Source organism: Ottowia beijingensis, assembly GCF_013423955.1.
Lineage (GTDB): Bacteria > Pseudomonadota > Gammaproteobacteria > Burkholderiales > Burkholderiaceae_C > Ottowia > Ottowia beijingensis.
The window spans coordinates 564,793-680,135 of record NZ_JACCKX010000001.1; the positions used below are offsets into that span (position 1 = coordinate 564,793).

The 115,343-nt window shown below is 68.8% G+C and carries 82 protein-coding genes, 3 tRNA genes and 39 pseudogenes (1 of these 124 running past the window's edge); 63 read left to right on the forward strand and 61 right to left on the reverse strand.

Annotation, left to right across the window (positions count from 1 at the left end; genetic code table 11):
• Positions 1-146: 146 nt before the first annotated feature.
• The 7 genes and pseudogenes from rplI to tolB all read right to left on the reverse strand — a co-directional run bounded on the left by rplI (position 147) and on the right by tolB (position 4,627).
• Positions 147-599, reverse strand: coding sequence for a 50S ribosomal protein L9 (gene rplI / locus H0I39_RS02870; RefSeq protein ID WP_180549505.1), 453 nt, complete (start codon positions 597-599; stop codon positions 147-149).
• A gap of 13 nt (positions 600-612) precedes the next feature.
• A complete protein-coding gene (rpsR, locus tag H0I39_RS02875; protein ID WP_180549506.1) occupies positions 613-894 on the reverse strand; it encodes a 30S ribosomal protein S18 in 282 nt (93 codons plus the stop codon).
• Positions 895-1,199, reverse strand: a pseudogene (priB, locus tag H0I39_RS02880) (primosomal replication protein N).
• 38 nt (positions 1,200-1,237) lie between these two features.
• On the reverse strand, positions 1,238-1,603 hold the full coding sequence (rpsF, locus tag H0I39_RS02885; RefSeq protein WP_180549507.1) for a 30S ribosomal protein S6: 366 nt from the start codon (positions 1,601-1,603) through the stop codon (positions 1,238-1,240).
• Positions 1,604-1,925: 322 nt separating this feature from the next.
• A pseudogene (ybgF, locus tag H0I39_RS23870) lies at positions 1,926-2,713 on the reverse strand (tol-pal system protein YbgF).
• Positions 2,714-2,723: 10 nt separating this feature from the next.
• A complete protein-coding gene (pal, locus tag H0I39_RS02895) occupies positions 2,724-3,095 on the reverse strand; it encodes a peptidoglycan-associated lipoprotein Pal (RefSeq protein ID WP_373368248.1) in 372 nt (123 codons plus the stop codon).
• A gap of 231 nt (positions 3,096-3,326) precedes the next feature.
• Positions 3,327-4,627, reverse strand: a pseudogene (tolB, locus tag H0I39_RS02900) (Tol-Pal system beta propeller repeat protein TolB).
• Positions 4,628-4,916: 289 nt separating this feature from the next.
• Here tolB and msbA point away from each other — a divergent pair.
• Entirely contained in the window at positions 4,917-6,692 is a 1,776-nt protein-coding gene (gene msbA / locus H0I39_RS02905; protein ID WP_180551664.1) for a lipid A export permease/ATP-binding protein MsbA, read from the forward strand.
• A gap of 147 nt (positions 6,693-6,839) precedes the next feature.
• Here msbA and rng read toward each other — a convergent pair.
• The 10 genes and pseudogenes from rng to H0I39_RS02950 form a co-directional block, all read right to left on the reverse strand.
• Positions 6,840-8,329: pseudogene (gene rng / locus H0I39_RS02910) on the reverse strand (ribonuclease G).
• A gap of 19 nt (positions 8,330-8,348) precedes the next feature.
• Entirely contained in the window at positions 8,349-8,939 is a 591-nt protein-coding gene (locus H0I39_RS02915) for a Maf family protein (RefSeq protein ID WP_180549508.1), read from the reverse strand.
• Between the two features lie 154 nt (positions 8,940-9,093).
• Positions 9,094-9,563, reverse strand: a pseudogene (gene rlmH, locus H0I39_RS02920) (23S rRNA (pseudouridine(1915)-N(3))-methyltransferase RlmH).
• A 9-nt stretch (positions 9,564-9,572) separates the two neighbouring features.
• A pseudogene (gene rsfS, locus H0I39_RS02925) lies at positions 9,573-10,339 on the reverse strand (ribosome silencing factor).
• Positions 10,339-10,524 carry a hypothetical protein gene (locus tag H0I39_RS23060; protein WP_307776757.1) on the reverse strand — a complete coding sequence of 62 codons (186 nt, stop codon included), beginning with the start codon at positions 10,522-10,524 and terminating at the stop codon, positions 10,339-10,341. The pseudogene rsfS and the gene H0I39_RS23060 overlap by 1 nt, the downstream one beginning before the upstream one ends.
• 8 nt (positions 10,525-10,532) lie before the next feature.
• On the reverse strand, positions 10,533-10,976 hold the full coding sequence (gene nadD, locus H0I39_RS02930) for a nicotinate (nicotinamide) nucleotide adenylyltransferase (RefSeq protein WP_307776758.1): 444 nt from the start codon (positions 10,974-10,976) through the stop codon (positions 10,533-10,535).
• On the reverse strand, positions 10,973-11,893 hold the full coding sequence (hemF, locus tag H0I39_RS02935) for an oxygen-dependent coproporphyrinogen oxidase (RefSeq protein ID WP_180549509.1): 921 nt from the start codon (positions 11,891-11,893) through the stop codon (positions 10,973-10,975). Before hemF ends, nadD begins: the two co-directional genes overlap by 4 nt.
• A 1-nt stretch (position 11,894) precedes the next feature.
• A pseudogene (gene purD, locus H0I39_RS02940) lies at positions 11,895-13,176 on the reverse strand (phosphoribosylamine--glycine ligase).
• 34 nt (positions 13,177-13,210) lie between these two features.
• Positions 13,211-13,393 (reverse strand): hypothetical protein, encoded by a 183-nt coding sequence (locus tag H0I39_RS02945; protein WP_180549510.1) that lies wholly within the window; start codon positions 13,391-13,393, stop codon positions 13,211-13,213.
• Positions 13,390-14,118 carry a YebC/PmpR family DNA-binding transcriptional regulator gene (locus H0I39_RS02950; protein WP_180549511.1) on the reverse strand — a complete coding sequence of 243 codons (729 nt, stop codon included), beginning with the start codon at positions 14,116-14,118 and terminating at the stop codon, positions 13,390-13,392. Before H0I39_RS02950 ends, H0I39_RS02945 begins: the two co-directional genes overlap by 4 nt.
• Before the next feature lie 73 nt (positions 14,119-14,191).
• Between H0I39_RS02950 and H0I39_RS02955 the strand changes: the two are divergent.
• Both H0I39_RS02955 and upp read left to right on the forward strand, forming a co-directional pair.
• Positions 14,192-15,702, forward strand: a pseudogene (locus tag H0I39_RS02955) (helicase HerA-like domain-containing protein).
• A gap of 171 nt (positions 15,703-15,873) precedes the next feature.
• Complete coding sequence (upp, locus tag H0I39_RS02960; protein ID WP_180549512.1) at positions 15,874-16,518, forward strand: uracil phosphoribosyltransferase; 645 nt, start codon at positions 15,874-15,876, stop codon at positions 16,516-16,518.
• 81 nt (positions 16,519-16,599) lie between these two features.
• Here the strand turns inward: upp and H0I39_RS02965 are convergent, their stop codons facing one another.
• The 4 genes and pseudogenes from H0I39_RS02965 to H0I39_RS23065 form a co-directional block, all read right to left on the reverse strand.
• Complete coding sequence (locus tag H0I39_RS02965; protein ID WP_180549513.1) at positions 16,600-18,471, reverse strand: hypothetical protein; 1,872 nt, start codon at positions 18,469-18,471, stop codon at positions 16,600-16,602.
• 223 nt (positions 18,472-18,694) lie between these two features.
• Positions 18,695-19,233 (reverse strand): annotated as a pseudogene (gene msrA, locus H0I39_RS02970) (peptide-methionine (S)-S-oxide reductase MsrA).
• Positions 19,234-19,359: 126 nt separating this feature from the next.
• Entirely contained in the window at positions 19,360-20,130 is a 771-nt protein-coding gene (locus H0I39_RS02975) for a LysR substrate-binding domain-containing protein (protein WP_308645752.1), read from the reverse strand.
• Positions 20,085-20,255 carry a LysR family transcriptional regulator gene (locus H0I39_RS23065; RefSeq protein WP_307776759.1) on the reverse strand — a complete coding sequence of 57 codons (171 nt, stop codon included), beginning with the start codon at positions 20,253-20,255 and terminating at the stop codon, positions 20,085-20,087. Before H0I39_RS23065 ends, H0I39_RS02975 begins: the two co-directional genes overlap by 46 nt.
• A 103-nt stretch (positions 20,256-20,358) precedes the next feature.
• Between H0I39_RS23065 and H0I39_RS02980 the strand changes: the two are divergent.
• A pseudogene (locus H0I39_RS02980) lies at positions 20,359-21,545 on the forward strand (acyl-CoA dehydrogenase).
• Between the two features lie 180 nt (positions 21,546-21,725).
• Here the strand turns inward: H0I39_RS02980 and H0I39_RS02985 are convergent.
• Complete coding sequence (locus H0I39_RS02985; protein ID WP_180549515.1) at positions 21,726-22,196, reverse strand: EVE domain-containing protein; 471 nt, start codon at positions 22,194-22,196, stop codon at positions 21,726-21,728.
• Positions 22,197-22,232: 36 nt separating this feature from the next.
• Between H0I39_RS02985 and H0I39_RS02990 the strand changes: the two are divergent.
• The 10 genes and pseudogenes from H0I39_RS02990 to H0I39_RS03030 all read left to right on the forward strand — a co-directional run bounded on the left by H0I39_RS02990 (position 22,233) and on the right by H0I39_RS03030 (position 34,709).
• Positions 22,233-23,296: pseudogene (locus H0I39_RS02990) on the forward strand (serine/threonine protein kinase).
• 200 nt (positions 23,297-23,496) lie between these two features.
• On the forward strand, positions 23,497-25,023 hold the full coding sequence (locus tag H0I39_RS02995; RefSeq protein ID WP_257645586.1) for a potassium/proton antiporter: 1,527 nt from the start codon (positions 23,497-23,499) through the stop codon (positions 25,021-25,023).
• Between the two features lie 232 nt (positions 25,024-25,255).
• Positions 25,256-25,843, forward strand: coding sequence for a DNA-directed RNA polymerase subunit beta family protein (locus H0I39_RS03000; protein ID WP_180549516.1), 588 nt, complete (start codon positions 25,256-25,258; stop codon positions 25,841-25,843).
• Positions 25,844-26,283: 440 nt separating this feature from the next.
• Positions 26,284-26,934, forward strand: coding sequence for a TetR/AcrR family transcriptional regulator (locus H0I39_RS03005; RefSeq protein WP_180549517.1), 651 nt, complete (start codon positions 26,284-26,286; stop codon positions 26,932-26,934).
• A 10-nt stretch (positions 26,935-26,944) separates the two neighbouring features.
• A complete protein-coding gene (locus tag H0I39_RS23070) occupies positions 26,945-27,679 on the forward strand; it encodes an efflux RND transporter periplasmic adaptor subunit (RefSeq protein ID WP_307776760.1) in 735 nt (244 codons plus the stop codon).
• Positions 27,646-28,110 (forward strand): efflux RND transporter periplasmic adaptor subunit, encoded by a 465-nt coding sequence (locus H0I39_RS23075; protein ID WP_307776761.1) that lies wholly within the window; start codon positions 27,646-27,648, stop codon positions 28,108-28,110. Before H0I39_RS23070 ends, H0I39_RS23075 begins: the two co-directional genes overlap by 34 nt.
• Before the next feature lie 709 nt (positions 28,111-28,819).
• Positions 28,820-32,012: pseudogene (locus H0I39_RS03015) on the forward strand (efflux RND transporter permease subunit).
• A gap of 40 nt (positions 32,013-32,052) precedes the next feature.
• The gene (locus H0I39_RS03020) at positions 32,053-32,733 is read left to right on the forward strand and encodes a protein-L-isoaspartate O-methyltransferase family protein (RefSeq protein ID WP_180549518.1); all 681 of its coding nucleotides are present in this window, start codon (positions 32,053-32,055) and stop codon (positions 32,731-32,733) included.
• Positions 32,734-32,768: 35 nt separating this feature from the next.
• Positions 32,769-33,113 (forward strand): rhodanese-like domain-containing protein, encoded by a 345-nt coding sequence (locus H0I39_RS03025; protein ID WP_180549519.1) that lies wholly within the window; start codon positions 32,769-32,771, stop codon positions 33,111-33,113.
• Positions 33,114-33,215: 102 nt separating this feature from the next.
• Positions 33,216-34,709 (forward strand): TolC family outer membrane protein, encoded by a 1,494-nt coding sequence (locus H0I39_RS03030; RefSeq protein WP_373368249.1) that lies wholly within the window; start codon positions 33,216-33,218, stop codon positions 34,707-34,709.
• Positions 34,710-34,837: 128 nt separating this feature from the next.
• Here H0I39_RS03030 and H0I39_RS03040 read toward each other — a convergent pair.
• From H0I39_RS03040 to H0I39_RS03055, 4 genes and pseudogenes are all read right to left on the reverse strand, one after another.
• Positions 34,838-35,478, reverse strand: a pseudogene (locus H0I39_RS03040) (exosortase H-associated membrane protein).
• Positions 35,479-35,494: 16 nt separating this feature from the next.
• A complete protein-coding gene (gene xrtH / locus H0I39_RS03045; RefSeq protein ID WP_180549522.1) occupies positions 35,495-36,013 on the reverse strand; it encodes an exosortase H in 519 nt (172 codons plus the stop codon).
• A gap of 52 nt (positions 36,014-36,065) precedes the next feature.
• Positions 36,066-37,431, reverse strand: a pseudogene (locus tag H0I39_RS03050) (3-deoxy-D-manno-octulosonic acid transferase).
• A 113-nt stretch (positions 37,432-37,544) separates the two neighbouring features.
• A pseudogene (locus H0I39_RS03055) lies at positions 37,545-38,932 on the reverse strand (phosphomannomutase/phosphoglucomutase).
• 98 nt (positions 38,933-39,030) lie between these two features.
• On the opposite strand from H0I39_RS03055, the gene H0I39_RS03060 reads away from it, so the two are divergent.
• The 3 genes and pseudogenes from H0I39_RS03060 to H0I39_RS03070 all read left to right on the forward strand — a co-directional run bounded on the left by H0I39_RS03060 (position 39,031) and on the right by H0I39_RS03070 (position 42,093).
• Positions 39,031-40,524 (forward strand): DNA-3-methyladenine glycosylase 2, encoded by a 1,494-nt coding sequence (locus H0I39_RS03060; RefSeq protein ID WP_180549523.1) that lies wholly within the window; start codon positions 39,031-39,033, stop codon positions 40,522-40,524.
• A gap of 42 nt (positions 40,525-40,566) precedes the next feature.
• A pseudogene (locus tag H0I39_RS03065) lies at positions 40,567-41,131 on the forward strand (methylated-DNA--[protein]-cysteine S-methyltransferase).
• 80 nt (positions 41,132-41,211) lie between these two features.
• Positions 41,212-42,093 carry a DMT family transporter gene (locus H0I39_RS03070; protein ID WP_180549524.1) on the forward strand — a complete coding sequence of 294 codons (882 nt, stop codon included), beginning with the start codon at positions 41,212-41,214 and terminating at the stop codon, positions 42,091-42,093.
• Here H0I39_RS03070 and H0I39_RS03075 read toward each other — a convergent pair.
• From H0I39_RS03075 to hrcA, 4 genes and pseudogenes are all read right to left on the reverse strand, one after another.
• Positions 42,090-42,729, reverse strand: a pseudogene (locus H0I39_RS03075) (riboflavin synthase). The gene H0I39_RS03070 and the pseudogene H0I39_RS03075 sit on opposite strands and share 4 nt — an antisense overlap.
• 45 nt (positions 42,730-42,774) lie before the next feature.
• Positions 42,775-42,851, reverse strand: a tRNA-Arg gene (locus H0I39_RS03080).
• 30 nt (positions 42,852-42,881) lie between these two features.
• Positions 42,882-42,958: transfer RNA gene (locus tag H0I39_RS03085), tRNA-Ile, on the reverse strand.
• 33 nt (positions 42,959-42,991) lie between these two features.
• A pseudogene (gene hrcA, locus H0I39_RS03090) lies at positions 42,992-43,992 on the reverse strand (heat-inducible transcriptional repressor HrcA); the annotation flags it as partial.
• 26 nt (positions 43,993-44,018) lie between these two features.
• Between hrcA and H0I39_RS03095 the strand changes: the two are divergent.
• The 3 genes from H0I39_RS03095 (at position 44,019) to rapZ (ending at position 47,646) form a co-directional block, all read left to right on the forward strand.
• Entirely contained in the window at positions 44,019-44,915 is an 897-nt protein-coding gene (locus H0I39_RS03095) for an NAD kinase (RefSeq protein WP_180549525.1), read from the forward strand.
• A gap of 158 nt (positions 44,916-45,073) precedes the next feature.
• Positions 45,074-46,780, forward strand: a complete 1,707-nt coding sequence (gene recN / locus H0I39_RS03100) for a DNA repair protein RecN (protein ID WP_180549526.1) — start codon at positions 45,074-45,076, stop codon at positions 46,778-46,780.
• On the forward strand, positions 46,777-47,646 hold the full coding sequence (gene rapZ / locus H0I39_RS03105; protein WP_180549527.1) for an RNase adapter RapZ: 870 nt from the start codon (positions 46,777-46,779) through the stop codon (positions 47,644-47,646). The genes recN and rapZ overlap by 4 nt, the downstream gene beginning before the upstream one ends.
• Positions 47,647-47,902: 256 nt before the next feature.
• Here the strand turns inward: rapZ and mutY are convergent, their stop codons facing one another.
• The 3 genes and pseudogenes from mutY to mutM form a co-directional block, all read right to left on the reverse strand.
• Positions 47,903-48,946: an A/G-specific adenine glycosylase gene (gene mutY, locus H0I39_RS03110; RefSeq protein ID WP_308645754.1), complete on the reverse strand. Its 1,044-nt coding sequence runs from the start codon at positions 48,944-48,946 to the stop codon at positions 47,903-47,905.
• Positions 48,943-50,936: pseudogene (locus tag H0I39_RS03115) on the reverse strand (dynamin family protein). The gene mutY and the pseudogene H0I39_RS03115 overlap by 4 nt, the downstream one beginning before the upstream one ends.
• Positions 50,937-51,008: 72 nt before the next feature.
• Positions 51,009-51,823, reverse strand: a pseudogene (gene mutM, locus H0I39_RS03120) (bifunctional DNA-formamidopyrimidine glycosylase/DNA-(apurinic or apyrimidinic site) lyase).
• Between the two features lie 38 nt (positions 51,824-51,861).
• Between mutM and H0I39_RS23080 the strand changes: the two are divergent.
• From H0I39_RS23080 to pth, 9 genes and pseudogenes are all read left to right on the forward strand, one after another.
• Positions 51,862-52,605 carry a hypothetical protein gene (locus tag H0I39_RS23080; protein ID WP_307776762.1) on the forward strand — a complete coding sequence of 248 codons (744 nt, stop codon included), beginning with the start codon at positions 51,862-51,864 and terminating at the stop codon, positions 52,603-52,605.
• Positions 52,569-53,309, forward strand: a pseudogene (locus H0I39_RS23085) (tetratricopeptide repeat protein); the annotation flags it as partial. The gene H0I39_RS23080 and the pseudogene H0I39_RS23085, both read left to right, overlap by 37 nt.
• Positions 53,310-53,410: 101 nt before the next feature.
• Complete coding sequence (locus H0I39_RS23090; RefSeq protein ID WP_307776763.1) at positions 53,411-53,617, forward strand: tetratricopeptide repeat protein; 207 nt, start codon at positions 53,411-53,413, stop codon at positions 53,615-53,617.
• Between the two features lie 73 nt (positions 53,618-53,690).
• A complete protein-coding gene (locus H0I39_RS03130; protein WP_257645587.1) occupies positions 53,691-54,140 on the forward strand; it encodes a lipoprotein insertase outer membrane protein LolB in 450 nt (149 codons plus the stop codon).
• A 13-nt stretch (positions 54,141-54,153) separates the two neighbouring features.
• Positions 54,154-55,013, forward strand: a pseudogene (gene ispE / locus H0I39_RS03135) (4-(cytidine 5'-diphospho)-2-C-methyl-D-erythritol kinase).
• A gap of 37 nt (positions 55,014-55,050) precedes the next feature.
• Positions 55,051-55,127, forward strand: a tRNA-Gln gene (locus H0I39_RS03140).
• Positions 55,128-55,226: 99 nt separating this feature from the next.
• Positions 55,227-56,204 carry a ribose-phosphate pyrophosphokinase gene (locus tag H0I39_RS03145; RefSeq protein ID WP_180549528.1) on the forward strand — a complete coding sequence of 326 codons (978 nt, stop codon included), beginning with the start codon at positions 55,227-55,229 and terminating at the stop codon, positions 56,202-56,204.
• A 90-nt stretch (positions 56,205-56,294) separates the two neighbouring features.
• A pseudogene (locus tag H0I39_RS03150) lies at positions 56,295-56,926 on the forward strand (50S ribosomal protein L25/general stress protein Ctc).
• A gap of 236 nt (positions 56,927-57,162) precedes the next feature.
• On the forward strand, positions 57,163-57,810 hold the full coding sequence (gene pth, locus H0I39_RS03155; RefSeq protein ID WP_180549529.1) for an aminoacyl-tRNA hydrolase: 648 nt from the start codon (positions 57,163-57,165) through the stop codon (positions 57,808-57,810).
• A 231-nt stretch (positions 57,811-58,041) separates the two neighbouring features.
• On the opposite strand, the gene H0I39_RS03160 is transcribed toward pth, so the two are convergent.
• Positions 58,042-58,296, reverse strand: coding sequence for a YfhL family 4Fe-4S dicluster ferredoxin (locus H0I39_RS03160; RefSeq protein WP_180549530.1), 255 nt, complete (start codon positions 58,294-58,296; stop codon positions 58,042-58,044).
• Between the two features lie 89 nt (positions 58,297-58,385).
• Here H0I39_RS03160 and H0I39_RS03165 point away from each other — a divergent pair, with 89 nt between their 5' ends.
• From H0I39_RS03165 to H0I39_RS03225, 13 genes and pseudogenes are all read left to right on the forward strand, one after another.
• A complete protein-coding gene (locus tag H0I39_RS03165) occupies positions 58,386-59,372 on the forward strand; it encodes an ABC transporter permease (protein WP_257645588.1) in 987 nt (328 codons plus the stop codon).
• 229 nt (positions 59,373-59,601) lie between these two features.
• Positions 59,602-60,475: pseudogene (locus tag H0I39_RS03170) on the forward strand (ABC transporter permease).
• A gap of 59 nt (positions 60,476-60,534) precedes the next feature.
• Positions 60,535-60,798 (forward strand): ribbon-helix-helix protein, CopG family, encoded by a 264-nt coding sequence (locus tag H0I39_RS03175; protein WP_180549531.1) that lies wholly within the window; start codon positions 60,535-60,537, stop codon positions 60,796-60,798.
• 16 nt (positions 60,799-60,814) lie between these two features.
• A complete protein-coding gene (locus tag H0I39_RS03180) occupies positions 60,815-61,300 on the forward strand; it encodes a type II toxin-antitoxin system VapC family toxin (protein ID WP_180549532.1) in 486 nt (161 codons plus the stop codon).
• A gap of 4 nt (positions 61,301-61,304) precedes the next feature.
• Positions 61,305-62,399 (forward strand): ABC transporter ATP-binding protein, encoded by a 1,095-nt coding sequence (locus H0I39_RS03185; RefSeq protein ID WP_180549533.1) that lies wholly within the window; start codon positions 61,305-61,307, stop codon positions 62,397-62,399.
• Positions 62,389-63,216, forward strand: coding sequence for an ATP-binding cassette domain-containing protein (locus H0I39_RS03190; protein ID WP_180549534.1), 828 nt, complete (start codon positions 62,389-62,391; stop codon positions 63,214-63,216). The genes H0I39_RS03185 and H0I39_RS03190 overlap by 11 nt, the downstream gene beginning before the upstream one ends.
• 66 nt (positions 63,217-63,282) lie before the next feature.
• Positions 63,283-64,770, forward strand: coding sequence for an ABC transporter substrate-binding protein (locus H0I39_RS03195; RefSeq protein WP_180549535.1), 1,488 nt, complete (start codon positions 63,283-63,285; stop codon positions 64,768-64,770).
• Positions 64,771-64,843: 73 nt separating this feature from the next.
• Positions 64,844-66,273, forward strand: a pseudogene (locus H0I39_RS03200) (amidase).
• Positions 66,274-66,450: 177 nt separating this feature from the next.
• A pseudogene (locus H0I39_RS03205) lies at positions 66,451-67,304 on the forward strand (3',5'-nucleoside bisphosphate phosphatase).
• Positions 67,305-67,515: 211 nt separating this feature from the next.
• Positions 67,516-68,139: an L-threonylcarbamoyladenylate synthase gene (locus H0I39_RS03210; RefSeq protein WP_180549536.1), complete on the forward strand. Its 624-nt coding sequence runs from the start codon at positions 67,516-67,518 to the stop codon at positions 68,137-68,139.
• 208 nt (positions 68,140-68,347) lie between these two features.
• A complete protein-coding gene (locus H0I39_RS03215; protein WP_180549537.1) occupies positions 68,348-69,016 on the forward strand; it encodes a site-2 protease family protein in 669 nt (222 codons plus the stop codon).
• Between the two features lie 43 nt (positions 69,017-69,059).
• The gene (locus tag H0I39_RS03220) at positions 69,060-70,364 is read left to right on the forward strand and encodes a tryptophan--tRNA ligase (RefSeq protein ID WP_180549538.1); all 1,305 of its coding nucleotides are present in this window, start codon (positions 69,060-69,062) and stop codon (positions 70,362-70,364) included.
• Positions 70,365-70,469: 105 nt separating this feature from the next.
• A complete protein-coding gene (locus tag H0I39_RS03225) occupies positions 70,470-71,075 on the forward strand; it encodes a response regulator transcription factor (protein ID WP_180549539.1) in 606 nt (201 codons plus the stop codon).
• Here H0I39_RS03225 and H0I39_RS03230 read toward each other — a convergent pair.
• The 4 genes from H0I39_RS03230 to H0I39_RS03245 form a co-directional block, all read right to left on the reverse strand.
• A complete protein-coding gene (locus tag H0I39_RS03230) occupies positions 71,017-72,465 on the reverse strand; it encodes a sensor histidine kinase (RefSeq protein ID WP_180549540.1) in 1,449 nt (482 codons plus the stop codon). The genes H0I39_RS03225 and H0I39_RS03230 overlap by 59 nt on opposite strands.
• A gap of 31 nt (positions 72,466-72,496) precedes the next feature.
• Positions 72,497-73,594 carry a chorismate synthase gene (gene aroC, locus H0I39_RS03235; protein WP_180549541.1) on the reverse strand — a complete coding sequence of 366 codons (1,098 nt, stop codon included), beginning with the start codon at positions 73,592-73,594 and terminating at the stop codon, positions 72,497-72,499.
• A gap of 42 nt (positions 73,595-73,636) precedes the next feature.
• On the reverse strand, positions 73,637-74,056 hold the full coding sequence (locus H0I39_RS03240) for a guanylate cyclase (protein ID WP_180549542.1): 420 nt from the start codon (positions 74,054-74,056) through the stop codon (positions 73,637-73,639).
• Positions 74,057-74,253: 197 nt separating this feature from the next.
• Positions 74,254-74,721: a CBS domain-containing protein gene (locus H0I39_RS03245; RefSeq protein ID WP_180549543.1), complete on the reverse strand. Its 468-nt coding sequence runs from the start codon at positions 74,719-74,721 to the stop codon at positions 74,254-74,256.
• A gap of 82 nt (positions 74,722-74,803) precedes the next feature.
• Between H0I39_RS03245 and H0I39_RS03250 the strand changes: the two genes are divergently transcribed.
• Both H0I39_RS03250 and H0I39_RS03255 read left to right on the forward strand, forming a co-directional pair.
• Positions 74,804-76,138 carry an O-acetylhomoserine aminocarboxypropyltransferase gene (locus H0I39_RS03250; RefSeq protein ID WP_180549544.1) on the forward strand — a complete coding sequence of 445 codons (1,335 nt, stop codon included), beginning with the start codon at positions 74,804-74,806 and terminating at the stop codon, positions 76,136-76,138.
• Positions 76,139-76,140: 2 nt separating this feature from the next.
• Complete coding sequence (locus tag H0I39_RS03255) at positions 76,141-76,947, forward strand: alpha/beta fold hydrolase (protein WP_180549545.1); 807 nt, start codon at positions 76,141-76,143, stop codon at positions 76,945-76,947.
• A 368-nt stretch (positions 76,948-77,315) separates the two neighbouring features.
• Here H0I39_RS03255 and H0I39_RS03260 read toward each other — a convergent pair whose 3' ends face one another.
• Positions 77,316-78,590: a YihY family inner membrane protein gene (locus H0I39_RS03260; protein ID WP_180549546.1), complete on the reverse strand. Its 1,275-nt coding sequence runs from the start codon at positions 78,588-78,590 to the stop codon at positions 77,316-77,318.
• Here H0I39_RS03260 and H0I39_RS03265 point away from each other — a divergent pair.
• Positions 78,570-79,139 (forward strand): DUF2069 domain-containing protein, encoded by a 570-nt coding sequence (locus H0I39_RS03265; RefSeq protein WP_180551670.1) that lies wholly within the window; start codon positions 78,570-78,572, stop codon positions 79,137-79,139. The two genes, H0I39_RS03260 and H0I39_RS03265, sit on opposite strands and share 21 nt — an antisense overlap.
• Before the next feature lie 154 nt (positions 79,140-79,293).
• Positions 79,294-80,732 (forward strand): annotated as a pseudogene (locus H0I39_RS03270) (FAD-binding oxidoreductase).
• 91 nt (positions 80,733-80,823) lie between these two features.
• Here the strand turns inward: H0I39_RS03270 and H0I39_RS03275 are convergent.
• Positions 80,824-82,989, reverse strand: coding sequence for a GNAT family N-acetyltransferase (locus tag H0I39_RS03275; protein ID WP_180549547.1), 2,166 nt, complete (start codon positions 82,987-82,989; stop codon positions 80,824-80,826).
• A gap of 777 nt (positions 82,990-83,766) precedes the next feature.
• Positions 83,767-84,282, reverse strand: a complete 516-nt coding sequence (locus H0I39_RS03280; RefSeq protein ID WP_307776764.1) for a MarR family winged helix-turn-helix transcriptional regulator — start codon at positions 84,280-84,282, stop codon at positions 83,767-83,769.
• Between the two features lie 105 nt (positions 84,283-84,387).
• Between H0I39_RS03280 and H0I39_RS03285 the strand changes: the two genes are divergently transcribed.
• From H0I39_RS03285 to H0I39_RS03320, 8 genes and pseudogenes are all read left to right on the forward strand, one after another.
• A complete protein-coding gene (locus H0I39_RS03285) occupies positions 84,388-86,079 on the forward strand; it encodes an FAD-dependent monooxygenase (RefSeq protein ID WP_180549549.1) in 1,692 nt (563 codons plus the stop codon).
• A gap of 14 nt (positions 86,080-86,093) precedes the next feature.
• Positions 86,094-86,288 (forward strand): DUF2783 domain-containing protein, encoded by a 195-nt coding sequence (locus tag H0I39_RS03290; protein ID WP_180549550.1) that lies wholly within the window; start codon positions 86,094-86,096, stop codon positions 86,286-86,288.
• Positions 86,289-86,307: 19 nt separating this feature from the next.
• A pseudogene (locus H0I39_RS03295) lies at positions 86,308-86,879 on the forward strand (VOC family protein).
• A 145-nt stretch (positions 86,880-87,024) separates the two neighbouring features.
• A pseudogene (gene fahA, locus H0I39_RS03300) lies at positions 87,025-88,340 on the forward strand (fumarylacetoacetase).
• 322 nt (positions 88,341-88,662) lie between these two features.
• Positions 88,663-88,920, forward strand: coding sequence for a type II toxin-antitoxin system Phd/YefM family antitoxin (locus H0I39_RS03305; protein WP_180551671.1), 258 nt, complete (start codon positions 88,663-88,665; stop codon positions 88,918-88,920).
• Entirely contained in the window at positions 88,920-89,348 is a 429-nt protein-coding gene (locus H0I39_RS03310) for a type II toxin-antitoxin system VapC family toxin (protein ID WP_180549551.1), read from the forward strand. The genes H0I39_RS03305 and H0I39_RS03310 overlap by 1 nt, the downstream gene beginning before the upstream one ends.
• Positions 89,349-89,386: 38 nt before the next feature.
• Positions 89,387-90,577 (forward strand): DNA polymerase IV, encoded by a 1,191-nt coding sequence (gene dinB / locus H0I39_RS03315; protein WP_180551672.1) that lies wholly within the window; start codon positions 89,387-89,389, stop codon positions 90,575-90,577.
• A 121-nt stretch (positions 90,578-90,698) separates the two neighbouring features.
• Entirely contained in the window at positions 90,699-91,541 is an 843-nt protein-coding gene (locus H0I39_RS03320) for an enoyl-CoA hydratase-related protein (RefSeq protein ID WP_180549552.1), read from the forward strand.
• A gap of 300 nt (positions 91,542-91,841) precedes the next feature.
• On the opposite strand, the gene H0I39_RS03325 is transcribed toward H0I39_RS03320, so the two are convergent.
• Positions 91,842-92,117 carry a SemiSWEET family sugar transporter gene (locus H0I39_RS03325; protein WP_180549553.1) on the reverse strand — a complete coding sequence of 92 codons (276 nt, stop codon included), beginning with the start codon at positions 92,115-92,117 and terminating at the stop codon, positions 91,842-91,844.
• A gap of 95 nt (positions 92,118-92,212) precedes the next feature.
• Here H0I39_RS03325 and H0I39_RS03330 point away from each other — a divergent pair, with 95 nt between their 5' ends.
• On the forward strand, positions 92,213-92,773 hold the full coding sequence (locus H0I39_RS03330) for a PfkB family carbohydrate kinase (RefSeq protein ID WP_180549554.1): 561 nt from the start codon (positions 92,213-92,215) through the stop codon (positions 92,771-92,773).
• 2 nt (positions 92,774-92,775) lie between these two features.
• Positions 92,776-93,267, forward strand: coding sequence for a carbohydrate kinase family protein (locus tag H0I39_RS03335; protein WP_180549555.1), 492 nt, complete (start codon positions 92,776-92,778; stop codon positions 93,265-93,267).
• Here the strand turns inward: H0I39_RS03335 and H0I39_RS03340 are convergent.
• The 6 genes and pseudogenes from H0I39_RS03340 to yaaA all read right to left on the reverse strand — a co-directional run bounded on the left by H0I39_RS03340 (position 93,237) and on the right by yaaA (position 97,710).
• The gene (locus H0I39_RS03340; protein WP_180549556.1) at positions 93,237-93,983 is read right to left on the reverse strand and encodes a GntR family transcriptional regulator; all 747 of its coding nucleotides are present in this window, start codon (positions 93,981-93,983) and stop codon (positions 93,237-93,239) included. The two genes, H0I39_RS03335 and H0I39_RS03340, sit on opposite strands and share 31 nt — an antisense overlap.
• 171 nt (positions 93,984-94,154) lie before the next feature.
• Positions 94,155-95,003: pseudogene (gene queF / locus H0I39_RS03345) on the reverse strand (NADPH-dependent 7-cyano-7-deazaguanine reductase QueF).
• Positions 95,000-95,383 carry an alpha/beta fold hydrolase gene (locus H0I39_RS23095; protein ID WP_307776765.1) on the reverse strand — a complete coding sequence of 128 codons (384 nt, stop codon included), beginning with the start codon at positions 95,381-95,383 and terminating at the stop codon, positions 95,000-95,002. Before H0I39_RS23095 ends, queF begins: the two are co-directional and overlap by 4 nt.
• Before the next feature lie 161 nt (positions 95,384-95,544).
• Positions 95,545-95,907 (reverse strand): annotated as a pseudogene (locus H0I39_RS23100) (alpha/beta fold hydrolase); the annotation flags it as partial.
• A gap of 46 nt (positions 95,908-95,953) precedes the next feature.
• A pseudogene (locus H0I39_RS23105) lies at positions 95,954-96,777 on the reverse strand (2OG-Fe(II) oxygenase).
• Between the two features lie 161 nt (positions 96,778-96,938).
• Positions 96,939-97,710, reverse strand: a pseudogene (gene yaaA, locus H0I39_RS03360) (peroxide stress protein YaaA).
• Here yaaA and H0I39_RS03365 point away from each other — a divergent pair.
• Both H0I39_RS03365 and H0I39_RS23110 read left to right on the forward strand, forming a co-directional pair.
• Positions 97,709-98,263: a pseudouridine synthase gene (locus H0I39_RS03365; RefSeq protein WP_307776766.1), complete on the forward strand. Its 555-nt coding sequence runs from the start codon at positions 97,709-97,711 to the stop codon at positions 98,261-98,263. The pseudogene yaaA and the gene H0I39_RS03365 overlap by 2 nt on opposite strands.
• Positions 98,164-98,430 (forward strand): pseudouridine synthase family protein, encoded by a 267-nt coding sequence (locus H0I39_RS23110; protein ID WP_307776865.1) that lies wholly within the window; start codon positions 98,164-98,166, stop codon positions 98,428-98,430. Before H0I39_RS03365 ends, H0I39_RS23110 begins: the two co-directional genes overlap by 100 nt.
• 3 nt (positions 98,431-98,433) lie before the next feature.
• On the opposite strand, the gene H0I39_RS03370 is transcribed toward H0I39_RS23110, so the two are convergent.
• The 10 genes and pseudogenes from H0I39_RS03370 to H0I39_RS03410 form a co-directional block, all read right to left on the reverse strand.
• Positions 98,434-98,790 carry a hypothetical protein gene (locus H0I39_RS03370; RefSeq protein WP_180549557.1) on the reverse strand — a complete coding sequence of 119 codons (357 nt, stop codon included), beginning with the start codon at positions 98,788-98,790 and terminating at the stop codon, positions 98,434-98,436.
• Positions 98,760-99,281 carry a hypothetical protein gene (locus H0I39_RS03375; protein ID WP_180549558.1) on the reverse strand — a complete coding sequence of 174 codons (522 nt, stop codon included), beginning with the start codon at positions 99,279-99,281 and terminating at the stop codon, positions 98,760-98,762. The genes H0I39_RS03370 and H0I39_RS03375 overlap by 31 nt, the downstream gene beginning before the upstream one ends.
• 44 nt (positions 99,282-99,325) lie before the next feature.
• Complete coding sequence (locus tag H0I39_RS23875) at positions 99,326-100,636, reverse strand: TRAP transporter permease (RefSeq protein ID WP_373368250.1); 1,311 nt, start codon at positions 100,634-100,636, stop codon at positions 99,326-99,328.
• Positions 100,552-101,921 (reverse strand): annotated as a pseudogene (locus tag H0I39_RS23880) (TRAP transporter permease). Before H0I39_RS23880 ends, H0I39_RS23875 begins: the two are co-directional and overlap by 85 nt.
• Positions 101,922-102,045: 124 nt before the next feature.
• Positions 102,046-103,034, reverse strand: a pseudogene (locus H0I39_RS03385) (TAXI family TRAP transporter solute-binding subunit).
• A gap of 25 nt (positions 103,035-103,059) precedes the next feature.
• Positions 103,060-104,390, reverse strand: a pseudogene (locus tag H0I39_RS03390) (aspartate aminotransferase family protein).
• 215 nt (positions 104,391-104,605) lie between these two features.
• Positions 104,606-105,205, reverse strand: a complete 600-nt coding sequence (locus H0I39_RS03395; RefSeq protein ID WP_180549559.1) for a hypothetical protein — start codon at positions 105,203-105,205, stop codon at positions 104,606-104,608.
• A gap of 202 nt (positions 105,206-105,407) precedes the next feature.
• On the reverse strand, positions 105,408-106,184 hold the full coding sequence (locus H0I39_RS03400) for a 3-hydroxybutyrate dehydrogenase (protein WP_180549560.1): 777 nt from the start codon (positions 106,182-106,184) through the stop codon (positions 105,408-105,410).
• A gap of 117 nt (positions 106,185-106,301) precedes the next feature.
• Positions 106,302-106,943, reverse strand: a complete 642-nt coding sequence (locus H0I39_RS03405; RefSeq protein WP_180549561.1) for a CoA transferase subunit B — start codon at positions 106,941-106,943, stop codon at positions 106,302-106,304.
• A 15-nt stretch (positions 106,944-106,958) separates the two neighbouring features.
• A complete protein-coding gene (locus H0I39_RS03410) occupies positions 106,959-107,660 on the reverse strand; it encodes a CoA transferase subunit A (protein WP_180549562.1) in 702 nt (233 codons plus the stop codon).
• 91 nt (positions 107,661-107,751) lie between these two features.
• On the opposite strand from H0I39_RS03410, the pseudogene H0I39_RS03415 reads away from it, so the two are divergent.
• Positions 107,752-108,332 (forward strand): annotated as a pseudogene (locus H0I39_RS03415) (LuxR C-terminal-related transcriptional regulator).
• 43 nt (positions 108,333-108,375) lie between these two features.
• Here the strand turns inward: H0I39_RS03415 and H0I39_RS03420 are convergent.
• Together H0I39_RS03420 and H0I39_RS03425 are read right to left on the reverse strand one after the other, a co-directional pair.
• Positions 108,376-108,945 (reverse strand): DUF2231 domain-containing protein, encoded by a 570-nt coding sequence (locus H0I39_RS03420; protein ID WP_180549563.1) that lies wholly within the window; start codon positions 108,943-108,945, stop codon positions 108,376-108,378.
• 2 nt (positions 108,946-108,947) lie between these two features.
• Positions 108,948-110,384, reverse strand: coding sequence for an ethylbenzene dehydrogenase-related protein (locus tag H0I39_RS03425; RefSeq protein ID WP_180549564.1), 1,437 nt, complete (start codon positions 110,382-110,384; stop codon positions 108,948-108,950).
• A gap of 318 nt (positions 110,385-110,702) precedes the next feature.
• On the opposite strand from H0I39_RS03425, the gene egtD reads away from it, so the two are divergent.
• Complete coding sequence (gene egtD / locus H0I39_RS03430; protein ID WP_180549565.1) at positions 110,703-111,707, forward strand: L-histidine N(alpha)-methyltransferase; 1,005 nt, start codon at positions 110,703-110,705, stop codon at positions 111,705-111,707.
• A pseudogene (egtB, locus tag H0I39_RS23885) lies at positions 111,688-113,008 on the forward strand (ergothioneine biosynthesis protein EgtB). Before egtD ends, egtB begins: the two are co-directional and overlap by 20 nt.
• 217 nt (positions 113,009-113,225) lie before the next feature.
• Here the strand turns inward: egtB and pcaC are convergent.
• Complete coding sequence (pcaC, locus tag H0I39_RS03440) at positions 113,226-113,615, reverse strand: 4-carboxymuconolactone decarboxylase (RefSeq protein WP_180549566.1); 390 nt, start codon at positions 113,613-113,615, stop codon at positions 113,226-113,228.
• A gap of 81 nt (positions 113,616-113,696) precedes the next feature.
• Between pcaC and H0I39_RS03445 the strand changes: the two are divergent.
• Both H0I39_RS03445 and H0I39_RS03450 read left to right on the forward strand, forming a co-directional pair.
• Positions 113,697-114,292, forward strand: a pseudogene (locus H0I39_RS03445) (peroxidase-related enzyme).
• Between the two features lie 505 nt (positions 114,293-114,797).
• A protein-coding gene (locus tag H0I39_RS03450) for a type II toxin-antitoxin system HipA family toxin (RefSeq protein ID WP_180549567.1) crosses the window boundary here: on the forward strand, positions 114,798-115,343 show its beginning. Its footprint extends 705 nt past the window's final position; 546 of the gene's 1,251 nt are visible here — the first part of the coding sequence; the start codon lies at positions 114,798-114,800; the stop codon falls past the right edge of the window.

Sequence of the window (115,343 nt, forward strand, 5' to 3'; positions counted from 1 at the left end):
AAGAAAAGCATCTGAAATCCTTAATGGATCAACGCAAACAGCTATTTTTTTGAATCATCCGGCGCCTGCGAGTCAACACCAAAACAAAGCCGCCCACCTGGCGGCGGGCGGCTTGTGCGGGGTCGACAGCCGGTACGGCGGCTCGATCAGGCCGTTTCGCCGTACACCGAGACGGTGATCTCGGCATCCACGTCGGTGTGCAGCGAGACCTCGACCGTGTTGTCGCCCACCGTCTTGATCGGGCCGTTGGGCAGGCGCACCTGCGACTTGTGCACGTCGAAGCCCTGCTTCTTGAGCTCGTCGGCGATGTCGTGGTTGGTGACCGAACCGAACAGGCGGCCGTCGACGCCGGCTTTCTGCGTCAGCTTGATGGTCTGGCCGTTCAGCTTTTCGCCCAGCGCCTGGGCGGCGGCCAGCTTCTCGGCGGCCTGCTTTTCCAGCTCGGCGCGGCGGGCCTCGAACTCGGCCTTGGCGGCCTCGGTGGCGCGGCGGGCGCGGCCCGAGGGAATCAGGAAGTTGCGGGCGTAGCCGTCCTTGACCTTGACGATCTCGCCCAGGTTGCCCAGGTTGACAACCTTGTCCAGAAGAATGACTTGCATGAGGGTTCTCCTATCAGACGCGGTGCTGGTCGGTGTAGGGCAGCAGCGCCAGGAAGCGCGCGCGCTTGATGGCGGTGTTGAGCTGGCGCTGGTAGATGGCGCGCGTGCCGGTCAGGCGCGCGGGCACGATCTTGCCGTTCTCGCTGATGAAGTCGCGCAGGGTGTCGACGTCCTTGTAGTCGATCTCTTCGACGCCGGCGACGGTGAAGCGGCAGAAACGCTTGCGCTTGAACAGCAGCGACTGGGTGTTGCGCTTGGGACGCTTGTCCTTGTTGAATTTCTTGAACGTGGCCATTTAAGAGCCTCCTTGAAACTGATCTTGCTGAAAATCCTGGATGTGAAGCACCACATGCTTGGCGTTGCGCGGACTGGCCAGAAAGCCGGTGAAGCACCAGGTGGAACCCACCGCCTGCCTGCCGAGCCTTTCGGCCACGGCGCCGAGGGCCACCGCCCTCAATGCCGCCTTGACCTGCCGGGGGCTGCCGCCCTCCTCCTGCTGCGACTCGTGTTCGAGTCTCGCATCGAGCGCCGGCACGCCGGCGGGGTCAGGCGCAGGGCGCCGATCTCGACGATGCAGGCCGTGAGGCGGGTCTGGTTCACCTCGGCTCAGGCCGCCCGGCGCGCACGCCAGGGCATGCTCAGTTGGTGGTTTCCGCCTGCTGGGCCTTGCGCGCTTCCTCGCGCTCGACGGTCTTCATCATCGACGAAGGGTTGGTCTCGGCCTTTTTCTTCTGCACCGTCAGGTGACGCAGCACGGCGTCGTTGAAGCGGAAGGCGTGCTCCAGCTCGCCCATCACAGCCTGGTCGGCCTCGATGTTCAGGCACAGGTAGTGGGCCTTGGCCAGCTTGTTGATCTGGTAGGCCAGCTGACGGCGGCCCCAGTCTTCCTGGCGGTGGATCTTGCCGCCGCCGGCGGTGATCATGCCCTTGTAGCGCTCCAGCATGGCCGGAACCTGCTCGCTCTGATCCGGGTGGATCAGCAAAATAATTTCATAGTGACGCATTGACTCTCCTTGTGGATGAGAAAAGCCGCCCCCGGCGTCTGTTCGGGGTGCGGCAAGGGAACTTGGCATTATACATCGGGGCTGGCGATGAGCGAGGCGCCGTGAGCCTCAACTCGCATCCGACGCTTTGGATGCGCTGCTGGCCCCCACCCCAACCCTCCCCCAGCGGGGAGGGAGCCAACACCGGGCTGCGCAGCAAGCCCAGAAAGGGCCGCGGAGCAGGCCATGCCAGCGAACGCCGTGGAAGGGCTTGGCCCGCCCGCTGGCGTTGTTCCCCTTCGCGAAGCAAGAAGGGGAAGCGGCGTGAGCCGCTCAGGGGATGTCACTTCAACCTCGCCAGCCGTTCCTTGCCCGCCTGCGCGGCCTCGGACTGCGGGTAGGTCTTGACCAGCGACTCCAGCGTGGAACGGGCGGCGCGCGTGTCCTTCAGCTCGATCTGGCAATTGGCGATGGACAGCATGGCCTCGGGCGCGCGCTGGTGGTTGGGCGAGGCCGTCAGCAGCGAGCGGAAGTTGGTGATGGCTTCCTTGTAGTCGCGCGTGGCGTATTGCGCATTGCCCAGCCAGAACAGCGCCGACGGCGCCAGGCTGCTGCGCGGGTAGCGCTTGATGAAATTGGCGAAGCCGGTCTGCGCGCCCTTGAAGTCGCCGGCACGGAACACCGCCAGCGCGGCGTCGTAGTCCTGCTTCTCGCCGCCGGCGGCGGATTCGTTGGGCAGCGGCGGGGCGTGGCGACAGCGGCCGGATCGGCAGCCCGCGCGGTTTCAGCGGCCTCCAGCTTGCGCAGGCGCTCGTCCAGCGCCTGCTGCGCGGTTTGCAGCTTGCGCAGCTCGGACAGGTCGCGCGCCAGCTGCTCTTCCTGACCGCGGGCGCGCGCCAGTTCGCCGCGCAGCGATTCGATCTGCTGCTGCAGGTCGAGCATGCTGCGGCGCATCTGGGTATTCTCGTCCACTAGGCGGTTCTGCGCCGCCACCGACTGGTCGAAGCGCTGGCGCAGGTCCAGGATGGCCTGGCGCGCCTGGTCGTCGCCGAACAGCTGCGCCTGCGCGGCGCCCTGCGCCACCAGGCAGGTGGCCGTCAGCACGGCGGCCCGAAGAAGATTCATCCGCATCACGGCGCGATCAGCGGTAGCGGATTTCGACGCGGCGGTTCTGCGAGTAGGCGTCCTCGGACGAGCCGCTCACCGCCGGCTTTTCCTCGCCGAAGCTCACCGCCTCGATCTGCGCGTCGGTGGCGCCCACCAGCGTCAGCGCGCGGCGCACGGCCTCGGCACGCTTCTGGCCCAGGGCCAGGTTGTATTCGCGGCTGCCGCGCTCGTCGGTGTGGCCTTCGACGGCCACGCTGCGGCCGCGGTTACCCTGCAGGAAGCGCGCGTGCTGGTCCACCAGGCCCTGGTACTCGGGCTTGACGGTGAAGCTGTCGAAGTCGAAGTAGATGACGCGGCCCACGCCGGCCGGGCCGGCGGCATCGGCACCGGCGGGGCCCGCCTGCACCTGCGTGACGGTGCTCTGGCCCGCACCTGCGCCGGCCGCGCCGGCACCCGCACCCTGGGTAGCGGTGGCGTCCGCCCCGCTGCCCTGGATCGGGGATCGAGCTTGACGTTGGAACCACAGCCCGCCAGCACCGCCGCCAATGCGGCCACCATCAGATAACGCTTCATCATTGTTCTCACTCCTGAATTGACGATTGAAGAAACCAGGGCTGCCCCGCAGCCCCTTGAAACACTAGCGCTGGAACGGACCCCACGAGGGCTCGCGGATGTCGCCACTGCGGCCCGCCAGACGCGCCTTGATCTTGCCGTCCACCGTGGTGGTCATCAGCGCCTCGCGGCCGCCCTGGCGTGTGGCGTACACGATCAGGCGGCTGTTGGGCGCGAAGCTCGGATTTTCGTCTTCCGCCGTGTCGGTGACCGCGGTGACGTTGCCAGAGGCCAGCTCCATCACCTGCAGTTTGTAGCCGCGCTGCGCGACACGTATGCCAGATAACGTCCATCCGGGCTGACGGACGGCGACACGTTGTAGCCGCCACTGAAGGTGACGCGCTGCGCTGCGCCGCCGCTGGCCGACATGCGGTAGATCTGCGGCGCGCCGCCGCGGTCGCTGACGAAGTAGATGGTGCCGCCGTCGGGCGAGAAGGTGGGCTCGGTGTCGATGCTCTGCGACTGCGTCAGGCGGCGCGGCTCGCCGCCGCCGGCGCTGATCAGGTAGATCTGCGAACCACCATCGCGCGACAGCGTGACGGCCAGCTGGCGGCCGTCGGGCGACCAGGCCGGCGCGCTGTTGGAGCCGCGGAAGTTGGCCAGCAAGCGCCGGCGGCCGCTGGCCACGTCGTGCACGTAGATGACGGGCTTGCGCGACTCGAACGACACATAGGCCAATTGCGAGCCGTTGGGCGACCAGGTGGGCGAGATGATGGGCTCGGGGCTGCCCAGGGCGGCCTGCGCGTTCTCACCGTCGGAATCGGCCACCCACAGGGTGTAGCGGCTGCCCGCCTTGGTGACGTAGGCCAGGCGGGTGGAGAACACGCCCTTCTCGCCGGTCAGCTTTTCATAGATGTAGTCGGCGATCTTGTGGGCCGCCAGGCGCAGGTCGGCCTGCGGCACCACGTAGCCCTGGCCGCCCAGGTCCTGGCCTTTCACCACGTCCCACAGGCGGAAGCGTACGTCGTAGCGGCCATCGCCCAGGCGGGTGACGCTGCCGCCGGCCAGCGCATCGGCCGTGCGCTGGCGCCACACCGACATGTCGGGCCGCGTGGTTTCGTCCATGGCCTGGCCGCTCGGGTCGACCGAGCGGAACTGGCCGGTGCGCTCCAGATCGGCGCGGATGATGGCGCTGATCTTCTGTGGCGCCGCGTCCTCGCCGCGGAACGGTACCAGAGCGATGGGCAGCTGGGTCAGGCCGACGCCGGAGACTTCGACGCGGAACTGCGCCAGGGCCGGCAGCGCCGGCGTGGCGGCCAGTGCGACCACGAGGCCACGGCGTTGCCAGTTGGGAGTGATGCGATGGTCTTGGGGGTGGAATTTCATATCGAGAGACTGCGGCGAACAAAGTACCGCCGGCGGGCCGATGGGCCGCGGCAATGGTAGCAAGCCTGACCGAAGCGACGTTTCAAACTGTGAATTTGTCCAAGCCGCCGGCGGAAGTTCCCCGCATTTTCCTGCCGCGCCGCCCGGCCCGGCTTGGCGGCCGCTGCGCGAGCGATGGCGTGGCAAAGGCGCTCCGTAGAATCCACGGCTTCACCCCGCCGCCCGCCGATGCCCGACCCGAAGCCCGCCCAGCCCCCGCCTCGCCCTCCGCGCAGCGGCCCCTGCGCGGCTGCTGCGGCTGTGGACGTATTTCAGCGAATACCGCCTGGGCTGGGTCATCGCCATCGCCGGCACGCTGGTCAGCGCGCTGACCGAGGCCTCGGTGCCCGCCCTGCTCAAGCCGCTGCTGGATGAAGGCTTCACGCAGGGCAGCCTGCCGATCTGGCTGGTGCCGGCGGCCATCGTCGGGCTGTTCGCGCTGCGCGGCTTCGCGCACTTTGCCAGCCAGTACGCGCTGGCGCGCATCGCCAACGAGGGCATGGTCAAGCTGCGGCGCCAGCTGTTCGACCGGCTGCTGGCGGCCGAGCTGTCGCTGTTCTCGCGCCAGAGCGCCAGCCAGCTGGCCAACACCATCGTCTACGAGGTGCAGACCGGCACCACGCTGCTGGTCACCGCCCTGCTCAATCTGGGGCGCGACAGCTTCTCGGTGGTGGCGCTGATGGCCTACCTGCTGTACCTGAACTGGTCGCTCACGCTGATCGTGCTGGTGCTGGTGCCCATCGTCGGGCTGATCATGAAGACCATGTCGCGGCGGCTGTACCGCTACACCCGCCTGTCGCAGGCCACCACCGACGAGCTGGCCTACGTGGTGGAAGAGAACGTGCTGACCCACCGCATGGTGCGCCTGCACGGCGCGCAGCCGCAGCAGGCGGCGCGCTTCGACCTGCTCAGCGGCAAGCTGCGCGGCCTGTCGATCAAGACCGCCAGCGCCTCGGCCGCGGCCATGCCGCTGGCGCAGATGGCGGCCGCCGTGGCGCTGTCGGTGGTCATCGGCATCGCGCTGTACCAGGGCCAGAGCAGCGGCGGGCGCAGCATCACCGTGGGCGGCTTCGTGTCCTTCATCGGCGCCATGCTGATGCTGATCCAGCCGCTGCGCCGGCTGACCGACGTGGTCGGCCCCATCACGCGCGGCCTGGCGGCGCTGGAGCGCGGGCTGGACCTGATGGCCGAGGTGCTGCCCGAGGCCAGCCCGGCCAACGGCGCCGCCGCGCCCGCGCCGCGTGCCCGGGGCGAGCTGGCCCTGCGCGACGTCACCGTCGCCTACGCCGCCGATGCCGAGCCGGCCCTGGCCGGCATCGGCCTGCATGTGCGCGCCGGCGAAACGGTGGCGCTGGTGGGCCCGTCCGGCTCGGGCAAGACCACGCTGGTGAACCTGCTGCCGCGCTTCGTGCTGCCCACGCGCGGCCAGGTGCTGCTGGACGGCACCGACCTCACGCAGTGGCCGCTGGCCGCACTGCGCGCGCAGTTCGCGCTGGTCAGCCAGGACGTGACCATGCTCAACGACAGCGTGGCCGCCAACGTGGCCCTGGGCGCCAGCGAGATCGACCGCGAGCGCGTGCAGCGCTGCCTGCAGGACGCCAACCTGGCCGCGCACATCGCCACGCTGCCGCAGGGCATCGACACGGTGCTGGGCCACAACGCCACGCAGTTGTCGGGCGGGCAGCGCCAGCGCCTGGCGATTGCCCGCGCGCTGTACAAGGACGCACCGGTGCTGCTGCTGGACGAGGCCACCAGCGCGCTCGACACCGAAAGCGAGCGCCTGGTGCAGCAGGCCATCGCCCGCGCCATGGCGGGCCGCACCACGCTGGTGATCGCGCACCGGCTGTCCACCATCGAGCACGCCGACCGCATCGTGGTGATGGAGCGCGGGCGCATCGTGGAGCAGGGCACGCACGCCGAGCTGAAGGCCGCTGGCGGCATGTACGCACGGCTGCACAGCCTGCCGACGCCCGCCGCGACCCCTGGCGTCCAGGCGGGGAGCCGGAAGCTTCCTGACAGTGAATAGGGGAGTATCTGCCTAAAGCGCTTGATGGACGGGCGCTGGCGGATAGGTATATGGGTAGTATATGCCCCGCTGCCCGCCCAACCGGCCACACACTTGCCGTGGAAGCCAGCTGGCCCGCGACGAGGCGCGTCGCGCCCGGCGCGCCGCCTACAGCAGCACGATGTCGTACCGGTCCGGCCCGATGCCGCTCTCGGCGTGCAGCGAAATCGGCTTGCCGATGAAGTCCGACAGCCCCGCCAGGTGCTGGCTTTCCTCGTCCAGCAGCATCTCGATCACCGCCGGCGCGGCGACGATACGGAACTCCTTCGGGTCGAACTGCCGCGCCTCGCGCAGGATCTCGCGCAGGATGTCGTAGGCTACGGTGCGCACGGTGCGCACGCGGCCGGTGCCCTGACACTGGTCGCAGGTTTCCGACAGCAGCTGCGCCAGCGATTCGCGCGTGCGCTTGCGCGTCATCTCCACCAGCCCCAGCGCCGAAAAGCCCCCACCTGCGTCTTCACGCGGTCGCGCGCCAGCTGCTTGCGCAGCTCGGCCAGCACCGCCTGCTGGTGCTCGGCCTGCGCCATGTCGATGAAGTCGATGATGACGATGCCGCCCAGGTTGCGCAGCCGCAGCTGCCGCGCAATGGCCTGCGCCGCCTCCAGGTTGGTCTTGAACACCGTGTCGTCGAAGTTGCGCGCGCCCACGTAGCCGCCGGTGTTCACGTCGATGGTGGTCAGCGCCTCGGTCTGGTCGATTACCAGGTAGCCGCCCGACTTCAGGTCGACGCGTCGGCCCAGCGCCTTGCCGATTTCCTCGTCGACCGAGTACAGGTCGAAGATCGGCCGCTCGCCCTTGTAATGCTGCAGGTGCCCGGCGGCGGCAGGCATGAACTCGCGCCCGAACGCCATCAGCGCGTGGAACTGCTCCATCGAATCGATGCGAATGGCCTGCGTGTGATCGCCCGCCAGGTCGCGCAGCACGCGCTGCAGCAGGTTCAGGTCTTCGTGCAGCAGGCTGGCCGGCGGCTGGCGCGTGGCAGCGTCCTTGATGCGCGCCCAGGCCTTGCGCAGGTAGGCGATGTCGTCGGCCAGCTCGGCGTCGGTCGCGTCTTCGGCATTGGTGCGCAGGATGAAGCCGCCGGTCTTGCCGCCGGCCACACCCGCGCTGGCCAGCGCCTGCACGCGCGTGCGCAGCTCGTCGCGCAGGCCGGCTGGAATTTTCTGCGACACGCCGATGTGGTCGTCCTGCGGCAGGAACACCAGCATGCGCCCGGCGATGCTGACCTGCGTGGACAGGCGCGCGCCCTTGGTGCCGATGGGGTCCTTGATGACCTGCACCATCAGCGTCTGCCCTTCGAACACCTGCTTCTCGATCGGCCGCGGCGGCCCGCCGTTGCGGTGCGCCGGCAGGCCCTCGCCCTCCAGCGGCTTCTGCCACAGGTCACCCACGTGCAGGAAGGCGGCGCGCTCCAGCCCGATGTCGATGAAGGCCGACTGCATGCCCGGCAGCACGCGCGCCACCTTGCCCAGGTAGATGTTGCCCACCAGGCCGCGCTCCAGCGCGCGCTCCACGTGCAGCTCCTGCACCGCGCCGTGCTCGATGACGGCCACGCGCGTTTCCTGCGGCGACCAGTTGATGAGGATGTCTTGCTGCATATTCAATAGCTGCCTGCGCTTATTGTGCGCCGGCCGCACGCAGTATTCGAGCCGTCTCGAACAGCGGCAGGCCCATGATGCCGCTGTAGCTGCCGCTGATGTGCGCGATGAACGCCGCCGCCCGGCCCTGGATGGCGTAGGCGCCGGCCTTGCCCTGCCATTCGCCGCTGTCGACGTAGGCGGCGATGTCGTCCTCGCCCAGGGGCGCGAAGCGCACGCGCGATTCGCTGGCGGCTTCGTGCACCGCGTCAGCCGCGTGCAGCGCCACCGCGGTAATGACGCGGTGCGTCTGCCCCGAGAGCTGGCGCAGCATGGCGGCGGCGTCCTGCGCGTCGCGCGGCTTGCCGAGGATGGCGCGGCCCAGCGCCACCGTGGTGTCGGCGCACAGCACCGGGGCCGGCGGGCGCTGGCGCTGGGCCAGGGCACGCATCGCATGTTCGAGTTTCAGGCGCGTGACGCGCCGCACATAGGTGCCCGGCGCCTCGCCCGGGCGCACCGCCTCCAGCGCCTCGGCCGCGTCGGCGTCATCGGGCAGCAGCAGCGCGTGCGGCACGCCCAGTTGCTCGAGCAGCTGGCGCCGGCGCGGGCTTTGGGAGGCGAGGTAGATCATGCGGTGCGTGGCCTATCAAAAACCATAGCTGCTTGCGCTTGTCAATGAATGGTTTCAGGCTATTTTCTCTTGAAATCATTGCTGGACAAACGCTGGAAACTATCAATTCATGAGCATCCGGTATCCACGATGAACGCCGAATGCTCGGCTCGGCTCATTCTCGGTGATACGGGTGACCGGCGTTGATCGACCAGGCGCGGTACAGCTGCTCGACCAGCAGCACGCGCACCATGGCGTGCGGCAGGGTCAGGTCGGAGACGCGGATGCGCTCGTGCGCGGCCTGGATCAGCAGCGGGTCGAGCCCGTCGGGCCCGCCGATCATCAGCGCCACGTCGCCGCCGCCCAGCTGCCACTGGCGCACGCGGGCGGCCAGCGCCACGGTGGTCAGCGAGGTGCCGTGCTCGTCCAGCGCCACCAGGCGCGCGCCCGCGGCACGGCCGCTTCGATGCGCTGGCGCTCGGCGGCCTTCACCTGCTCGGTGGTGCGGCCGCCGGCGCGCGGCTCGGTCTTGACGGTCTTGAGCTCGACCCTCAGCTCGGGCGGAAAGCGCTTGACGTAGTCGTCCCACGCCGCCTGGGCCCAGTCGGGCACGCGCTGGCCGACGGCGACGACGATCAGCTTCATTGCCGCCGATCAGCGGCCCGTGCGCGGCACGGGTTTCTTCGCGGTGCTCCTGGCGGGCGCCTTGGCGGGTGCCCTGGCAGGCGTCTTCGCTGCGGTCTTGGCGGCTGTTTTGGCCGGCGCCTTGCCGCGCTGCGGGCCGATGGCTTGTTGACCACCACGGTCTTCAGCGGCGCAGTGGCGCTGCCGGCCCGCCTGCGCGGCGCGGCCGCGGTGCCCGCCGCCGACTTGCGCGCGGGTGACTTGGCGGCCACCTGCTTGGCGGGCACTTTCCTGGCCGGTGCCTTCACGGCCGCCTGCTTGGCTGGCGCCGTCGCGGGCGCTGCTTTCTTGGTAGCTGCCGGCGCTTTCTTGGCGGGCGCTGCGGCCGCTTTTTCCTTCTCTTTGGCGGCACGCTTGGCGGCGGCCTTGGCGGCCGGGCCTTTCAGGCGCACCGGCTTCTCGCCCCAGATTTCTTCGAGGTTGTAGTACTGGCGGATGGCCGGTTGCATGATGTGCGCCACGGCGGCGCCGCAGTCGACGATGATCCATTCGCCGTTGTCCTCGCCCTCGGTGCGCGGCTTGGCAAAGCCGCCTTCGCGCACCTTGTCGCGCACGCTGGCGGCCAGCGCCTTGGTCTGGCGGTTGCTGCTGCCGCTGGCCACGATCACGCGCTCGAACAGCGGCGACAGGTGCTCGGTGTTGAACACGCGGATGTCGTGGGCTTTGACGTCCTCCAGGCCATCGACGATGGCGCGCTGGAGTTTCTGGATGTCTTTCTTGGCGGCGGATTCGCTCATCAGGTGGGGGCTTGGTTGGCTTGGTAGAGGTGGTGGTCGGCAATATACCCGGCGACGGGCGCGGGAACCAGATGGCCAATGGGCTGGCCCGCCGCCACGCGGCGGCGCACGTCGGTGGCGCTGTGCGGCATGGCCGGCAGCGACAGCACACGCACACGGCCCGCATCGGGCCTGAGGCCGGGCAAGGGATTTTTCAAGTCAAAGTGGCTTCAGCGACCGCCAAATCGGCGCGGACAGCTATTGATAGTGTAGCAATCTGCAGAATATCGGCGGCCCGCCGCCAGGTGTGAAAAGCCGCCGCCTGGTCGGCCCCGATCTGCAGGAACAGCCCGGCACCGGGGTATTCGGCGCGCAGTTCGGTCAGCGTGTCGATGGTGTAGGTGGGGCCGTCGCGCAACAGCTCGCGGTCATCCACCAGCACTTTCGGCACATCGGCAAAGGCCAGCCGGCACATGGCCAGGCGGTGCACGCCGGGGCTCAAGGGGCGCGTCTTGTGCCAGGCGTCGCCGGTGGGGGCGATGTGCAGGCGATCGAGTTGCAGCTCGTCGATGGCGGCACGCGCCAGCGCCACATGGGCGTCGTGCGGCGGATCGAAGGCACCGCCGAACAGGCCGATGCGCTGGGGCGTACGGCTCAAACCCAGTCCCGCGGTTTCAGGTAGCGCTCGGTCAGTTCCGCCTCCGGCGTGCCGGGCGCAGGCTGGTGCTGGTAAGCCCAGCGCACCAGCGGTGGCATCGACAGCAAAATCGATTCGGTGCGCCCGCCCGACTGCAGGCCGAAGTGCGTGCCGCGGTCCCACACCAGGTTGAATTCGACATAGCGCCCGCGCCGGTAGAGCTGGTGTTCGCGCTCGCGCTCGCCCCACGCCATGCCGACGCGGCGCTGCACGATGGGCACGTAGGCATCGAGGAAGGCATCGCCCACCGAGCGCATCAGGGCGAAGCCGTTGTCGGCGCCGCCCTCGGCAAAGTCATCGAAGAAGATGCCGCCGATGCCGCGCGGCTCGCTGCGGTGCTTGTTGTAGAAGTACTCGTCGCACCATTGCTTGAAGCGCGGGTATTTGTCGTCTCCGAAGGCCTGCAGTGCATCGCGGCAGACGCGGTGGAAGTGCTGGCAGTCCTCATCAAAGCCGTAGTACGGCGTCAGGTCCATGCCGCCGCCGAACCAGGCGACCGGCGCCTGCCCGGGATGGCCGGCGGAAATCATGCGCACGTTCATGTGCACCGTGGGCACATAGGGATTGAGCGGATGGAACACCAGCGACACCCCCATGGCCTCGAAGGGCGCGCCGGCCAGCTCGGGCCGGTGCTGCGTGGCCGAAGGCGGCAGCCGGGGGCCGCGCACGTGCGAGAAGCCGCAGCCGGCGCGCTCGAACACCGCGCCCCCTTCCATGATCTTGGTGATGCCGTCGCCCTGCAGCGGCTCGCCCGGCGCCTTGCGCCACTCGTCACGCAGGAATTTCGCCTGGCCGTCGAGCGATTCGACGGTGTCGGTGACGCGGCCTTGCAGGCCAACCAGATAGTCGCGTACCACGAGAGGATCGATCCGCGCCATGTCAGCCGGCCTTGACTGCTCTGAAACCAATGTCGCGCCGGTACTGCATGCCGTCGAAGTGGATGCCGCGCGCCGCGTCGTAGGCCTTGACCTGCGCCTGCTTGACCGAATCGGCCAGCGCGGTGACGCACAGCACGCGCCCGCCCGAGGTCTTGACCTGCTCGCCGTCGGCCACGGTGCCGGCGTGGAACACCACCACGTCGTCGGTGGGCTTGGGGCATCCGGTGATCAGGTCGCCCTTCTTCGGATTCAGCGGATAGCCGCCGGCCGCCAGCACCACGCCCAGCGCCACGCGGCGGTCCCATTGCAGTTCCACTTCGTCCAGCTTGCCCGAGGTGGCAGCCATCATCACATCCACCAGGTCGGACTTCAGGCGCATCAGGATCGGCTGCGTCTCGGGGTCGCCCATGCGGCAGTTGAACTCCAGCGTCTTCGGCTTGCCGTCGGCGTCGATCATCAGGCCCGCATACAGGAAGCCGGTGAACGGGATGCCGTCCTTGTCCATGCCGCGGATGGTGGGCAGGATCACATCGCGCATCACGCGCGCATGCACGTCGGGCGTGACGATGGGCGCGGGCGAATACGCGCCCATGCCGCCGGTGTTAGGGCCTTCGTCGCCGTCCTTCAGGCGCTTGTGGTCCTGGCTGCTGGCCAGCGCGGTCACGTTCTTGCCGTCGCACAGCACGATGAAGCTGGCTTCCTCGCCCTGCAGGAACTCCTCGATGACGACGCGCGCGCCACCCTCGTTGTGCGCCACGCCCAGCGTGTTGCCGCCCAGCATGTCGTCGATGGCGGCGTGCGCCTCTTCGGTGGTGGTGGCCACCACCACGCCCTTGCCCGCCGCCAGCCCGTCGGCCTTGACGACGATGGGCGCCCCAGTTTGTCGACATAGGCGTGCGCGGCGGCGAGATGGGTGAAGGTGTCGTAAGCCGCCGTGGGGATGCCATGGCGCTTCATGAAGTCCTTGCTGAAGGCCTTGCTGCTTTCGAGCTGCGCGGCGGCCTTGGTCGGCCCGAAGATGCGCAGGCCATGGGCACGGAAGTCGTCCACCACGCCGGCGGCCAGCGGCTGCTCGGGCCCGACCACGGTGAGCGCGATCTTCTCGGCCAGCGCCCAATCGCGCAGGGCCACCAGGTCGGTAATGGGCACGTTCTTCAGGTTGGGGCCAGCGCCGTGCCGCCGTTGCCGGGCGCCACGTACACCTGCTGCACCTTGGGCGAAGCGCTGAGTTTCCAGGCCAGCGCGTGTTCACGGCCACCGCCGCCGATGACGAGGATTTTCATGGGATTACTTCAAAAACAAGAGCTGCCAGCGCCATCAGGGCGTGGCTTCGGCCGGTTTATCGTGTGGATCAGGCGGGCATTGGCTGGTGTTGTAGCCGGCCGAAAAGCCATCGCCACCCAGGCACCAGGAGACTTCGGTACCGCCGCCGCAGCCCGCCAGCACGCTCGCGGCCACGATCACCGCCGCCAGCAGGCGCGACCGCGGCCCGGGCGTCACGCCACCTCCACGTTGGCGTTGTGGAACACGTCCTGCACGTCGTCCAGGTCTTCCAGCATGTCGAGCAGCTTCTGCATCTTCGCCGCGTCGTCGCCGGCCAGGTCGATGGTGTTCTCGGGGCGCATCGTCACCTCGGCCACCTCGGGCGTCAGGCCGGCGGCCTCCAGGGCGTTCTTGACGGCCTCGAACTCGGCCGGCGGCGTCAGCACCTCGATGGCGCCTTCGTCGTCGGTGATCACGTCTTCGGCACCGGCCTCCAGCGCCACGTTCATCACCTTCTCTTCGTCGGTGCCGGGGGCGAAGAACAACTGGCCGCAATGCTTGAACTGGAACGCCACCGAGCCCTCGGTGCCCATGTTGCCGCCATATTTGCTGAAGATGTGACGCACCTCGGCCACGGTGCGCACGCGGTTGTCGGTCATGGTGTCGACGATGATGGCCGCACCGCCCAGCCCATAGCCCTCGTAGCGGATTTCCTCGTAGCTCACGCCTTCGAGGTTGCCGGTGGCCTTGTCGATGTTGCGCTTGACGGTGTCGGCCGGCATGTTGGCCGCCTTGGCCTTCTCGATCGCCAGGCGCAGGCGCGGGTTGGCCGCCGGATCACCGCCGCCGGTGCGCGCCGCCACCATGATCTCGCGCACCACGCGGGTCCAGATGCGCTGCCGTTTTTCGTCCTGCCGCCCCTTGCGGTGCTGGATGTTGGCCCATTTGCTGTGACCAGCCATATCGCTCTGCCTCTGATTTCAAGTATCGGGATAATCGGTCCATTCTACTTTTCGTGCCCTCCATACCCCTCCGATGGCCGATCCCATCCTCATCGCCAAGCATGGCGATATCGAAACCTTCATCCTGCCAGGCTTGGCCAACCGCCACGGGCTGATCACCGGCGCCACCGGCACCGGCAAGACGGTGACGCTGCAAAAGCTGGCCGAATCCTTCAGCGCCATCGGCGTGCCGGTGTTCATGAGCGACGTGAAGGGCGACCTGACCGGCATCAGCCAGCAAGGCACCATCGGCGGCAAGATGGCCGACATCCTGAAGGAGCGCGGCCTGCCCCTGCCCGAGCCGACGAGCTGCCCCGTCACCCTGTGGGACGTGTTCGGCGAACAGGGCCACCCGGTGCGCGCCACCATCAGCGACATGGGGCCGCTGCTGCTGTCGCGCATGCTCGATTTGAACGAGACACAGACCGGCGTGCTCAACCTGGTGTTCAAGATCGCCGACGACAGCGGGCTGCTGCTGCTGGACCTGAAAGACCTGCGCAGCATGCTGAGCTTTGTCGGCGAAAACGCCAAGCAGTTCACCACTCAGTACGGCAACGTCAGCGCCGCCAGCGTGGGCGCCATCCAGCGCGGTCTGCTGACGCTGGAAAGCCAGGGCGGCGACAAGTTCTTCGGCGAGCCGATGCTGAACCTCGACGACATGATGCAGACCGTGGGCGGCAAGGGCGTGATCAACATCCTGAGCGCTGACAAGCTGATGCAATCGCCTCGCCTGTACGCCACCTTCCTGCTGTGGATGTTGAGCGATCTGTACGAGCGCCTGCCCGAAATCGGCGACCCGGAAAAGCCCAAGTTCGCCTTCTTCTTCGACGAGGCGCACCTGCTGTTCAACGACGCGCCCAAGGTGCTGCTGGAGCGCATCGAACTGGTGGTGCGGCTGATCCGATCCAAGGGCGTGGGCGTGTACTTCGTCACCCAGAACCCCATCGACGTGCCCGACACCGTGCTGGCGCAGCTGGGCAACCGCGTGCAGCACGCGCTGCGCGCCTTCACCGCGCGCGACCAGAAGGCCGTGAAGGCCACCGCCGAGACGATGCGCGGCAACCCCAGCTCGACGTCGAAGCCGCCATCACGGAGCTGGGCACTGGCGAGGCGCTGGTGAGCTTTCTCGACGCCAAGGGCCGCCCTGGCATCACCGAGCGCGTCTACGTCATCCCGCCTGGCAGCCAGATCGGCCCGATCACCGACGCACAGCGCGCCGAGCTGAACAAGAACTCGCTGATCGCCGGCACCTACGAGCAGACGGTCGACCGCGAATCCGCCTACGAGATGCTGGCCCAGCGTGGCGCACGGGCAGCGCCGGGCGCAGGCGGCGCTGGCGCTGCCGGTGGTGCGGCGGCCGAGGGCGGCGGCCTGATGGACGAGGCGCTGAAATGGGGCAAGGAAGCCCTGTTCGGCCGCACCGGCCCGCGCGGCGGCCAGTACGACGGCCTGGTGCAGAACGTGGTCAAGGGCGAAATGCGCCGCATGGGCCGCGAGCTGGTGCGCGGCGCACTGGGCAGCCTGCTGGGCGGGCGGCGGCGCTGAACCGGTACCGCGCCAAGTGCGGCAACGCCGCACTCGAACGCCTCCATGCCCCACTGATCGTTACGTTTTTCATAGTGGCTAGCGCTTGTTCAACAACGGATTCAAGAGAAATCGATCTGAAATCCTTTTGAATCGGGCGCAAGCAGCTATCTTTTTGAACCAACCACCCCCATGACGAAGAACACCGCTGCCCAGGTCCACCACGTCACCCACCCGCTGGTGCAGCACAAGCTCACGCTGATGCGCAACAAGGACGCCAGCAGCACCACCTTCCGCACCTTGCTGGGCGAGCTGGCGGCCCTCATGGCCTACGAGATCACGCGCGACATGCCCACCCAACTGGTCGAGATCGAAACGCCGCTGGAGAAGATGAAGAGCCCGATGATCGACGGCAAGAAGCTGGTCTTCGCCTCGATCCTGCGCGCCGGCAACGGCATGCTCGACGGCCTGCTGCGCGTGGTGCCCAATGCGCGCGTGGGCCACGTCGGCCTGTACCGCGACCCGCAAACGCTGCAGGCCGTGGAGTACTACTACAAGATGCCCGCCGACATGGCCGAGCGCGACGTGATCGCGGTCGACCCGATGCTGGCCACCGGCCACTCGGCCGTCGCCGCCATCGACAAGCTCAAGGCCGCCGGCCCGCGCTCGATCAAGTTCTTGTGCCTGCTGGCCGCGCCCGAGGGCATCTGCACCCTGCACGCCGCCCACCCCGACGTGCCGATCTACACCGCCGCCATCGACCGCGAACTGAACGACCACGGCTACATCCTGCCGGGGCTGGGGGATGCGGGGGATCGGATCTTCGGCACGAAGTAGGCGATCGCGGCAAGCGGTCAATCGCTACAGATATCGAAGCGGTTGGCGCCGATGACAAAAGGGCTGCAGCCCGAAAACTTCTCAATCACGTGCAGCCGCACGGCCCTGCATGATTTGCTGCACGGCGCGGTACAGCGCGTCCGATCCATGCAGCGGGTTGGCGGGATCGAGCGCGAAAGGGTTGGCCAACGGCTCGGTGCGCGTGCCGCCAGCCGGCGGCAGGTGCAGGAAGAACGACAGGCTCTGCGCCCCATGCGCGCGGTGGCGCAGCAGCACGCGGCGCAGTTCGTCAGCACCCATGGCGCGCAGCGGGTGAAACTCGGTCACGCTGTACACCGGCTGGCGTGAGCGCGCCAGCCAGTCGAAGAACGAATCGTCGTAGGTGGCCTCGCCGTACAGATTGATGCCCAGGCGCACGTCCCGGAACGGCAGCAGCGACTGCTCCGACGCAAAGCGCGTGCCGTCCCAGCCGGCCTTCTCGGCCGGGTAGATCTGCTGCGTGCGGTGCGGCACGCCGGCCAGGCAGCTGTCGTCCAGCAGGCGGTCGAAGTGCGCCAGATAGTCCACCACCTGCTGGTTGCGGAAAGCGTGCCACAGCGGCACCAGCGGGTTGTAGAACACGGCGCGCCCATCCAGTGGCGCGTCGATCCAGAACTGCAGTTGCGGGCCGGGCGGCGCCATCGGCGGCAGGGGCTGGCGCAGCGGCATCGGTGCGGGCGTGGCCTGGTCACGCCCCATCACGGCGATGTGGCGCGTACCCAGGTGCCGCAGGCGTCCGCCCTCGCCTTCCAGCACGACGTCGATGCGGTGCACGCCCGGTGGTTGGTCGGCAAAGCGCAGGTCGTAGCGCCAGCCGACCTTGTCGGTACCGAACTCGGGGCGCGCCTGTCCCACGTCCTGCCGCACGAAATGCGCCGGCACGCGGCCGACCGGCTGGCCATCGAGGTACACGCGCACCCAGGGCGTGGCGCCCTTGGGCAGCGCAGCGTCGTGCGCCCAGCCGCTGATGGCCAGCGTGCCAGCGGCCGCGTCGTCGATGTGCTGCCAGAAGTGGTCCAGTCGCTCGTGGCGGATGTCGCGCGCGGGTGGCTCGATCTGGTCGAACGACGCGAACCCGGAGCCCAGTTGCGCATTCAGCGCCGCGATGTCGCCACGAAAGTGCTGGCGCAGCCAGGCGCGGAAACCTGCGCGCGAAGTCGGCGAATAGTCCGTCAGCACATACGGCAGGCCATGCCCCATGCCGGCTTCGAAATCGGGGTACAGGTGGTGCACCTCGCCCAGCAGGTTGACGCCGGCGATGCGCTGGCGCACCTCACTCGGCAAGGCGCACAAGGCCTGCGTCAGCGCGCCAATGGCCTGCTCGCGCCGCTGGGTAATCGCGTTGTCGGTGCGGGCAATGCTCCAGGGGTAGAGCGGCCAGCTCATGTACCGGTCCACCGGCAGCGGGCCCTGCGGCGTGTGGGCCATGTTGGCCGGGTCTTGTGCCAGCGCCGGCTCGATGGGCGCATGCTCGGAAAAGTGCGTCGAGAACAGGTACAGCACCACCGGGCGATCCACGCCCTGCACCGTGTTCGTGATGCGCCGCACGGCCTGCGCGTCCACCACCCAGCCACCGGCGCGCGGCTCGAACAGATTGAGCAGGGGCACCAGCAGCGTGTAGCCCAGCTCGAAGCGCCCATCGGCGCTGCGGCGCGGGCCGACGGCCTGCAGCGTCGACTCGATGCGGGCGGCGGCCGAGCCGTGCTCGCCGGTACATGCGGCCTCCAGCGGCTGGGCGGGCGCGGCCATTTCCAGGCAGTCGCTCAACTCGCCAATGGCCGGCGCCAGCAGCAGCGGTTGCTGCCGACCCTGCCACAGCCAGGCCGACAGCGCGATCAACGCCGCCAGCAGGGCCAGCGCCAGCGCAAGGCAGAACAGGTCGAAGCCACGGCCCTGGTGCTGTTCTCGGTTCATTGCATCGCCCCAGGCATCCGCCACAGGCGGCGGTTGCGGCCGATGTGCGTGGCGCTGGCGCGCAGGTGAAGATGACCGATCAGGTGGGACATGGCGTGAGCGATTTTGACCGATGCCGTGCGCCGGTCGCGGCAGGCGCTGGATAGCTATGCAACTTATAGCTGCTTGCGCTTGCTACGCAAGGCCCCGCGAGCCATTTGACCCGCAATTTCCTGTTCAGCCCTCATCCCTTCGCCAGCGCGCGAAAGGTCTGGCGGAACTTGGCCACCTTGGGCGCGGCCACGGCCAGGCAATAGCCCTGGTGCGGGTTGCGCTCGAAGAAGTCCTGGTGGTAGTCCTCGGCGGCGAAGTAGTGCGCCAGCGGCTCGACCTCGGTCACGATGGGCGCGCCGAACAGCTTGTCCTGGCCATCTCGCGGACGATGTCGTCGGCCACGTCCTTCTGCGCCGGCGTGGTGAAGTAGATGCCGCTGCGGTACTGCGTGCCGACGTCGTTGCCCTGCCGATTGAGCTGCGTGGGGTCGTGCGTGGCGAAGAAGATCTCCAGCAGCTGTCGCAGGCTGACCTGCGCCGGGTCGTAGCTCAGCTTGACGACTTCCGCACAGCCGGTGCGGCCGGTGCAGACCTGCTCGTAGCTGGGCGCCGTTGCCTGCCCGTTGCTGTAGCCGCTTTCCACGTCCAGCACGCCGCGCACTTCCTTGAACACCGCCTCGGTGCACCAGAAGCAGCCGCCGCCCAGCACGATGGTTTCGGTTGCGCTCATGGGTTGAATCCTTCCTTCCAGACTGTGGGAGCGGGCTTGCCCGCGATGGCGTCTCGTCGTCGAGTCACACGCCGCATCGCGGGCAAGCCCGCTCCCACAGAAAAACGATGAAGCCGACCGGCCATGCTACGCCGTCTGCCCCACGGCGCGCACCGCGGTCAGAAACAACCCCAGCGCCGGCAGGTCGCGCGCGGGGTTCCACAGGCAGCGCGTTTCGTAGCGCGGCAGCGTGCCGTGCGGGTCCTTCACCGGCACGAAGGCCGCACCCGCCAGCTGCGCCTGCTGCAGCGCCGCCGGCACCAGTGCCACCGCCAGGCCCTGCGACACCAGCGATACCACGCTCAGCCAGTGCTGCATCTCGTGCAGCGGCTGCGGCGTGAAACCCGCCGCCTGGCAGGCGGCCACGATGCGCGCGTGGTAGTCGGGCGAGACGCTGCGCGACACCAGCGCCAGCGGCTCGGGCGCCAGCGCATCCAGCGGCAGCGTGCGCTTGCGCGCCAGCGCGTGCGCAGCAGGCACGCAGGCCACGAAGGGCTGGCTGGACACCAACTGCGCCGCCAGCCCCGTCGGCGCGTGCGCGACGTGGGCGAAGCCGGCGTCCAGCCGCGCGTGCTGCAGCTCCACCAGCTGCTCGCTCGAACTCAGCTCGCGCAACGTCAGCTGCAAGCGCGCGTGCTCGGCCTGAAAGCGCCGCAGCATCTGCGGCAGGCCGCGGTACAGCATGGTGCCGGCAAAGCCGATCGACAGGCGCCCCACCTGGCCGCTGGCCGCGTCGCGCGCGGCGTGCAGTGCCTGCGCCGCGCCGTCGATGGCCGCCTGCGCGGCTGGCACCAGCGCCTGCCCGGCCGCTGTCAGCTGCACGCCGCGGCTGTTGCGCAGGAACAGCGGCGCGCCCACCTCGGCCCGAGCTGCTGGATGGCCACCGTCAACGGCGGCTGGCTGATGGCCAGCCGCTGCGCGGCGCGGCCGAAGTGCAGTTCGTCGGCCAGGGCCAAAAAGTAGCGCAGGTGGCGCAGCTCCATGAATAGTTGCCTCGAATAGATGAATCGCTATTCGATATTAGACAGCTATTCATGACCACGGCACAATCACCGGATTCATTCGACACCGCACGGAGACACGACCATGGCCACCACCAAGAACAGCTTCAACTGGCAAGACCCTTCCTGCTCGACGCACAGCTCACCGACGATGAGCGCCAGGTGCAGGAAGCCGCCCGCGCCTACTGCCAGGAGAAGCTGCTGCCGCGCGTGCAGATGGCCTTCCGCAACGAAACCACCGACCCGACGATCTTCCGCGAGATGGGCGAGCTGGGCCTGCTCGGCCCCACCATCCCTGAAGCCTACGGCGGCGCCGGCCTCAACTACGTCTGCTACGGTCTGGTGGCGCGCGAGGTGGAGCGCGTGGACAGCGGCTACCGCAGCATGATGAGCGTGCAGAGTTCGCTGGTGATGGTGCCGATCAACGAGTTCGGCACCGAGGCGCAGAAGCAGAAATACCTGCCCAAGCTGGCCAGCGGCGAATGGATCGGCTGCTTCGGCCTGACCGAGCCGAACCACGGCTCCGACCCCGGCAGCATGATCACGCGCGCCAAGAAGGTGGATGGCGGCTACTCGCTTTCGGGCGCCAAGATGTGGATCACCAACAGCCCCATCGCCGATGTGTTCGTGGTCTGGGCCAAGGACGATGGTGGGCAGATCCGCGGCTTCATCCTGGAGAAAGGCTGGAAGGGCCTGAGCGCCCCCGCCGTGCACGGCAAGGTCGGCCTGCGCGCCTCCATCACCGGCGAAATCGTGATGGACGAAGTCTTCGTGCCCGAAGAGAACGCCTTCCCCGACGTGCGCGGCCTCAAAGGCCCGTTCACCTGCCTGAACAGCGCCCGCTACGGCATCGCCTGGGGCGCCCTGGGCGCGGCCGAAGACTGCTATCTGCGCGCGCGCCAGTACGTGATGGACCGCCAGCAGTTCGGCCGCCCGCTGGCCGCCAACCAGCTCATCCAGAAGAAGCTGGCCGACATGCTGACCGACATCAGCCTGGGCCTGCAGGGCTGCCTGCGCCTGGGCCGCATGAAGGACGAGGGCATCGCGCCGGTCGAGCTGACCTCGATCCTCAAGCGCAACAGCTGCGGCAAGGCGCTCGACATCGCCCGCATGGCGCGCGACATGATGGGCGGCAACGGCATCAGCGACGAATACGGCGTGGCGCGCCACCTGGTGAACCTGGAAGTGGTCAACACCTACGAGGGCACGCACGACGTGCACGCGCTGATCCTGGGCCGGGCCATCACGGGGATTGCGGCGTTTTCGAACTGAGAATGTTCAAGCCAACAGCAAAGGGCGCTACGGCGCCCTTTATTGTTTTCGGAAGGCCTCTGCATTCAGCAGTTCGAGCGGGATGGCCAGTGCGTAGGTCGGAACCGCCCAAGGCGATTCCGACGAGGGGTTCATGCTCGCCGAGTCGGCGGAATCCCTGCGGGGTTCCGCCCTACGTGGCTATAACGCCAGCAAGCAGTCGATCACCTGCCATTCCTGCGGCGTCACAGGCGTGATCGACAAGCGATTGCCCCGCTTGAGCACCTGCATCTCAGCGAGTTCAGGCACGCTCCGCATCTCCGCCAGCCCCAGCACGCGCGTCTTGCGCAGCGCCTGCACATCGACCAGTTGCCAGCGTGGCGCCTCCGGTTGCGACTTCGCGTCGAAGTAAGGCGAATGGGGATCGAACTGCGTCAGATCGGGCTTTGCACCCGAGGCCACGCGCGCGATGCCGACGATGCCCGGCTCGGCGCAGCTGGAGTGGTAGAACAGCACGCCATCTCCGACACGCATGTCGTCCCGCATGAAGTTGCGCGCCTGGTAGTTGCGCACGCCGGTCCAGGGCACGGTGGCGTCGGGCGCGGCCAGCGCGTCGTCGATCGAGCATTCGTCGGGCTCGGACTTCATCAGCCAGTAGCGTGGGGCGGTCATGGTGGGCATTGTGACGCCGGCAGCGACAATGCCCGCATGCCTGACGCAGCACCCCACCCCTTCGCCACCCTCACCCCCGATTTCGTGCTGGACGCGCTGGCCAGTGTGGGCCTGGTCGGCGACGGGCGGCTGATGGCGCTGAATTCGTACGAGAACCGCGTCTATCTGGCGCACCTGGAGCCCGGCACGCCGCTGGCGGACACCGCGCAAGGGGCGCACCCGGCCGTGGTGCTCAAGTTCTACCGGCCCGGCCGCTGGGCGCCGGAGCAGATCGAGGAGGAACACGCCTTCGCACACGAGCTGATGGCGGCCGAGGTGCCGGTGGTCGGCCCGCTGTTGATCGACGGGCGCACGCTGCACGAATACGAAGGCTTTCGCTTCAGCGTCAGCCCGCGGCGCGGCGGGCGCACGCCCGAGCTGGGCGACGACGAGACGCTGGAATGGATCGGCCGCTTTCTGGCGCGCCTGCACGCCGTGGCGCGCGGCGGCCGTTCGTGCACCGGCCGGCGGTGGACGTGACCAGCTACGGCCGTGAGCCGCGCGACTGGCTGCTGGCGCATGGCGCGCTGCCGCTGGAGGTGGAACGTGCCTGGGCCGATGTCTGCCAGGAAGCTATTGAATTGATAGCTTCCAGCGCTTGGTACACGGGCGCTGAACACCAAAACGACCCTCAAACCCCAGGCATCGCCACGCTGCGCCTGCACGCCGACTGCCACCCCGGCAACATCCTGTGGACGCCCGCCGACCTGCCCGGCGGCGGTCCGCATTTCGTCGACCTGGACGACTGCCGCAGCGGCCCGGCGGTGCAGGATTTATGGATGCTGCTGCCGGGCGAACGCGTCGAGCGCCAGCGCGCGCTGGGCGCCCTGCTCGACGGCTACGAGCAGATGCGCGAGTTCGACCGGCGCGAACTGGCGCTGATCGAGCCGCTGCGCACGCTGCGGCTGATCCACTACAGCGCCTGGATCGCGCGCCGCTGGGACGACCCGGCGTTCCCTGCCGCCTTTCCCGACTTCGGCACGCCCGACTACTGGCGCGGGCAGATCGACACGCTGGTCGATCAGATCGAGGCCATGCAGGCGCCGCCGCTGGTGGCTTGAATTCGGGGACTGCCCAGGCGATCGACGGGACCGCCGGCCTTTGGTGTAGGGCACGCACCAATACAAGACAAATCGGCCTGCAGTGCCTGCCCTGCAGGCGCAAGCAGCTATACAGAGCATAGCAACCAAGGCTGACATCCTTGCCCGTCCCAAGGGCTTTCCCACTCTTCGGCTGGCACGCCTTCTGCTAATTTCCGTCCATGCCCGCCGCCATGGACCTGCTCGTGCTGCCGCTGCTTGTCGCCGCGCTGCTGGTGTTCTTCAGCGTGCTGGCGGGGCTGTTCTCGGCGCGGGCGGGGTTCTCGTTCCTGCTGGTGTTCCTGCTGGCGGGCATTCTGGCGGGCGAGGACGGGCCGGGCGGCGTGGTGTTCGACGATGTCAACCTGAGCTTCTGGGTCGGCAACGTGGCACTGGCCGTGATCCTGCTGGACGGCGGGTTGCGCACCGACTTCGCCACCTTCCGCACCGGCCTGCGGCCCGCCATGCTGCTGGCCACCGTGGGCGTGGTGATGAGCGCCGGGCTGACGGGGCTGGGCGCCTGGTGGCTGCTGGGTCTGGACTGGCGGCTGGCGCTGCTTCTGGGCTCCATCGTCGGCTCGACCGACGCGGCGGCCGTGTTCGCGCTGCTCAAGTCGTCGGGCGTGCGGCTGAACGAGCGCATCGCCGCCACGCTGGAGATCGAATCGGGCATGAACGACCCGATGGCGGTGTACCTGACGATTGCCTTCATCGGCGTGGTGCTGGCGCACGCGGGCGGCGGCGCGGAGGGCGCCAGCGCCTGGGGCGAGGCGATCAAGACGCTGCTGCAGCAGTTCGGCCTGGGCGGCGTGGCCGGGCTGGCCGCGGGCGCGGCGCTGGCGGCGCTGCTCAAGACCACGTTTCCGCGCTTTGCCGAGCAGCAGGCCGGCGGCGCCGTGGGCGGTGGCGGCATTCTGGCGCTGTTGTGCATGTCGCTGGGGCTGGCGGTGTTCGCGGGCACCAGCTGGGTGGGCGGCTCGGGCTTTCTGGCGGTGTACGTGATGGGCGTGACGGCGCGCGCCCGTGCACGCGACGCGGTGGCGCCCGCGCTGTCGGCGCTGGACGGCTACGCCTGGCTCAGCCAGGCCGGCATGTTTCTGCTGCTGGGCCTGCTGCTGACGCCGCGCGAGCTGCTGCCCGGCCTGCCGGCGGCGCTGGGCGTGGCAGCGTTCCTGATGCTCATCGCGCGGCCGCTGACGGTGTGGCTGTGCCTGCTGCCGTTCCGCTTCGCGCCGCGCGAGGTGGTCTACATCGCCTGGGTGGGGCTGCGCGGCGCCGTGCCCATCGTGCTGGCGGTGTTTCCGCTGATGGCCGGCGTGCCGGGCGCGCGCACGCTGTTCAACGCCGCCTTCGTGGTGGTGCTGACCTCGCTGGTGCTGCAGGGCTCGACCATCGCCTGGGCGGCGCGCCGCCTGCGCGTGAACCTGCCGGACGAAGACGACACGCCCGCGCAGCGCCTGGTGTTCGGCGACTTCGCGCTCGACGGCGCCACCGCCGTGGCCGACGTGTGCGCCTTCTACGACCTGGCCGAGCCGCCGCACGCCGACTGGCCGTTGCAGCGCTGGATCGGCCACGCGTTGCAGCGCCCGCCGGTGGTGGGCGACCACGTGGCGCTGGGCGCGGCGCAGCTGAGCGTGCGCGCCATGGACGGCGCGCGCGTGCTCGTCGTCGGCCTGCGCCTGCCCGTGGGGGACGACAGCGGGCCGTAGCGCGCGGGCATCACCCAACTCCTCCGGCGCTGTGGGTCCCTCTTTGTGGGAGCGGGCTTGCCCGCGATGAAGCGCATCGCTGCGTGCAGCGCCGAATCGCGGGCAAGCCCGCTCCCACAGGTCGGGAATGCCGCGCCCCTGTCCTCACTGCATTTCTCGTTCGGCGCCACGCCGGCGGCGGTCATCGAGCGCGGCAACGCCCTGCCACCCTGTTGCGGTAAGGTCCCTGCCCATGCCCTTTGCTGCCCGCTCCCTTGCCCCCGCCCTGTCATGCGCCCTGGCGCTGTCCGCCGGCCCGGCGCTGGCCCAGGCCGCGCCACCCGAGCGCCCGCCCGGCCACCTGCGGCTGATCGACAAGCTCGACCGCCCCGATGACGGCTACTGCCTCGACATCATGGGCTCGGGCGACCACATCCGGCCCGACCTGCCGATGACGGCGCACAACTGCAAGCCGGGCCTGTACGCCGACGAGGCGGTGCGGCTGGCGCCGGACGGGCGCCTGTTCTTCCCCGCCTACCAGCTGTGCGCCACCGTGGCGGGCCTCAACGGCCGCGCGCTGGCCGGCACGCCGCTGGTGCCGCGCCGCTGCGGCGAGAAGTCACCGTTTCTCGATGCCGACGCGCTGCAGCGCTTCGTGCACCACCCCGACGGCCGCGTGGAGCTGCGCGGCTCGGGCCTGTGCCTGACGGCCGGCGCCGAGTCCGACCGCACCTTCGAGCCCACGCACCGCTGGCGCACCCTGGCCGTGCAGCGCTGCCACCACGCCGACCCCAAGCTGTCACGCTGGGAGTTCGTGGTGCCGAAGGCGTCGATGCGCTGAAGGGCGGCGGCCGGCACGCCGCAGCTTCAATTGAGGGAGTATGCGTCTCCAGCGCTTATTTGACGGGTGATAACGACGATGCATACGAGGGGTATATGAACCCCTACGCCGCACAGATGTGCTGCAACATCAATGTGATGCGGGAGTATGTTCACCCGGCGCTTATCTGACAGGCGCTGGCGACGATGCATATAGGGAGTATGTGATCCCCGCACTGTTCGGGCGCGGCGCCACAGCGATCTCGCCGCGCCGCCTGCCCGAACGCTGATCGCGGCGGCCGCCGCACTGGCCCCGGCGTTGGCACCCGACCCGCCCAATCCGCCCCCAGCGCCCGCCCCGGGGCGCCAGCAGCTCCCTTGTCCATAGCACGATGAACACTTAATTCCACGCTTGACGCCCCTGACTTCGCCGGACAACAATTACTAACCAGTCAGTCAGTAATGGACACCCTCTCCCCCACCCCCAGGCCGCACCGGCCAAGCGCGCGCCGCAAGGAGGCGCGGCCGGGCGAACTGCTCGAAGCCGCGCTCGCGCTGTTCGTCGAGAAAGGCTTTGCCGCCACGCGGGTGGAGGAAGTCGCCGCGCGCGCCGGCGTCTCCAAAGGCACGCTGTTTCTCTACTTCCCCAGCAAGGAAGAGCTGTTCAAGGCCGTGGTGCGCGAGAACGCCAGCCGCCACCTGCACGACGCCTTCCTCGAAGTGGCCGAATACGCCGGCACCAGCGCCGAGCTGCTGCACGAATTCATCCGCCGCTGGTGGACGCAGTACGGCGGCACGCCCGCCGCGGGGCTGACCAAGCTGATCATGAGCGAGGCGGCCAACTTTCCCGACCTGGCGCAGTACTACCAGGACGAGGTGGTGCAGCCCAGCCACGAGTTGGTGCGCCGCATCGTGCAGCGCGGCATCGACCGCGGGGAGCTGCGCGAGGTCGACCTGACCCTGGCCGCGCACCTGATCGTGGCGCCGCTGGTGCAACTGGTCACCTGGCGCTTCTCGCTGGCGCCCTGCTGCCCCGCCACGCTGATGCCCGATCCGCTGGCGCTGCTGGACATGCATGCCGACATGGTGGTGCGCGGCCTCCGGCAGGAATAATCGCCCTCCTATGAACCCCACCACCCGCCGCTGGTTGACCATCGCCCTGGTGCTGCTGGCCGTGGCCGCCGCCGTGGGCCTGGGCTGGCGCGGCTACGCTAACCGCCAGGCCACGCAGCAGGCGCAGCTTGCGCCGGTGAAAGACCCGGTGATCGAACTCGGCGCCATCGACGTGACCACCGCGCAGGTGCGCGAGTTGACCAGCGGCTTGCCGATCACGGGCGCGCTGAAGGCCGTCCACTCCGCCATCGTCAAGGCGCGCGTGCCGGGCGAGTTGCAGGGCCTGACCGTGCGCGAGGGCGACACGGTGCAGGCCGGCCAGGTCATCGCCCGCGTCGAATCCACCGAATACGCCGACCGCGTGCGCCAGGCGCAGCAGCAGGCCGATGCGGCCAAGGCGCAGGTCGACATCGCGCAGCGCCAGTACGACAACAATGCGGCGTTGGTGAACCAAGGCTTCATCTCGAAGACCGCGCTCGACAACTCCGCCGCCAGCCTGGCCACCGCCCGTGCCAACTACCGCGCGGCCCAGGCCGGCACCGAGGTGTTGCGCAAGTCGCTGGCCGACACGGTGCTGAAGGCGCCCATCAGCGGCCAGATCTCGCAGCGCCTGGCCCAACCGGGCGAGCGCGTGAGCCCCGAGGCGCGCATCGTCGAGATCGTCGACCTGAGCCGGCTGGAGCTGGAAGCGGCCCTCTCCCCGCCGATTCGGTGGCCGTGCGCGTGGGCCAGCAGGCGCTGCTGAACATCGAAGGCGTGGCGCAACCCGTGCCCGCCACCGTGGCCCGCATCAACCCCAGCGCGCAGGCCGGCAGCCGCAGCGTGCTGGTCTACCTGAGCGTGACCGCGCAACCCGGCCTGCGCCAGGGCCTGTTCGCGCAGGGCCAGCTGGCCACCGAAACCCAGCGCGCCCTGGCCGTGCCCCTGAACGCTGTGCGCACCGACAAGCCGCTGCCCTACGTGCAGGTGGTCGACAACGGCCGCATCGCGCACCGTACGGTGCAGATGGGCGCGCGCGGCCAGGTCGACGGCGAGCAATGGGTGGCCGTGCAGGGCGTGACCGAAGGCGCGCAGGTGCTGCGCGGCGCGGCCGGTGTGCTGCGCGAAGGCACGCAGGTGAAGCTGATCGTGCCGGCCGCGCCGGCCAGCGCGGCGCGGAATGGCGTGCGGCCATGACTTCTGATTTGATAGTGGCTGGCGCTGGCGGGGCAAGGGTTTCAGATGGAAATGGCCTGAAATCATGGTGCGGCGGGCGCGAGCAGCTATGGTTTTTGGGTGACTTGCCCTCACCCCAACCCTCTCCCGCCGGCGGGAGAGGGAGCAAGACAGCAGGCGAGCACCGAGATCAACGACTGAACTCCTTCCCCGCTGGGGAAGGCTGGGATGGGGGCAGCACACCGCCCTGCGTCAAACGCAGTCGCCCCCACCCCAACCCTCCCCAGCGGAGGAGGGAGCCAATACACGCCGCGCGAAGCAGCGGCGCTGAACAAGCCCAGGCCGAGCGCAGCGATGGCCCGAAGGACTCCCCACCGCTCTGGCCGTGCCGAGAAGCGCAGGGCGTGGGGCGGGCGCGGCAGCGCAGCATGCCGCGCTTCGTGCTCTGACTCGCTGCGGTTGTTTGAGCGAAGCGCGCAAGCGCGCAGCGAGTTCTCAGCGACGCCCCGCGCCCGAGCATCGCAGGTTGCCCGCAGCGCAGCGGAGGGACACGGCCAGCGGGGTCGCCTTTTTCTTTGGTTACTTTCTTTTGGCGAGACAAAAGAAAGTGACTGCGCCGCCGGGCGCACATCCCGCCAGCGGCGCATCCTCAACACACTCCCGATTCGATAGCTGCCCGCGCCCACCCCATAAGCGCCCACGCCCGATTTCCCTTCAAAGCCTGACCCCCATGTGGTTCACCAAGGTCAGCCTTCAAAACCCCGTCTTCGCCACCATGGTGATGCTGGCGTTCGTCGTGCTCGGCCTGTTCTCGCTGCAGCGCCTGCAGGTCGACCAATTCCCCAACATCGACTTCCCAGTCGTCGTCATCACCACCGAATACCCCGGCGCCTCGCCCCCATCGTCGAAAGCGAAGTCACCAAGAAGGTCGAGGAAGCCGTCAACTCGATTGCCGGCATCAACGCCCTGTACTCGCGCAGCTACGAGGGCATGTCGGTCGTCATCATCGAATTCCAGCTCCACATCGAAGGCCGCAAGGCCGCCGACGACGTGCGCGAGAAGATCGGCCAGGTTCGCCCCCTGTTGCGCGACGAGGTGAAAGAGCCGCGCGTGCTGCGCTTCGACCCCGCCAGCCGCGCCATCTGGTCGCTGGCCGTGCTGCCCGATCCGCAGCAAGGCCAGCAACCCCTGTCTGCCATCGAACTCACCAACTGGTCCGACCAGGTGCTGAAGAAGCGCCTGGAGAACGTGCGCGGCGTCGGCGCCGTCAACCTGGTCGGCGGCTCCAAGCGCGAGATCAACCTGTATCTGCAGCCGCAGGCCATGGAAGCGCTGGGCGTTACCCCGAGCAGGTGATGCAGGCGGTGCGCGGCGAAAACCAGGACCAGCCGCTCGGCCCGGTGCGCACCAAAGCACAGGAGCTGACAGTGCAGCTCGAAGGCCGCATGGAGCGCCCCGAGGACTTCGGCCGCATCATCGTGGCGCGCCGCGGCGGCACGCCCATCTACCTCGATCAGGTCGCCACCGTGCACGATGGCGCGCAGGAGCAGGAGTCGCTCGCCCTCTACAACGGCCAGCGCACCCTGCTGGTGAGCGTGCAAAAGGCGCAGGACGAGAACACCATCCAGGTGGTCGACGGCCTCAACCAGGCCATCGCCGCGCTGCGTGCCGAGCTGCCGCCCGGCGTGCGGCTGGAGCCGGTGACCGACCTGTCGCGCCCCATCCGCGTGGCCGTCACCAACGTGCGGCAGACGCTGATCGAGGGCGCGGTGCTCACGGTGCTGATCGTGTTCCTGTTCCTCAACTCGTGGCGCAGCACGGTCATCACCGGCCTTACGCTGCCTATCTCGATCATCGGCACCTTCTTCTTCATGCAGGTGTTCGGCTTCACGGTGAACATGATCACGCTGATGGCGCTGAGCCTGTGCGTGGGCCTGCTGATCGACGACGCCATCGTGGTGCGCGAGAACATCGTGCGCCACGCGCAGATGGGCAAGAACAGCTGGCGCGCGGCCATGGAGGGCACGCAGGAGATCGGCCTGGCCGTGCTGGCCACCACGCTGTCGATCGTGGCGGTGTTTCTGCCGATCGGCTTCATGCAGGGCATCATCGGCAAGTTCTTCCATGAGTTCGGCCTGACCATCGTGGCGGCGGTGCTGATCTCGATGTTCGTCGCCTTCACGCTCGACCCGATGCTGTCCTCGGTCTGGCACGACCCGGCCATCCGCGCGCACGGTCAGCGTGCTGGCCCGCCCGTCACCTTCTACGACAAGACACTGGGCCGCGTCACCAACTGGTTCGACCACGCCACCGACCGCCTGGCCGCCGGCTACGAGCGCCTGCTGCGCTGGGCGCTGGTGCACAAGCTGCTCACGCTGCTGATCGCCGGCAGCATCTTTGCGCTGAGCGTGGCCATGGTGCGGCTGCTGGGCACCGAGTTCGTGCCGCAGGCCGATTTCAGCGAGACCAACGTCGCCTTCTACACGCCGCAGGGCTCCTCGCTGGAGGCCACCGAGGCCAAGGCGCGGCAGGTGGACGCCATCATCCGCAGCTACCCCGAGGTGCGCTACACGGTGACCACCATCAACAGCGGCGTGGCGGCAGGCAAGACCAACGCCAGCCTCTACATCCGCCTGGTCGACCGGCACCAGCGCACGCGCGACGCGCAGCAACTGGCCGCCGACATGCGCGAGCGCCTGCGCGTGGTGCCCGGCATCACCGTCACCCAGGCCGGCCTGCTGGAGCCGGTGGGCGGGCAGAAGCAGATCGAGTTCTCGCTGCAGGGCCCCGATCAGGCCGAACTGGACCGCCTGGCCGGCCCCTTGATGGAGAAGCTGCGCGCCATCCCCGGCCTGGTCGATCTGGATTCGAGCAGCAAGCCCGACAAGCCGACGCTGGAGGTGCACGTGAAGCGCGAGGCGGCGTCCGAGCTGGGCCTGAGCACCGCGCAGATCGCCACACCGCTGCGCACACTGGTGGCCGGCACCATCGTCGGCAACTGGCGCGCGCCCGACGACCAGACCTACGACGTCATCGTGCGGCTGCAACCCGCATCGCGCACCACGCTGCAGGACCTGGAGCGGCTGCCGCTGACGGCCGGCATGAACCCCGACGGCACGGCGCGCATCGTGCGGCTGAACCAGGTGGCAAGTTTGAGCGAGGCCACCAGCACCAACCAGATCAACCGCCGCGCCATGCTGCGCGAGATCCAGATCACCGCCAACGTGCACGGCCGCACCACCGGCGAGGTGTCGGGCGACATCCGCGCCATCCTGGATCAGACCGCATTCGCGCCCGGCTACCGCCACGTGTTCGGCGGCGCCACGCAGAACATGGAGGAGAGCTTTGCCTACGCGCTGCAGGCGCTGGCCATGGCCATCATCTTCATCTACATGATCCTGGCCAGCCAGTTCAAGAGCTTTCTGCAACCGATGGCGCTGATGACCTCGCTGCCGCTGACGCTGATCGGCGTGGTGCTGGCGCTGATGCTGTTCGGCTCCAGCATGTCGATGTTCTCCATCATCGGCATCGTGATGCTGATGGGCCTGGTGACCAAGAACGCCATCCTGCTGGTGGACTTCGCCATCCGCGCGCGCGAGGGCCGCGCCGGCGAAACCGGCCACAGCGAGCCGCTGGCGCGCGAGCCCGCCCTGCTGGCCGCTGCGCGCGTGCGGCTGCGCCCGATCCTGATGACCACGCTGGCCATGGTGTTCGGCATGGTGCCGCTGGCCTTCGCCGTCACCGAGGGATCGGAGCAGCGCGCGCCCATGGGCCAGGCCGTCATCGGCGGGGTCATCACCTCGTCGCTGCTGACGCTGGTGGTGGTGCCGGTGGTGTACTGCTACCTGGACGACCTGGCCGGCTGGCTGAAGCGGCGCTTCATCAAGGCCCCCGCGCCCACCGGCACCGACCCCGCCGCCTAAAATCAACGGTTTGCCCGCATCCCGCCCTGGAGAACCCCGCATGAACGTCGAACAAGCCCGCTTCAACATGATCGAGCAGCAGATCCGTCCCTGGGACGTGCTGGATGCGCACGTGCTGGATCTGCTGGCCGTGGTGCGCCGCGAGGACTTCGTGCCCGCCGCGCACCGCGCGCTGGCCTTTGCCGACCTGGAGATTCCGCTGAAGGACAGCGACGCCGCCGTCGCCGCCGGCCAGGTGATGCTGGCCCCGCGCGTGGAGGCCCGCATGCTGCAGGACCTGCAGGTCGCCAAGCACGAGAAGGTGCTGGAGATCGGCACCGGCAGCGGCTTCATGGCCGCCCTGCTGGGCCACCGCGCGCAGCGCGTGCTGACGCTGGAAATCGACAACGACCTGGCGAAGACGGCCCACGCCAACCTGCAGCGCGCCGGCGTGCTGAACGTGGAAGTGCGCGTGGCCGATGGCGCCAGCACCGACCTGTCGGCCGACGGCCCGTTCGACGTCATCGTGCTGTCGGGCTCGGTGGCGCAATTGCCCGACGCCGTGCTCGGCCTGCTGAAAGCCGGCGGCCGGCTGATGGCCATCGTGGGCGACGAGCCGGTGATGCGCGCCACGCTGGTGCAGCAATCCGGCAACGGCCTGGTCAGCACCCAGCCGTGGGACTGCAACTTGCCACGCCTGCTGAACTTCCCCGAGCCGTCGCGCTTTCATTTTTGCTGCTAACGCAGGTGGCACAAGGGCTGAAGCCGTTTTTGACCATGATCGAACAAGTCCCCCACGCGATCTGCCCGCCTGGCTGGCCGACGCACGCACCGAGGGTGAGGCCCCCGTTGCTGCTGGACTGCCGCGAACCGGCCGAGTGGCGCGTGGCCACCGTGCAGCCCGACGGCGCCGAGCTGGTGCAGATGCCCATGCACAGCATTCCGCCGCGCCTGCACGAGCTGGACCGCGACCGCCCCGTGGCCCTGCTGTGCCACCATGGCGGGCGCAGCATGCAGGTGGCGATGTTCCTGAAGCAGCACGGCTTTGCCCGCGTGGCCAACATCGCCGGCGGCATAGACGCGTGGTCGGTGCAGGTCGATCCCACCGTTCCCCGGTATTGAAGATGAAACACCCCCTGAGTCGCTGACGCGCCTTCCCCCTCTGCTGCGCGAGGGGAGACAACGCCAGTCGCCGGCGCAGGTCCGGCGACGGCGTTCGCTGGCATGGCCTGCTCCGCGGCCGTCGGACTCCCTGGTTTCATGCGACTGGCCTGCACGGCTGCCATCTTGGCCGGGGGCGCGGCGTCCGCGCAGGCGCAATCGCTGCTGCAGCTGTACCAGACGGCGCATGGCTACGACGCGCCCTACCAGTCGGCGCTGGCCAACGCGCAGGCCAGCCAGGCGCGCGCCGACCAGGCCCGCGCCGGCCTGTTGCCGCAGGTGGGCCTGCAGGCGGGCGCGCAGCGCAACTGGGCCGAGACCAACGTGGCGGGCCAATCGTCCAGCCGCTCGTTCAACGTGCTGAACGGTTCCATCGTCGGTTCGCAGCCGCTGTACCGCCCGGCCAACCGCATCACCTGGGACCAGGGCCAGCGCGCCGCCGAAGCCGCGCGGGTGCAGCTCCACAGCGTTGAACAGGACCTGATCGTGCGCCTGTCGCAGGCCTACTTCGACGTGCTGGCGGCCGAGGAATCGCTGGCCTTCGTGCGCGCGCTGAAGGCCGCGGTGGCCGAGCAGCTCGAATCCGCCAAGCGCAACTTCGAGGTCGGCAACGCCACCATCACCGACAGCCGCGAGGCGCAGGCCCGGTTCGATCTGGCCACGGCGCAGGAGATCGCGGCCGAGAACGACCTGCGGGTGAAGAAGCTGGCGCTGGACCAGCTGGTGGGCCTGACCGGGGTCGACCCGCGCCCGCTGGCGCAGCCCATCGCGCTGCCGCAGCCCCAGCCGCCCGACGTGAACACCTGGGTCGATCGCGCGGTGAACGAGCACCCCGCCGTGGTGCAGTCGCGCATGGCGCTCGACATCGCCCGGCTGGAGACTGCCAAGGCCAAGACCGGCCACCTGCCCACGGTGGACCTGCAGGCCAGCGTGGGGCAGAACCGCTACCCGGACGGCAACCCTTCCGTCAGCGCCGCGCCCAGCGCGCGCTACCGCAGCACCAACGCCGGCGTGGGCGTGGTGCTGAACTGGCCGCTGTTCGCCGGCTTCGCGGTGGAAAACCGCGTGCGCGAAACCCTGTCGCTGGAGGACAAGGCCCGCGCCGACCTGGAGAACATCCAGCGCACCGTGGCGCAAGCCACGCGCGCGGCCTACTTCGGCGTGCAGTCGGGCCACGGCCAGGTGGCGGCGCTGGAGGCGGCTGAAGCCTCCAGCCTGACCGCGCTGCAGGCCAACCAGCTCGGCTACCAGGTGGGCGTGCGCATCAACATCGACGTGCTGAACGCGCAAAGCCAGCTGTACCAGACTCGGCGCGATCTGGCCCGTGCGCGCTACGACGTGCTGGTGGGCCTGCTGCGCCTGAAGCAGGCCAGCGGCACGCTGAGCGCTGACGATCTGCTGCCCATCAACCAGATGCTGGCGGCCGAGGGCGCCCGCCCGCCGGTGGTGGTGGCGCCGCTGGCGCCCATGGCCCCCGCGGGCGCAGCCAGTGCGCCCGGTGCCACTGCCCCATCGCCTGCAGACGCCACGCGCCCCGCGCGAGCCGACCGGCGCTGAAGGCACAGCGCGCTGGCATGCCGGCAGGTGCCGCCGCCATGCCGGATGAAGCACGGGCCAGGCGCGCTCCAGGATAAGAGGAAAAACGGGCTACAGAGCCCGCCCATCAAGCGCTGGCAGCTATCAAATCAGGACTTTCCGGTTTCCACCGTCGGCGCCTGTGCGCGCTTGTCCGGCGCCTCCTCCAGCGCCGCCTCCAGCCACAGCGCGGCCACGAAGGACTTGTTGAACAGCAGCCACAGCATGATCGGCGCCACGGGCGTCAGCATCAGAAAGCCGAACTGGTAGCCGTAGGCCACCACGTCGTTCACCCAGCGCGGGTACTGCAGATAGGCCGCGCCCGAGGCGCCGGACAGGATGACCACGTCGCGCAGCCACTGAAAGCAGATGCCCCAGGCCTGCACCGGCACCAGCAGCAGGCTGCCGACCAGCCCTTGAGCCACCAGCGCTCGGTGCGCGCGGCCAGCAGCATGGCCCACAGCAGCACCAGGCCGTAGCCGTAGGTGGGGTAGCTCACCTCCGGCGCCAGCTCGCCCAGCACGTCGCCCGTGGGGCCTTGCATGCGCACCTGCACCAGCGTGTGCAGCACGGCATTCACGCCCTGTTGCTCGAAGCCGTCGGCCCAGCGGAACAGCGCGTTCATCACCGTGCCCGCCAGCCAGATGGGCGGGGTGGCCAGCCACTTGGCGGCCCAGTACCACAGCGGCAGCAGCAGCGCCAGCCAGACGATGGCCAGCAGCAGGAAGCGGCCGATCAGGGTGGCGCGCATCGTCGTGGGCTCCCGCTCAGGCCGCGGCCGCCGCGTTGGTGACGGCCGGTTTCGGGTCGTGCTTGGCCACGTAGCGCATCCACAGCAGCCACACCACCAGCACGTCCAGCATGATGAGCGCCTGCCACATGTAGAGGTGGGCGAACTCGAACACCTTGTAGTTCCACTGGCCGAGGAAGAACAGGCTGACGATGCGCAGCAGGTTGACCGACTGCACGGCCAGGAAGCCCAACCCCAAGCCCCACAGCTTGGCCTTGAAGCTCGACGGAAAGGCCATGATGGCCGCCAGCAGCACGATCATGGCCTCGACGCCGTTGCAGCCCGCCTCGATCGACACGCCGAAGCCCGTCTTGGCGCTTTGCAGCACGCGGCCGTAGGAGATGACCGAGGGGTCGATCACGTGCACGATGCCCGCGCTGGCCTTGGCCAGCAGGCCGGTCCACGGTTGCACCACGGCGGCCTGAACCGGGTTCAGCATCTCGATGCCGAACAGCACGGCCTGGATGACAAGGAAGATGGCGAAGAAGCGGAACACGGCGGGTCTTGGGACAGGTGGGCGGCCGGATGGCGATCGGTAATGGACTTTATCAGGGCTGCTTGTTGTGGCGACTTGGTGCAAGCCCTTGCCCGGCCAGCAGGGCGGCGACCGCATCGGCCGTGCGCGCCGCGGCGCCGCGGTGGGCGCCGGCAAAGCCGAGCGCGGCGCGGCGCATGGCCGCCAGCCCGGCGGCATCGGCCAGCAGCGCCTGCGCGGCGGCCACGGCGCCCGCCATGTCGGCCACGCGGCGTGCGGCGCCGGCGGCCTCGGCCAGTTCGGCCGCCTGCGCGAAGTTGAAGGTGTGCGGGCCCATCACCACCGGGCAGCCGCAGGCCGCGGCCTCGATCAGGTTCTGCCCCCAGCGGCGCAAAGCTGCCGCCCAGCAGCGCCACATCGGCCAGGCTGTAATAGAGCGCCATCTCGCCCAGGCTGTCGCCGATCCAGACATCGGCCGCCAGCGCGCCCGTCGGCGGTGCATCGGTCCAGGTGCTGCGCTGCGCCACCGCCAGGCCCGCATCACGTGCCATCTGCGCCACCTCGGCAAAGCGCTGCGGGTGGCGGGACACGATCAGCCAGAGCGGGCTGGGGCGGGCGTTCGCTTCATTTTCAGGAGCTGCTCGCGCTTTCCCAGAAAGCGCCAGGGCCTTGATTTGGCCTAGAAACTCACCCTCCTCCCCTTCGCGCGAGCTGGCCAGCATGACCACCGGCCGGCCCGCCAGCACTGCGCGCCAGCGGCTGGCCTGCGCCTGCTGCGCGGCGTCGGGCTGGGCGTCGAACTTCAGGTTGCCCAGCACGCCGACCTGCGGCGCGCCGATGCTGCGAAAGCGCGCCGCGTCGGCCTCGGTCTGCGCGAACACCGCCGTCAACGCACGGTAGGCTGGGCGCAGCAGCCAGCCGGCGCGCTGGGCGCCGCGCAGCGATTTCTCGGACAGGCGCGCGTTGGCCAGCGCCAGTGGCACACCGCAGGCACGGGCCTCGGCAATGAGGTTCGGCCAGACCTCGGTCTCCATCAGCACACCCACGTCGGGGCGGAAATGCGCGAAGAAGCGCCGCACCGCGCCCCGCGTGTCCCACGGCTGCCAGACCTGCACGTCGCCATCGCGCAGCAGCTTGCGCCCCTCGGCCCGCCCGGTGGCGGTGCCGTGCGTGAGCAGCAGGCGCATGCCCGGCAGGCGCTGGCGCAGCGCGGCCATCAGGATGGCCGCGGCACGCGTTTCGCCCAGCGACACGGCGTGGACCCACACCAGCGGGCCGTCGCCCACAGGCCGTGCCACGCCGTAGCGGCCAAAACGCTCCTCGACATGCTCGCCATACCCCGGCTCGGCCACGGCGCGGCGGCGCAGCTTGCGGCGCAGCAGGGGTTGGGCGGCCCAGGCGGCCAGGCTGTAAAGGGCCCGCACCTCAGGCCATCGCATTCAAAAAGATAGCTGCCTGCGCTTTTCACAGGCCGATTTCAGATCATTTTGTCTTGAAATCATTGCCTGACAAGCGCAAGCCACTATCAATTCGAGAGTATGCCGCGTGCTGCTCAATGCGCCGCCGCCCCCACCCGCGCATCCGGTTTCACGCGTTTCAGCAGGGCCAGCATCTCGCCTTCGATGCGCTGCAGCGCCGCATCGGTGTGCCCTCGAAACGCAGCACCAGCACCGGCGTGGTGTTGCTGGCGCGGATCAGGCCGAAGCCGTCGGGCCAGTCGATGCGCAGGCCGTCGATTGTCGACACCTGCGCCGGCGCAGCGAACGCCTCGGCCGCCAGCGCCTGCAACTCGGCCGCCAGCCGGTGCGGCTCGCCTTCGGCGCAGGCCACGTTCAACTCGGGCGTGCTGTGGCTGGTGGGCAGCGCGTTCAGCACGGCGCTCGGGTCGGCGTGGCGGCTCAGGATTTCGAGCAGGCGGCAACCGGCGTAGGTGCCGTCGTCAAAGCCGTACCAGCGCTCCTTGAAGAAGATGTGGCCGCTCATCTCGCCGCCCAGGGGCGAATCGACCTCTTTCATGCGCGCCTTGACCAGCGAATGCCCCGTCTTGTGCATCAGCGGCACGCCGCCCGCTTGCTGGATGGCGGGCGCCAGGCGCTGCGAGCACTTCACGTCGAACACGATGGTGCCGCCCGGCACGCGGCTGAGCACGTCCTGCGCGAACAGCATCATCTGCCGGTCGGGGAAGATGTTCTGCCCATCCTTGGTGACGATGCCAAGGCGGTCGCCATCGCCGTCGAAGGCCAGGCCCAGTTCGGCATCGGTGGTCTGCAATGCGGCGATCACGTCGCGCAGGTTGTCGGGCTTGCTCGGGTCGGGGTGGTGGTTGGGGAAGTTGCCGTCAACCTCGCTGAACAGCTCGATCACCTCGCAACCGATGGCGCGGAAGATGCCCGGCGCGCTGGCGCCGGCCACGCCGTTGCCGCAATCGACCACGATCTTCATCGGCCGCGCCAGTTTCACGTCGCCCGCGATGCGCTCGCGGTAGGCCGGCAGCACGTCCACGCTGCGCACGCGGCCGCCTGCGCGGCGCTGCCAGCTTTCGGCTTCCATCATGCGGCGCAGCGCCTGAATGTCCTCGCCATGGATCGCGCGGCCGGCCAGCACCATCTTGAAGCCGTTGTCGTCGCGCGGGTTGTGGCTGCCCGTCACCTGGATGCCGCTGCTGCACAGCGTGGCGGCGGCGAAGTACAGCATCGGCGTGGTGGCCAGGCCGATGTCGATCACCTCGACCCCCGCCGCCACCAGCCCGCGCACCAGCGCGGCGGACAGGGCCGGGCCGGACAGGCGCCCGTCGCGCCCCACCGCCACGGTTTTCTCGCCCAGCGCCAGCGCGGTGGTGCCAAAGGCCAGGCCGAGCGCCTCGGCCACCGGTTCGTTGATGGTGGTCGGCGTGGTGCCGCGGATGTCGTAGGCCTTGAAGATGCTGGGGGTGACTTGCATGGGCGCCGATTGTAGGCAGCGGCCCTTCGACGGGGTGCCGTCAGCACCATGTCCGAAAACGGCGAGTCGCCAGCGCGGCGCTGCCTATCATGCGTTGCATGACGCCCCCTTCACCCTTCGATGCCGACGCCTGCTACCGCGCCGTGGTAGCGCACGACGCACGCTTCGACGGCGCGTTCTTCATCGGTGTCACCTCCACCGGCATCTACTGCCGCCCCGTGTGCCGCGTGAAGACGCCGCGGCGCGAGAACTGCCGCTTCTTCACCCACGCGGCGCAGGCCGAAGGCGCCGGCTTTCGCCCCTGCCTGCGCTGCCGTCCCGAGCTGGCGCCGCAGGCGCTGGCCTGGTCGGCGCAGGACGCCTCGGCCCTGCTGGCGCGGCACGCCGCGCGCCTGCTGGATTCGCCCGATGCCTGGGGTGATGCCGCGCCCAGCGTGGCGGGGCTGGCGGCGCGCCTGGGCGTGAGCGACCGGCACCTGCGCCGCGTGTTCGAGGCGGAACTGGGCGTGTCGCCCCTGGCCTGGCTGCAGACGCGCCGCCTGCTGGCCGCCAAGCAGTTGCTGGCCGACACGCGCCTGCCGATCGCGCAGGTGGCGCTGGCCGCCGGCTTTGCCAGTCTGCGCCGCTTCAACGCCGCCTTGGCCGCGCACTACCGCATGAGCCCGACGGCGCTGCGGCGCCAGGGCCAGGGCGCGCCGCACGGTGACGGCATCGAAGTCGTTCTGGGCTTTCGGCCGCCGTATGACGTGCAGGCCATGCTGATTTTTCTGCAGCAGCGCAGCGTGCCCGGCGCGGAGCAGGTCGATGTCGAGGCCGCCACCGTGGCACGCACGCTGCGCCTGCAGGTGGGCCAGCGCGGCATCGGCGGCTGGGTCGCCTGCCGCTTCGATCCCGGCGCGCACCGGGTGCACGTGCGCGTGGCCGACACGCTGGCACCCGCGCTGCCGCGCGTGATCGCCCGCGTGCGCGCCTGGCTCGACCTGGACGCCGACCCGGCCGCCATCCACGCCGTGCTGGGCGCCGACTTCCCCAGCGCGGCGGGCGTGCGGGTGCCGGGCACGCTGGACGGCTTCGAGCTGGCGGTGCGCGCCATCGTCGGCCAGCAGGTCAGCGTGGCCGCGGCGCGCACGCTGACCACGCGGCTGGTGGCGCGCTTCGGTGAGCCGCTGGCCACGCCGATCGACGGGCTGGCGCGGTTGTTTCCTGCTCCGGCCGCGCTGGCGGGCGCCAGCGGTGACGAACTGGGCCGGCTCGGCCTGGTGCGGCAACGCCAGGCTGCGCTGCACGCGCTGGCGCGGGCGGTGGATGCCGGGCAGCTGGCGCTGCACGCCGGCGCCGACGTGCCCGCCACCCTGGCCGCCCTCACCGCCCTGCCCGGCATCGGCGACTGGACGGCGCAGTACATCGCCCTGCGCGCGCTGCGCTGGCCCGATGCCTTCCCGGCCGGCGACGTGGCGCTGCACAAGGCGCTGGGGGTGTCAAGCCAGCGCCACCGCGCCCGCGCCGCGCAAGCGCTGGCCGAGCGCTGGCGGCCGTGGCGCGGCTACGCCGCCGTGCGGGCGTGGCAAACCAAAGAAGTATCAATTTCATAGCTGTCCGCGCTTGATGGACGGCGGCTCAACGAGGTTTTGACCATGAAACACCATCTGCACACCGCACACGCCCTGTGCGGCACCCCGCTGGGCGATCTGCTGCTGGCCGCCACGCCGCAGGCCTGTGCGGCGCCTGGTTCACCGAGGGCCATAAGGACAGCCCGGCCTGGGCCGAATGGGGAGCGCCCGAGCCCGGTCACCCCGCGCTGGCCGGGGCGATGCGCCAGCTGGACGCGTACTTCGCCGGCCGGCGCGTGCACTTCGACGTGCCACTGGATCTGTCGAGCGGAACACCGTTCCAGCAAACCGTGTGGCGCGCCTTGCTGGCCATCGAAGCCGGCCAGTCGCAAAGCTACCGCCAGGTCGCCGAACGCATCGGCCGCCCGGCTGCCGTGCGCGCGGTCGGCACCGCCGTCGGCGCCAATCCGCTCAGCATCTTCGTGCCCTGCCACCGCGTGCTGGGCAGCCGCGGGCGCTGACAGGCTACGCCGGCGGCCTGGCGCGCAAGGCGGCGCTGCTGCGGCTGGAGGGCTGGACCATCGACACGCCCGCAAGCGGCGGCGCGCCAGCCGCCACCCTGCGCCCGCAGCCGCCCGGCCGCGCCTGAGACATGGTTGCGCCCGCCGCATCCATCCCGCACGCATCCAGCAACCTGCCGCGCCGCCCGCGGCCCCATACTTCGCGCCCATGTCTGCCGCCGTCGCCGTCGAATTCATCCTGCTGGCCGCCATCTGGGGCGCGTCGTTCCTGTTCATGCGGCTGGGCACGCTGGAGTTCGGCCCGCTGCCGACGGCCGGCGTGCGCGTGGCCATCGCGGCACTGGCGCTGCTGCCGGTGATGTTGGCGCGTGGCCTGTGGCCGCAGCTGCGCCAGCACTGGAAGCCGGTGCTGTTCTGCGGCGTCATCAATTCGGCCATTCCATTCGCGCTGTTCAGCTTCGCGCTGCTGTCGATCAGCACCGGCCTGTCGTCCATCCTGAACGCCACGGTGCCGCTGTTCGGCGCGCTGGTGGCCTGGGCCTGGCTGGGCGACCGGCCAGGCGCCTCGCGCACGCTGGGGCTGGTCATCGGCTTCATCGGCGTGGCGCTGCTCACCTGGGGCAAGGCCAGCTTCACGCCCAATGCATCGGGCTTCAGCCCGGCCTGGGGCGTGGCCGCGTGCCTGCTGGCCACCATCAGCTATGCCGTGTCGGCCAGCTACACGCGCCGCTACCTGACGGGCCTGAACCCACTGATGTCGGCCACCGGCAGCCAGATCGGCGCGGCGCTGGGGCTGGCGATTCCATCGCTGCTGCTGTGGCCGTCGCAGCCACCCAGCGCCACAGCCTGGGGCGCGCTGCTCGCGTTGGGCGTGCTGTGCACCGCGGTGGCCTACGTGCTGTACTTCCGCCTGATCGACCGGCTGGGCCCGGCGCGGGCCATCACGGTCACCTTCACCATTCCGGTGTTCGCGGTGTTCTATGGCGTGGCGCTGCTGGGCGAAACCGTGACGCCGTGGATGCTGTTCTGCGGCGCCATCGTGCTGTGCGGCACGGCACTGGCCACGGGCGTCGTCAAGCTGCGAATTTAGGAGCTGCCGGCGCCCGCCACGCCTGCGCTGGAGAGCATTCTCTCCACATAACGGGCGATCAGGTCGATCTCCAGATTGACCGCAGCGCCCACCGCCAGCGCATGCAGCGCGGTGTTCTGCACCGTGTGCGGAATCAGGTTGATGCTGAACTCGCAGCCCTCGGCCGTGTCGCTCACCCGGTTCACCGTCAGGCTCACGCCGTTGACCGTGATCGAGCCCTTGTACGCCAGGTATTTCGCCAGCTCGCGCGGCGCCAGCACGCGCAGCTCCCAGCTCGCCCACGGGGGCAAAGTGCGTGACCTGGCCGATGCCGTCCACATGGCCCGAGACTATGTGCCCACCCAGGCGGTCGTGCGCGCGCAGGGCTTTTTCGAGGTTGATGGGCCCGGGCTGGTCGAGCCCCGCCGTGCGCGCCAGCGATTCGGCCGAGATGTCGATGGCGAAGCGCCCGGTCGCGGCGTCGATCTGCGTGGCCGTCATGCAGGCGCCGTTGAGCGCGATACTGTCGCCCAGGCCCACGTCATCCAGATAGCCGGCGGGCGTCTCGATCAGCAACTGCTTGCCATGCGCGCCGCTGTCGCCCAATGCCCGCACTTCAACGATGCGGCCAACCGCGGTGATGATGCCCGTGAACATGAAAAACCCCGCAAATCAAGGACTTGCGGGGTTTCTCAAAGAAAGTGGCGCGGCTGGCAGGATTCGAACCCACGACCCCTTGGTTCGTAGCCAAGTACTCTATCCAACTGAGCTACAGCCGCGCGAAGCCCGCAATTCTAACACAAGAAATTTGGTAGGCCGTGCAGGACTTGAACCTGCGACCAAGGGATTATGAGTCCCCTGCTCTGACCAACTGAGCTAACGGCCCGCCAAGCGCGTGATTCCAGGCGTTGCCACCCGGCTTGCCCTGGCTGAGCGCGTTGCTGACCAGCCGCGACGTGATGTCGACGATCTGGATCATGCGGTCGTAAGGCATGCGCGTGGGGCCGATCACGCCGAGCGTGCCGACCACCTGGCCATCCACCTCGTACGGCGCGCTGACGACCGACAGGTCTTCCACCGGCACGGTCTGGCTTTCGCCGCCGATGAAAATGCGCACGCCCTCGGCCTCGCTCGATACGTCGAGCAGCCGCATCAGTTGCGCCTTCTGCTCGAACAGGTCGAACGCGCGGCGCAGCTGGTTCATGTCGCTGGAGAAATCGGTCACCGCCAACAGATTGCGCTCGCCCGAGATCACCACCTCGTCCTGCGCCTGGCTCATGACCTCGGAGCCGACCTGCACCGCCGCCTGCATCAGCTTGGCGATCTCGCCGCGCAGGCGGTCCACCTCGTGGTGCAGGCGCGCGCGCACCTGCTCGATGGCCATGCCGGAGAAGTTGGCGTTGAGGTAGTTCGACGCCTCCTGCAGTTCCGACGCCGTGTAGTCGGTGTCGGTGAACAGCACGCGGTTCTGCACGTCGCCGTCGGGCGCCACGATGATCAGCAGCAGGCGCCGCTCGGACAGGCGCAGGAACTCGATGTGCTTGAACACCGACGAGCGGCGCGGCGCCATCACCACGCCGACGAAGTGCGACAGGTTGGACAGCAGCTGCGCCGCGTTGGCGATCACCTTTGCGGCTGGTCGGGCGTCAGTGCCGGCGCGTCCATCTCGCCCTGCTGCGCCGTCAGCATGGTGTCGACGAACAGGCGGTAACCGCGCGCCGTGGGCACGCGCCCGGCCGAGGTGTGCGGGCTGGCGATCAGGCCGATCTCCTCCAGGTCCGACATCACGTTGCGGATGGTGGCGGGCGACAGATCGAGCCCCGAGGCGCGCGACAGCGTGCGCGAACCGACGGGCTGGCCGTCGGCGATGTAGCGCTCGATCAGGGTCTTGAGCAGCAGGCGTGCACGGTCGTCGAGCATTCAAATCATTATGATGTAATTTGTTCATGAGCCTTCAGTTTCACCGTGTCGCACTGGTCGGGAAGTACCAGGATTCGGCCTCTTCCGCCGTGCCGGACTCGACCCGAGAAATCATTGCCGAGATCGCCGGCTTTCTGACGGCCCAGGGTTGCCAGGTGGTGCTGGCCGAGCGCACCGCGCACAGCACCGGGCTCGACCAGTACCCCGCCCTCGACGTGGCCACCATCGGCAACGAATGCGACCTGGCGGTGGTGGTGGGTGGCGACGGCACCATGCTCGGCATCGGCCGGCAGCTGGCGCGTTACGGCACGCCCCTGATCGGCATCAACCAGGGGCGGCTGGGCTTCATCACCGACATTCCGCTGGAGGGCTACCACGAAACGCTGTCGGCCATGCTGGGCGGCGCGTTCGAGGAAGACCACCGCAGCCTGATGCATGGCAAGGTGATGCGCGAGGGCGAGTGCGTGTTCGAGGCCTTCGCCATGAACGACGTGGTAGTGAACCGCGGCGCCGTGGCCAGCATGGTGGAACTGCGCGTCGAGGTCAACGGCCACTTCGTGGCCAACCACCGGGCCGACGGCATCATCGTGGCCACGCCCACCGGCTCCACGGCCTATGCGCTGTCGGCCGGCGGGCCGCTGCTGCACCCGCTGGTGCCGGCCTGGGCGCTGGTGCCGATCGCGCCGCACACCTTGTCGAACCGGCCGATCGTGGTGGCGGATCCGGTGGAGATCGCCATCGAGATCGTCTCCGGCAAGGACGCCAGCGCCAGCTTCGACATGCAGTCGCTGGCCTCGCTGCACCATGGCGACCGCATCGTGGTGCGGCGCTCCGAGTTCCGCGTGCGCTTTCTGCACCCCACGGGCTGGAGCTACTTCGACACGCTGCGCAAGAAATTGCACTGGAACGAGGGCGGGGTATGACGTCCCCTGAGTCGCCTGCGGCGCCTTCCCTCAGGGGACGACGCCAGTGGCCGGGCCAAGCCCGCTCCACGGCGCCCCCGCGTGGCCTGCTCCGCGGCCGCTGGATTCGGGGTGCCTGATGCACACCGGGCGACGCGACGACGCGGGAGATCATTGACATGGGTTTGCGCCACCTGACCCTGCGCGACTTCGTCATCGTCCCGGCGCTCGATCTGGCGCTGGGTCGCGGCTTCACGGCCCTGACCGGCGAGACGGGCGCCGGCAAGTCGATCCTGATCGACGCGCTGCAGCTGGTGCTGGGCGGGCGCGGCGATGCGCTGTGGGTGCGCGAAGGCCAGCCGCGCTGCGAGATCGGCGCCGAGTTCGACCTGCCCGAGACGGCACGCCCCTGGCTGGCTGAGCATGGCTTCGACACCGAATCCGGCGCCCTGCTGCTGCGCCGCACCATCGACAGTGCCGGCCGCAGCCGCGCCTGGATCAACGGCTCCAGCGCCACGCTGGCGCAGTTGCGCGAGTTGGGCGAGTGGCTGGTCGACATTCACGGCCAGCACGCCTGGCAAAGCCTGACGCGCCCCGCCGCCGTGCGCGAGCTGCTGGATGCCTATGCCGGCACCGATGCGCGCCCGATGACCGCCGCCTGGCAAGCCTGGCGCCAGGCCGACGCCACGCTGCAAGCCGCCCGCGCAGCCCAGAACAGCCTGGCGCAGGAGCGCGAGCGCCTGCTGTGGCAGATCGGCGAACTCGACAAGCTGGCCCCGGCCAATGGCGAGTGGGACGAGCTGAACCAGCGCCACGCCCGCCTGTCGCATGCGCAGGCGCTGATCGACGCCGCGCAGACGGCCAGCGCCGCGCTGGAAGGCGACGATGGCGAAGGCGGCGCCCTGCCCGCGCTGGCGCAGGCACAGAACGCGCTGGACGAGCAGCGCGGCATCGAACCCGAATTCGCCGCCCTGGTCGAGGTGCTGGAAGCCTGCGTGGCCCAGGCGCGCGATGCCGCCCACAGCCTGCACGGCTATCTGCGGCGCGCCGACCCCGACCCCGAGCAACTGGCCAAGCTGGACGAGCGCATGGGCCAATGGGTAGGCCTGGCGCGGCGCTTTCGCCGCCCGCCGGAAGAGCTGCACGCGGTGCTGGCGCAATGGCGCGCCGAGCTGGCGCAGCTGGAAGCGGCGGGCGACCTGGCACAGCTGGAGGCCGACGCTCAGGCCGCGCGTCAGGCGTATCTGCAGGCCGCGCAAGCCGTGTCGAAGCAGCGCCAGCAGGCCGCGCCGCGCCTGTCGCAGGCGGTGACCGCCGCGATGCAGGAGTTGGGCATGCAGGGCGGCCACTTCGAAGCGGCGATTGAGCGCCTGTCCGAGCCGGCGCAGCACGGCCTGGAGAACGTGCAGTTTTTGGTGGCAGCGCACACCGGATCAGCGCCACGCGCTATTGAACGTGTAGCATCCGGCGGTGAACTGTCACGCTTGGCGCTGGCCATCGCGGTGACCACCAGCGAACTGGGCAGCGTCGGAACGCTGGTGTTCGACGAGGTCGATTCGGGCGTGGGCGGCGCCGTGGCCGCCACCGTAGGCCAGCTGCTGCAGCGCTTGGGGCGCGACCGGCAGGTGCTGTGCGTCACCCATCTGCCGCAGGTGGCGGCGTGTGCCGACGAGCACCTGCTGGTCAGCAAGCAGGCTGGCGAAGGGGCCGCGCCCACCAGCACGGTGGCGCCCATCCAGGGCGAGCCGCGCACGCGCGAGATCGCCCGCATGCTGGGCGGCGAGCGCATTTCCGACACCACGCTGGCGCATGCGCAGGAGATGCTGAACGCGCCCGCGGCGGCGCCCGCAACGCCGCCGCGCGGCACGCGGAAGGCGCGCGCATGAGCATCGAACTGGTGGTCATCAGCGGCATGTCCGGATCGGGCAAGTCGGTGGCGCTGCGCGCGCTGGAGGACGTGGGCTACTACTGCGTCGACAACCTGCCGCCCGAACTGCTGGAGCCCTTCATCGCGCTGCAGCAGCGCCTGGGCACGCGCCGGGTGGGCATTGCCATGGACGTGCGCAGCGGCGATTCGCTGCCGCAGCTGCCGCTGTTGCTGCATGGCCTGAGCGACAGGGGCATCGCGCTGCGCCAGATCTTTCTGGACGCCGACGACGAAACCCTGGTGCGGCGCTTTTCCGAAACGCGGCGGCGCCACCCACTGTCGATGCCCGACGACCTGCAGGGCCGGCAGGCGCTGCCGCAGGCGATCGAGAAAGAGCGCCGCCTGCTGGCCGACCTGCGCGAGCGCTCGCACGTCATCGACACCAGCCACCGGCGGCCGTCGCAGCTGCTGGCGGTGGTCAAGCAGCTCATCGCCGCGCCCACGGCGCACCTGACGCTGGTGTTCGAATCCTTCGCCTTCAAGCGCGGCATTGCGCTGGATGCGGATTACGTGTTCGACGTGCGCATGCTGCCCAACCCGCACTACGACACCGAGCTGCGCCCCATGACCGGGCGCGACCAGCCGGTCGCCGACTTCCTGGCGCAGCAGCCCGAGGTGCAGCTGATGCGCCAGCAGATCGCCGACTTCCTGCGCACCTGGCTGCCGGCGCTGGCGCGCGACCACCGCAGCTACGTCACGGTGGCCATCGGCTGCACGGGCGGGCAGCACCGCTCGGTGTACCTGGTGGAGCAGCTGGTGCAACAGTTCAGCGCCGAGTGGCTGACGCTGGCACGCCACCGCGAGCTGGACGGCATTCAAAAATAATAGCTGCTTGCGATTGATTTGAAACGATTTCAGGCTTTTTATATCTGAAATCGTTTACTGACAGGCGCAAGCAGCTATCTTTATTGATCAACCACAACGCTCGGACAGCGTTGCATGCGCGGGTTGCCCGCGATCAAGCCTTGGTGGCGACGAGTCGCCTCATCGCGGGCAAGCCCGCTCCCACACAGCGGATGCAGGCCGCGCGTCATTCGAGACTTCTTGATCATCACGCTTTATCGACAGCCTACCTGGCCGCTCAAGCCTGCGCCTGCAGAAACCTGCGGATCGGCGCCGGCAGGCCCAGCGCTGGCCATTCATGGGGCGTGAACCAGCGGCCGTCGTCGCCCAGCGCGGTGCCCGGCAACCGGGCGCTGACGATGTGGATGTCCAGGTCGCGGTGCGTCAGCACATGCCGGAACGGCGCGTGCTCGATCGCCTCCGCGCGCGCGGCCGGCGGCAGGCTGTCCGTCAAGGCCTCGCGCCCTTCGTGCAGCGGCAGGCAGAACAGGCGCGCCCAGATGCCCTTGTCGGGCCGCTGCTGCAGCCACACCCGGCCTTGCTCGTCCTGCGCGTGCAGCAGCCACAGCGTGATCTGCCCGCGCGCCACGCGCCGCGTCTTGACCGGGTAGCGCGCGGGTGCGCCCTGGCCCGCCGCCACGCAGTCACCGACCAGCGGGCACACCGTGCAGGCCGGTCGCCGCAGCGTGCAGATGCCGGCGCCCAGGTCCATCAGTCCCTGCGTGTAGGCGGGCATGCTGCGGGCCAGGTCGTGCTCGGGCAGCAGGCTTTCGGCCCGCGCCCACAGCGCGCGCTCGTGGCGGGCTTCGCTCAGGTCGTCGTCGATGCCGAAGGCGCGCGTCAGCACGCGCTTGACGTTGCCGTCCAGGATGGCGGCGCGCTCGCCGAAGCAGAACGCCGCGATGGCCGCCGCCGTCGAGCGGCCGATGCCCGGCAGCGTGGCCAGCTCGGCCGCCGTGCGCGGAAACGCGCCGCCGAAGCGCGCCATCACCTCGCACGCGCAGCGGTGCAGGTTGCGCGCACGCGAGTAGTAGCCCAGCCCGCTCCACAGCCCCAGCACTTCATCCTCGGGCGCGGCGGCCAGGCGGGCGACGTCGGGAAAGCGCTCGAGAAAGCGCGCGTAGTAGCCCAGCACCGTCGTCACCTGCGTCTGCTGCAGCATGATTTCCGACAGCCACACGCGGTACGGATCGCGCGTGCCCTGCCACGGCAGGCCGTGGCGGCCGTGCTGGCGCTGCCAGTCGATGATGCGGGCGGAAAACGCCGCGCCGCGGCGCGTCACGCCGGCACGGCCTCGGCGTGCTCGGACGGTGTGGCCTGGTCGGCGCTGGCGGTCTGCAGCTCGCGGCTGAGGGTGGCGAGCCGCCGCTCAATGGCGTCGAGGGCGGACTCCTGCTCCTCGATCTCGCCGATGCGCAGATCGAGCCCACCCGCGGCGTCCTGGATGCGCTGGATCGCCTCGATGCGGCGGCCGTAGGCGCGGCGGCGCTCACGCAGTTGTGCATCGAGCTGGCTCGAGGTGGACTTGTTCCACAGCTCGATCTCGCCCAGCGCCGTCTCGAAGATCGAGCGCACGCGCGCCAGCAGCGCGCGCACCAGCTTCTCGGCGAACTCGGGCCGCGCCAGCTGCACCATGTTGCCCACGCCCAGGTACTGCAGGTGGCTGCGCTCGACGGCATCCAGGTCCTTCTCGAAGCGGTCCATGGTGGGCGGCACCACCGCCTGCAGCGAAAAGCCGTACTCGGTGTTGAGCTGACGGAACGAGGTCGTCAGCATGGCGTGGATCTCGGTCTCCAGCGTCTGCACCTGCTGCATCACGCCGCGCAGGTTGTCGAAGCCCTTGGCGTACGACTTCTTGATGCCCAGCTTCAGGCCCGGCTCGCGCAGCGCCGTGCTCAGCACCGCCAGCTCGCGCTTGATGGACGAGCTGCCCAGCAGCTTGAACACGTCGCGCAGCAGCTTCAGGTGCACCGAGCGCACGGCCAGCACGCTGGCGGCGCTGCGGTCGAAGTCGGCCTTCTCCTGCTCGACGCGCAGGCGCATCTGGCGGATCACGGTGTGGTTCTTGCCGCGCAGGCCCTTCAGCTCCAGCATCTGCTCGGACAGCTCGCGCCGGCGGATGCCCAGCGTGCGCGTGGCATCCGTCTGCACGCGGCCGACGCTGGAGCGGATCGCGCCTTCCAGCACCGCCTGCCGCGCGCCCAGCACCTGCTGGCCCAGCATCTGCTCGAAATTCGGCAGGCGGCTTTCGGCCAGCAGCGCGGCATCGCCGCGCACCTTGGCCAGCAGCCCCTTCTGCGCCGACAGCGCCAGCACCTGCTGCGCGTCCAGCGCCAGCGTCTGTGCCGTGTCGGCGCGCTGGCGGCCGATCTGCGCCTCGATCTGCGCCGCGCTGCTCAGCTCGTCCCACAGCGTGTCGATCTTGTTCAGCACCACGAAGCGCGTGCCGGCGCTGTCTTCCATGGTCGCCAGGTGTTCGCGCCAGATCGTCAGGTCGGACTTGGTCACCCCGGTGTCGGCCGCCAGGATGAACACCACGGCCTGCGCCTGAGGGATCAGGTTGACGGTCAGCTCCGGCTCGGCGCCGATGGCGTTCAGGCCGGGCGTGTCGAGCACCACCAGGCCCTGCTTGAGCAGCGGGTGCGCCATGTTGATGAGTGCGTGGCGCCAGCGCGGGACCTCGACGGCGCCGGAGGCGTTGACGGGCGGGTTGTCCTCGGGCCGGTCGTCGTGCCAGAAGCCGAGCGCGCGCGCCTCGTCCTTGGTCACGTGCAGCACTTCGGACACCTTTTCCATGGCGCCGGCCAGCTGCTCGGGGTCGTTCACGTCGAGGTCGACCCGCGTCCACTTCTCGGGCACCATGCGCCATTCGAGCAGGGCCTGCGGCTGCAGGCGGGTCTCGATGGGCAGCAGGCGCAGGCAGGGCGGCAGGTCGGCCTCGTAGCCCAGTTCGGTCGGGCACATGGTGGTGCGCCCGGCGCTGGCCGGCATGATGCGGCGGCCGTAGCCGGCAAAGAACACGGCGTTGATCAGCTCGGACTTGCCGCGCGAGAACTCGGCCACGAAGGCCACCATGACCTTGTCGGAGCGCAATTGCTCGATCAGGCGCTGCAGCTCTCGTCGGCGCCGTCGTCCAGCAGTTGCTGTTCGCGCAGCCAGTCGCCCAGCACCTTCAGGCGCAGGCCCATCTCGCGGCGCCACGCGCCGTGCTTGTCGAACTGCTCGTTGAAACCTGCCACCGCCACTGAAGCCACTCCCGGAGTTCGGGCCATATTACACCGCGCCCCGCGCCGGAACCCGCGCCTTCGGGCCTGCACAAGCGCAAGGCGTGACCTAAGTCGCCGTCAGGCGCGCTGGCACACCGGGCAGAAGAATGTCGAGCGCTGGCCCTGCCGGATTTGCCGCAGCGGTGTGGCGCACTTCAGACAGGGCTGGCCGGCCCGGCCGTAGACCGCCGCTTCCAGCTGGAAGTGCCCGTCCTCGCCCGTGGCGCTGGAAAAGTCGCGCAGCGTGCTGCCGCCGCGCTCCACGGCGCGCGCCAGCACCTCGCGCACCGCCGCGTGCAGGCGGTCGGCCCGCGCGCGCGACAGCCGGTCGGCCCGCGTGGTGGGCCGGATGCCGGCCATGAACAGCGCCTCGGACGCGTAGATGTTGCCCACGCCCACCACCACGTCGCCCGCCAGCAGCACCTGCTTGATGGGCGCCCGGCGCGCGCGCAGGCCGGCGTGGAAGGCGGCCGCATCGAACTGCTCGCCCAGCGGCTCCATGCCCAGCCTGGCCAGCAGCTTGCGCGCCGGGTCGGCGCTCACCCCGGCCGACCACACCACGGCGCCGAAGCGGCGCGGGTCGTGCAGCCGCAGCGTGCCTTGCGTGGTGACGAGGTCGAAATGGTCGTGCCGCCCGGCCTCGGGGGCTCGCTGCGAAAGCTCAGGCTGCCGGACATGCCCAGGTGCACCAGCAGCACGCCATCGTCCAGTTGCAGCACCAGGTACTTGCCGCGCCGGCCCACGTCCTGCACGTACTGCCCCACCAGGGCCTCGGGCGCCAGCCCCAGCGGCCAGCGCAGCGGCAGGCCGGCGCGCGCGGCCAGGATGCGCGCGCCGCGAATCCGGTCGGCAAAGCTGCGCCGCGTGACTTCGACTTCAGGCAGTTCCGGCATGTCCAGAAGGATCAACAGGCATGGATTATTATGGGTTGATGCAGCATTTTCACCGCGTCGCCTGCGGGCTGGCGCTGGCTCTGGCGGCCACGGCCACGCTGGCGCAAACCCCGGCCGCGCCGCAGGCTGCAGCCTCCAGCGCACCCGCCGACGCCGACGCCCCGCCCGCCCAGTCGCGCCTCACCGCGCGCCTGATGTACGAGTTGCTGATCAGCGAAATGCTGTTCCGCCAGGGCGACGCGCAGAACAGCACCGGCACCATGCTGAGCGCAGCGCGCCGCACGGGCGACGAATCGCTGTTCAAGCGGGCCACCGAGATGGCGATCCAGTCGCGCTCCGGCCCCGGTGCGCTGGACACCGCGCGTGCCTGGCGCCAGGCACACCCCAGCTCCATCGAAGCCAGCCGCTACGAACTGCAGGTACTGATCGTGCTGGGCCGCATCGCCGAAACCGAGGCACCCCTGCGCGCCGTGCTGGCGTCGCTGCCGGCGGAAGAAAAATCGCCTTCATCACCGCGCTGCCGGCGCTGTACCAGCGCGCGCCCGACAAGGCGGAAGCCGCGCAGACGGTGCAGCGCGCACTGTCCGAGGCGGTCAAGATTTCGGCCCTGGCGCCCGCGGCGTGGACCACCATCGGCCGCATGCGCCTGCAGAACAACGACCACGCCGGCGCCCTGGCCGCGGCCACCCTGGGGCAGGATGCCAACGCGCAGTCGGAATGGCCGGCGCTGCTGGCGCTGCAGCTCATGTCGGGCGCGGGCGAGGCCAAGGCCGAGGCGCTGATCCAGCGCCACCTGTCGCACCCCGACGCGCGGCCCGAAGTGCACATCGGCTACGCCCGCGCGCTGGTCGAACAGGGCCGCCACGCCGACGCCCATGCGCAGCTCAACACCCTGCTGCACCGCTCGCCCGACAACGCCGAAGCCTGGCTGGTGCGCGGCGCGCTGTACGCCGACGAGCGCAAGGACACCGAGGCCGAGGCCGACCTGCAGCACTACCTGAACCTGGCCAGGCAGCCCGACCAGACCGCCGGCGCCGACCACGCCCGCCTGATGCTGGCGCGCATCGCCGAGCGCCGTGGCGACTACGCCGCGGCCGAGCGCTGGCTGGCCAGCGTGGATTCGCCCGACCAGCTGCTGGCGGTGCAGACCCGCCGCGCGCAGATCCTGGCGCGCCAGGGCCGTCTGGACGAGGCGCGCCAGGCCATCCGCAACGTGCCCGAGCGCAAGCCCGAGGACGCCCGCCAGAAGCTGCTGACCGAAGCCCAGTTGCTGCGCGACCACCAGCAACCCGAGCAGGCCTACCAACTGCTGACTGAAGAGCTGAAGAAGGACCCCGACGACGAAGGCCTGCTGTACGACGCGGCCATGGCGGCCGAGCGGCTCGACCGCATGAACGAGATGGAGCGGCTGATGCGCCGCCTGATCGAACTGAACCCCGACGCCGCGCACGCCTACAACGCACTGGGTTACTCGCTGGCCGATCGCAACCTGCGCCTGCCCGAAGCCAGGCAGTTGATCGAGAAGGCCGTGCAGTTGTCCCCGACGACAGCTTCATCCAGGACAGCCTGGGCTGGGTGCATTTCCGCATGGGCAACGTGCGCGAAGCGCGCAAGATTCTGGAAGCTGCCTACAAGAAGCGCCCCGACCCCGAAATCGCCGCCCACCTGGGTGAAGTGCTGTGGGTGCAGGGCCACCACGACGAGGCGCGCCGCATCTGGCGCGACGGCTTGCGCCAGGACATGGACAACGAGACGCTGCAGAAGACGCTGAAGCGATTCGGGGTGACGCCTTGACGATGACCGGCGGCTGGCGCGGTGGCGCCATCGCGCGGCGCGCAGCCTTCGGCTGGCTGTTGATCGCTTCTTTTTGATAGCTGGCTGCGCAACTGACAAGCCGCCTCATGCCGCATTTGATACTGAAAGCAACCAGTGGAGCGGCCGCCTGGGCCTGACCGTGGCCGCGGAGCCGCCGCAGTCCTTCTCTGCCGGCTTCAGCCTGAGCGGCAGCCCCGACGCCGGCGAACTGACCCTGACTTCACCCCTGGGCAGCACCCTGGCCGTCATGCAGTGGCACCCTGGAGAGGCTTGGCTGCGCCAGGGCGAGCAGGCGCGGCGCTATGAATCGCTGGAGACTCTGGCGGCCGAGGTGATCGGCACCCCGCTGCCCGTGCGCGCCCTGTTCGGGTGGCTGCGCGGCCAGCCGCAGTCGGTGCCGGGCTGGCAGGCCGACCTGAGCCGCCTGCCCGAAGGCCGCCTGTCGGCCAAGCGTCTGATGCCCTTGCCGACCGCCGATCTGCGGGTCGTGCTCGATCGCTGAGACTGGCCACACGATGCGCTCGTTGTACGACGTGCCCGCGCCGGCCAAGCTGAACCTGTTCCTGCACATCACCGGGCGACGGGCCGACGGCTACCACCTGCTGCAATCGGCCTTCATGCTGATCGACTGGTGCGACACACTGCATTTCGAGCGGCGCGCCGGTGGCGCCATCACGCGCCAGGACCTGGGCCTGCCGCTGCCGCCCGAGGATCTGGTGCTTCGCGCCGCACGCGCGCTGCAACAGGCCACCGGATGTGCCGAAGGCGCGCACATCGGCATCCTCAAGCGCGTGCCGTCACAGGCCGGGATGGGCGGCGGCTCGTCGGATGCCGCCAGCACGCTGCTGGCGCTCAACCGGCTCTGGGGCCTGCAGCTAACCCGTGCGCAACTGGCGCAGATCGGCCTGTCGCTGGGGGCCGACGTGCCCTTCTTCATCCATGGCGGCCATGGCTGGGTCGAAGGCATCGGCGAGCAGATTCGGCCGCTGGCGCTGCCGCCGGCGCGGTTTCTTGTCGCAAAACCGCCGCAGGGACTGGAAACCGGCGCCATTTTTGGCGCACCCGATCTGAAACGTGATTCAGAGCCTGCTATAATTTCAGGCTTTGCTGCAGACCCGTACGGCTTTGGCCGCAACGACCTGCAGCCGGTTGCCCAGCGGCTTTGCCCGCAGGTGTCCGAGGGGATCGAGTGGCTTTCGCGGCTCGGCCTTCAGGGCAGGATGACCGGCTCGGGCAGCGCGGTTTTTGCAAGGTGCCGCAGGCGCAGGAGGCTGATCTGGCCGCCACGCCCCAGGCCCCGGCAGACTGGCAAGTGCGTCTGTGCAGCAATCTGGAGGTTCATCCGCTCAGCGGCTGGGCCCCAGGCGACAGTTGAAGGTGGCTGGCCCGCAGTTGGGGCCGGCAACCGGTGTAGGGGAGTCGCCAAGTTGGTCAAGGCACCGGATTTTGATTCCGGCATGCGAGGGTTCGAGTCCTTCCTCCCCTGCCAGACCCTGACGCCGTGCGCAACGCGCCCGGCTTGAACTTTCGCCGGGCACCGCGTGCCCGGTTCGAAGCCGCACCGTTTCAGTGACACGCCGGAAAGCGCATGCAGCCGTCCCACACTCCTGACTTTCTGGTGTTCACCGGCAATGCCAATCCGGCACTGGCGGCTGAAATCGCCAGCCATCTGGGCATCAGCCTCGGCGCCGCCGACGTGGGGCGTTTCTCCGACGGCGAGGTCACGGTCGAGATCAAGCAGAACGTGCGCGCCCGCGACGTGTTCGTGGTGCAGTCCACCTGCGCGCCGACCAACGAGAACCTGATGGAACTGCTGATCATGGTCGACGCGCTCAAGCGCTCGTCGGCCGAACGCATCAGCGCCGTCATCCCCTACTTCGGCTACGCCCGGCAGGATCGCCGCCCGCGCTCCACCCGGGTGCCGATCAGCGCCAAGGTGGTGGCCAACATGCTGCAGGCGGTGGGCGTGTCCAGCGTCATCATGATGGACCTGCACGCCGACCAGATCCAGGGCTTCTTCGACATCCCGGTCGACAACATCTACGCCTCGCCGGTGCTGCTGGGCGATCTGCGGCAGAAGAACTACGACGATCTGCTCGTCGTCAGCCCCGATGTGGGTGGCGTGGTGCGCGCGCGCGCGCTGGCCAAGCAGCTGGGTTGCGACCTGGCCATCATCGACAAGCGCCGGCCCAAGGCCAACGTGAGCGAGGTGATGCACGTCATCGGCGACATCGAGGGCCGCAACTGCGTGATCATGGACGACATGATCGACACCGCCGGCACGCTGGTGAAGGCGGCCGAGGTGCTGAAGGAGCGCGGCGCCAAGAAGGTGTACGCCTACTGCACGCACCCCATCTTCAGCGGCCCGGCCATCGAGCGCATCGCCAAGGGCACGGCGCTCGACGAGGTGGTGGTGACCAACACCATTCCGCTGTCCGACGCGGCAGCGCAATGCCCCAAGATTCGCCAGGTGTCGGTGGCGCCGCTGATCGCGCAGACGATCGGCCGCATCGCCCGCGGCGAGTCGGTGATGAGTCTGTTCCAGGAGCAGGAAAACCTGTTCTGACGGAACGCACGGGTCGCATGGCAATCCAGCCGCGCGGCTTTTTCAACCTGAGCCGCACTGGTCGCGGTCGGCTCAATACAGGAGTCAGTCATGAAATTCGTCGCTTTCGAGCGCAGCAAGCAGGGTACGGGTGCGAGCCGCCGTCTGCGCAATGCCGGCAAGGTGCCCGGCATTGTTTACGGCGGTGAGGGTGAGCCCCAGCTGATCGAGCTGGACCACAACGCACTGTGGCATGCCATCAAGAAGGAAGCCTTCCACTCGTCCGTGCTGGACATGGAACTGGCCGGCAAGACCGCCCAGGTGCTGCTGCGTGACCTGCAGATCCACCCCTACAAGCAGCAGGTGCTGCACATCGACTTCCAGCGCGTGTCGGCGAAGCAGAAGATCACCATGAAGATCCCCTGCACTACAGCGGCGAGGAAGAGTCCACCGCGGTCAAGACCGACAAGTGTCTGGTCAACCACATCCTGACCGAACTGGAAGTGTCGTGCCTGCCGGCCGACCTGCCCGAGGCGATCAAGGTCGACCTGTCGAAGCTGGAAAAGGGCAGCACCCTGACGCTGAAGGACATCGAACTGCCCAAGGGCGTCGAGCCCATGCTGCACGGCCACAGCGCCGAAGACACGGTGCTGGTGTCGGTGGTGATGCCTGCCGCCGAGGAGCCGGAAGCCGACGCTGCTGCCGGCGACGCCGCACCCGCGGCCGAAGGCGACAAGAAGTGATGCAGGCCTGACAGCCCGTTCGCTGCAAGAAGCCCGCTTTCGAGCGGGTTTTTTGTTGCCCGAACATCTTTGATTGCTTCAATAACAATAGCTTCTTGCGCCCATCACTAAACGATTTCAGGCCTTTTTCTCTTGAATTCATTACCTGGCGGGTGCAACCCACTATCAAAATTGAACTGGCTGCGGCGTGCTGCCAACCCGCCCCGCACCGAACCACGCCACCGATAATCCCACCCATGATCAAACTCTTCGTCGGCCTGGGCAACCCCGGCGCCGAATACGAGGCCACCCGCCACAACGCCGGCTTCTGGTGGATCGACGCCGTGGCACGCCAGCTGAACGCCCGCCTGGCGCCCGAGCGCGGCTACCACGGCTTGGTGGCGCGTGCCAACGTGCGCGGGCACAGCGTGTGGCTGCTGCAGCCGCAGACCTTCATGAACCTGTCCGGCCGCTCGGTGTCGGCGCTGGCGCGCTTTTACAAGATCGCGCCCGAGCAGATTCTGGTGGTGCACGACGAGCTCGACCTGGCGCCCGGCCAGGCCAAGCTCAAGAAAGGCGGCGGCCACGCCGGCCACAACGGGCTGCGCGACATCCACGCGCAGCTGGGCACGGGCGACTACTGGCGCCTGCGCATCGGCATCGGCCACCCGGGCGACAAGTCGGAAGTGGTGGGCTGGGTGCTGCGCAAGCCGCCGGCGGAAGAACTGGCGCAGATCGAAGCCGCCATCACGCGCTCGGCGCAGGCGTTCGAGAACCTGGTGATGGGCGAGATGGAGCGCGCCACGGTGCAGATCCACACCGACAAGCCGCCGCGTGCCAAGCCACCCAAACCGGCCGCGCCACGGACAGCGCCGACGCCCGGCGATGATTCAGCCGGCTCGTGACGCCTGTGAAAAATCAAGATTGCGTGACTATCGAGAAGTCTCACACAGCGTTGTGGGAGCGGGCTTGCCCGCGATGAGGCAACGGGTCGCCACGAACGCTTGATCGCGGGCAAGCCCGCTCCCACACAGCGGATGCGGTCCGCGCGTCATCGGAGACTTCTTGAGCATCAAGCAAGATTGATAGCTGCTGGCGCTTGATGGACGGGCGCCAGAGGCCGAAAAGGCCTTGAATCAGGCCTTGGCCGCCTGCAGCCGGTGGTACTTCTGCAGCAGCATTTCCTTGTCCTCGACCCGGTTCGGATCCACCGGAATGCATTCCACCGGGCACACCGTCACGCACTGCGGCTCGTCGAAGTGGCCGACGCATTCGGTGCACTTGTTCGGGTCGATGACGTAGATCTCCGGGCCCATCGAGATGGCCTCATTCGGGCACTCCGGCTCGCACACATCGCAGTTGATGCACTCGTCGGTGATCATCAGTGCCATGGGTTCAATACTCCTTTGGTCGGTGCGTCCGATTATCCGCCGGGGCACGCAGCGCGGCCTGCGCGCGGTCAAAGGCAGCAACGAATGTGTTGATAATCGCGCCGACCCATGAGCACTTCCTCTTCAAGCGCGTTCTCACGCTCATCGCCACGTTGCTGGCCACTAGCGTGATCGTGTTCGCGGTGCTGGAGGTGCTGCCCGGCAACGCCGCGCAGGTGCTGATGGGGCCTGATGCCGACCCCGCCGCTGTGGCCGCCAAGGCGACCGAACTGGGGCTGGATCAACCTGCCCTGCAACGCTACTTCGGCTGGATGGGCGGGCTGCTGCGCGGCGACATGGGCCTGAGCTACACCTACGGCTCGCCGGTGTCGGAGCTGATCGTCGAGCGCCTGGCGCTGACCATTCCGCTGGCCGTGCTGGCGATGCTGCTGACCACCGTGATCGCGCTGGCCGTGGGCGTGTACGCTGCCTCGCGCCACAACAGCGCGGGCGACGTGGGGCTGATGACGCTGGCGCAGATCGGCATCGCCATCCCCAACTTCTGGTTCGCCATCCTGCTGATCCTGCTGTTCTCGGTGAAGCTGCAGTGGTTCTCGGCCGGTGGCTTTGACGGCTGGTATTTCGACGACGGCGTGTGGCGCGGCCTGTGGGATGGGCTGCGGGCGCTGATCCTGCCGGCCATCGCGCTGGCGGTGGTGCAGGCGGCCATCCTGGCGCGCTTCACCCGCTCGGCCGTGCTGGAGGTGCTGCGCGAGGACTTCGTGCGCACGGCGCGCGCCAAGGGCCTGAGCCACCGCGCCACGCTGTGGGGCCACGTGCTGCGCAACGCCATGATCCCCGTCATCACCGTGATGGGCCTGCAGTTCGCCGAGTTGCTGGCCGGCACCATCGTGGTCGAGAACGTGTTCTACCTGCCCGGCCTGGGCCGCCTGATCTTCCAGAGCATCGCCAACCGCGACGTGATCGTGGTGCGCAACTGCGTGATGCTGCTGGCGACCATGGTGGTCATCGTCAACTTCATCGTCGATGTGCTGTATGCCGTGATCGATCCGCGGGTGAAAGCGAGTGAAATATGAGGCACCCCCTGAGTCGCTGCGCGCCTTCCCCCTCTCCTGCGGGAGGGGGACAACGCCAGTGGCCGGCGCAGGTCCGGCCACGGCGTCCGCTGGTGTGGCCTGCTCCGCGGCCATCGGATGCTCCCGCTCGTGGGAGCGGGCTTGCCCGCGATGCGGCGCTTCCTCCCACCAAACACAGCTATCGCGGGCAAGCCCGCTCCTACAGCCCCGTCGATCCGCAGCGGCCTGCATGAACACCACTATCCTGCCCGCCTCGCCCGCCCGCACCGCGCCCGGCTTCTGGCAGCGCGCGCTGCGCCATCCGGGTTTTCTCATCGGTGGCGTGCTCTCGCTGCTGCTGCTTTTGACCGCCGCGCTGTCGTACCTGTGGACGCCCTACTCGGTCTACGACGTCGACATGGACGCCAAGCTGCTGCCGCCCGGCGCCCGCCACTGGCTGGGCACCGATGCGTTCGGGCGCGACATCGTCTCGCTGCTGCTGGTGGGCGCGCGCGCATCGATCCTGGTGGGCGTCATCGCCGTCTGCATCGGCCTCGTCATCGGCACGGCGCTGGGCCTGCTGGCTTCGGCGCGGCGCGGCTGGGTGGAGGAAGCCATCATGCGCGTGTCCGACTTCGGCTTCGCCTTTCCGGCCATTCTGTCCGCCATCATGCTCACCGCCGTGTACGGGCCGGGCATCGTCAACGCCATCGTCGCCATCGGCATCTACAACATCCCCACCTTCGCGCGCATCACCCGAGCCGCCGCCAACGCGGTGTGGAGCCGCGACTACGTGCTGGCCGCGCGCGTCGGGCAAGGGGCCGTGGGCCATCACCTGGCAGCACATCCTGCCCAACATCCTGGCCGTGCTGATCGTGCAGGCCACCATCCGCTTCGCCGTCGCCATCCTGGCCGAGGCGGCGCTGTCGTACCTGGGCCTGGGCACACAGCCGCCCCAGCCCAGCTGGGGCCGCATGCTGGCCGAGGCGCAGACGCTGATGTTTCAGTCGCCCCTGCTGGCCGTGTGGCCGGGCGTGGCCATCGCGCTGTCGGTGCTGGGCCTGAACCTGCTGGGCGACGGGCTGCGCGACCTGCTCGATCCGCGGCTGCAGCGGCGCAGTTGAGGCTTGAACTTTGTCCAGCAGATTGGTAATATTTTTCTTATTACACCAAAGTCAACTCCATGACCACCACCGTCAAACTCCCGCCCGAGCTGGAGCAATCGCTGCGCCAGCACTGCGCGGCCGAGGGCCGCAGCATCAGCGACGTCATGCGCGATGCGCTGGTGGCCTACCTGGCCAGCGTGCCGACCACGCCCGCATCGCCCTGGGCGCTGGGCGCCGACCTGTTCGGCCGCCACGCCGGCCCGGCCGATCTGGCCACGGCGCGCCGCCAGCATCTGGCCGACGCGTGGGGCGACAAGCACGCCCGCCGCAGCGCGCACTGACCGCACCGCGCCCCGCATGAGCAAAGCCGCCGCGCCCCTGCACGCCGCCGAAGCACCGGCGCAATACGGCGTGATGCCGCCAGGCCAGGTGCTGGTCGACAGCGGCCCGCTGCTGGCGCTGTTCAACGCCGCCGACCACTGGCACGCGCGCGTCGTTGCCTGGCTGCAGGCGCACCCGGCGCTGGGTTTGGTCAGCACCTGGCCGGTGCTGACCGAGGTGTGCGCCCTGCTGGCGCGGCGCGTGCACAACCAGGCAGCGCTGGACTTTCTGCTGTGGGTCGAACGCGGCGGCGTGCGGGTGGATGCGCCGGCCGACACCAGCCTGGCGCAGATGCGCCGCATCAGCCAGCGCTTTGCCAGCCTGCCGCTGGACCTGGCCGACGCGTCCATCGCCGAAGCCGCCGAGCGGCTGGGCATCCGCCGCATCGTCAGCATCGACGCGGACTTCGACGTCTACCGCGACGCGCGCGGCAAGCCGCTGGCCAACCTGCTGCGGAGCTGAGCCCGTGCCCCTGCTCGAAGTCTCCCACCTGCGCGTCGACCTGCACACCCACCGCGGCACGGCGGCGGCGGTGCGCGACATGACGTTCACGCTGGATCGCGGCGAAACCCTGGGCCTGATCGGCGAATCGGGCTGCGGCAAGTCGATGACGGCGCTGGCCCTGATGGGCCTGGCGCCCGAGAACGCCACCGTCAGCGGCAGCCTGAAGCTGGAGGGGCGCGAGCTGATCGGCCTGCACGACCGCGACTGGCGCGCCATCCGCGGCTACCAGGTGGCGATGATCTTCCAGGAGCCGATGACGGCGCTGAACCCGGTGCACCGCGTCGGCGCGCAGATTGCCGAACCGCTGCGTCTGCACCAGAACCTGTCGAGCAACGCAGCGCGCGAGAAGGCCATCACCCTGCTCGACCGCGTGGGCATCCCCGATGCGGCGCGGCGCGTGGACAGCTTTCCGCACCAGTTCTCGGGCGGGCAGCGCCAGCGCATCATGATCGCCATGGCACTGGCTTGCGAGCCCGACGTGCTGATCGCCGACGAGCCGACCACCGCACTCGACGTGACGGTGCAAAAGCAGATCCTCGGCCTGATCCGCGAGCTGGTCACCGAGCGCGGCATGGCGCTGATCCTGATCTCGCACGACCTGGGACTGATCGCGCAGAATGTGCAGCGCATGCTGGTGATGTACGGCGGCAGCGTGGTCGAGAGCGGGCCTTCGGCCGACGTCTTCGCGCGCCCCGCGCACCCCTACACGCGCGGGCTGATGGCGGCGCGGCCGAACATGCAGCACCGCCTGGTGGCGCACCGCAGTGAGCGGCTGCCGACCATTCCCGGCAGCGTGCCCGACCTGTTCAGCCTGCCGCCGGGCTGCCCGTTCGCGGGGCGCTGCGCGTACACCGAAGACGCGTGCGTCACGCAGCAGCCGCCCACGGTGCCGCTGCAAGGCGGCCACCAGTTCGTCTGCCGGCGTGCCGACGTGGTGCTCGCGGCAACCGAGTCCCTGCCTGTGGGAGCGGGCTTGCCCGCGATGGACGCCACTGCCCCATCCGGCGCTGTCATCGCGGGCAAGCCCGCTCCTACAACGAGAGCTGGTGGCGCTTGATGGACGCGGTCAAAAGCTCTTTCTGCTTGAAATCCGCGATGTCACGCGGCGCTACACGCTGCCGCGCGAATCGCTGTTCCGCGCACCGGGCGAGGTGCAGGCGCTGCGCGGCGTGTCGCTCAACGTGACCACCGGGCGCAGCATGGGCATCGTCGGCGAATCGGGATCGGGCAAGAGCACGCTGGCGCGGCTGGTGATGGCGCTGGAGCCGCCGACGAGCGGCAAGATCCTGTTCATGGGCCGCAACCTGCATGCGCTGCCGCCTGATAAACTGCGCGCGGCGCGGCGCGACTTCCAGATGGTGTTCCAGGACCCGTACGGCTCGCTCGACCCGCGCCGCCCCATCTGGCGCACCGTGGCCGAGCCCGCCGCCGCGCTGGAAGGCGCCACGCGCGCGCAGCAGCGCGAGCGCGCCGCCGCCACGCTCGAATCGGTGGGCCTGCGCGCCGACGCGCTCGACAAGTACCCGCACGAATTCTCCGGTGGCCAGCGCCAGCGCATCGCCATTGCGCGGGCGCTCATCACCAAGCCCCAGCTGATCGTGGCCGACGAGGCTGTGAGCGCGCTCGACGTGTCGGTGCAGGCGCAGGTGCTCAACCTGATGGCCGACTTGCGCGACCACCACGGCGTCACCTTCCTGTTCATCAGCCACGACCTGGCCGTGGTCAGCCACCTCTGCGCCGACGTGGCGGTGATGAAGGGTGGGCTGATCGTCGAGCAGGGCCCGGTGCGCCAGGTGCTGCGCGAGCCGGCGCACGACTACACGCGCACGCTGCTCGAATCGGTGCCCGAACTTGTCGCCCCTGCAGGGGTCTGAAGCGTTACCGACCGTGCGCTACCATGCGCGCGTCCGAGTCCTGCCTACCCAAGGAGAACCGAGAAGATGAAACGCCGCGACTTCGCCCTGACCCTGCCCGTGCTGGCCACGCTGAGCCACCTGCCTGCGTTCGCCCAGTCGCGCCGCGATGCCGTGGTGATGGGCATGACGCTGGAACCCCCAGGGCTGGACCCGACCACCGGCGCCGCGGCGGCCATCGGCGAGGTGGTGCACTACAACATCCTGGAGACGCTGACCAAGATCAACAGCGACGGCAGCGTGACGCCGTTGCTGGCCGAGCGCTGGGAAGTCTCGCCCGACCTGCGCACCTACACCTTCTACCTGCGCAAGGGCGTGAAGTTCAGCAATGGCGAGCCTTTCAACGCCGCGACGGTGAAGTACGCCTTCGAGCGCGCCGCCGGCGAGAAGAGCACCAACAAGGACAAGCGCAACTTCAGCTCGATGGAGAGCGTGCGCGTGATCGACGACCACACGGTGGTCATCATCAACAAGGAGCCGGACCCGGACTTCCTGTTCTACATGGGCCAGGCCACGGCCGTGATCGTCGAGCCCAAGAGCGCCGACACCAACGCCACCAAACCCGTGGGCACCGGCCCCTATGTGCTGGGCAACTGGGCCAAGGGCTCGTCCATCACGCTGCAAGCCTCGCCCAGCTACCGCGCGGCCAAGGCGCTGAAGATCAGGCGCGCCACCTTCCGCTTCATCAGCGATCCGGCGGCGCAGGTGGCGGCCGTGCTGTCGGGCGATGTCGATGCGTTTCCGCGCGTCACGCCGCGCGGCGCGGCGCAGTTCAAGGCCAACCCGCGTCTTCAGACCCTCGTCAGCGGCTCGCGCGCCAAGACGGTGCTGGCCATCAACAACGCGAAAAAGCCGCTGAACGACGTGCGCGTGCGCCGCGCCATCAGCATGGCCATCGACCGCAAGGCCGTCATCTCGGGCGCGGGCGACGGCTTCGGCGTGCCCATCGGCAGCCACTACGTGCCGGGTGCGGCCGGCTACATCGACACCACGGGCGTCAACCCCTACAACGTCGAGAAGGCCAAGGCGCTGCTCAAGGAAGCCGGCATCACCACGCCCCTGGAGCTGAGCCTGGTGCTGCCGCCGCCGCCCTACGCCCGCCAAGGTGGCGAGGTGATCGTGGCGCAACTGGCCAAGATCGGCATCACCGCCAAGGTGCAGAACGTGGAATGGGCGCAGTGGCTGGCCAACACCTATGGCGGGCCGAAGAACTACGACCTGACCATCATCAGCCACGTGGAGCCGTTCGACCTGGACAACTTCACCAAGCCCGAGTACTACTGGGGCTACAACAACCCGAAGTTCAAGGAGTTGTACGCGCGCATCAAGACCACGGCCAACCCGGCCGAGCGCAACCAGCTGCTGGGCGAAGCGCAGAAGATGCTGGCCGACGACGCCGTGCTGGCCTGGCTTTACCAGCCGCAGTGGGTGACGGTGGCGCGCAAGGGCCTGCAAGGCCTGTGGAAAGACATGCCCATTTTCGTCAACGATTTGTCGGCACTCGGCTGGGGCTGATTCAGCACTATAAAAACAAGAGCTGTCTGCGCAGGTAGGATGGGCGCAGGCAGCTCTTTTGTTTGGAGACGACATGAGCCACACCGCATTGCACGACCTGGGCGCGCACGAGCTGCTGGCCGGCTACAGGGCGCGCACGTTCTCGCCCCTCGACGTGGCGCAGGCCGTGCTGGCGCAGATTGAGCGCTGGGAGCCGCACATCGCCGCCACCTGGCTGCTGCGGCCCGAGCTGGCGCTGGCGCAGGCGCGCACCAGCGAGGCACGCTGGGCCAGAGGCGAACCCTGCGGCGCACTCGACGGCGTGCCGATCACCGTCAAGGAGAACATCGCCACCGCGGGCGATCCGGTGCCGCTGGGCACCCGGGCCGTGGCGCTGGCGCCCGCCGCGGCCGACGCGCCGCCTGCCGCGCGCGTGCGCGAAGCCGGCGCGGTGATCGTCGCCAAGACCACCATGCCCGACTACGGCATGCTGTCCTCGGGCCTGTCCACCTTCCACGCCATCTCGCGCAACCCCTGGGACGTGTCGCGCACGCCGGGCGGCAGCAGCGCCGGTGCGGGCGCGGCAGCGGCGGCCGGCTACGGGCCGCTGCACCTGGGCACCGACATCGGCGGCTCCATCCGCCTGCCCGCCGCATGGTGCGGCATCGTCGGCCTGAAGCCCAGCCTGGGCCGGGTGCCCATCGACCCGCCCTACATGGGCCGCGCCGCCGGCCCCATGACACGCAGCGTGGCCGACGCCGCGCTGCTGATGCAGGTGCTGAGCCGCCCCGACGCCCGCGACAGCATGGCCCTGCCGCCGCAGGCCATCGACTGGTCGCTGGCCTGGCGTGCTGACAAGCCGCTGAAGGGCGTGCGCATCGGCCTGCTGCTGGAGGCCGGCTGCGGCTTGGCCGTCGAGCCCGCCATCCGCGTCGCCGTCGAGCACGCCGCGCATCTTTTGAAGCGCAGGGCGCCGTCGTCACGCCCATGCCCCCGTTCATGACGCCCGAGCTGCTGGCCGGCCTCGACCATTTCTGGCGCATGCGCTCGATGCTCGATCTGGACGCGCTGGCGCCCGCCGCGCGCGACAGCGTGCTGCCCGTCATCCGCGAATGGGCCGAAAGCGCGCGCGGCATGTCGGGTGCCGACGTATTCCGCGCCTACGCCGCCACGCACACCACGCGCGTGGCCACCAACGCGGCCATGCAGGCGTTCGACTACGTGATCTCGCCCGTCTCGCCCAACGCCCCGGCGCCGTTCGACTGGCCCAGCCCCACCAACGACCCGCTGCGCGGGCTGGAGCACATCGGCTTCACCGTGCCCTTCAACATCGGCGAGCAGCCCGCCGTCTCGGTCAACTGCGGCTACATGGATTCGCCCGGCACGCCCGGCGCCGCCCTGCCCATCGGCCTGCAGATCGCCGGCCAGCGCTTCGACGACCTGGGCGTGCTGCAGATGGCGCGCGCCTTCGAGCAGTTGCGCGGCCCGCAGCGTGCCTGGCCGGCCGTGCCCAGCAAGGCGTAAGCATCAATAAGCATAGCTGCTTGCGCTTGATAAACAACGATTTCAGATATTTTTCTATTTGAAATCCTTACGAGAAAGGCGCAAGCAGCTATTGTTTTTCCAGCATCCGTGTCATCGGACCGAGCGCCCAACGCCCCGCGGCCAACGGCAAACAGCCCCGCGCCGTAAAATCGGGCAGTGAACTTTCCTCTCAACCCCGATCTGCACTGCCACTCCACCACGTCCGACGGCACGCTGACGCCCGAGGAACTGGCGGCGCGCGCGGCGGCCAACGGGGTCGACCTGTGGGCGCTGACCGACCACGACGAAGTGGGCGGCCAGCAACGCGCCATCGACGCGGCGCAGGCCCACGGCATCCGCTACCTGACGGGCGTTGAAATCTCGGTGACCTTTGCCGATGCCACGGTGCACATCGTCGGTCTCGGGTTCGACCACACCGACCCGCGCATGGCCGAAGGCCTGGCCGACACGCGCGACGGCGCGGCCCGCGCGCGGTGGAAATGGGCGAACAGCTGGCCAAGGTCGGCATCCACGGCGCCTACGAAGGCGCGCTGAAGTACGTCGGCAACCCGCGCCTCATCTCGCGCACGCACTTTGCACGCTTCCTGGTCGACTCGGGCGTGTGCCGCGACACCCCGGAGGTGTTCCGCAAATACCTCACCGAAGGCAAGCCCGGCTTCGTGCCGCACCGCTGGGCCCGGCTGGGCGATGCGGTGCAGTGGATCACGCAGAGCGGCGGCCTCGCCGTCATCGCGCACCCGGCGCGCTACAACTTCTCGCCCAACCTCGAGTACGCCCTGTTCAGCGAGTTCAAGCAGCACGGTGGCCAGGGCGTGGAGGTCGTCACCGGCAGCCACAGCGCCGCCGAGGCACTGCGCTACGCCGACATGGCGCGCGAGTTCGGCCTGGCCGCCTCGCGCGGCAGCGACTTCCACAGCCCCGACGAGAGCCACATCGATCTCGGCAAGCTGCCGCCGCTGCCCGATGGCCTGACGCCCGTGTGGCAACTGCTGGCCGGGCGCGTGCACTGAACTTGTTGATCATTCCGTCATACATGACAACGCTGGCGGCCCTCACCCCAGCCCCCGGATCAAGTCCGGGCAGGCTCTCTCCCAGAGGGAGAGGGGGCTTTGGTGCGGCACGCGCTGAACCGTTGGCCGCCAGCGGATTTCAAGCCTTTTGGGCTCCAGCGCTTGCTGTATAAGCGCCAAAAGCTATTATTTTAATAGTTAAACCAACACCATGACCCAGCTTTTCAGCGTCCACCCCGACAACCCGCAGCCGCGCCTGCTGAAGGCTGCCGCCGCGCTGCTGCAGCAGGGCGAGGTGCTGGCCGTGCCCACCGACTCCAGCTACGCGCTGGTCTGCCACCTCGACGACAAGGCCGCGGTCGACCAGTTGCGCCGCATCCGCGGGCTGGACGACAAGCGCCTGCTGTCGCTGATCTGCCGCGACCTGAGCGAGCTGGCCAGCTACGCGCGGGTGGACAACACGCAGTTCCGCCTGCTCAAGCTGGGCACGCCGGGGCCTTTCACCTTCATCCTGGAAGCCAGCAAGGAAGTGCCGCGCCGCGTCAGCCACCCGCACCGCAAGACCATCGGCCTGCGCGTGCCCGAGCACAAGGCGCTGCAAGCGCTACTGGAGTTGCACGGCGCGCCGCTGCTGGCCACCACGCTGATCCTGCCGGGCGACGATGAGCCGCTGAACGATCCCGACGAGATCATCGAGCGGCTCGACAGGCAGGTGGCCGGCGTCATCGACGCCGGCGCCTGCGCGCTGGAGCCCACCACCGTGGTCGACCTGAGCGGCGACGTGCCCGAGGTGCTGCGCCGCGGGCGCGGCGACCCGGCCGAACTGGGCTTGTGACGGTGCGCAAAGTCCTGAATTGATAGCTACCTGCGCAGTATCTGCGGCGATCAGAGCCTGATTTCTTCGAAAATCCTGTGTGGGAGCGGGCTTGCCCGCGATGCGGCATCGCGCACGTGTAGCGCTGCTTCGCGGGCAAGCCCGCTCCCACAGGCCCGCGATGCGGCCGCTGCCGGGCCCGCCGCCACGCAATGAGACAATCCAGCCCGTGGACATCGCCAACATCATCCAGACCATCGCCATCTACGCCCTGCCGGTGCTGTTCGCCATCACCGTGCACGAGGCGGCCCACGGCTACGTGGCGCGCCATTACGGCGATGGCACGGCCGCCTTCCTGGGCCGCGTCACGCTCAACCCGCTCAAGCACATCGACCCCATCGGCACCATCGCCATGCCGCTGTTCCTGTACGTGGCCACGGCAGGCAGCTTCCTGTTCGGCTATGCCAAGCCGGTGCCGGTGAACTTCGGCAACCTGCGCAACCCCAAGCGCGACATGATCTGGGTGGCGCTGGCCGGGCCAGCCAGCAACTTCATCATGGCGCTGGGCTGGGCCATCGGCCTGATCGTGCTGGCCGGCCTGGGCGTGCAGGAGCGCTTCTTCGTCGAGATGTGCCGCGCCGGCGTGCTGGTGAACGTGGTGATGTTCGCGCTCAACATGTTTCCGCTGCCGCCGCTGGACGGCGGTCGCATCGTCACCGGCCTGCTGCCGCCGCGGCTGGCCATTCCGTACAGCCGCGTCGAGCCCTGGGGCTTCTTCATCGTCATGGGCCTGATCGTGGCGGGCGTGCTCTCCACGCTGTGGATGCGCCCGGTGATGAGCCTGACCTACGGCGCGCTGAATCTGCTGCTCTCGCCCATCACGGCGCTGCTGCGCTGACGGCGCGCCGCCTCTTTCCTGTTTGCTCCTGTTTTCATTGCAGATGACTACCCGCGTCCTCACCGGCATCACCACCACCGGCACCCCGCACCTGGGCAACTACGTCGGCTCCATCCGCGCGGCGGTGCGCGCCAGCCGCCAGCCGGGCGTGCAAAGCTTCTATTTCCTGGCCGACTACCACGCGCTCATCAAGTGCGACGAGCCCGCGCGCATCCAGCGCAGCACGCTCGAGATCGCCGCCAGCTGGCTGGCCGCCGGACTGGACCCGGAGCACGTGACCTTCTACCGCCAGTCCGACATCCCCGAGATCCCGGAGCTGACCTGGCTGCTCACCTGCGTCACCGGCAAGGGCCTGCTGAACCGCGCCCACGCCTACAAGGCCATGCTGGACAAGAACGCCGCCGCGGGTGCCGACCCGGACAGCGACGTCAGCGCCGGCCTGTTCATGTACCCGGTGCTGATGGGTGCCGACATCCTGATGTTCAAGGCCCACCACGTGCCGGTGGGGCGCGACCAGATCCAGCACATCGAGATGGCGCGCGACATGGCGGCCAGCTTCAACCACCTGTACGGTGAACACTTGGTGCCGCCCGAGGCGCTGATCGACGACAACGTGGCCCTGCTGCCCGGCCTGGACGGCCGCAAGATGAGCAAGAGCTACGACAACACCATCGCCCTGTTCGGGCCGCGCGAGCAGCTGCGCAAGCAGATCATGGGCATCGTGACCGATTCGCGCGCACCGGGCGAGCCCAAGGACACCGAAGGCTCGGCGCTGTACCAGATCTACCGCGCCTTCGCCGACGATGCCGAGGCCGCGGCCTTTGCGCAGGCGTTTGCCGACGGCATCGCCTGGGGCGACGCCAAGCAGGCGCTGTTCGAGCGCATCGACGCCGAGATCGGCCCGATGCGCGAGCGCTACGAGCACCTGATGGCGCACCCCGAGGAAGTCGAGCGCCTGCTGCTGCGCGGCGCCGAGAAGGCGCGCGCCATCGCCACGCCTTTCATGGCGGCCTTGCGCCATGCCGTGGGCCTGCGGCCACTGCAGGCCACAAGCGGCGCCAAGCCGGCACAGCCAGCTACCAAAACCGCAGCAAGCTGCAGCTTCAAGCAATACCGCGAAGCCGATGGGCGCTTCTATTTCAAGCTGGTCGACGCCGCCGGCCAGTTGCTGCTGCAAAGCCGCGGCTTCGAATCGCCACGCGATGCCGGCCAGGCCGTCAAGCGCCTGCAGACCGAAGGTGCCGCGGCGCTGGCAACCCTGGCCGACCGGCTGGAGCTGCCCGCCGACGGCCCCGCACCGACGCTGCGCGAAGCCCTGCAGGCCCTGCAGGAAGCCCAGCAAGCGTGAACTATTGGGTACGCTGCCGTGCCCGGGCCCGCCTCACCCCGCCTCATGGCGCGACGGCTCAGGCACAATGGTTCGCACTAGAGAAAAAGTATTAGGAGAACCGGTTTGGCCATCTACGTTATCGATGATCACCCGCTGATGCGCGAAGCGGTGGTGATGCTGCTGCGGCGCGTTCGCCCCGGTTCCGATGTGGTGGAGCTGTCGCAGCTGTCCGAGCTGGACCGCGCGGTGGCCAGCAAGGGCGAGCCCGAACTGTTCTGCCTGGATCTGAAGCTGCCCGACACCGTGGGCATCTCCGGCGTCAAGCTGCTCAAGGGCCTGTTCCCCGACGTGCCGCTGGCCGTCATCTCGGCCACACCCGCCGCCGACGTGGAGGAATGGTGCCGCGAAGCCGGCGCCGATGTCTACATCGAGAAATCCGCCGGCGCCAGCGAGATCGCCACCGCGCTGCGCGCCATGCTGCTCACCGACAGCCAGTTCGGCGATCTCGAAGACGGCGAAGGCAAGGTCGACACCAAGCTGTCCAAGCGCCAGAAGCAGCTGATCTTGATGCTGGACGAGGGCCTGTCCAACCGCGACATCGCCGAGCGCCTGGGCATCAGCGAGCACACGGTGAAGGTGCACCTGTGGCGCCTGTTCCGCCGCCTGGGCGTCAAGAGCCGGACGCAGACCCTGCACTTTGCCCGGATGAATGGATTGCTGAGTTCCTGAAGCCCGGTGTCGCAGCCCGGGGCTCGGGCGGCACCAGCACGCGGAACACCGTGCCCAACCTCGGCTGCGAGCGCATCGACACCGGGTATCCCTGCCGGCTCGACAGCCGCTGCACGATGGACAACCCCAGGCCGAAGCCCTCCTCGGTACCGGCGGTCCTGACCTTGTAGAACTCGCCGAAGATCTGCCCCTGCTCGTGCGCGGCGATGCCGATGCCGGTGTCCCACACCTCGAACAGCACCGCATCGCCACGCCGGCGTGCCGCCAGCAGAATGCCGCCCTGCAGGGTGTAGCGGATGGCGTTGGCCACCAGATTGCCCAGGATGCGCCGCAGCAGGATCGGATCGGACTGCACCGTGAGCTGCGGCGACCGGATGCGCAGCGCCAGCCCCTTCTGTTGCGCCATCGGGCTGAACTGCACCTGCAGGTCGGACAGCAGTTCGGGCACGTCGATGGCGCGCACGTCGATGTCGAAGCGCCCCGCATCCAGCTTGACGAGGTCGAACAGCGAATCGAACAGCGCGTTGATGGCCTGGGTGGACTGCAGGATTTTCGGCCCCAGCTCGTGCACGAGCTCGGGCTCGTTGCTCAGCCACTCGGCGTAAATGCCCAGCGCGCTGACGGGCTGCTTCAGGTCGTGCGCGGCGCCGGCCAGGAAGCGGTCCTTGAAGCGCGAGGCCTCTTCGGCCAGGCCCTTCTGCTCGCGCAGCGAGTGGATGAGGCGCGCGTTGTGGTAGCTCAGGTCGATGCTCTCGCGGTACAGCTCGTGCAGCTGGCGCGCCATGCGCAGCAGCATCAGCCAGTAGACGCCCAGCACGGCCGGAAACCAGAAGTCGCGCCCCTGCGTCATGTGCTCGGGCCACACCACGATGATGGTGCCGACGCTGGCCGCCACGCAGGCCAGGAAGGTCCAGAGGAAAACGCGCGTGACTTGCAGGTGCGCCGACATCCAGGCCACGGCCACGCCGCCGACGCCTGCCGTCAGCATCCAGCACACCACTTCCGATTCGGGCGGCAGGCGGCCGTGGAACACCAGCGGCCACACGCCCCAGCTGATGGCGTTGAGCGGCCAGAACCAGCGGTGCCGGTGCAGATAGGCCAGCTGGTGGTCGATCTGGCCCTCGCGCGCCAGGCGCAGGAAGCCGCGCACCACGCGGTAGCGCACCACGGCCACCGCCAGCGAGGTGCCCAGCACGGCATACAGCACCGTGCGCAGCGCGTGCGACCAGCTCAGCCAGGCCAGCACCGCCACCACGGCCAGGGCCGCCCACTGCGAGGTGTCCACGCCGCGCATCACCGTGGCCATCTTGGTGGCCTCGACCCAGTCCGCCTCCGACACGCGGACGATGGCGTCGGCCGTCCGCCGCGCTGTCGTCGACGCCGAGTTCATGGTGCCCGCGCCCGCAGCCGCTGGCGCCCGGTCACGGCGCGGCGGCGCCGAAGCCCGCCGGCACGGCCACGTCGCCGCACTGCGCGCGGTGGCGCAGCGCGTGCTCCATCACCACCAGCGCCAGCAGCGCCTCGGCAATCGGCGTGGCGCGGATGCCGACGCAGGGGTCGTGGCGGCCCTTGGTGATCACCTCCACCGGCTGCCCCTCGGTGTTGAGCGAGGCGCGCGGCACCAGGATCGAACTGGTGGGCTTGATGGCGATGGCCACTTCCAGGTCCTGCCCGGTGCTGATGCCGCCCAGCACGCCACCGTCGCGGTTGCTCTCGAACGTGCCGCCGGGCAGCAGCGAATCGCCGTGCGCGCTGCCCTGGTGCGCCACGCTGGCAAAGCCGTCGCCGATCTCCACGCCCTTGACGGCGTTCAGGCCCATCAGCGCGTGCGCGATGTCGGCGTCCAGCCGGTCGTAGATCGGCTCGCCCAGGCCGACGGGCATGTGCCGCGCCGTCACGCGCAGGCGCGCACCGCAGCTGTCGCCGCGCTTGCGCAGGGCGTTCATGTAGTCCTCGATGGCGCTCACATCGGCCACGGGGGCGAAGAAGGGGTTGTTGGGCACGTGCTCCCAGCCTTCGAAGCCGATGGCCAGCTCGCCCACGTGGGTCATGCAGCCGTGGAAGGTGGTGCCGTGGCGTTCCTTCAGCCACTTGCGCGCCACCGCGCCAGCCGCCACCGTGGGCGCCGTCAGGCGCGCCGACGAGCGCCCGCCGCCGCGTGGGTCGCGCACGCCGTACTTACGCCAGTAGGTGTAGTCGGCGTGGCCGGGGCGAAAGCTCTGCGCGATGTCGCCGTAGTCCTTGCTGCGCTGGTCGGTGTTGCGGATCAGCAGGCAGATCGGCGTGCCGGTGGTCAGGCCCTGGTACACGCCAGAGAGAATCTCGACCTGGTCCGCCTCGTTGCGCTGGGTGACGAACTTGCTGGTGCCGGGACGACGACGGTCCAGCTCGGGCTGGATGTCGGCCTCGCTCAGGGGCATGCCGGGCGGGCAGCCGTCGATGACGCAGCCGATGGCCGGGCCGTGGGATTCTCCGAAGTTGGTGACGGCAAACAGGTTGCCGAGGGTGTTGCCGCTCATGCGCCGGATTATCGCCATCCGGCGGCGGCCGCAGCCGCCAGCTCAGCCCAGCCGCAGGTAGCGCGGCAGCAGCAGCGCCGCCTTGCGCAGGAATTCGTGCTCGTGCTGCGGCACCTCGATGGGCTCGAAGTCGAAATGGCACAGCGTGCCCTGCAGGTCGGCGCCGCTGTGCGTCAGCGGCAGGCCGATGTAGCTGTTCAGGATGCCCTGGTACGGGTGGCCGTTCAGCCGCGCGTCCTGCCCCGAATGGTCGATCAGCATGCAGCCGTCGCGCAGCACGAACTGGCAGAAGCTGCTCGTCAGCGGCACGGCCAGCAGCGCCTCGGGCGCGATTTCGCCAAGCTTGTCGAACAGGCCCACATTGTGCAGCGTGGCGTCGCGCAGCTGGTAGAAGCCAGTGAAGCGGTGCGGCACGCGCTGGTTCAGAAAGCGCAGGCCGGCGGCCAGGCCGTCCTGGTCCATGCAGGCGCGCAGGGCGAGCAGTGTGTGTCCATCTCGGGCTTGGCCATCCGCCGTGCCCTTCAGGCACGCTGCCGGCAGCGGGCGGGCAATATCGATATTGATAGCTGCCGGCGCCCGCTACAAGCCATTTTCAAAGCGATTTGGCTTGAAAGCATTGCATGGCGGGCGCAACCCACTATCAAAACAATACCAACGGATCAGGGCAGATTGGGCTCGGTGTGCTTCGAGCCGTCTTCCGGCCAGTCCTTGATGTAGGCCTTGAGCATGCGGTTCTCGAAGTTCTGCCGGTCCACCACCGTCTTGGCGACGTCGTAGAAGCTGACCACGCCCACCAGCTGGCGGTTCTCGATCACCGGCAGGTAGCGCGCGTGGTGGTCGAGCATCATGCGGCGCACCTCGTCCAGCTCGGTCTCCAGCGTGCAGATCAGCGGGCCGTCGTCCATGGCGCGGTAGACCGACGTGGTGCCGAAGCTGCCGCCGTTGCGCACCGTGGCCGCGATCACCTCGCGGAAGGTGAGCATGCCCACCACCAGCCCGTGCGACATCACCACCAGCGAGCCGATGTCCTTCTCGCTCATGATCTTCGCCGCGTCGGCCACGCTGTCCTCGGGCGTGATGGTGTAGAGCGCGTGGCCCTTCACCCGCAAAATATCGCTGACTTTCATTGCTGCTGCTCCGGTGTCGCCCGCGGGCGACTTTGGCCGGTGAATATAGCCCACAATGTCCGCTCGCCAAGGAGACAAGCCCATGCCCGGCCATGCCGATCCCGCCTTCGACACGCTGGCCATCCACGCCGGCGCCCAGCCCGACCCCGCCACCGGCGCGCGCGCCGTGCCCATCCACCTCTCGACCTCGTTCGTGTTCGATTCCAGCGACCACGCCGTGTCGCTGTTCAACCTGGAGCGCTCGGGCCACGTCTACAGCCGCATCAGCAACCCCACCTGCGCGGTGCTGGAGCAGCGTGTGGCGGCGCTGGAAGGCGGTATCGGCGCCATTGCCACCGCCAGCGGCCAGGCCGCGCTGCACCTGGCAGTCTGCACGCTGATGGGCGCGGGCGGCCACATCGTCGCCAGCACGGCGCTGTACGGCGGCAGCCAGAACCTGCTGCACTACACACTGCGCCGCTTCGGCATCGAGACCACCTTCGTCAAACCGGGCGACCTGGACGCATGGCGCGCCGCCATCCGCCCCAGCACGCGCCTGCTGTTCGGCGAGACGGTGGGCAACCCGGGGCTGGAGGTGCTCGACATCCCCGCCGTCGCGCAGATCGCGCACGACGCCGGCGTGCCGCTGCTGGTCGATTCGACCTTCACCACGCCGTATCTGCTCAAGCCCTTCGACCATGGTGCCGACCTGCTGTACCACTCGGCCACCAAGTTCCTCAGCGGCCATGGCACGGTGATCGGCGGCGTGCTGGTCGATGGCGGCAGCTTCGACTGGGACAAGGCATCGACAAGCGCCGCTGATGGCAGCGCGGGCAAATTCGCCGAACTCACCGAACCCTACGACGGCTTTCACGGCATGGTGTTCAGCGAGGAGAGCACCGTCGGCGCCTTCCTGCTGCGCGCGCGCGAGGGCCTGCGCGACTTCGGCGCTGCCTTAAGCCCGCATTCGGCGTGGCTCATCCTGCAGGGCATCGAAACGCTGCCGCTGCGCATGGAACGCCATATCGCCAACACCGAAGCCGTGGTGCGCTTTCTGGCCGAACACTCCTTCGTCGCGCGCGTCGGCCACCCGCTGCTCGAATCGCACCCCAGCCACGCCATTGCCAACCGGCTGCTCAAGCACGGCGCCAAGGGTGCCGGCAGCGTGTTCAGCTTCGACCTGAAGGGCTCGCGCGAGCAAGGCAAGAAGTTCATCGAGACGCTGAAGCTCTTCAGCCACCTGGCCAACGTGGGCGACTGCCGCAGCCTGGTGATCCACCCCGCCAGCACCACGCATTTCCGCATGAGCGACGAGGCGCTGGCCGGCGCCGGCATCGGGCCGGGCACCATCCGTCTGTCGATCGGGCTGGAAGACCCGGCCGACCTGATCGACGACCTGAAGCGCGCCTTGAAAGCCGCGCAAAAGGCAGGAGCCTGACCATGCTCATCCAAGTCAACGGCGCCCCCGTCTACGCCTACACCGGCGGCAAGAGCTTCGATGCCGCCAAGCCCACCGTGGTCTTCATCCACGGCGTGCTGAACGACCACAGCGTGTGGATTCTGCAAAGCCGCTACCTGGCGCACCACGGCTGGAACGTGCTGGCCATCGACCTGCCCGGCCAGGGCAAGAGCGGCGGCCAGCCGCCCGCCAGCGTGGAAGAAGCGGCCGATGTCGTCCTCGCCCTGCTGGGCGCCGCCGGCATCGACCAGGCGGCGCTGGTGGGTCACAGCTTTGGCAGCCTGATTGCGCTGGAAGCCGCCGCGCGCTCGCCCGCGCACGTGAGCCACCTGGTGCTGGTGGGCACGGCCTTCCCGATGGCGGTGTCGCCGGCGCTGCTGGAGGCCTCGGTCAAGGCGCCCGAGAAGGCGATCGCCATGGTCAACACCTTCTCGCACAGCACGCTGTGCCCGCCGCCATCGGCGCTGGGGCCGGGCACCTGGCTGTACGGCGGCTCGCGCGCGCTGATGCGGCGCATGCTGGCCAGCAACACCGAGACCAACGTGTTCTACACCGGCTTCAAGGCCTGCGACAGCTACGCGGGCGGCGAGCAGGCGATGGCCGCGGTGCACTGCCCCACCCTGTTCCTGGTCGGCCGGCACGACCAGATGACGCCGCCGAAAGCCGCCAAGGCGCTGGCCGCGCACGCGCGGCTGTCGAAGATCGTCGAGGTGAACGCCGGCCACGCGCTGATGACCGAGGCGCCGGACGAGGTGCTGTTCGCGCTGCGCGACTTTCTGGCGGCCTGATCCTGTTTCGCGTCAAAAAGACAGCTGCGCGCGCGCGGTGCGATGACGGAATGACCTCGCGGCGCTTCGATGACGGCGGCTGCGCCGCCATGATGCCAGCCAGGTGCGAGGCATTCCGCGCCTCACTGGTGTCATTTCGTCATTTCGTCATCACGCCGCGCAGCGGCGAAGTCATGGCGTCAGCCGTCAAAGGCCAACGCCTGGAGCACGAAACGGGCAGAGCTTGAAACGGCATGAACTGCGCAGGCGACACCATATACTCCCACACCACCACCCCGCCAGCGCCCGTTTTACTGGCGCTGGAGACATATACCCCACTATTTCACTGCCATCACGGCCGGGCGCAGCGCCACGCGCCGCGGCGCGCGTCACCCCGCCGGCGGCTTGGGCATGGGCGCGGCGGTCTCGCGCGGCGGCAGGATATCGGCCACCGTCATGCCGGCCAGAAAATCGTGCTCCCACCAGCCCGACAGCGCCTGGTCGGGCTTGAGCAGCAGCCGCTCGACCAGCGGCCGCAGCGGCTGCTGCGCGGGGTCGAACAGCAGCACGTGGCGCGGCTCCTCGTTCTCGGTGTGGGTGCCCAGCTGGCCCACCCAGTCCAGTTCGTCCAGCGCCTCCATCACCGGCGACAGTTGCAGCGTGTCCACCTTCAGCCAGTTGGCCAGCTGCGGCAGCGTCAGCCCGCGGGTCTGCGTGTCGCGCACGCGGGCCAGCGATTGCAGCACCTCGGTGGCGAGCTGAAAGTCCCACCCCGGCCCGCCGCCGCGGCGCGCCACGCCGCCCAGCAGGCTGGGCAGGTAGGCCGCGATGACGGCGCCGAACAGCACGATCAGCCACGACATGTAGATCCACAACAGCAGGATCGGCACCGTGGCAAAGGCGCCGTAGATCAGCGAATAGGTGGGAATGCGCGACAGATACAGCCCCAGCCCCCACTTGGCCAGCGCCATGCACACGGCCACGAACAGCGCGCCGGCCAGCGCGTGCTTCCACTTCACCGGCGTGTTGGGCACGAAGCGGTACAGCAGCGTCAGGCCGAACGTCATCAGCAGGAACTGCACCGTGTCCAGCGCCAGGTTCACGCCGCCGCCGATGTCGGGCAGCCAGCCGCGCGAGGCCGTGAGCACGTAGGAGCTGATGGCCAGGCTGGCGCCCATGACCAGCGGCCCCAGCGTGAGCGCCGCCCAGTACACCAGCACGCGCTGGCCCAGCGGGCGCTTGACCGTGACGCGCCAGATCTGGTTGAGCGTCTGGTCGATCGTCAGCACCAGCGACACGGCGGTGAAGGTCAGCACCGCAAAGCCCACCAGGCCCAGCTCGCTCGCCTTGCCGGCGAACTGCGTCAGGTAATCCAGCACGTTGCGCGCGATGCTGGCAGGGATCACGCTGCTGGCCAGCCACTGCTCCAGCGCCTCGCGCATCTGCGCAAAGACCGGAAACGCCGTGAACACCGACAGCACCACGGCAAAGAACGGCACCAGCGCCAGCGTGGTGGTGAAGGTGAGCGAGCTGGCCGTCAGCCCCAGGCGGTCCTGCTGAAAGCGCTCCCACAACGTGGCAGCGGTGGGCAGCACGGGGAAGTCCGTCACGTCGGTGACGAAGGACTGCGCGCGCGTCTTGAGCTGTTCCAGCTTCGACTTCATGCTGGGTATGATGCCACCGCCCATGCCGCCCCCGCCGCCGCCGCACCCGCCACGCCCTCGCCCGCCGTCCGCGCCACCCGCAGCGTGGCCGTGGCCAGCCTGCTGGCGCTGTTCGCGCTGTGCCTGGCGTGGGAGCTGTGGCTGGCGCCGCTGCGGCCCGGTGGCTCGTGGCTGGCGCTGAAGGCACTGCCGCTGCTGCTGCCGCTGCCCGGCCTGCTGCGCCTGCGCATGCTGAGCTACCGCAAGACCGCGCTGTTCATCTGGCTGTATTTCGTCGAAGGCGTCGTGCGCGCCACCAGCGACCGCGCGCCCTCGGCGTGGTATGCGTGGGGCGAGGTGCTGCTGACCATCGTTCTGTTCGCTGCCTGCGCCGCGCATGTGCGGCTGCGCCAGCGGCAGGCGCGCGCGGCAGGGCTATCGGCAGCCTGCCCTCTTGACGGTTGCCAGCATGACGGCGCGTGCCGCGCAAGAAAGCCCCTCTCCCTCTGGGAGAGGGTTGGGGTGAGGGCCGGCAGCGTGTCATGTATGACGGAATGGCCAACAGATTGATGAGACCTGTGGGAGCGGGCTTGCCCGCGATGGGGCGCCATGCTTCATGGATGCGCCCATCGCGGGCAAGCCCGCTCCCACAACATGATTTCAAGCCATTCAGGGCTCCAGCGCCCGTCCATCAAGCGCGAGCAGCTACTTATTTTGAAGCGCCATGACCACTGATACAGCTCTTCTCGACACCCTGCGCCAGGCCGTCGGCACCGGCCACGTGCTGACCGGCGATGGCCTGATCGGCTACGAGCAGGACTGGCGCCAGCGCGCGCGCGGCCGGGCGCTGGCGGTGGTGCGACCGGGCAGCACCGACGAGGTGGCGGCCGTGGTACGCGCCTGCGCGGCGGCCGGCGCCAGCATCGTACCGCAGGGCGGCAACACCGGGCTGGCGGTGGGCAGCGTGCCCGACGACAGCGGCACGCAGGTGGTGCTGAGCCTGCGCCGCATGGACGCCGTGCGCGCCATCGACGCCGCCAACCTGACGATCACGGTGGAGGCTGGCGGCATCCTGCAGAACCTGCAACAAGCCGCCGAGCAGGCAGGCTTCCTGTTCCCCTCAGCATGGCCTCGGAAGGCAGTTGCACCATCGGCGGCAACCTGGCCGCCAACGCCGGCGGCACGCAGGTGGTGCGCTACGGCAATGCGCGCGAGCTGTGCCTGGGGCTGGAAGTGGTGACCGCGCAGGGCGAAGTGTGGAACGGCCTGAGCGGCCTGCGCAAGGACAACACCGGCTACGACCTGCGCGACCTGTTCATCGGCAGCGAAGGCACGCTGGGCATCATCACCGCGGCGACGATGAAGCTCTACCCGCTGCCCGCCGCCCGGCTCATCGCCTGGGCCGCCGTGCCCTCGATGCAGGCCGCCGTAGATCTGCTGGGGCTGGCGCACCAGCACCTGGGCGCGGGGCTGACAGGGTTCGAGGTGATGAACCAGTTTGCGCTCAGCCTGGTGGACAAGCACTATCCGCAGCAGCGCGTGCCGCTGTTCCGCACGTCGCCGTGGTGCGTCTTGCTGGAAAACTCGGATCACGAGAGCGAAGACCACGCCCGCACGCTGTTCGAGCGCCTGCTCGAAGCCGCGCTGGAAGCCGGCTGCATAAACGACGCCGTGGTGGCCGAGAGCCTGTCGCAGGCGCAGGCCCTGTGGCACATCCGCGAGAGCATTCCGCTGGCGCAGGCCGAGGAAGGACTGAACATCAAGCACGACATCAGCGTGGCGGTGTCGCGCATCCCCGCCTTCGTGGCCGAGACCGATGCGCTGCTGGCGCAGGCCATCGCCGGCGTGCGGCTGGTCGACTTCGGCCATCTGGGCGACGGCAACCTGCACTACAACGTGCAGGCGCCCGAAGGCGGCGATGCCAAGGCCTTCTTGCGCGAGCAGGAGGAGCGCATCAACACGCTGGTGTTCGACGCCGTGGCGCGGCACGGCGGCTCGATCAGCGCCGAGCACGGCATCGGCAGCCTGAAGGCCGCCAAGCTGCCGCACTACAAGTCACCGGTGGCGATGCGGATGATGCGCGCGCTCAAGCAGGCGCTGGATCCGCAGGGCATCCTGAATCCGGGGCGGGTGCTGGCAGAAAGCGCGTCCCGCCCGCTGTAGGTGCGGGCTGGCCCGCGATCGGCATCTCTGCGGGGCCGGCCGCCGGATCACGGCCAGGGCCGCGGCTACAGAACCGGCGTCAACGCCCGCGTCATGTACACCGCCTCGGCGCCATAGCTTTCCAGCGCAGCGTCCGCGACCGCAGGTGCGAAGCCGTGGCGTTGCCAAAGGCGCCCGTGCCCTGCACCGATACCAGCGCGGCATGGTCCATGCCTTCGGCGCGCGCCTGCTGCCAGGCCGCGCCCAGCAAGGCCTGCGCCAGCCCGCGACCGGCGTGGGACGGGTGCACCGCCAAGTCGTGCAGGTACAAGGTATCGGGGGTATCGCGCGCGGCGAAGTCACCGTGCAGCGGCGTGACGGCGCCGCGCGCCGACCAGTAGGCAGCCAGGTAGGCCAGCAGCACGCCGTCGTCGCCGCGCACCGCCAGGCTGCATTGCGCGGAGTTTGCCAGGCGGCGGACATAGACCGCGGCGCCTTCCAGAAACTCGGCGTCATAGCAGGCCGCCTGCACAGCCAGCAAATCGGGCACGTCGGAGGGCCCCAGCGGCTGAGGCTGCCAGCGCATCGGCCTTGCCCTCATCGGCTCAGGCGCCCCCGCACCGCTGCGGCCAGCCGCGTTCAACGCCCGGCTTTGCCCGGTGCGTAAGGCTTGGCGCGCGGCGCACCGGCGCGCGCAGCAGGGCGGCCGGCCGGCTTGAAGGAACTCTCTTTTATAGCTGCCAGCGCCCGACGGACGGGCGTCGAAGGGCGATTTCTCTTTGAAGCCACCGCCGATCTGCTTGGGGCCGCGCGACTCGCCAAAGCCACGGCGCGGCGCACCGCTGCGTGCGCCGGGTCGACCACCACCGCCCTTGCGTGCGGGCGGGCGCTGCTCCTGGATCGGCGGGAAGAACTTGGTCGGCTCCAGCCCGTCGATGGTGAGCGGGCGGAAGTGCTGCTGCGTGTAGGCCTCGATGTCGGCCAGGCGGCGGCGGTCGCGGAACTCGGCCAACGTGATCGCCAGGCCGTCGCGCCCCGCGCGGCCGGTGCGACCGATGCGGTGGGTGTAATCCTCGGCCTTCATGGGCAGGCCGAAGTTGATCACGTGCGTGATGGTCGGCACGTCGATGCCACGCGCGGCCACGTCGGTGGCCACCAGGATCTGCACGCGGCCATCGCGCAGCGCGCCCAGGCGGCGGTTGCGCACGGCCTGGCTTAAAGCGCCGTGCAGCGACACGGCGGCAAAGCCGGTCTGCTGCAGTTCCTCGGCCAGTTGCTCGCATTCGATCTGCGTGCAGGCGAACACGATGGCCTGGTCGATGCCCGGATCGCGCAGCCAGTAGTCGAGCAGGCGGCGCTTGTGTTCGGGGCTGTCGGCCCAGTACAGCTCTTGCCGGATGTTGGCGTGGCTTTGCTGCGGCGTGTCCACCTGCACCTTCTGCACCTTGCTGCCGCCGTCGTGCATCACGCGCAGCGCCAGTTGCTGGATGCGCGGCGCGAACGTGGCGCTGAACATCATGGTCTGCTGGCGCTGCGACGTGAGCTGGTGCACCTCGGCCAGCGCGTCGGCAAAGCCCAGGTCGAGCATGCGGTCGGCCTCGTCCATGACGAGAAAGCGCACCTGGTCCAGCTTGATCTGGCCGCTGCCGGCCAGGTCGAGCAGGCGGCCGGGCGTGGCCACCACCAGGTTGGCGTTCTGCAGCTTGGCGATCTGCAACTGGTACGGCATGCCGCCCACGATGGTGGCAATGCGCACGCCGCGGCAGTGCTTGACCAGGTCGATGGCATCGGCCGCCACCTGCTGCGCCAGCTCGCGCGTGGGGCACAGCACCAGCGCGCCGGGCACGGCGGGCTTGAACTTGCGCGCATCCAGCGGGCTGCGGCGGCGCGGCTTCTTGGGCGCGGGCTCGCCGGCGGCCAGGGCGGCGGCGACCTTGGCGTCCCAGGCGGCTTTCTCGCGCGCGGCTTCCTCGGCCTGCATGCCGATCAGGGTGTGCAGCACGGGCAGCAGGAAGGCGGCTGTCTTGCCGCTGCCGGTCTGGCTGCTGACCATGAGGTCGTTGAAGCCTTCGGCGTGCGGCTCGAGCGCCAGCGGAATGGCGCGCTGCTGCACGGCGGTGGGCTCGGTGAAGCCCAGGTCGCGCACGGCGGCCAGCAGCTCGGGCGCCAGGCCCAGGGCGGCGAAGCGGTCTTGATTGGGTTCGTCAGCTGCGGTCTCGATGGCTGACGGCGTGGTGTCGGCGGTGGCCAACAGGTCTTTTTCCTCGAAAGAGGCCATTTTGAATCTCTGCTTTCCCGCATGCCACGGCACGCACACCAAAGGTGCGCGGGCCACGACAGGCGTCAAATGGTGGGCGATGAAAAACGCCCGGGTAACACGGATCGCGACCCACCATCTGACAACGCCGACCGGCTTGCCGCGCCCAAAAAGCGCGGCGGCGGTGCGGGAGACAGGCCACCGGAATCTGAAAAACCCGGTGCCGATAACGTGGCTGCGCGGTGCGCACACCAAGGTGGTGTGCCTGCCCGGCAGCCCGTGCGAGAAGGAAGATTGCGGCTGCTCACGTCTTGCGACGTGCATCCGCGCCAAGCATGGCTGTCTGGCGCGAAGCCCACGATTCTCGCACGAATGCGCGCGGATGGCAAATGCGGCGAACACGGCCGCTCTGGATTCAGGAGCTTGCCGCGCTTGGCTGGCGCGGAACCGGCGGCCGGTGGATGGGTGTGGTGCAAGTGCCCCCATGGCGCGTTGCACATGCGGACGCACGTCGTGCCACCAAAAACAAGCGATAGCCATTTGGCGCGGCATGGCAGTCCTGAAAAAGAAGCTGCTAGCGCCCGATGTGCGGGCGCTGGGCGTTTTTTGCCATGTAAAAATTTTCAGAGGTCCCCCTGTTCATCCGTGCCACTCGCGCGCACGGTGACGAATGGCCAATGACTTCGCTGCGCTTCAACGACCAATGGCAACGCCTCGTTTGTCATGCCGGCGCCAGCCGGCGTCATTCGTCATTCGTCATTCGTCATTCGTCATTCGTCATTCGTCATTCGTCATTCGTCATTTCAAGTCCGCCACCTGCCGCGCGTGCGCCACCAGCTTGCTCAGCATGCGGTCGAACTGGGCCTGCTCGGCGGGGCTGAGGCAGGCCACGATCTCGGCGTTGCGGCGGTGGATGACCTTCATCAGCCGGTGGTACAGCGCCTCGCCCTCGGGCGTGAAGCTCAGCACCACGCCGCGTGCGTCGTCCGGGTCGGGCTGCTTGCGCACCAGGCCGCGCAGCACCAGCGCCTGCGCGGCGCGGCTGGCCTGGCCCTTGTCCACGTTGGCGGCGTAGGCCAGGTGCTGCACCGACAGCGGCGCGAACGCGCCCACCGCCGTCAGGCAGCGGCCCTCGCCCAGCGACAAATCGGTCACCGCGCCGTAGGCCGCCAGCGTGACCTTGTCGGTCAGTTTCTGCAGGCTGTGCAGGCGGTGGGTGTAGGTGTCGCCCAGCGGGCGGGTGCCCTGGCGCGGCCGCGCCGGCGGCGCAGCAGGGGCGGTGGAACGCGGACCGGAACGGGGGCGTGAAGGCAAGGCTTGACCCATCTCAACAATGGTTGCGTGCGCAACCAATTACAGGAATAATAGTGCATCTTTGCACAAGCGCCGGCGCCGCGGCGCGCACCCCCAGGAGACACGATGCACCAGCCGACGACCGAGCCGCGCCCGTCGATCTATTACGACTACCGCGTGCATGCGCCCTGGCTACCCTCGCAGCACGGCGCGCAGCCGCGCCACAAGGTGGTGATCGCCGGCTCCGGCCCCGCGGGCATGGTGGCCGCGCTGGAGCTGGCGCGCCATGGCGTGCCCAGCGTGCTGGTCACGGCCGAGCTCCAGGTGTCGCAGGGCAGCCGCGCCATCGTGTTCACGCGCCGCTCGATGGAGATCCTGCAGCAGGTGGGCACCGCCCAGCGCATGACCGAGAACGGCCTGCCCTGGCGCTTCGGCAACTCGATTTACAAGGGCCAGACGGTGTTTCGCATGGAGGCGCCGCACAGCGCCGACGACCGCTTCTTTCCCATGCTGAACATCCAGCAGCAGTACATGGAGGAATACCTGATCGACGCCTGCGCCGCCAGCGGGCTGATCGACTTCCGCTGGGGCAACAAGGTGGTGAAGGTGGCGCAGCAGAGCGACCACGCCATCGTCACCATCGACACGCCCGAAGGCGAATACGTGCTGGCCACCGACTGGCTGATCGCCGCCGATGGTGGCCGCTCCAGCATCCGCGAAGGCCTGCAGCTGAAGATGGAAGGCGCCTCGTACGAGGGCCTGTTCGTCATCGCCGACATCCGCATCGACCTGCCCTTCCCCACCGAGCGGCTGGCCTTCTTCGACCCCACCTGGAACCCCGGCAACACCATCCTGATGCACCGCGAGCCGCACGGCATCTGGCGCGTCGACTATCAGCTGCCGCCGGGCGAGAAGCCCGAGGACGCACTGAAGCCCGAATCGCTGAAGGCCCGCATCGACGCGCAACTGGCCATGATCGGCCATGGCGGCACGCCGTGGGAGATGGACTGGTGCTCGGTCTATTCGGCCCGCACGCTGACGCTGCCCGACTACGTGGTCGGCCGCGTGCTGTTCACCGGCGATGCGGCGCACCTGCTGCCGATCTTCGGCGTGCGCGGCGCCAACACCGGCTTTCAGGACGCGCAATCGCTGGCCTGGCACCTGGCCTTCGTCATCAAGGGCCTGGCCAGCGAAAAGCTGCTGGCCAACCACAGCGCCGAGCGCGTGGGCGCCGCGCGCGAGATCATCGACGAGGCGGGCAAGAGCACGCGCTTCATGGCGCCGCCCACGCGCGGCTTTCGCGTCCTGCGCGATGCGGTGCTGTCGCTGTCGCGCACGCAGGACTTCGTGCGCCCGCTCTACCACTGGCGCACCTCGCGCCCGCACGAGTACACGCACTCCATGCTCAACAGCCCGGGCGACGACAACGCCCTGTTCACCGCCGGCCCGGCGCACGGCGCGCCGCCGCAGAACGTGCGCCTGGGCGCGGACGATTTCCTGCTCGACCACCTGGGCGGCGGGTTCGATCTGCTCTACTTCACCGACGCTGCCAGCCTGCCGCAGCCGCTGCAGGACGTGATCGCCGAAGTGCGCGGCCGTGGCGTGCCGGTGCGCGTGACCGCTGTGGGCAGCGCCACGCCAGTGCAGGGCGCCGATCAGACCTTCGCCGACGCCGACGGCCACTTCCGCCAGCGCTACGGCATCAGCGCCAGCGGCGGCGCCTACCTGCTGCGGCCCGACCAGCACGTGTGCGCGCGCTGGCTCACACTGGATGCCACGCGCCTGCAAGCCGCCTTCCACCAGGCACTGCCGCAATGAGAATGGAGACCCGCATGAACGCGAAAACCCAAGCCCTCAGCATCCCCGACCTGGAAACCGTGTACGACGTGCTGGCCCAGGCCATCGACCAGGCCGGGCCGGAGAAGGCCGAGCTGTTCCTCGTCAAGCTCGCCCTGCTCAACGCCAATGCGCTGGCCCAACCCGAAACCGTGCGGCAGCACATCCAGGCCGCGCTGCAAGACCTTTGACCCCCGCCACCCTCTCACCATCCGAAGGAGACAAACCCATGGCCCTCATCGAAAAATCCACCACGTCGCCTACCGCTGCAAGAACGCCAAGCAGACCGTGGAGTGGTACCAGAAGTACCTCGACATGGACTTCATCCTGGCCATTGCCGAGAACGAAGTGCCGTCGACGAAGGAGCCGGACCCGTACATGCACATCTTCCTGGACGCCGGCAACGGCAACGTGCTGGCCTTCTTCGAGCTGCCCACCCGGGCCGAGATGCTGTCGCCCGCCGATGCCAACACGCCCGCGTGGACGCAGCACCTGGCGCTCAAGGTCGATTCGGTCGACACCATGCTGAAGGTGAAGCAAAGCTCGAGGCCGACGGCATCGAAGTCATCGGCCCCACCGACCACACCATCTTCAAGTCGATCTACTTCTTCGACCCCAGCGGCCACCGCCTGGAGCTGGCCGCCAACACCTCGACGCCCGAGATGGACAAGGAACTGGACCGCGTGAAGTGGGACATGCTGAACGAGTGGGACCGCACCAAGAAGGCGCCCGAGCATGCGCGCTGGATGCACGACGGGACTGGCAAGGTCGGCGCGCATTGACCCGCCGGCGCGTCCGTCTTTCACCGATCTCACCACGCCCTGAAGCCCCCTCTCCCGCTCGCGGGAGAGGGTTGGGATGAGGGCTCGGCATCCACCGCCCCCGCGGCCCCATGCCCAGCTCACCCCGCCTTTCTGCGAGTCCCCCATGACCCCACTGAACGAAACCCACGACCCCAATCTGACCAGCTGGGTCGCCTCCGCCAACGACGGCCAGACCGACTTCCCGATCCAGAACCTGCCCTTCGCCATCTTCCGCCGCCAGGGCAGCAGTGAGGCGTGGCGCGGCGGCGTGGCCATCGGCGACCAGATCGTCGACATGGCCGCCGCCGTGCAGGCCGGCGTGTTCAACGGCGAGGCCCTGGCAGCGGCGCAGGCCGCGGCTGAACCGACGCTGAACAATCTGATGAGTCTGGGCCCGCAGCCCTTGTCCCACCTGCGCAAGGTGCTATCGAAAGCATTGCAAACTGGCTCGTCGCAGCAAGCCGCGCTGCAAGCCTGCCTGGTGCCGCAAGCGCAGGCCGAATACAGCCTGCCCGCGCGCATTGGCGACTACACCGACTTCTACACCTCGGTGCACCACGCCACCAACATCGGCAAGCAGTTCCGCCCCGACAACCCGCTGCTGCCCAACTACAAATGGGTGCCCATCGGCTACCACGGCCGCAGTTCCAGCATTGGCATCTCGGGCCAGGCCTTCAAGCGCCCCAAGGGCCAGGTCAAGCCGCCCGACGCCGACGTGCCCGTGCTGAAACCCAGCGCGCGCATGGACATCGAGCTGGAAATGGGCGTGTTCGTCGGCCAGGGTAACGCGCTCGGCGAGCCGGTGACGATGGCCGAGGCCGAAGACCACATCTTCGGCCTGGTGCTGTTCAACGACTGGTCGGCGCGCGACATCCAGCCATGGGAATACCAGCCGCTCGGCCCCTTCCTGGCCAAGAACTTCGCCTCCACGGTGTCGCCCTGGGTGGTGACGATGGAAGCGCTCGCCCCTTCCGCGCCCCCTTCAGTCACCCGGAAGGCGACCCGCAGCCCCTGCCCTACCTGAGCAGCGCCGCCAACAGCGCGCAGGGCGGGCTCGACATCGAACTCGAAGCACTGATCCTGACCGACAAGATGCGCGCCGCCGGCGCCGCGCCCGAGCGCATCACCCGCACCAACTACAAGCACGCCTACTGGACCGCCGCGCAGATGGTCACGCACCACACCGTGAACGGCTGCAACCTGCGGCCCGGCGACCTGCTGGGCACCGGCACGCTGAGCGGCCCCACCCTGGACCAGGCCTGCGCGCTGATCGAGCTGACCACCGGCGGCAAGAACCCGATCCAGCTCGCCAACGGCGAAAGCCGCACCTGGCTGGAGGACGGCGACACCATCGTGCTGCGCGGCTGGTGCCAGAAGGAAGGCGCCGCGCGCATCGGCTTTGGCGAATGCGTGGGCACGGTGCTGCCCGCGGCGGCCTGACGGCGCAGCCCACCCGCTCGCCTTCGGGGCGGTGACGAGCCATGTTGGAGAGCGGGGCGCCAGCGCTGCAGGGATCACATACTCCTGCATAGATACCCGCTGGCGCCCGACTGACGGGAGCTTGACATTGATACCCCTATTGACTGACTGAGAACCTATGGGAGCGGGCTTGTCCGCGTGAAGCACTATTGCTGGCGATGCGCCCATCGCGGGCAAGCCCGCTCCCACAAAAGAAACTGGCCCGGCCCAGAGCCACCCACATTTGACCGCCAAGTCCAGCTCTCTTAAACTAGTCATCTACCTAGTTTGATTGGAGGTGACCATGCACGCTTGGCCGGTTCAGGATGCGAAGGCGCGCTTCAGCGAGTTTCTGGACGCCTGCCTGTCTGAAGGCCCGCAGATGGTGACCCGGCGCGGCGCAGAAGCGGCCGTGCTGGTGCCCGTCGACGAATGGCGGCGCCTGCAGCACGCCGCGCGTCCTTCGCTGAAGCAGTTGCTGCTGTCCGACGAGGCACGCACCGATCTGCTGCTGCCCCCGCGTGGCCGCGCGCGGCGCCGCCCGGTGCCGGTGGCCGAGTGATGTACCTGCTCGACACCAACGTCGTCTCCGAGCTGCGCCGACCGCGGCCGCACGGCGCGGTGCTGGCGTGGCTGCAGTCGGTGGACGATGCACAACTGTTTCTCTCGGCCGTCACGCTGGGCGAGATCCAGGCCGGCATCGAACTGACGCGCGAACAGGACGCGACCAAGGCCAGCGAGATCGAGACCTGGCTCGACCAGGTGGCGGCTGCCTACAACGTACTGCCGATGGACGCGGCGCTGTTGCGCGACTGGGCCAGGCTGATGCATCGCCGTTCGGACACACTGTACGAAGACGCCATGATCGCCGCCACGGCGCGCGTGCACGGCCTGACGGTGGTCACGCGCAACGTGGCCGATTTCAAGGCGCTGGGCATGGATGTGCTGAACCCCTTCGTCACGCCCCGCTCCCCTGGTGCAGCGCCTTGACACTAGCCACGCCACCCCGCCGCATCGCCCACCTCGACATGGACGCCTTCTACGCGTCGGTCGAATGGCTGCGCTATCCGCAGCTGAAGGGTTTGCCGATGGTGATTGGCGGCGGGCGGCGGCGCGAGGATGAACTGATCGCACGCCTGAACACCGAGCGCCCCGAACGCAGCTGGACCGCCGCCGACCTGGCCGACATTCCGGTCGATTTCTTCCCGCTGCTGCGCGACTACGTGGGCCGCGGCGTCATCACCACGGCCAGCTACGCCGCGCGCCCGTTCGGCATCGGCTCGGCCATGGGCTTGATGAAGGCCGCCAGGCTGTGCCCGCAGGCCATCCTGCTGCCAGCCGATTTCGACGAATACCGGCGCTGTTCGCGCGCCTTCAAGCAGGTCATCCAGGGCATCGCGCCGGTGATGGAAGACCGCGGCATCGACGAGGTGTACATCGACTTCACCCACGTGCCCGGCGGCCAGCGCGAGGGCGGGCGCGTGCTGGCGCGGCTGATCCAGAAAAGCATCTTCCAGGCCACGGGCCTGACCTGCTCCATCGGCGTGGCGCCCAACAAGCTGCTGGCCAAGATGGCGAGCGAGTTCAACAAGCCGAACGGCATCAGCATCGTGCACGAGGCCAATCTGCAAACACTGATCTGGCCCCTGCCCTGCCGCAAGATCAACGGCATCGGCCCCAAGGCCGACGCGAAGCTGCAAGCCCACGGCATCACCACCATCGGCGAGCTGGCCGCGCGCGAGCGGTCGTGGCTGGTCGAGCACTTCGGCCGCAGCTACGGCGCCTGGCTGCACGACGCCGCGCACGGCCGCGACGAGCGCCCGGTGGTGACCGAAAGCGAGCCCGTCAGCATGAGCCGCGAAACCACCTTCGACCGCGACCTGCACGCCGTGCACGACAAGGCCGAACTGGGGGCCATCTTCACGCGGCTGGCCGAACAGGTGGCGGCCGACCTGCAGCGCAAGGGCTACGTCGGCAAGACCATCGGCATCAAGCTGCGCTACACCGACTTCAAGATCGCCACGCGCGACACCACCGTGGCCGAGCACACCAACGACGCGCGCCGCATCCGCCAGGTGGCGGGGCAGTGCCTCAAGCGCGTGCCGCTCGACCGCCGCCTGCGCCTGCTGGGCGTGCGTGTGGGCTCGCTGGTGAAGGCTGCGGAGCTGGCGGGGGCCAAGTCTTCAGAAGAAGACCTGGACCTGCCGCTGTTTCAGTAAGCGCTGACAGCTATCTTTTTACAAGCATCCAGGCGCTGCAAGCACTGCGGGAGCACTGTGCCTGGCCGCGTAGTCCCTCACGCGATTGCGCCCGCCCCGCCAAGCGCACTACAGTGCGCGCATGAACACTCCCACCCTCACCTGCTTCCAGCTCACCATCACCGACCACGTCGCCCACCTGGTGCTCAGCCGCCCCGAGGCGATGAACACCATGGGCCCCGTCTTCTGGCGCGAGCTGGACGAGGTGCTCGACCACATCAACAAACGCGGACAGGCGCGCGCCCTGGTGCTCTCCAGCACCGGCAAGCACTTCTCGGCCGGCATGGCGCTTGACGTGTTCGGCGGCGCCATCCAGATGGACGACGCCAGCCCCGAAGGCCGCGCCGCCATCGCCGACCTGCTCGGCGGGCTGCAGGCCACCTTCACCAGGCTGGAGACACTGCGCATCCCCGTCATTGCCGCCATCCACGGCGGCTGCATCGGCGGCGCGGTCGATCTGGTCACGGCCGCGTGCATCCGCTACGCCACGGCGGACGCCTTCTTCTGCATCCAGGAGATCAACATCGGTATGGTGGCCGACGTGGGCACGCTGCAGCGCCTGCCGAAGCTTGTGCCGCTGGGCGTGGTGAAGGAACTGGCCTACACCGGCCGCCGCATGCCCGCCGCCAGGGCGCGCGAGGTGGGCCTGGTCAACGAAGTGTTCGACACGCCCGAGGCCTGCCTGGCCGCCGCCCTGCAGTGCGCGAAAGAGATCGCCGCCAAGCCGCCCGTGGCCATCTGGGGCACCAAGCAGGTCATTCACTACGCGCGCGACCATTCGGTGGACGATGCCCTGCGCCAGATGGGCTGGGTGCAGGCCGCCATCTGGAGCAACACCCACGTGTGCGAGGCCGTGACGGCGATGAAGGACAAGCGCGAAGGGCGCTTTCCGCCGCTGGCCGAGCTGCGCGACTTTGGTGCCTGAGGCACGTTGACCAAGGAGACCAACAGATACTCCCCATATAGGCATACCTTAGCGCCCGAATTTTCTGAGCAAAAGCACATACTCCCCCATAAGACAATACAGTCACCCCTTGTGGGAGCGGGCTTGCCCGCGATGGGGCGCATCTGTTGAAACCATCGCCCATCGCGGGCAAGCCCGCTCCCACAGAAAAAGAACGGGGCGGACACTTGACCTGCTACAGGGACACCACCGGTGCGCGCGCCGTCCCGCCACGAAGAAGCGCCAGCCACCGCGACACTTGGGCCAGCGCGCCCAGCGGCATCAACCCGCGCGCGGCGCCGAGCCCTCGACGCGCAGCTTCATCACCGTGATGGCGCCGGTGGGCACCACCATCACCGCGTTGGCCACCATCAGCGGCAGGTCTCCGCGCAGCCAGCCATACACCAGCCGCAGCACCGGGGCGATGGTGATGATGACGTAGGTGGACAGCGAGACGCCCGAGACGTCGCGCGTCTTCCAGGCGCGCCACAACTGCGGCACGAAGGACGATGTGGTGAAGCAGGTGGCCACCAGGCCCAGAACATCGAGTGCCGTCACAACGCTCCCTCCACGCTTCCGGGTATTGACAGGATGATCGACCCACTATGTGATCGCTGCATGCCGGTTTTTCTACGTGAATGCACTTCGCTGCGATGACTGCATCTGCCTCCCCACCGCCGCGCGCCTTCGTGCTGGGCAATTTCGTGCAGGCCTGCTGCTGGCAGGTAGCACGCCTGCCGGCTCCGGGCGAGACGCTGCAGGCGCACGGCTTTCACAAGGAGGCCGGTGGCAAGGGGCTGAACGTGGCGGTGGGCCTGCAGCGGCTGGGCGCGCGGGTGCAGACGCTGATCGGCTGCGGCCAGGACGCCGCGGCCGACGAGCTGCTGGCGCTGCTGGCCACCGAGGGCGTGGATGCCACGCACGTGCATCGCCTGCCCGGCCCCTCGGGCTGGGGCGCAGGGCTGATCGGCGCTGATGGGCACAACACCATCGCGGTGTACCCCGGCGCCAACGGGCTGCTGACGGCGGCGCATGCCGAGGCGGCGCGCAGCGCCATCGAAGCGGCGGCGCTGGTCTGCGGCCAATTCGAGACCGCGCTGCCCGCCGTGCAGGTGGCGCTCGAGATCGCCCACCGGCAAGGCGTGCCCACGGTGCTGAACCCTCGCCCTGGCAGGCGCCGCCGGCCGCGCTGCGGTCGGCCACGCACACGCTGATCGTGAACGAGTTGGAGGCCGCAGGCCTGCTGGATGCGCCTGCACTGCTGACACTGGCCGTGGCCGACATCGCGCGTGCCGTGCGGCAGCGGCAACAAGCGCTGGCCATCGCTTGGCCGGCGCTGCGGCGGCTGGTGGTGACGCTGGGCGCGCGCGGCGCGCTGGGCGCCGAACGCGGCGACGATGGCGGCTGGCGCCTGGTGCACGTGCCCGCGCCCGCCGTCGACGCGCTGGACACGGTGGGCGCTGGCGACGGCTTTGCCTGCGGCTACGTCACGGCCGTGCTGGCCGGGCAGGCGCTGGGCACGGCGCTGGTGTGGGGCAATCTGTGCGGCGCCCATGTGGCGGCGCGGCGCGGCGTGCTGGATGCGCTGCCGTTCGCGGCACAACTGGAAGGGCTGCTGGCCGGCCCCTGGCCGCCGCCCGAGAAACTCACTTTTAGGAGCTGCCTGTGCATGCCCCATCAGGGGTTGAGCTGCATCCGATACACATAGGCATCGCCGCGGAAAGTGCCTTCGACGTACTCGACCAGCGCGCCGCCCACGTCGCGCGTCATGCGCTTGAACAGCAGGCAGGGCTGGGGCTGCTCGAAGCCGAAGGCGGCCGATTCGGCGTCGGAACTGAGCACGGCCTCCACCGTCTGCTCGGCGCCGCCCAGGGTGACGCCGCACAGCTGCTTGAGCCGCTCGTAGGCCGAGCCGCCGCCGTCCCACTCGGCCATGATGGGGGCCAGCGTGAGGTCGTACCAGGCCAGCTCGCGCGTCATGGGCACGCCGTCGGCCTCGCGGACGCGCTCGATGTGCAGGAACAGCGCGTTGGACGGGCGCTGGAAGATCGAGGCCATGCGCCGGTCGTGCACCACCTCGCACACCAGCAGCGTGGTGGAGGCGAACTTGCCCAGCTCGCGCATTTCCTCGGTGAAGCCCTTGAGCCGGCCCAGCGTGGGCTCCACGCGCTCGGGGCGGCGCACCACGCTGCCGGCGCGGCCACGGCCGCCGATGCGCTGGTCGTGGCGCAGCTGGTCGTAGCTGCGCTTGACGGTGGAGCGGCTGACGCCCAGCGTCTCGGCCAGTTCGCGCTCGGGCGGCAGGCTGGTGCCCGCCTGCAGGGTGCCGGAGGTCAGCAGGTCATCCAGCTGGATGTAGAGCTGGCGCCACAGGGGCTCGGGCGCGTGGTTGTCGATGTGGAGCGAAGCAAAGTGGGCAGACATGAAGACCAAAACCTCGTGATACTTCCAACGGATTGGTGAAGATCGTGCCGGAGCCGGCCCGCGGCGCGTTTTGGCACGATCACGCGATTATCCCCGCTTGTGTCAGTTTGACGTAACGCGCCCGGCTGGCCACCCCATGAAACAGTGCACGGACTTGGCCCCGAACGTCGTTTATTGGCGCGCCGTGCGCACGTTGGCGGGGGCTTGGCCGGATGGCTGGTGCGCCAGGGGTTGATGTCGAGCCCGCCGCGGCGCGTGTAGCGCGCGGTCACGCTCAGCTTGGCGGGCCGGCAGCGTTGCCAGATGTCCATGAACATGCGCTCGACGCAGTGCTCGTGGAAGTCGTTGTGGTTGCGAAAGCTGATGATGTAGCGCAGCAGCCCGGCCTGGTCGATCTGCGGGCCGGCGTAGCGGATCTGCACGCTGCCCCAGTCGGGCTGGCCGGTGACGGGGCAGTTGCTTTTCAGCAGGCGGCTGGTCAGCGTTTCTTCCACCGGCTGCTCGTCGAACACTGCGGTCAGCAGCTCGGGCGCCGGCTGCTCATACACGTCGCAGTCGATGTCGAGGCGGTCGAGGCTCAGGCCGTCCAGCTCATGCACCGCCTCGCGGTCGAAGTCTTCCGGCGCGATCAGGCGCACGCTGGCGCTGGCGCGCACCGGGCCGCCCTGCCACAGCGCGGCGCTCACGTCGGCCTGGATGCGGCGCTGCACCTCCTGCGCATCGCCGATGCGCGTGCCGTTGAAGCTGTTCAGGTACAGCTTGAACGACTTGCTCGACGATGTGCGTGCTCTCGCACGGCACCATGATGTGGGCGATGGCCACCTGCGGCTTGCCGCGGGCGTTGAGCCACGACAGTTCGAACGCCGTCCACAGGTCGGCACCGAAGAAGCCGGGCTGGCCGGTGATGCCCAGCTGCGCGCGCTGCGGCGCGCGCGGGATGGGGAACAGCAGCGCCGGGTCGTACTGGTCGGCATAGCGCACGGCCTTGCCGAGCGGGGAATGGTCGGCGCTGGCGCTCATGCGCGCTCCTCGTCGTGGTCTTGCAGAAAGGGCAGCAGCACGGCCAGCACGCGGCGCACGATCTCGGGGTGCGCCACGGGGGCCAGGTCGTGCCCCATGTCGGGGATGATGGCCAGCCGCGCGCCGGGGATGCGGCGTGCGGTGTCCTCACCGCACACCGGCGGCACCCAGGGATCGTCGGCGCCGTGCACCACCAGCGTGGGGCGCTGGATGCGCGCCAGCTGGTCGGCGCGCTCGCCATCGGCCAGGATGGCGGCCAGCTGCCGGTAGGTGGCGGCGTTGTCGGGCGCATGGCGCTGCGCGGTGCGGCGGAACATGGCCAGCAACGCCTCGTCGCTCGGGCCGAAGCGCGGGCTGGCGATGGCCTGCAGAAAGCGCACGTAGTACGCGGCCAGCGCCGCGTCGCCGCGCGCCTTGATTTGCTGGCGGCCACGCGCAGCAAGGCCGGCTTGGGCTTGAGCAGGCCGCGCGCGCCGCTGCTGCCCATGATGGACACCAGGCTGCGCACGCTCTGCGGCGCCGCCAGCGCCACGCGCTGCGCCACCATGGCGCCCATGCTCAGGCCCACGATGTGGGCGTTGGGCACGGCCAGCGCATCCAGCACGCCCACGGCATCGGCCGCCATGTCGGACAGCGTGTAGGGCACGCGCGGCCGGCGGCCCAGCCAGGCCTGCGTGGCAATCCACGGGATGCGCGGCGTGCCGTGCGCCGTGAAGTGCGTCGACAGGCCGGCATCGCGGTTGTCGAAGCGCAGCACGCGGTAGCCGGCATCGGCCAGGCCCTGCACCAGGCCGGCCGGCCAGTGGATCAGCTGGCCGCCCAGCCCCATCACCAGCAGCACGGCGGGGCCGGGGCCGCCGCTGTCCTCCAGCGCCAGCTCGATGCCGTTTGCTTTTATTTTCATAGCTGGTTGCGCTTGCTGGGCGGGCGCTGAGGGACGATTTGGCTCTTCAACGGAACTCGCCTTCGCGCAGCCACTTGGTGGCGATCCACTTCTCGCCGGCGATGACGGGGCACCGCCGTGCAGGGTCTTGGTGCTGGGGTGCGGCCGCTCGTAGCTGAAGAACACGGCGTTGCCGCGCTTGGGCGCCACTTCGAAGAACACGCTGGGGAAGGTGGTGCCGCCGCCCTTTTCGGGCTCGTTCAGGTACATCACCACCGTGCCCACGCGCTGGCCGCCGCGCTTGAGAATGGTGGGCGTGCCGGGCTCGGCGGGGTCGAAGTAGTCGTAGTGCGGCTTGTATTCGGTGCCCGGCACGTACTGCAGGATCTGCAGCCCCTCGCCGTTCTCGATGGGCCAGTTCACCAGCCTGGCGATGCGCGCCTCGATGGTCTTCACCAGTTCGTTTTCGCCACGCTGGAAGAACATGCCCTGGCTGGTGCGGTCTTCGTTGACCTCTTCGCCGCCGGTCTTGGTGGCCACGGTGAGCGAGCGGCTCATGCGCGGCCTGGCCAGCGCGATCAGCGCGTCGCATTCCTCGTCGGACAGCAGGCCGCCGAACACCACCACGCGCGGCAGCGCCATCACGCCCAGCACGGCCACCTGGCGGTCACCGCCGTCCAGGTACAGGGGCGAATCGCCCACGGCCGGCTCGGGCACCTTCACCGCCGGCGGCAGGCCCTGCGCCACGGCCTGCTGGTTCAGGTGGCCGCGCAGGGTGCTCTCCATGGCCTCGATGGCCACGTCCTCGTCCCAGCCGGAGGCCTTCATCGACTGCAGCACGCTCTCGGCGCTGTGGCCGGCCTGCGCCTGGTCGACGATCCACTGGCGCAGTTCGGGGTGATCTGTTGGGTCATGGTCGCGGGGTGATGATGATCAAAAACAATAGCTGCTGGCGCTTGTAATTCAATGATTTCAGATGGTTTTGTCTTGAAACCTTTGTGCAGCAAGCGCAACCCACTATCAATTCATGAGTTGAAGCTTCAGCGGCCGGCTTACCGCTTGCGCCGGAACACCAGCCGGTCCGGCTCCGACGCGGCGGGCGCGAAGGCATAGCCTTCCAGGTCGAAGCCTTCCAGCTTCTTCGGCGTGGCCACCTTGTGCTGCGCGGCGTAGCGCGCCATCAGCCCGCGCGCGCTTGGCCAAGAAGCTGATGACCTTGTACTGCCCGCCCTTGTAGTCCTCGAACACGCAGTCGATCACGCGCGCCTGCAGCACCTTGCGGTCGACCGACTTGAAGTATTCCTGCGAGGCGAGGTTGACCAGGATGGGCGCCTTGTCGCCCGCCAGCCGCTGGTTCAGGTAGTCGGCGATCTGCGTGCCCCAGAACTGGTACAGGTTGGCGCCCTGGTCGGTCTTCAGTCGCGTGCCCATCTCCAGCCGGTAGGGCTGCATCCAGTCCAGCGGGCGCAGCACGCCGTACAGGCCGCTGAGAATGCACATGTGATCCTGCAGCCAGTCGAGCTGCGCGGGTGTCAGGCTGGCGGCGTCCAGGCCGCCGTACACGTCGCCGTTGAAGGCCAGCACGGCCTGCTTGGCGTTCTTCGCCGTCACCTTCGGCCGCCAGGCCTCATAGCGCGCCACGTTCAGGCTGGCCAGCGGGTCGCTCAGCTTCATCAGCTCGGCGATCTGCTGCGGTGATTTCTCGCGCAGCACGGCGATCAGCGCCGCCGACTGCTTGCCGAACAACGGGGGCGTGTGCGGCACCTCGGGCGCCACCGGCGTTTCGTAATCCAGCGCCTTGGCTGGTGACAATACAAACAGCATGCTGCCGATTCTCCATCAAGACGCACACCTGATCGCCATCGACAAGCCCGCCGGCCTGCTGGTGCACCGCACGGGGCTGGATGCGGGCGAGACGCGCTTTGCCGTGCAACTGTTGCGCGACCAGATCGGCCAGCCGGTGTGGCCGCTGCACCGGCTGGACAAGGGCACCAGCGGCGTGCTGCTTTTTGCCCTGAGCGCCCAGGTGGCCGGCGCTGTCAGCTCACTTTTCGAGAGCAACGAGGGCATCGCCAAGACTTACCGCGCCGTGGTGCGCGGCTGGCCGCCCGCCGAGGGTGTGATCGACCACCCGCTGACCCGCCTGGCCGACGACGCGCGCGCCACGGCGCGGGCGCTGACGGTGCAGCCGGCGCGCACGCGCTTTCGCACCCTGGGGCGCTGGGCGGTGCCCTGCCCTATGGCGACTTTGCGCAGACGCGCTGCGCGCTGCTGGAACTGCAACCCGAGACCGGCCGCCGCCACCAGCTGCGCCGCCACTGCAAGCACATCGGCCACCCGATCATCGGCGACGCCACGCACGGCAAGGGCCCGCTGAACCGCGCGCTGGCCGGCTGGCTGGGGCTGCAGCGCCTGTGGCTGCATGCGTCCACGCTGGCGCTGCCGCACCCGGTGACGGGCGCGCCGTTGCTGATCAAAGCGGCGCTGGGCGCGGAATGGGCGCGCTGGGATGCCGCCGCCGAACCCGTCGGTGCCGGCGGGTGAGGCTCAGGTGCTGGCGGTGTCGCGCCCGGCCACCACGAACTCGTACAGCAGCACGCTGAAGCTGGCGGGCACGTAGTCGAGCACGCAGTCCAGCAGCATGGGCAGGTCGCCCGGCGGCAGCAGGCGGCCCACGCGCATGGCCACGCGCAGGGTCACGTCTTCGCCCGCCACGTCGTAGGTCTGGCCCAGGCCCTGCGCCAGATAGAGCAGGATGTCGACCTCGTGCCGCACGTTGCCGTGGGTTTCGACCAGCGTGGTGGCCGGCGCGCTGTTCAGCGCCAGCAGCACCTGCGTCATGTAGGCCTGCGCGGCCACGGGCGAGCGCACCATCACCTGCTCGGCGTCGATGCTGTTGACCATGGCGGCCACCTGCTCCACCGCGTCGGGGGCGGGCGCGGGCGCGGGCTCGCTGTCGGCCAGGGCCTGGCGCACCGGCGCCACCACGGCGGCGTCCACCGGGGCACGTCGGCCAGCGCGGCCAGCTCCTGCAGCGACATGCGGGGCAGCGTCTCGCGCTGAGGCGCCGGCGGTTGTGTGGTGGTGATGCGGCTGGCGACGAAGCTGTCGGGCGGGTGCGCGCCGGCGGCGTCTGCCGCCGCGTCGGCGATCTGCGGGCTTTCGGCCAGCACGGCCTTCAGCGCCGGCGGCCTGGTGTGGCTGAGTTGGGCAGCCAGCAGGCCGCGCCGCTCCAGGCGGTCGATGTCTTCGGAAATGGCCCGGCCGAACAGGTCGATCAGCTCGGCATCGGTCCGCACGCCGTTGCACAGCACCATCACCTGGCGCTCGCGCACGCTCAGCAGATCATGCTGCAGCAGCGCAGTCCGGCCTTTTTCGGTCTTGATGTAAATCATGGAATCGGGTTGACCCCTGGGCGCTTTCAGCCGCCTGATCCCCGTCAGGCCAGCGCCGGCGCGCCGCGCCCGCGCCGCATGCGCAGCGCCTGCAGCCACATCACCAGGGCCAGCAATGCGAGCGCCGGAACGAAGAACCATTCCTTGGCCGGGCGGGCGGCGGGCAGTTCGATGGCCTTGATCCGGAAGCCCTGCTCCAGCCCCAGCTTCTCGGCCACGCTGCCGAAGCGCACGCCCACCACCATCAGTTCGTCGCCGTCGGGCATCACGGTCACGCCGGCGTCGGCCAGGCGCTGGCGATAGTCGCCCTCCTTGGCGCCCAGCGGCAGCAGCACGCCCTTGCGCACGTCATTGCCTTCCAGGCTGATGCCTTCGATCCAGATGCGCTTGCCGGTGTTGGCCGGCGCATCGGCAATCTCCTGCTGCATGGCCTGGCCACGCACCTCGTCGAACGGCGGGTACACCATGTCCATCCAGAAGCCCGGGCGGAACAGGGTGAAGCACACCAGCAGCAGCGCGAGGGTTTCCCACCAGCGCGTCTTGGTGAGGAAGTAGCCCTGCGTGGCCGCCGCGAACACCAGCATGGCGATGATGGCCGTGCCGATGGTGATGACGGTGTGGATCGGCCCCGTCAGCCCGATCAGCAGCAGCTGCGTGTTGAAGATGAACAGGAACGGCAGGATGGCCGTGCGCATGCTGTAGTAGAAAGCCGTGATGCCGACCTTGATCGGGTCGTGCTTGGCAATGGCGGCAGCGGCGAACGAGGCCAGCCCCACCGGCGGCGTCACGTCGGCCATGAGGCCGAAATAGAACACGAACATGTGCACCGCGATCAGCGGCACGATCAGTCCGCTTTGCGCACCCAGCTCCACCACCACCGGCGCCATCAGCGTGGACACCACGATGTAGTTGGCCGTGGTGGGCAGGCCCATGCCCAGGATCAGGCTGATGACGGCCACCAGGATCAGCATCAGCATCAGGTTGCCGCCCGACAGCAGCTCGACGATCTCGGTCATCACCAGCCCCACGCCGGTGAGCGAGACGGTGCCGACGATGATGCCCGCGGCGGCGGTGGCCACGCCGATGCCGATCATGTTGCGCGCGCCCGTGACCAGGCCGTCGATCAGATCGCGCACGCCGGCCTTGAAGGCCGTGCCCAGCGCGCCGCTGCCGCGCAGCGCGGCTAGGATGGGCTTTTGCGTGACCATGATGAAGATCATGAACATGGTGGCCCAGAACGCCGACAGCCCGGGCGAGAGCTGCTCCACCATCAGGCACCACACCAGCACCACCACCGACAGCAGGTAGTGCAGGCCCGAACGTACCGTGGGGCCGGTTTCGGGCAGTTCGAACACGGGGAGTTCGGATCGTCGATCTCCAGCTCCGGCTGGCGCGATCCCACCCACAGCAAAAACAGGTAGGCGGCCAGCAGGACGATGGCGATGATGGGCGCCGCGCTGCTGCCGAACAGCGTCTTGATGAAGCCGATGCCGTAATAGGTGATGGCGGACAGGATGATGAAGCCGCTGACGGTCATCACGAAGGAGATCAGCCGCTGCTGGCCGCTCGACTGCTGGCGCCGCGGCAGCCCTTCCATGCCGGCCTTCAGCGCCTCCAGGTGCACGATGTAGAACAGCGCGATGTACGAAATCAGCGCCGGCAGGATGGCGTGCTTCATCACCTGCACGTAGGGGATGCCCACGTACTCCACCATCAGGAAGGCCGCTGCGCCCATCACCGGCGGCATGATCTGGCCGTTGACCGAGGACGACACCTCCACCGCGCCGGCCTGGTCGCCGCGGTAGCCCACGCGCTTCATCAGCGGAATGGTGAAGGTGCCGGTGGTTACCACGTTGGCGATCGACGAGCCGGAGATGATGCCAGTGGCCGCCGACGACACCACCGCCGCCTTGGCCGGCCCCCGCGCATGTGGCCCAGCAGCGCGAACGCGCTCTTGATGAAGTAGTTGCCGGCGCCGGCTTTGTCGAGCAGCGAGCCGAACAGCACGAACAGGAAGATGAAGCCGCTGGACACGCCCAGCGCGACGCCGAATACGCCCTCGGTGGTGAGCCAGAAGTGCGAGGCCGCCCGCTCCAGCGAGGCGCCGCGGTGCGCCAGCATGTCGGGCATGTGGGGCCCGGCAAAGGTGTAGACCAGGAACAGCGTGGCCACGATGACCATGGGCAGGCCCAGCACGCGGCGCGTGGCCTCCAGCAGCAGGACGATGCCGACGATGAAGACGTACACGTCCATCTGCGTCGGGCTGCCGGGCCGGGTGGCCAGCTCGCGGTAGAACAGGAACAGGTAGCCGGCGCAGAAGGCGCCGACCAGTGCCATCACCCAATCGGTGACGGGCACCCGGTTGGACGGCGAACGCGTGCTGGCCGGGTACGCCATGAAACCCAGGAAAACGGCGAACGCCAAGTGGATGGCACGGCTCTCCGTGTCGTTGAAGATGCCCACGCGCAGCGTGAACGGCAGCGGTGAGGCGATCCACAACTGGAACAGCGACCAGGCAATGGCCACCAGCAGCAGCAGCCTGGCCACCAGCGGACCGGGCTCCCGGCCGCCGGTGTCCGTCTCCTCGACCAGCCTGTTGACATCGACCTGGTCCACCGCCACGTCCTTGCTCTTGCTCATGCTGCCTCTCCGTACCCGGCTCTTTGGTTGCTCACACCGTGCGTCGCGCCACGAAAAAACGCCCCATGCCGACACGATCCAGCATGGGGCGCGCGGTGCGCGTGGCGCACCCTCTCAGGCCCAGTTACTTGAGCCAGCCCTTTTCCTTGTAGAACTTGGCGGCGCCCGGATGCAGCGGCGCGGACAGGCCGTCCTTGACCATGTGCTCGGCGCTCAGGTGGGCGAACGCCGGGTGCAGCTTCTTGAACTCGTCGAAGTTGTCGAACACCGCCTTGACCAGGGTATAGACCTGATCGTCCGGCGCCTTGGCCGAGGTGACGAAGGTGGCCAGCACGCCATAGGTCTGCGTGGCCTGGTCGTTGCCCTTGTACAGGCCGGCCGGAATGGTGGCCTTGGCGTAGTAGGAGTTGTCGGCCACCAGCTTGTCGATCGCCGGGCCGGTGATGTTGACCAGCTTGGCGCCGCAGGTGGTCACCGGGTCCTGGATGTTGGCGCTGGGGTGGCCGACGCCGTAGAAGAAGGCGTCGATCTTGTTGTCGCACAGGGCGGCGCCGTGCTCGTCGGCCTTCAGTTCGGAGGCCAGCGAGAAGTCGCCCATCTTCCAGCCCTTGGCGGCCAGCAGCTGCTCCATCGACGCGCGGGTGCCGGATCCGGGGTTGCCGACGTTGACGCGCTTGCCCTTGAGGTCATCGAAGCTCTTCACGTTCGCCTCGGCGCGCGCCACCACGGTGAATGGCTCGGGGTGCAGCGAGAACACCGAGCGCAGGTCGGAAAACGCCCCGTTCTTCTCGAAGCTGCTGGTGCCCTTGTAGCCGTGGTAGTTCCAGTCGGACTGGGCCACGCCGAAGTCCAGATCGCCCGCGCGCACCGTGTTGATGTTGGCCACCGAGCCGCCCGTGGATTCGACCGTGCAGCGGTAGCCGTGTTTCGACCGGTCCTTGTTGACCAGGCGGCAGATGGCGCCGCCGGCGGCGTAGTACACGCCGGTGACGCCACCGGTGCCGATGGTCATGAATTTTGCTGTGCCATGGCCGGCGCCGACAGCATGGCCGTGGAAGCCGCCGCGGCGGCGGCCAGGGTTTTCAGAACGGTCTGGATTCGCATCAAAGTCATCTCCGCAAAAACAAAGGGAACGGGGTCAGCCCTGCGCCAGCGCCGCATCCAGCGCTTCGGCCAGACGCGACACGATCTGTGCCAGTTCGTCTTGCGACGCGATGAAGGGCGGTGCCAGCAGGATGTGGTCACCATAACAGCCATCGACGGTTCCGCCCATGGGATAAACCAGCAATCCGCGCGCGAAGGCCGCCGCCTTCACCTTGGCATGCAAGCGCCGTGCCGGGTCGAACGGCGCCTTGCTGGCACGGTCCTGCACCAGTTCGATGCCCCAGAAGAAGCCGCGCCCGCGGATGTCGCCCACGTGCGGGTGGTTTTTGAACTTATCAGCCAGCAGCGCTTTCAGGACGGACGCATCGCGCTTCACTTTTGAAGCAACCCGTCACGTTCGATGACCTGCTGCACCGCCAGCGCCGCCGCGCACGCCACGGCGTGCCCCAAATAGGTGTGGCCGTGCTGGAAGAAGCCGCTGCCCGAGGACATGGCATCGACGATCTTCTGCTGCGCCAGCACCGCGCCGATGGGCTGGTAGCCGCCGCCCAGGCCCTTGGCGATGGTCATCAGGTCGGGCACCACGCCGTCCTGTTCGCACGCGTGCAGCGTGCCGGTGCGGCCCATGCCGCACATCACCTCGTCCAGGATCAGCAGCACGCCGTGCCGGTCGCACACCTCGCGCACCGCCTTCAGGTAGCCCGGCACCGGTACCAGCACGCCGGCGGTGGCACCGCCCACGGTTTCGGCGATGAAGGCCAGCACCTTGGCCGGCCCGACGCGTTGGATCGCCTCGTCGAGTTCGCGTGCCAGGCGCTGGCCGTAAGCCTCGGGCGTTTCGCCGGGCTGCAGGTCGCGGTAGGGGTAGCAGGGCGACACGTGAGTCACATCGATGAGCAGCGGCGCGAACTGGCGCCGCCGCCATTCGTTGCCGCCCACCGCCAGCGCGCCCAGCGTGTTGCCGTGGTAGCTCTGGCGCCGGGCGATGAAGTGGCTGCGCTCAGGCTGGCCGATCTCCAGGTAGTACTGGCGCGCCATCTTCAGCGCCGCCTCCACCGCCTCGGAGCCGCCGCTGACGAAGTAGGCGTGGCTCATGCCGGCCGGCGCGGTGCGCACCAGCTGGTCGGCCAGTTGTTCGGCCACCTCGGTGGTGAAGAAGCTGGTGTGCGCGTAGGCCAGCTGGTCGATCTGCCGGTGCATGGCGGCCAGCACGTCAGGGTGACCGTGGCCCAGGCAGGAGACGGCCGCACCGCCCGAGGCGTCGATGTAGCGCTGGCCGGCGGCATCTTCGAGCCACAGGCCCTGTCCGCGCACGGCCACCGGGGGCGTGGTGAGGAGACTGCGGTGAAAAACGTGGGTGTTCATCTCGGAGGGCCTTTGCATCGATCCAGGCCGACCACTCGCGCCCCAGACATGAGGCGCCCAGTTCGCTCGTCGGCGCGGTACAGGCTAGCACGGTGCGGCCAAGCCGGGCAGCCGCATTAACACCGAGAGGCGGCGTGGCCGCTGGCTCATGACGTTCTGCGTTCAAAACGATGACCAATGACGAATGACGTCTTGGTCACTGAAGCGCAGCGAAGTCATTGGTCTTTCTTGCTGGATGACTCACCCTCCCACACAGCGGATGTGATCCGCGCGGCATCTGAAACTTCTTGATGGTCAAGCATGCTTGAAAGCCCATCCGTATCAGCGGCGCGTGCGCACGGGGCGCTGCTCCACGTCGGTGCGGCCGTCGGCCCATTCGGTGATGACGGTTTCCACCGCCGGTCGGCCGGCCGCGGGCACCACGGGTGCACCAGCGGCGCGCGCTCCCACACTTGCTCGGCGTGCGCAGGCGCCACCACGGCGATGCCGCTGCCCACCACGGCGTAAGGGGCCTGCGCCGCGGCGGCGTTCGCCACATGGGTCAGCAACGGGGCACTGGCCGGCTCGCGGGCCGGGGCTGGCGCGATCTGCCCGGCCATCGCCACCTCGCGTGCGCAGGCATCACCGTTCAACACCACGCGCCCACCTGCGGGCACGCTGGCCGCCTGCGCCGCGCTGGCCGGTGGCGCATCGGCCTGCTGCACCACGCCACCTTGGGCGTCGTACACGGTATAGCAGGCGGCGCTGGCCTGGGCGGCGGGCAGGGTCAGCAGCGAGGCGGTGAGGCAGTGCAGGGCAAGGCGGGCGTGGTGCACGGTCGGCTCCTGGCGCACCGGGTGAACAGTGGCACGCCGTGGCGCCATGGTGGCCCGCCGCCCGGCCGGCACGCGCCAGCGGCCGCAGCATGCGCCTGTCGGCAGCGGCCGACATGGCATGAAAAAGCGCTGACAACTATCCAATTGATAGCTGTCAGCGCTTGATGGACGGGCGCTAAAGCCCGATTTGACTAGAAATTCGTTACTGCGCCGTCCAGCCGCCGTCGTGGGCCCAGGCCTGGCCGCGCACGTTGGCAGCAGCATCGCTGCAGAAGAATACCGCCATGGCGCCCAACTGCTCGGGCGTGGTGAACTGGTGCGACGGTTCCTTCTCGCTCAGCAGATCCCTTGTGGCCTGCTCCACGCTGATCTTCTGCTCGGCGGCGCGGGCGTCGATCTGCTTTTGCACCAGCGGCGTCAGCACCCAGCCGGGGCAGATGGCGTTGGCGGTGACGCCGGTGGTGGCCAGCTCCAGCGCCGTCACCTTGGTCAGACCCACGATGCCGTGCTTGGCCGCCACGTAGGCCGACTTGTCCTTCGACGCCACCAGCCCGTGCACCGAGGCGATGTTGATGATGCGGCCCCAGTTCTTCTGCGTCATGTACGGAATCGCCAGGCGCGTGGTGTGGAAGGCCGAGGTGAGGTTGATGGCGATGATGGCGTCCCAGCGCTCGACCGGGAAGTCCTTGATGCTCGACGTGTGCTGGATGCCGGCGTTGTTGACCAGGATGTCGACGCCGCCGAACTTCTCGGCCGCGAACTGCATCATGGCTTCGATCTCGGCCGGCTTGCTCATGTCAGCGCCGTGGTATTCCACCTTCACGCCGTGCGCGGTGATCTGCGCCTTGGGGCCTTCGACGTCGCCGAAGCCGTTCATCACGATGTTGGCGCCCTGCTTGGCCAGCTCGATGGCGATGCCCAGCCCGATGCCGCTGGTGGAGCCGGTGACGAGGGCCGTCTTGCCTTTCAGTGTGCTCATGAATCTCTCCTGAGTGAAATTGAATGATCGGATGTGGGAGCGGGCTTGCCCGCGATGGGGCGTGTCGTTGCTCACGGCGCCGTCATCGCGGGCAAGCCCGCTCCCACACCAGGGTGCTTATTGCTTGAGCGGCACGCCGGTCTTGCCTTGCGCCTCTTCCAGCGTCACGCCGTCGGCCAGCTCCACCACCTTCAGGCCCTCGGGCGTCACGTCGAACACGCCCAGGTCGGTGATGATGCGGTCGACCACGCCCACGCCGGTCAGCGGCAGCGTGCACTCGGGCAGGATCTTCATGTCGGTGCTGCCGTCCTTCTTCCGGGCCACGTGCTCCATCAGCACGATCACGCGCTCGACGCCCGCCACCAGGTCCATGGCGCCGCCCATGCCCTTGACCATCTTGCCGGGGATCATCCAGTTGGCGAGATCCCCCTTGTCGGTGACCTGCATGGCGCCCAGGATGCTGAGGTTGATCTTGCCGCCGCGGATCATGGCGAAGCTGTCGTGGCTGCCGAAGATGCTGCTGCCCTTGAGCGTGGTCACGGTCTGCTTGCCAGCGTTGATGAGGTCGGCGTCCACCTCGTCCTCGGTCGGGAAGGGGCCGATGCCCAGCATGCCGTTCTCGGACTGCAGCCACACCTCCTTGTCGGCGGGCACGTGGTTGGCCACCAGCGTGGGAATGCCGATGCCCAGGTTGACGTAGAAGCCGTCCTGCAGCTCTTGCGCGGCACGGGCCGCCATTTGGTCTTGTGTCCAGGCCATGGTTTGACTCCTTGCTTACTTGTGCTCGCGCAGCGTGCGCTTCTCGATGCGTTTCTCGGGCGTCGGGTTGTGCACCAGGCGGTGCACGTAGATGCCGGGCAGGTGGATGTCGTCGGGCGCCAGCTCGCCGTTGGGCACGATGCGCTCGACCTCGACGATGCAGACCTTGCCCGACATGGCGCAGGCCGGGTTGAAGTTGCGCGCCGTCAGGTTGAAGCGCAGGTTGCCGCTGCGGTCGGCCACGTCGGCCTTGACCAGGGCCACGTCGGCCACCAGCGAGCGCTCCATCACGTAGGTGTGGCCGTCGAACTCGCGCAGCTCCTTGCCCTCGGCCACCAGCGTGCCCACGCCGGTCTTGGTGAAGAAGGCCGGAATGCCGGCGCCGCCTGCTCTCAATTTCTCAGCCAGCGTGCCCTGCGGCGTGAACTCCAGCTCCAGCTCGCCGGCCAGGTACTGGCGCTCGAACTCCTTGTTCTCGCCCACGTAGCTGCTGATCATCTTCTTGATCTGGCGCGTGTCCAGCAGCTTGCCCAGGCCAAAGCCGTCCACGCCGGCGTTGTTGCTGATCACGGTCAGGTCCTTCACGCCCGAATCGCGCAGGGCGTCGATCAGCGCCTCAGGGATGCCACACAGGCCGAAGCCGCCCACGGCCAGCATCTGGCCGTCTGCGACGACGCCCTTGAGCGCCTCGGCGGCCGAGGGGTAAATCTTGTTCACGGGATGTCTCTCCTGAATAGGTGGATGCGTAAGGGGAAACCGGGGTACAGCCCTGAAAGATACTACGTATCCAGCTACGTAGTATTTCGTAATGGACTTCCCTGCCCCCGGCCCTGCCGCACCCGATTACCGCCTGGCCTTCCAGCTCGCGCCCGTGGGCCTCATTCTCTCGCGCCAGCGCCACATCGTGGACTGCAACGAGCGCGTGTGCGAGATCTTCGGCGCCACGCCGGCGCAGCTGGTGGGGCAGAGCTTTCGCATCCTGTACCCCAGCGCCGACGAGTACGAGCGCATCGGCGAACGCATGGCCTGATCCTGAACGCGCACGGCGTGTACGCCGACAACCGGGTGATGCAGCGCGTGGGCGGTGCGCACGCGGGCGAGCCGTTCTGGTGCCACGTCACCGGCCGCGCCATCGACCGCGCCGCGCCGCACGCGGCCGGCATCTGGACCTTCGAGGACCTGAGCGCGCAGCGCCCCGTCACCGCGCCGCTCACGGCGCGCGAGCGCGAGGTGGCCGCGCAGCTGATGCAGGGCCTGACCAGCAAGGCCATCGGCCGCGTGCTCGGCATCAGCCACCGCACGGTGGAGATCTACCGCGCGCGGCTGATGCGCAAGTACGGCGCCAGCACCGCGGCCGACCTGGTGCAGAAGCTGATGGGCGGGGTGTAAGGGCACGCCAGCGGCGAGGCCGCCGCGCGCTGGCGGTCCGCCGTCAACCGGTCGCCGAACCCGCCGCCCGCCTGGCGCGAGCCCACAGGCCCAGCGCCACGCCCAGCGCCGCGATGCCCAGCAGCGCCCACACGGTGAAGTCAGGCACATGGTAGGTCGTGTAAACCTCCCAGCCCAGGTGGCGCAGCAGCTTGGACAGGTCGGTCGGGGCGCTCATCAGGTGCCCGCCCAGCGTGCCGGTGATGGCCAACAGCACCGCGCCCAGCAGCGCCAGCGCAGCCATCGCCCAGCGCATTCCGCCTTCCCACACGGCCTCGCCACGGCGCCAGCGCAGCCACCAGACCACGGCCCACAGCGCCACGGTCCAGGCGGCCAGCATCAGGTGGTTGCGCCCCAGCGGCGACGCGCTGATGCTCTCCCAATCCCAGACCTGCGTGCCGGTGGCGTAGGCCGCCAGCCCGAACAGCAGCGCCACCGTGAGCAGGGGCACCAGCGCCTGGTCGAGCCGGCGCGCCAGCGGTCCGGCGCTCAGCACCCGCAGCAGGATGACCGCCATCGCCAGCGTCCAGAGTGCGATCGGGAAATGGGTCAGGACGATGTGATACGGGCCCATGGTCAAGCTCCCCGGCGCTGTGCCAGCGCCATGTTCAGTGCAAAGCCGATGCCCAGAATCAACGCCAGGCCGGACCACAACGTCCACAGCCATTGGCGCCGCATCTCCTGCGCGAACTCCACCTCGATGCCGTAGTGCTTGAGCTGCTCGACGCTGTGGCGCGTGTGCACCGGCAAGCGGCGTGCGATGGCCTCCGCGCCGGCATGCGCCTTGCTGTGCAGGTGCGGCCAGCTCACCTGACCCGGATAGAACAGCGTGACCTCGCGCCCGGGGCCGGACCAAGTCGGCTCGGCCACGTCGAACTGCATGGCCACGATGTCGGCATCGCGCCCGAGGCCCAGGCTCATCGGCAGCGACACGTAGTGCCAGCGTCCGCCGGTGGCATGGCGATGGATCGCAAAGGCCACGTCGTACAGGCCGTGGTCGCGCAGGATCTTGTCGTCCAGCGGATGGCCGGTATCGAGTGCGCGGCTGAGGGTGACGTCCCAGTGGCCGTCGGCCCAGCGCCCCTTTCCCTGCACCGTGATGTCAGCCTTGGAGCCCTCGGGCTGGCGCAGGAAGCGGCGCGGCAGCGTATCGCCCTCGACCCAGCCGGCCTGCGGATCGAACGGCACCGCCTGACCTTCCACCAGGTAGTAGACCGATTCCTGGTCGATGCGTCCAGCGACCACATCGGCCCATTGGAGCGCCTTGTGGCGGACTGCCGCGGCATCGAACATCAGGCGCGGCTGCTGGCGCTCGCCGTCCCAGTTTGTGCCGGCGGCGCTCTTGCCGTCATCGCCGCCACGCACCTCGGCAACCATCTGGTCGTCCGACATCCCGATCGGGTTGGCGCGGTGGCTGCGCCAGTGCCACAGGTCGAGGAAGTAGCCCGCCCGCCGTTGTGCCCCGAGCACTTCCTCGGAGCGCAGGCTGGCCCAGTCGTTGATGTCGCTGCGGGTGCCGGGCAGCGACTTGCTGACCTCCTCCTGCTTCAGCTTGCCGCCCAGGTAGGGGTGCGCCTTCACGGCGTCCTCGCTGGCCTCGTTGGTAAAAGTCAGGATGCCATCGCCCACCGTGATGTAGCCGCCGTAGCGCGCGAACTCCGGCACGCCGCCGTCGTCCAGCATCATCGCCACCCGATCCTCATGCATGCCGTCCGGCTGCGAGCCCGGCGTGGCCCGCCCCTTGACGACCCACCGACCGCCCTCATAGACCAGCACGTCGTGGAACAGACCCGGCCGGTCGGCCGGCCAGCGGTAGTTGACGAAGATTTTCTCGGCGTTGTAGGCCGCGCGCACCTGCAGCGGCACGGTGAGCGTCTTGGGGACGCTGATGTTGCGCTTTGGATCGTCTCGCACCACGCCGCGGCCATGCGTGAGCCACGACAACAGCACGCCGCCGACCAGCAGCAAGATGGCCAGCGCGATTGCCAGGCCCTGTCGGTTTGATCGCTTCATGTCTCCTCCTTGTTCAAGAACTTGCGGATGGCAGTGCTCTTTTGTTTTGATCAAGGATGGCACACCCCATGCAAAAGGTACGAATTGACCTCATCTTTGATACAGGTCAAGGTTCGTCCCCTCGCCAGGTCGCAACGCGCCGATGCCGCGCGGGTGCCAGGGTTTCGGTTCTGCCCTACATGCAGGCGGCGGCACAGGTGCTAGGGTGCACCCGTTCATGTCCCAACGCCGCTGCCAGCGGGTTCGCGTGGGCCTTGCAAGTCACTGCACGGCGTCACCGGGGCAATCCAAGCAGAGGCATCCGAGGAAGACCAGACCATGCTCGACACCCTTCAGCATGCACCCCGCGTGGCCCACGGCGCGCCGCCATCCACACTGCAATGGCGCGATGCCTGCCAGGAGTTGCGCTGGGGCCTGCTGGCCACGCCGCCGTCCATCGCGCCCAAGTTCCTCTACGACGCGCACGGCTGCGCGCTGTACGAGGCCATCACCACGCTGCCCGAATACCACCTGCCGCGCGTCGAACGCGCCATTCTCGACCGGCACCAGGGCGCCATGCTGCAGCTGCTGCCGCGCGGCGCCGAGCTGATCGACATCGGCAGCGGTGACGGCGCCAAGGCCCGCCGCTGGCTGGATGCCGGCATCGTGCGGCGCTACATCGGCCTGGACATCGCCGAGGACTGGCTGCGCGAGGTGCTGCGGCGGGGCCGCCAGCGCTATCCCGGCGTGCAGTTCGACGGCGTGGTGACCGACCTGACCTGGGGCCTGCAACTGCCGCTGCCTCGCGAGGCCGAGCGCCCGCGCATCTTCTGGTATCCCGGCTCGTCCATCGGCAACTTCGAGCCCGCGGCCGCCACCGCACTGCTGGCGCAGATGCGCGCCCACATGCGGCCCGGCGACGCGCTGGTGCTGGCGGTGGATGGCCCGGTGGAGCACGCCCGCATGGTGCACGCCTACGACGATGCGGCCGGCGTCACCGCCGCCTTCAACCTGAACGTGCTGAACGTGGTCAACCGCACGCTGGGCGCCAGCTTCGATGCCACCGCCTTTCGCCACCGCGCCGTGTTCAACGCCGAGGCCAGCCGCATCGAGATGCATCTGGTCAGCCAGCATGCGCAAGCCATTGCGCTGGGCACGGGCCAGGTGTTGCGGCTGCAGGCGAGCGAGCACATCGTCACCGAGCATTCCTACAAGCACGCGCCGGCGCGCGCCGAGCAGCTGTTGCGGGGCGCAGGCTTCGATCAGCTGCAGCGCTTCGGCATCGACGGCGAAGCCTATGGCGTGTACCTCGCGAGGATCGGCCATGCAGAGTCTGAACGCTGAAACGCAGGACGCGCGCGGCTGCACCGTGGACGCGTTCCACGCCGTGCGCGCCACCACCGAGCGGCTGGTGCAGGGCCTGACGCCCGACGACTGCATGGTGCAGTCGATGCCCGACGCCAGCCCCGTCAAATGGCACCTGGCACACACCAGCTGGTTCTTCGAGCAGTTCATCCTGGGCCCGGCGGGCGTGGCGCCGTTCGACGAGCGCTATGCGGCGCTGTTCAACTCCTACTACGTCGGCGCCGGCACGCGCCACCCGCGCGCACGGCGCGGCGACCTGTCGCGCCCGCCGCTGGACGAGGTGCTGGCCTACCGCCGGCACGTGACGCGCGCCGTCGCCGACCTGCTGCCGCGCGCCGACCCCACGCCACGGCGCTGGCGCGCCTGGGTATCGAGCACGAACAGCAGCACCAGGAGCTGATCCTCACCGACCTGAAGCACCACCTGTTCTCGCAGCCGCTGACGCCGGCGTACCGGCCGGTGCCGGCGCACGACGGCGCAGAGCCGGCCGCGCTCCAATTCACCGCCGTCGACGGCGGCCTGTGCGACATCGGCCACGCAGGCGGGGCCTTCGGCTTCGACAACGAATTTCCGCGCCACCGCGTGTGGCTGGAGCCGTTCGAGATCACCGACCGGCTGGTCACCGAAGCCGAGTACCTGGCGTTCATGCACGATGGCGGCTACGCGCAGGCCACGCTGTGGCTGTCCGACGGCTGGGCCACGCGCGAGGCCGAGGGCTGGCAGGCCCCCTGTACTGGCGCGCCGATGAAGACGGCGCCTGGCAAGTCTTCACCCTGGGTGGCTGGCGCGCGCCGCGCGCCGACGTGCCGGTGTGCCACGTCAGCCATTACGAGGCCGATGCCTTCGCCCGCTGGGCCGGCGCCCGCCTGCCCACCGAAGCCGAATGGGAACACGCCGCGGCAACCTCGGCCGACGGCACATGGCATGGCGCGTTGCTGGAAGACGAGGCCTTTCACCCCACGCCCGCCGCGCATGGGGCGGGCCTGCGGCAGCTGCTGGGCGACTGCTGGCAATGGACGGCCAGCGCCTACCTGCCCTACCCCGGCTACCGCGTGCCCGCAGGCACCGTGGGCGAATACAACGGCAAGTTCATGTCGGGGCAGATGGTGCTGAAGGGCGCCTCGTGCGCCACGCCGCGCAGCCACGCGCGGCCGAGCTACCGCAATTTCTTTCCGCCCGGCGCGCGCTGGCAGTTCTCTGGCATCCGGCTGGCGCGCGATGGCGTTGCGCGGTCAGCGTTGGCTGAACAGGAAGTACTCGGACCCGCATCCGCTTTGTAGAAGCGGGCGTGCCCGCGATCCAGGGTTCGTGGCACCCAGTCGTCTCATCGCGGGCACGCCCGCTCCTGCAGCGCCCTCCAGGATGTGTGGCCAATCAATAACATTTTGATAGCGCCTGGCGCACGTCACCAAACGATTTCAGATACAAAAATCACATTAAATCGTTATATAACAAGCGCAAGCAGCTTCTTTTTGTAGTAAAGGGCGACGACGCGGCTCAGGCCTTGACCGGCCCATCCACCACCTCGGCCGCGCTGCGGAACGCCTCCACCGCGCACGGCACACCGCAGTAGATGCTGGCGTGCAGCAGCACTTCCTGAATCTCCTCGACGCTCGCGCCGTTGTTCAGCGCGCCGCGCACGTGCCCCTTCAGCTCGTGCTGTCGACCCAGTGCGGTGAGCATGGCCACGGTGACCAGGCTGCGCGTCTTCAAGTCCAGCCCCGGCCGCTGCCACACATCGCCCCAGGCGTTGCGCGTGATGGCGTGCTGCATCGGCTCGGTGAACGGCGTCATGCCGGCGAAGGCACGGTCGACGAAGTCGTCGCCCATCACCTGGCGGCGCGTCTTCAGGCCGTTCTGGAAGTCGGGATCGTCGGGCAGGTTCATGGCTGTCGCTTTCGTGGTCGTGGGTGAATAACAGGCGCAGCATAATGAATCCGTTGCCACGCATATAAAAGGAGACATGCCATGAGCCGCTACCCCCTCGCCGACATCAACGCCCTGCCCGATGACATCAAGGCCAAGGTGCTCGAAGTGCAATCCAAGGTCGGCTTCGTGCCCAACGTGTTCCTGGGCCTGGCGCGCCGCCCGGCCGAATGGCGCGCCTTCTTCGCCTACCACGACGCGCTGATGGAGCCCGAAAGCGTGGGCCGCACCAGCAACCTGAGCAAGGGCGACCGCGAGATGATCGTCACCACCACCAGCGCCGCCAACCAGTGCCTGTACTGCGTGGTGGCGCACGGCGCGCTGCTGCGCATCTACGAGAAAAAGCCGATGGTGGCCGACCAGGTGGCCGTGAACTACCGCAAGGCCACCGACATCACCCCGCGCCAGCGCGCCATGCTCGACTTCGCCATGAAGGTGTGCGAGCGCTCGCACGAGATCAGCGAGGACGACTTCGCCCCCTGCACGCGCACGGCTTCGACGACGAGGACATCTGGGACATCGCCGCCATCACGGCCTTCTTCGGGCTGTCCAACCGCATCGCCAGCTTCAGCGGCATGCAGCCGAACCCCGAGTTCTATCTGATGGGGCGCGTTCCGCGCGAGAAGAAGCCGGCGTGAGTGGGCCACTGCGATGGCACGCCACGAAATCCGGCCAGGCCGTTCGGGCTGAGTCTGTCGACGCCTCGCACACGCCTGCACTTTGACAAACTCCGCGCGCACGGCGCCTGATTACCGACCGGTAATTTTAATGCGTGCAAATCTGTTGAAATCGGAATAAATTACCGACCGGTAATTTATTCCTTGACACTCGGCATGACTCAGAATAAATTACTGACCGGTAATTTCGTTATTCTGACCGTGTCCACCCCCACCTGCCCGCCCCTGCCACCCTCCTGCCCACCGTCGTCCGCACGGCCGCCGACCTGGGCCGCATCGCGCAGGCCCAGCGCATCGCCCTCGGCCTGCGCCAGATCGACCTGGCGGGCATCGGCAACACCGGCAACCGCCTGATCGTCGACATCGAGAAGGGCAAGCCCACCGTGCAGTTGCAGAAGGTGCTCGACGTGCTCGACCTGCTGGGGCTTGAAGTGGTGCTGCGCCCCAAATCCGCCGGGCCGCTGTGATGCCGCGCGCCGCCGCGCTCGACGTGTTCTACGGCACCGAGCCCATGGGCACGGTGCATGACACCACGCCGCTCGGTTTTGAATACGCGCCCACCTGGCTGCAGCGCGCCGACGCCTTCGCGCTGTGTGCCATCGGCCTGGCACCCGGCCGCATCGATTCGCCCGAAGTCCACGCCTTCTTCGAGAACCTGCTGCCCGAAGGCGACCTGCGCGCCTACATGGCGCAGCAGCGCAAGGCGTCCACGCTGTTCTCGCTGCTGCTGGAGGTGGCGGGCGACACGGCCGGCGCCTTCGTGCTGCTGCCGCAGGGCCATCGGCCCGAACCACCGCGCTACCAGCGCACCACCTGGAAGACACTGGCCGACACCATTCGCCAGCAGTCGGCCGCCGCCATCCAGTCTCAGGGTGGCCGCACGCGCATCTCGCTGGCGGGCGCGCAGGACAAGGCGTCCATCGCCCTGCTCGACGGCCCCGAGCCGTGGCTGCCCCAAGGCGCCGCGCCCTCCACCCACATCCTCAAGCCCGACATCCGCCGCCTGCCCAAG

What these genes read in the sequence shown, in the direction of transcription:
- H0I39_RS03290 (WP_180549550.1), top strand. Translation starts at nt 86,094, where the DNA reads ATGAACGCGAAAACCCAAGCCCTCAGCATCCCCGACCTGGAAACCGTG.
- H0I39_RS03030 (WP_373368249.1), top strand. Translation starts at nt 33,216, where the DNA reads ATGGCCTGCTCCGCGGCCGTCGGACTCCCTGGTTTCATGCGACTGGCC.
- H0I39_RS03145 (WP_180549528.1), top strand. Translation starts at nt 55,227, where the DNA reads ATGCAGCCGTCCCACACTCCTGACTTTCTGGTGTTCACCGGCAATGCC.
- H0I39_RS03305 (WP_180551671.1), top strand. Translation starts at nt 88,663, where the DNA reads ATGCACGCTTGGCCGGTTCAGGATGCGAAGGCGCGCTTCAGCGAGTTT.
- H0I39_RS03000 (WP_180549516.1), top strand. Translation starts at nt 25,256, where the DNA reads ATGCCCTTTGCTGCCCGCTCCCTTGCCCCCGCCCTGTCATGCGCCCTG.
- upp (WP_180549512.1), top strand. Translation starts at nt 15,874, where the DNA reads ATGACGAAGAACACCGCTGCCCAGGTCCACCACGTCACCCACCCGCTG.
- H0I39_RS03275 (WP_180549547.1), bottom strand. Translation starts at nt 82,989, where the DNA reads ATGGCCTCTTTCGAGGAAAAAGACCTGTTGGCCACCGCCGACACCACG.
- pth (WP_180549529.1), top strand. Translation starts at nt 57,163, where the DNA reads ATGATCAAACTCTTCGTCGGCCTGGGCAACCCCGGCGCCGAATACGAG.
- H0I39_RS03195 (WP_180549535.1), top strand. Translation starts at nt 63,283, where the DNA reads ATGAAACGCCGCGACTTCGCCCTGACCCTGCCCGTGCTGGCCACGCTG.
- H0I39_RS03005 (WP_180549517.1), top strand. Translation starts at nt 26,284, where the DNA reads ATGGACACCCTCTCCCCCACCCCCAGGCCGCACCGGCCAAGCGCGCGC.
- pcaC (WP_180549566.1), bottom strand. Translation starts at nt 113,615, where the DNA reads ATGAACCTGCCCGACGATCCCGACTTCCAGAACGGCCTGAAGACGCGC.
- H0I39_RS03240 (WP_180549542.1), bottom strand. Translation starts at nt 74,056, where the DNA reads ATGGACCAGGACGGCCTGGCCGCCGGCCTGCGCTTTCTGAACCAGCGC.
- H0I39_RS02985 (WP_180549515.1), bottom strand. Translation starts at nt 22,196, where the DNA reads ATGACCGCCCCACGCTACTGGCTGATGAAGTCCGAGCCCGACGAATGC.
- H0I39_RS03180 (WP_180549532.1), top strand. Translation starts at nt 60,815, where the DNA reads ATGAGCAAAGCCGCCGCGCCCCTGCACGCCGCCGAAGCACCGGCGCAA.
- H0I39_RS03405 (WP_180549561.1), bottom strand. Translation starts at nt 106,943, where the DNA reads ATGGCCTGGACACAAGACCAAATGGCGGCCCGTGCCGCGCAAGAGCTG.
- H0I39_RS03285 (WP_180549549.1), top strand. Translation starts at nt 84,388, where the DNA reads ATGCACCAGCCGACGACCGAGCCGCGCCCGTCGATCTATTACGACTAC.
- H0I39_RS03095 (WP_180549525.1), top strand. Translation starts at nt 44,019, where the DNA reads ATGAGCCTTCAGTTTCACCGTGTCGCACTGGTCGGGAAGTACCAGGAT.
- H0I39_RS03310 (WP_180549551.1), top strand. Translation starts at nt 88,920, where the DNA reads ATGTACCTGCTCGACACCAACGTCGTCTCCGAGCTGCGCCGACCGCGG.
- hemF (WP_180549509.1), bottom strand. Translation starts at nt 11,893, where the DNA reads ATGGCGCGGATCGATCCTCTCGTGGTACGCGACTATCTGGTTGGCCTG.
- rpsF (WP_180549507.1), bottom strand. Translation starts at nt 1,603, where the DNA reads ATGCGTCACTATGAAATTATTTTGCTGATCCACCCGGATCAGAGCGAG.
- H0I39_RS23090 (WP_307776763.1), top strand. Translation starts at nt 53,411, where the DNA reads ATGGGCAACGTGCGCGAAGCGCGCAAGATTCTGGAAGCTGCCTACAAG.
- aroC (WP_180549541.1), bottom strand. Translation starts at nt 73,594, where the DNA reads ATGAGCGGCAACACCCTCGGCAACCTGTTTGCCGTCACCAACTTCGGA.
- H0I39_RS03060 (WP_180549523.1), top strand. Translation starts at nt 39,031, where the DNA reads ATGACGCCCCCTTCACCCTTCGATGCCGACGCCTGCTACCGCGCCGTG.
- H0I39_RS03025 (WP_180549519.1), top strand. Translation starts at nt 32,769, where the DNA reads ATGATCGAACAAGTCCCCCACGCGATCTGCCCGCCTGGCTGGCCGACG.
- egtD (WP_180549565.1), top strand. Translation starts at nt 110,703, where the DNA reads ATGCTCGACACCCTTCAGCATGCACCCCGCGTGGCCCACGGCGCGCCG.
- H0I39_RS02995 (WP_257645586.1), top strand. Translation starts at nt 23,497, where the DNA reads ATGCCCGCCGCCATGGACCTGCTCGTGCTGCCGCTGCTTGTCGCCGCG.
- H0I39_RS03175 (WP_180549531.1), top strand. Translation starts at nt 60,535, where the DNA reads ATGACCACCACCGTCAAACTCCCGCCCGAGCTGGAGCAATCGCTGCGC.
- H0I39_RS03370 (WP_180549557.1), bottom strand. Translation starts at nt 98,790, where the DNA reads ATGGTCAACAGCATCGACGCCGAGCAGGTGATGGTGCGCTCGCCCGTG.
- H0I39_RS03375 (WP_180549558.1), bottom strand. Translation starts at nt 99,281, where the DNA reads ATGATTTACATCAAGACCGAAAAAGGCCGGACTGCGCTGCTGCAGCAT.
- H0I39_RS03230 (WP_180549540.1), bottom strand. Translation starts at nt 72,465, where the DNA reads ATGAACTCGGCGTCGACGACAGCGCGGCGGACGGCCGACGCCATCGTC.
- H0I39_RS03320 (WP_180549552.1), top strand. Translation starts at nt 90,699, where the DNA reads ATGAACACTCCCACCCTCACCTGCTTCCAGCTCACCATCACCGACCAC.
- H0I39_RS03425 (WP_180549564.1), bottom strand. Translation starts at nt 110,384, where the DNA reads ATGAAGCGATCAAACCGACAGGGCCTGGCAATCGCGCTGGCCATCTTG.
- dinB (WP_180551672.1), top strand. Translation starts at nt 89,387, where the DNA reads ATGGACGCCTTCTACGCGTCGGTCGAATGGCTGCGCTATCCGCAGCTG.
- H0I39_RS02950 (WP_180549511.1), bottom strand. Translation starts at nt 14,118, where the DNA reads ATGGCTGGTCACAGCAAATGGGCCAACATCCAGCACCGCAAGGGGCGG.
- H0I39_RS03420 (WP_180549563.1), bottom strand. Translation starts at nt 108,945, where the DNA reads ATGGGCCCGTATCACATCGTCCTGACCCATTTCCCGATCGCACTCTGG.
- recN (WP_180549526.1), top strand. Translation starts at nt 45,074, where the DNA reads ATGGGTTTGCGCCACCTGACCCTGCGCGACTTCGTCATCGTCCCGGCG.
- rpsR (WP_180549506.1), bottom strand. Translation starts at nt 894, where the DNA reads ATGGCCACGTTCAAGAAATTCAACAAGGACAAGCGTCCCAAGCGCAAC.
- H0I39_RS03330 (WP_180549554.1), top strand. Translation starts at nt 92,213, where the DNA reads ATGACTGCATCTGCCTCCCCACCGCCGCGCGCCTTCGTGCTGGGCAAT.
- H0I39_RS03255 (WP_180549545.1), top strand. Translation starts at nt 76,141, where the DNA reads ATGCTCATCCAAGTCAACGGCGCCCCCGTCTACGCCTACACCGGCGGC.
- H0I39_RS23065 (WP_307776759.1), bottom strand. Translation starts at nt 20,255, where the DNA reads ATGGAGCTGCGCCACCTGCGCTACTTTTTGGCCCTGGCCGACGAACTG.
- H0I39_RS03220 (WP_180549538.1), top strand. Translation starts at nt 69,060, where the DNA reads ATGACTACCCGCGTCCTCACCGGCATCACCACCACCGGCACCCCGCAC.
- H0I39_RS23080 (WP_307776762.1), top strand. Translation starts at nt 51,862, where the DNA reads ATGCAGCATTTTCACCGCGTCGCCTGCGGGCTGGCGCTGGCTCTGGCG.
- H0I39_RS03340 (WP_180549556.1), bottom strand. Translation starts at nt 93,983, where the DNA reads ATGTCTGCCCACTTTGCTTCGCTCCACATCGACAACCACGCGCCCGAG.
- H0I39_RS03400 (WP_180549560.1), bottom strand. Translation starts at nt 106,184, where the DNA reads ATGAGCACACTGAAAGGCAAGACGGCCCTCGTCACCGGCTCCACCAGC.
- H0I39_RS02965 (WP_180549513.1), bottom strand. Translation starts at nt 18,471, where the DNA reads ATGAACCGAGAACAGCACCAGGGCCGTGGCTTCGACCTGTTCTGCCTT.
- H0I39_RS02915 (WP_180549508.1), bottom strand. Translation starts at nt 8,939, where the DNA reads ATGATCTACCTCGCCTCCCAAAGCCCGCGCCGGCGCCAGCTGCTCGAG.
- H0I39_RS03070 (WP_180549524.1), top strand. Translation starts at nt 41,212, where the DNA reads ATGTCTGCCGCCGTCGCCGTCGAATTCATCCTGCTGGCCGCCATCTGG.
- H0I39_RS03260 (WP_180549546.1), bottom strand. Translation starts at nt 78,590, where the DNA reads ATGAAGTCGAAGCTGGAACAGCTCAAGACGCGCGCGCAGTCCTTCGTC.
- H0I39_RS03250 (WP_180549544.1), top strand. Translation starts at nt 74,804, where the DNA reads ATGCCCGGCCATGCCGATCCCGCCTTCGACACGCTGGCCATCCACGCC.
- rapZ (WP_180549527.1), top strand. Translation starts at nt 46,777, where the DNA reads ATGAGCATCGAACTGGTGGTCATCAGCGGCATGTCCGGATCGGGCAAG.
- H0I39_RS03245 (WP_180549543.1), bottom strand. Translation starts at nt 74,721, where the DNA reads ATGAAAGTCAGCGATATTTTGCGGGTGAAGGGCCACGCGCTCTACACC.
- H0I39_RS03210 (WP_180549536.1), top strand. Translation starts at nt 67,516, where the DNA reads ATGACCCAGCTTTTCAGCGTCCACCCCGACAACCCGCAGCCGCGCCTG.
- H0I39_RS03020 (WP_180549518.1), top strand. Translation starts at nt 32,053, where the DNA reads ATGAACGTCGAACAAGCCCGCTTCAACATGATCGAGCAGCAGATCCGT.
- H0I39_RS03365 (WP_307776766.1), top strand. Translation starts at nt 97,709, where the DNA reads ATGCTGCCGATTCTCCATCAAGACGCACACCTGATCGCCATCGACAAG.
- rplI (WP_180549505.1), bottom strand. Translation starts at nt 599, where the DNA reads ATGCAAGTCATTCTTCTGGACAAGGTTGTCAACCTGGGCAACCTGGGC.
- H0I39_RS03160 (WP_180549530.1), bottom strand. Translation starts at nt 58,296, where the DNA reads ATGGCACTGATGATCACCGACGAGTGCATCAACTGCGATGTGTGCGAG.
- H0I39_RS23070 (WP_307776760.1), top strand. Translation starts at nt 26,945, where the DNA reads ATGAACCCCACCACCCGCCGCTGGTTGACCATCGCCCTGGTGCTGCTG.